The organism is Thermoflavifilum thermophilum, assembly GCF_900116565.1.
GTDB lineage: Bacteria > Bacteroidota > Bacteroidia > Chitinophagales > Chitinophagaceae > Thermoflavifilum > Thermoflavifilum thermophilum.
In genome coordinates this window covers 1,759,225-1,874,567 of record NZ_FPCJ01000001.1, presented here as the reverse complement: position 1 = coordinate 1,874,567, position 115,343 = coordinate 1,759,225, and the positions used below count along the sequence as shown (strand labels likewise).

At 43.2% G+C, this 115,343-nt stretch carries 87 protein-coding genes and 3 tRNA genes (2 of these 90 only partly in view); 43 read left to right on the top strand and 47 right to left on the bottom strand.

The genetic code is table 11. The features are described 5' to 3' along the window. Positions 1-458, top strand: partial view of an OmpP1/FadL family transporter gene (locus BM367_RS07935; RefSeq protein WP_092459603.1) — the end only. The gene continues 1,126 nt to the left of window position 1, outside the view; 458 of the gene's 1,584 nt are visible here — the last part of the coding sequence; its start codon lies off the left edge, out of view; its stop codon occupies positions 456-458. Here the strand turns inward: BM367_RS07935 and miaA are convergent. The 5 genes from miaA to BM367_RS07910 form a co-directional block, all read right to left on the bottom strand. After that, complete coding sequence (gene miaA / locus BM367_RS07930) at positions 441-1,364, bottom strand: tRNA (adenosine(37)-N6)-dimethylallyltransferase MiaA (RefSeq protein ID WP_177224159.1); 924 nt, start codon at positions 1,362-1,364, stop codon at positions 441-443. The two genes, BM367_RS07935 and miaA, sit on opposite strands and share 18 nt — an antisense overlap. Then, on the bottom strand, positions 1,348-1,896 hold the full coding sequence (locus BM367_RS07925; protein WP_092459599.1) for an IS1096 element passenger TnpR family protein: 549 nt from the start codon (positions 1,894-1,896) through the stop codon (positions 1,348-1,350). Before BM367_RS07925 ends, miaA begins: the two co-directional genes overlap by 17 nt. Positions 1,897-1,934: 38 nt before the next feature. Next, positions 1,935-3,350, bottom strand: a complete 1,416-nt coding sequence (locus tag BM367_RS07920) for a CCA tRNA nucleotidyltransferase (RefSeq protein WP_245759936.1) — start codon at positions 3,348-3,350, stop codon at positions 1,935-1,937. A 108-nt stretch (positions 3,351-3,458) separates the two neighbouring features. Then, positions 3,459-4,043 carry an L-threonylcarbamoyladenylate synthase gene (locus BM367_RS07915; protein WP_092460975.1) on the bottom strand — a complete coding sequence of 195 codons (585 nt, stop codon included), beginning with the start codon at positions 4,041-4,043 and terminating at the stop codon, positions 3,459-3,461. Between the two features lie 11 nt (positions 4,044-4,054). Next, positions 4,055-5,050, bottom strand: a complete 996-nt coding sequence (locus BM367_RS07910; protein ID WP_245759935.1) for a glycosyltransferase family 9 protein — start codon at positions 5,048-5,050, stop codon at positions 4,055-4,057. Between the two features lie 86 nt (positions 5,051-5,136). Here BM367_RS07910 and BM367_RS07905 point away from each other — a divergent pair, with 86 nt between their 5' ends. Continuing rightward, positions 5,137-5,949, top strand: coding sequence for a 2,3,4,5-tetrahydropyridine-2,6-dicarboxylate N-succinyltransferase (locus BM367_RS07905; RefSeq protein WP_092459595.1), 813 nt, complete (start codon positions 5,137-5,139; stop codon positions 5,947-5,949). A gap of 225 nt (positions 5,950-6,174) precedes the next feature. On the opposite strand, the gene BM367_RS07900 is transcribed toward BM367_RS07905, so the two are convergent. Next, complete coding sequence (locus tag BM367_RS07900; protein ID WP_092459593.1) at positions 6,175-6,384, bottom strand: hypothetical protein; 210 nt, start codon at positions 6,382-6,384, stop codon at positions 6,175-6,177. A gap of 12 nt (positions 6,385-6,396) precedes the next feature. Continuing rightward, on the bottom strand, positions 6,397-7,467 hold the full coding sequence (locus BM367_RS07895; RefSeq protein WP_222842595.1) for a glycosyltransferase family 2 protein: 1,071 nt from the start codon (positions 7,465-7,467) through the stop codon (positions 6,397-6,399). A gap of 116 nt (positions 7,468-7,583) precedes the next feature. On the opposite strand from BM367_RS07895, the gene BM367_RS07890 reads away from it, so the two are divergent. The 3 genes from BM367_RS07890 (at position 7,584) to ahcY (ending at position 10,355) form a co-directional block, all read left to right on the top strand. Then, positions 7,584-8,738 (top strand): sensor histidine kinase, encoded by a 1,155-nt coding sequence (locus BM367_RS07890; protein WP_092459591.1) that lies wholly within the window; start codon positions 7,584-7,586, stop codon positions 8,736-8,738. A 47-nt stretch (positions 8,739-8,785) separates the two neighbouring features. Next, positions 8,786-8,869: transfer RNA gene (locus BM367_RS07885), tRNA-Leu, on the top strand. Positions 8,870-9,026: 157 nt separating this feature from the next. Continuing rightward, complete coding sequence (ahcY, locus tag BM367_RS07880; protein WP_092459589.1) at positions 9,027-10,355, top strand: adenosylhomocysteinase; 1,329 nt, start codon at positions 9,027-9,029, stop codon at positions 10,353-10,355. Between the two features lie 197 nt (positions 10,356-10,552). Here ahcY and dnaJ read toward each other — a convergent pair whose 3' ends face one another. Together dnaJ and BM367_RS07870 are read right to left on the bottom strand one after the other, a co-directional pair. After that, positions 10,553-11,704 carry a molecular chaperone DnaJ gene (gene dnaJ, locus BM367_RS07875; protein ID WP_092459587.1) on the bottom strand — a complete coding sequence of 384 codons (1,152 nt, stop codon included), beginning with the start codon at positions 11,702-11,704 and terminating at the stop codon, positions 10,553-10,555. Between the two features lie 51 nt (positions 11,705-11,755). Next, entirely contained in the window at positions 11,756-12,361 is a 606-nt protein-coding gene (locus BM367_RS07870) for a nucleotide exchange factor GrpE (protein ID WP_245759934.1), read from the bottom strand. Positions 12,362-12,525: 164 nt separating this feature from the next. Between BM367_RS07870 and BM367_RS07865 the strand changes: the two genes are divergently transcribed. Beyond that, positions 12,526-13,698 carry a class I SAM-dependent rRNA methyltransferase gene (locus BM367_RS07865; RefSeq protein WP_092459585.1) on the top strand — a complete coding sequence of 391 codons (1,173 nt, stop codon included), beginning with the start codon at positions 12,526-12,528 and terminating at the stop codon, positions 13,696-13,698. An 18-nt stretch (positions 13,699-13,716) separates the two neighbouring features. Here BM367_RS07865 and BM367_RS07860 read toward each other — a convergent pair whose 3' ends face one another. From BM367_RS07860 to BM367_RS07825, 8 genes are all read right to left on the bottom strand, one after another. Then, positions 13,717-14,046 carry a T9SS type A sorting domain-containing protein gene (locus tag BM367_RS07860; protein WP_092459583.1) on the bottom strand — a complete coding sequence of 110 codons (330 nt, stop codon included), beginning with the start codon at positions 14,044-14,046 and terminating at the stop codon, positions 13,717-13,719. Positions 14,047-14,182: 136 nt separating this feature from the next. Then, on the bottom strand, positions 14,183-15,217 hold the full coding sequence (locus BM367_RS07855; protein WP_092459581.1) for a PorP/SprF family type IX secretion system membrane protein: 1,035 nt from the start codon (positions 15,215-15,217) through the stop codon (positions 14,183-14,185). Between the two features lie 28 nt (positions 15,218-15,245). After that, the gene (locus BM367_RS07850; protein ID WP_177224158.1) at positions 15,246-20,129 is read right to left on the bottom strand and encodes a PKD domain-containing protein; all 4,884 of its coding nucleotides are present in this window, start codon (positions 20,127-20,129) and stop codon (positions 15,246-15,248) included. Positions 20,130-20,370: 241 nt separating this feature from the next. Beyond that, entirely contained in the window at positions 20,371-20,907 is a 537-nt protein-coding gene (hpt, locus tag BM367_RS07845) for a hypoxanthine phosphoribosyltransferase (protein ID WP_092459577.1), read from the bottom strand. A 10-nt stretch (positions 20,908-20,917) separates the two neighbouring features. Further along, positions 20,918-22,306, bottom strand: a complete 1,389-nt coding sequence (locus BM367_RS07840; RefSeq protein WP_092459575.1) for a glucosaminidase domain-containing protein — start codon at positions 22,304-22,306, stop codon at positions 20,918-20,920. 1 nt (position 22,307) lies between these two features. Then, on the bottom strand, positions 22,308-22,955 hold the full coding sequence (locus BM367_RS07835) for an O-methyltransferase (protein ID WP_092459573.1): 648 nt from the start codon (positions 22,953-22,955) through the stop codon (positions 22,308-22,310). 3 nt (positions 22,956-22,958) lie between these two features. Further along, positions 22,959-23,657 (bottom strand): LOG family protein, encoded by a 699-nt coding sequence (locus BM367_RS07830; RefSeq protein ID WP_092459571.1) that lies wholly within the window; start codon positions 23,655-23,657, stop codon positions 22,959-22,961. 33 nt (positions 23,658-23,690) lie between these two features. Beyond that, positions 23,691-25,211, bottom strand: coding sequence for a sodium:solute symporter (locus BM367_RS07825; RefSeq protein ID WP_092459569.1), 1,521 nt, complete (start codon positions 25,209-25,211; stop codon positions 23,691-23,693). A gap of 148 nt (positions 25,212-25,359) precedes the next feature. On the opposite strand from BM367_RS07825, the gene BM367_RS07820 reads away from it, so the two are divergent. Further along, entirely contained in the window at positions 25,360-29,244 is a 3,885-nt protein-coding gene (locus tag BM367_RS07820; RefSeq protein WP_143103985.1) for a hypothetical protein, read from the top strand. Positions 29,245-29,249: 5 nt separating this feature from the next. Here BM367_RS07820 and BM367_RS07815 read toward each other — a convergent pair whose 3' ends face one another. The 6 genes from BM367_RS07815 to BM367_RS07790 form a co-directional block, all read right to left on the bottom strand. After that, a complete protein-coding gene (locus BM367_RS07815; protein WP_177224157.1) occupies positions 29,250-29,804 on the bottom strand; it encodes a hypothetical protein in 555 nt (184 codons plus the stop codon). 46 nt (positions 29,805-29,850) lie between these two features. Further along, positions 29,851-30,930, bottom strand: a complete 1,080-nt coding sequence (locus BM367_RS07810) for a PorP/SprF family type IX secretion system membrane protein (protein ID WP_092459563.1) — start codon at positions 30,928-30,930, stop codon at positions 29,851-29,853. Between the two features lie 18 nt (positions 30,931-30,948). Next, positions 30,949-34,704, bottom strand: coding sequence for a DUF7948 domain-containing protein (locus BM367_RS07805; protein WP_092459562.1), 3,756 nt, complete (start codon positions 34,702-34,704; stop codon positions 30,949-30,951). Positions 34,705-34,782: 78 nt separating this feature from the next. Then, positions 34,783-36,897 carry an ATP-dependent DNA helicase RecG gene (gene recG, locus BM367_RS07800; protein WP_092459560.1) on the bottom strand — a complete coding sequence of 705 codons (2,115 nt, stop codon included), beginning with the start codon at positions 36,895-36,897 and terminating at the stop codon, positions 34,783-34,785. Between the two features lie 38 nt (positions 36,898-36,935). Further along, positions 36,936-38,291 (bottom strand): citrate (Si)-synthase, eukaryotic, encoded by a 1,356-nt coding sequence (locus BM367_RS07795; RefSeq protein WP_092459558.1) that lies wholly within the window; start codon positions 38,289-38,291, stop codon positions 36,936-36,938. A gap of 180 nt (positions 38,292-38,471) precedes the next feature. Further along, positions 38,472-39,599 carry an LptF/LptG family permease gene (locus tag BM367_RS07790; RefSeq protein ID WP_092459556.1) on the bottom strand — a complete coding sequence of 376 codons (1,128 nt, stop codon included), beginning with the start codon at positions 39,597-39,599 and terminating at the stop codon, positions 38,472-38,474. A gap of 72 nt (positions 39,600-39,671) precedes the next feature. Between BM367_RS07790 and BM367_RS07785 the strand changes: the two genes are divergently transcribed. Together BM367_RS07785 and BM367_RS07780 are read left to right on the top strand one after the other, a co-directional pair. Continuing rightward, positions 39,672-41,213 carry an ArnT family glycosyltransferase gene (locus tag BM367_RS07785; RefSeq protein ID WP_092459554.1) on the top strand — a complete coding sequence of 514 codons (1,542 nt, stop codon included), beginning with the start codon at positions 39,672-39,674 and terminating at the stop codon, positions 41,211-41,213. Between the two features lie 110 nt (positions 41,214-41,323). Continuing rightward, positions 41,324-41,971, top strand: a complete 648-nt coding sequence (locus tag BM367_RS07780; protein WP_092459552.1) for a phosphatase PAP2 family protein — start codon at positions 41,324-41,326, stop codon at positions 41,969-41,971. Here the strand turns inward: BM367_RS07780 and tgt are convergent. Then, the gene (gene tgt, locus BM367_RS07775; RefSeq protein WP_222842594.1) at positions 41,960-43,093 is read right to left on the bottom strand and encodes a tRNA guanosine(34) transglycosylase Tgt; all 1,134 of its coding nucleotides are present in this window, start codon (positions 43,091-43,093) and stop codon (positions 41,960-41,962) included. The two genes, BM367_RS07780 and tgt, sit on opposite strands and share 12 nt — an antisense overlap. 50 nt (positions 43,094-43,143) lie before the next feature. On the opposite strand from tgt, the gene BM367_RS07770 reads away from it, so the two are divergent. Then, positions 43,144-44,364 (top strand): glycosyltransferase, encoded by a 1,221-nt coding sequence (locus BM367_RS07770; protein WP_092459550.1) that lies wholly within the window; start codon positions 43,144-43,146, stop codon positions 44,362-44,364. A gap of 3 nt (positions 44,365-44,367) precedes the next feature. Further along, positions 44,368-45,021, top strand: coding sequence for a 16S rRNA (guanine(527)-N(7))-methyltransferase RsmG (rsmG, locus tag BM367_RS07765; protein WP_245759933.1), 654 nt, complete (start codon positions 44,368-44,370; stop codon positions 45,019-45,021). Between the two features lie 7 nt (positions 45,022-45,028). Here rsmG and BM367_RS07760 read toward each other — a convergent pair whose 3' ends face one another. Further along, a complete protein-coding gene (locus tag BM367_RS07760; RefSeq protein WP_092459548.1) occupies positions 45,029-46,480 on the bottom strand; it encodes an LptF/LptG family permease in 1,452 nt (483 codons plus the stop codon). A 69-nt stretch (positions 46,481-46,549) separates the two neighbouring features. Between BM367_RS07760 and BM367_RS07755 the strand changes: the two genes are divergently transcribed. Beyond that, the gene (locus tag BM367_RS07755; RefSeq protein ID WP_092459546.1) at positions 46,550-47,191 is read left to right on the top strand and encodes a hypothetical protein; all 642 of its coding nucleotides are present in this window, start codon (positions 46,550-46,552) and stop codon (positions 47,189-47,191) included. Here the strand turns inward: BM367_RS07755 and BM367_RS07750 are convergent. Next, complete coding sequence (locus tag BM367_RS07750; protein WP_092460969.1) at positions 47,186-47,569, bottom strand: START-like domain-containing protein; 384 nt, start codon at positions 47,567-47,569, stop codon at positions 47,186-47,188. The two genes, BM367_RS07755 and BM367_RS07750, sit on opposite strands and share 6 nt — an antisense overlap. A gap of 221 nt (positions 47,570-47,790) precedes the next feature. On the opposite strand from BM367_RS07750, the gene BM367_RS07745 reads away from it, so the two are divergent. From BM367_RS07745 to BM367_RS07705, 9 genes are all read left to right on the top strand, one after another. Next, positions 47,791-48,666 carry a sigma-70 family RNA polymerase sigma factor gene (locus tag BM367_RS07745; protein WP_222842593.1) on the top strand — a complete coding sequence of 292 codons (876 nt, stop codon included), beginning with the start codon at positions 47,791-47,793 and terminating at the stop codon, positions 48,664-48,666. 65 nt (positions 48,667-48,731) lie between these two features. Next, on the top strand, positions 48,732-50,051 hold the full coding sequence (ffh, locus tag BM367_RS07740) for a signal recognition particle protein (protein ID WP_092459542.1): 1,320 nt from the start codon (positions 48,732-48,734) through the stop codon (positions 50,049-50,051). A gap of 101 nt (positions 50,052-50,152) precedes the next feature. Further along, the gene (gene rpsP, locus BM367_RS12285) at positions 50,153-50,620 is read left to right on the top strand and encodes a 30S ribosomal protein S16 (protein WP_092459540.1); all 468 of its coding nucleotides are present in this window, start codon (positions 50,153-50,155) and stop codon (positions 50,618-50,620) included. 47 nt (positions 50,621-50,667) lie between these two features. Next, positions 50,668-51,216, top strand: coding sequence for a ribosome maturation factor RimM (locus BM367_RS07730; RefSeq protein ID WP_092459538.1), 549 nt, complete (start codon positions 50,668-50,670; stop codon positions 51,214-51,216). Positions 51,217-51,228: 12 nt separating this feature from the next. After that, positions 51,229-51,930 (top strand): tRNA (guanosine(37)-N1)-methyltransferase TrmD, encoded by a 702-nt coding sequence (gene trmD, locus BM367_RS07725; RefSeq protein ID WP_092459536.1) that lies wholly within the window; start codon positions 51,229-51,231, stop codon positions 51,928-51,930. Positions 51,931-51,988: 58 nt separating this feature from the next. After that, positions 51,989-52,333 (top strand): 50S ribosomal protein L19, encoded by a 345-nt coding sequence (gene rplS / locus BM367_RS07720; protein WP_092459534.1) that lies wholly within the window; start codon positions 51,989-51,991, stop codon positions 52,331-52,333. A 165-nt stretch (positions 52,334-52,498) separates the two neighbouring features. Next, positions 52,499-52,777 (top strand): Sec-independent protein translocase subunit TatA/TatB, encoded by a 279-nt coding sequence (locus BM367_RS07715; RefSeq protein WP_262509432.1) that lies wholly within the window; start codon positions 52,499-52,501, stop codon positions 52,775-52,777. A 53-nt stretch (positions 52,778-52,830) separates the two neighbouring features. Next, a complete protein-coding gene (gene gatA, locus BM367_RS07710; RefSeq protein WP_092459532.1) occupies positions 52,831-54,276 on the top strand; it encodes an Asp-tRNA(Asn)/Glu-tRNA(Gln) amidotransferase subunit GatA in 1,446 nt (481 codons plus the stop codon). Between the two features lie 44 nt (positions 54,277-54,320). Continuing rightward, positions 54,321-55,487, top strand: a complete 1,167-nt coding sequence (locus BM367_RS07705) for a lytic transglycosylase domain-containing protein (RefSeq protein WP_092459530.1) — start codon at positions 54,321-54,323, stop codon at positions 55,485-55,487. Positions 55,488-55,533: 46 nt separating this feature from the next. Here BM367_RS07705 and BM367_RS07700 read toward each other — a convergent pair whose 3' ends face one another. Next, positions 55,534-56,739, bottom strand: a complete 1,206-nt coding sequence (locus BM367_RS07700; RefSeq protein ID WP_092459528.1) for a phosphoglycerate kinase — start codon at positions 56,737-56,739, stop codon at positions 55,534-55,536. Positions 56,740-56,775: 36 nt separating this feature from the next. Beyond that, positions 56,776-57,792 (bottom strand): type I glyceraldehyde-3-phosphate dehydrogenase, encoded by a 1,017-nt coding sequence (gene gap / locus BM367_RS07695; RefSeq protein WP_092459526.1) that lies wholly within the window; start codon positions 57,790-57,792, stop codon positions 56,776-56,778. Between the two features lie 146 nt (positions 57,793-57,938). Between gap and BM367_RS07690 the strand changes: the two genes are divergently transcribed. From BM367_RS07690 to BM367_RS07650, 9 genes are all read left to right on the top strand, one after another. Next, a tRNA-Glu gene (locus tag BM367_RS07690) sits at positions 57,939-58,010 on the top strand. 474 nt (positions 58,011-58,484) lie between these two features. Further along, complete coding sequence (locus tag BM367_RS07685) at positions 58,485-59,408, top strand: glycosyltransferase (RefSeq protein WP_245759932.1); 924 nt, start codon at positions 58,485-58,487, stop codon at positions 59,406-59,408. Between the two features lie 35 nt (positions 59,409-59,443). Further along, on the top strand, positions 59,444-60,391 hold the full coding sequence (locus BM367_RS07680; RefSeq protein ID WP_245759931.1) for a decaprenyl-phosphate phosphoribosyltransferase: 948 nt from the start codon (positions 59,444-59,446) through the stop codon (positions 60,389-60,391). Positions 60,392-60,402: 11 nt separating this feature from the next. Next, entirely contained in the window at positions 60,403-62,076 is a 1,674-nt protein-coding gene (locus tag BM367_RS07675; protein WP_143103984.1) for a hypothetical protein, read from the top strand. A 3-nt stretch (positions 62,077-62,079) separates the two neighbouring features. Continuing rightward, positions 62,080-63,462 (top strand): FAD-binding oxidoreductase, encoded by a 1,383-nt coding sequence (locus BM367_RS07670; protein WP_092459520.1) that lies wholly within the window; start codon positions 62,080-62,082, stop codon positions 63,460-63,462. Then, positions 63,428-64,159 (top strand): SDR family oxidoreductase, encoded by a 732-nt coding sequence (locus BM367_RS07665; protein WP_092459518.1) that lies wholly within the window; start codon positions 63,428-63,430, stop codon positions 64,157-64,159. Before BM367_RS07670 ends, BM367_RS07665 begins: the two co-directional genes overlap by 35 nt. Positions 64,160-64,161: 2 nt before the next feature. Beyond that, positions 64,162-65,331: a glycosyltransferase family 39 protein gene (locus tag BM367_RS07660; RefSeq protein WP_092459516.1), complete on the top strand. Its 1,170-nt coding sequence runs from the start codon at positions 64,162-64,164 to the stop codon at positions 65,329-65,331. Further along, a complete protein-coding gene (locus BM367_RS07655; RefSeq protein WP_177224156.1) occupies positions 65,300-66,646 on the top strand; it encodes an oligosaccharide flippase family protein in 1,347 nt (448 codons plus the stop codon). Before BM367_RS07660 ends, BM367_RS07655 begins: the two co-directional genes overlap by 32 nt. Then, positions 66,643-67,380: a class I SAM-dependent methyltransferase gene (locus tag BM367_RS07650; protein ID WP_092459512.1), complete on the top strand. Its 738-nt coding sequence runs from the start codon at positions 66,643-66,645 to the stop codon at positions 67,378-67,380. Before BM367_RS07655 ends, BM367_RS07650 begins: the two co-directional genes overlap by 4 nt. Here the strand turns inward: BM367_RS07650 and BM367_RS07645 are convergent. Further along, the gene (locus BM367_RS07645) at positions 67,363-68,889 is read right to left on the bottom strand and encodes a phosphoethanolamine transferase family protein (RefSeq protein WP_245759987.1); all 1,527 of its coding nucleotides are present in this window, start codon (positions 68,887-68,889) and stop codon (positions 67,363-67,365) included. The two genes, BM367_RS07650 and BM367_RS07645, sit on opposite strands and share 18 nt — an antisense overlap. Positions 68,890-69,115: 226 nt before the next feature. Beyond that, positions 69,116-74,434 (bottom strand): PKD domain-containing protein, encoded by a 5,319-nt coding sequence (locus tag BM367_RS07640; RefSeq protein ID WP_177224154.1) that lies wholly within the window; start codon positions 74,432-74,434, stop codon positions 69,116-69,118. A gap of 396 nt (positions 74,435-74,830) precedes the next feature. Between BM367_RS07640 and BM367_RS07635 the strand changes: the two genes are divergently transcribed. Both BM367_RS07635 and BM367_RS07630 read left to right on the top strand, forming a co-directional pair. Continuing rightward, complete coding sequence (locus tag BM367_RS07635; protein ID WP_092459506.1) at positions 74,831-75,427, top strand: HAD-IB family hydrolase; 597 nt, start codon at positions 74,831-74,833, stop codon at positions 75,425-75,427. Between the two features lie 3 nt (positions 75,428-75,430). Next, complete coding sequence (locus BM367_RS07630; RefSeq protein ID WP_092459504.1) at positions 75,431-76,288, top strand: beta-1,6-N-acetylglucosaminyltransferase; 858 nt, start codon at positions 75,431-75,433, stop codon at positions 76,286-76,288. A gap of 81 nt (positions 76,289-76,369) precedes the next feature. Here BM367_RS07630 and BM367_RS07625 read toward each other — a convergent pair whose 3' ends face one another. The 7 genes from BM367_RS07625 to BM367_RS07595 all read right to left on the bottom strand — a co-directional run bounded on the left by BM367_RS07625 (position 76,370) and on the right by BM367_RS07595 (position 84,095). Then, the gene (locus BM367_RS07625; RefSeq protein WP_092459502.1) at positions 76,370-77,164 is read right to left on the bottom strand and encodes a class I SAM-dependent methyltransferase; all 795 of its coding nucleotides are present in this window, start codon (positions 77,162-77,164) and stop codon (positions 76,370-76,372) included. Further along, on the bottom strand, positions 77,118-78,269 hold the full coding sequence (locus tag BM367_RS07620; RefSeq protein ID WP_092459500.1) for a glycosyltransferase: 1,152 nt from the start codon (positions 78,267-78,269) through the stop codon (positions 77,118-77,120). The genes BM367_RS07625 and BM367_RS07620 overlap by 47 nt, the downstream gene beginning before the upstream one ends. A 95-nt stretch (positions 78,270-78,364) precedes the next feature. Then, entirely contained in the window at positions 78,365-80,257 is a 1,893-nt protein-coding gene (gene asnB / locus BM367_RS07615; protein ID WP_092460966.1) for an asparagine synthase (glutamine-hydrolyzing), read from the bottom strand. Positions 80,258-80,270: 13 nt separating this feature from the next. Continuing rightward, the gene (locus tag BM367_RS07610) at positions 80,271-81,161 is read right to left on the bottom strand and encodes a glycosyltransferase family 2 protein (protein ID WP_245759930.1); all 891 of its coding nucleotides are present in this window, start codon (positions 81,159-81,161) and stop codon (positions 80,271-80,273) included. Beyond that, the gene (locus tag BM367_RS07605; RefSeq protein WP_092459496.1) at positions 81,154-82,377 is read right to left on the bottom strand and encodes a glycosyltransferase family 2 protein; all 1,224 of its coding nucleotides are present in this window, start codon (positions 82,375-82,377) and stop codon (positions 81,154-81,156) included. Before BM367_RS07605 ends, BM367_RS07610 begins: the two co-directional genes overlap by 8 nt. 25 nt (positions 82,378-82,402) lie before the next feature. Continuing rightward, on the bottom strand, positions 82,403-83,554 hold the full coding sequence (locus tag BM367_RS07600) for a sugar transferase (RefSeq protein ID WP_222842591.1): 1,152 nt from the start codon (positions 83,552-83,554) through the stop codon (positions 82,403-82,405). A gap of 124 nt (positions 83,555-83,678) precedes the next feature. After that, positions 83,679-84,095 (bottom strand): response regulator, encoded by a 417-nt coding sequence (locus BM367_RS07595; RefSeq protein ID WP_092460964.1) that lies wholly within the window; start codon positions 84,093-84,095, stop codon positions 83,679-83,681. A 745-nt stretch (positions 84,096-84,840) separates the two neighbouring features. Here BM367_RS07595 and BM367_RS07585 point away from each other — a divergent pair. The 8 genes from BM367_RS07585 to BM367_RS07550 all read left to right on the top strand — a co-directional run bounded on the left by BM367_RS07585 (position 84,841) and on the right by BM367_RS07550 (position 101,443). Beyond that, positions 84,841-86,040 carry a glycosyltransferase family 2 protein gene (locus BM367_RS07585; protein WP_092459492.1) on the top strand — a complete coding sequence of 400 codons (1,200 nt, stop codon included), beginning with the start codon at positions 84,841-84,843 and terminating at the stop codon, positions 86,038-86,040. Positions 86,041-86,043: 3 nt separating this feature from the next. Then, positions 86,044-87,240, top strand: a complete 1,197-nt coding sequence (locus tag BM367_RS07580) for an acyltransferase family protein (RefSeq protein WP_092459490.1) — start codon at positions 86,044-86,046, stop codon at positions 87,238-87,240. A 173-nt stretch (positions 87,241-87,413) separates the two neighbouring features. After that, on the top strand, positions 87,414-94,205 hold the full coding sequence (locus BM367_RS07575) for a fibronectin type III domain-containing protein (protein WP_092459488.1): 6,792 nt from the start codon (positions 87,414-87,416) through the stop codon (positions 94,203-94,205). A gap of 76 nt (positions 94,206-94,281) precedes the next feature. Further along, on the top strand, positions 94,282-96,447 hold the full coding sequence (locus BM367_RS07570) for a GumC family protein (RefSeq protein ID WP_092459486.1): 2,166 nt from the start codon (positions 94,282-94,284) through the stop codon (positions 96,445-96,447). A gap of 1 nt (position 96,448) precedes the next feature. Then, complete coding sequence (locus tag BM367_RS07565) at positions 96,449-97,582, top strand: acyltransferase family protein (RefSeq protein ID WP_092459484.1); 1,134 nt, start codon at positions 96,449-96,451, stop codon at positions 97,580-97,582. Between the two features lie 110 nt (positions 97,583-97,692). After that, complete coding sequence (locus tag BM367_RS07560; RefSeq protein ID WP_092459482.1) at positions 97,693-99,135, top strand: O-antigen ligase family protein; 1,443 nt, start codon at positions 97,693-97,695, stop codon at positions 99,133-99,135. After that, positions 99,132-99,857, top strand: a complete 726-nt coding sequence (locus BM367_RS07555) for a TolC family protein (RefSeq protein ID WP_092459480.1) — start codon at positions 99,132-99,134, stop codon at positions 99,855-99,857. The genes BM367_RS07560 and BM367_RS07555 overlap by 4 nt, the downstream gene beginning before the upstream one ends. Before the next feature lie 17 nt (positions 99,858-99,874). After that, a complete protein-coding gene (locus BM367_RS07550) occupies positions 99,875-101,443 on the top strand; it encodes an ArnT family glycosyltransferase (protein WP_092459478.1) in 1,569 nt (522 codons plus the stop codon). A 67-nt stretch (positions 101,444-101,510) separates the two neighbouring features. Here BM367_RS07550 and BM367_RS07545 read toward each other — a convergent pair whose 3' ends face one another. Together BM367_RS07545 and BM367_RS07540 are read right to left on the bottom strand one after the other, a co-directional pair. Further along, on the bottom strand, positions 101,511-102,503 hold the full coding sequence (locus BM367_RS07545; RefSeq protein ID WP_092459476.1) for a zinc-dependent alcohol dehydrogenase family protein: 993 nt from the start codon (positions 102,501-102,503) through the stop codon (positions 101,511-101,513). A 38-nt stretch (positions 102,504-102,541) separates the two neighbouring features. Next, positions 102,542-102,859 carry a hypothetical protein gene (locus BM367_RS07540; protein WP_092459474.1) on the bottom strand — a complete coding sequence of 106 codons (318 nt, stop codon included), beginning with the start codon at positions 102,857-102,859 and terminating at the stop codon, positions 102,542-102,544. A 172-nt stretch (positions 102,860-103,031) separates the two neighbouring features. On the opposite strand from BM367_RS07540, the gene BM367_RS07535 reads away from it, so the two are divergent. Then, positions 103,032-103,103: transfer RNA gene (locus BM367_RS07535), tRNA-Arg, on the top strand. Positions 103,104-103,188: 85 nt separating this feature from the next. On the opposite strand, the gene lysA is transcribed toward BM367_RS07535, so the two are convergent. From lysA to BM367_RS07495, 8 genes are all read right to left on the bottom strand, one after another. Beyond that, entirely contained in the window at positions 103,189-104,421 is a 1,233-nt protein-coding gene (gene lysA, locus BM367_RS07530; protein ID WP_092459472.1) for a diaminopimelate decarboxylase, read from the bottom strand. 52 nt (positions 104,422-104,473) lie between these two features. After that, positions 104,474-105,850, bottom strand: coding sequence for a dipeptidase (locus BM367_RS07525; RefSeq protein ID WP_092459470.1), 1,377 nt, complete (start codon positions 105,848-105,850; stop codon positions 104,474-104,476). A gap of 91 nt (positions 105,851-105,941) precedes the next feature. After that, the gene (locus BM367_RS07520) at positions 105,942-107,042 is read right to left on the bottom strand and encodes a hybrid sensor histidine kinase/response regulator (protein ID WP_092459468.1); all 1,101 of its coding nucleotides are present in this window, start codon (positions 107,040-107,042) and stop codon (positions 105,942-105,944) included. Between the two features lie 13 nt (positions 107,043-107,055). Continuing rightward, positions 107,056-109,278 carry a sensor histidine kinase gene (locus BM367_RS07515; RefSeq protein WP_092459466.1) on the bottom strand — a complete coding sequence of 741 codons (2,223 nt, stop codon included), beginning with the start codon at positions 109,276-109,278 and terminating at the stop codon, positions 107,056-107,058. Then, positions 109,275-110,399: a ThiF family adenylyltransferase gene (locus tag BM367_RS07510; RefSeq protein WP_092459464.1), complete on the bottom strand. Its 1,125-nt coding sequence runs from the start codon at positions 110,397-110,399 to the stop codon at positions 109,275-109,277. The genes BM367_RS07515 and BM367_RS07510 overlap by 4 nt, the downstream gene beginning before the upstream one ends. Continuing rightward, on the bottom strand, positions 110,396-111,088 hold the full coding sequence (locus tag BM367_RS07505; protein ID WP_092459462.1) for a hypothetical protein: 693 nt from the start codon (positions 111,086-111,088) through the stop codon (positions 110,396-110,398). The genes BM367_RS07510 and BM367_RS07505 overlap by 4 nt, the downstream gene beginning before the upstream one ends. Positions 111,089-111,157: 69 nt before the next feature. After that, entirely contained in the window at positions 111,158-111,967 is an 810-nt protein-coding gene (locus tag BM367_RS07500; RefSeq protein WP_092459460.1) for an SDR family NAD(P)-dependent oxidoreductase, read from the bottom strand. Between the two features lie 109 nt (positions 111,968-112,076). After that, complete coding sequence (locus BM367_RS07495) at positions 112,077-113,054, bottom strand: NAD-dependent epimerase/dehydratase family protein (protein WP_092459458.1); 978 nt, start codon at positions 113,052-113,054, stop codon at positions 112,077-112,079. A gap of 193 nt (positions 113,055-113,247) precedes the next feature. Between BM367_RS07495 and fumC the strand changes: the two genes are divergently transcribed. Next, positions 113,248-114,648, top strand: a complete 1,401-nt coding sequence (gene fumC / locus BM367_RS07490) for a class II fumarate hydratase (protein WP_092460963.1) — start codon at positions 113,248-113,250, stop codon at positions 114,646-114,648. Between the two features lie 80 nt (positions 114,649-114,728). After that, a protein-coding gene (locus BM367_RS07485) for a zinc-binding alcohol dehydrogenase family protein (RefSeq protein ID WP_143103983.1) crosses the window boundary here: on the top strand, positions 114,729-115,343 show its 5' portion. 435 nt of this gene lie beyond the right edge of the window; 615 of the gene's 1,050 nt are visible here — the first part of the coding sequence; it begins with the start codon at positions 114,729-114,731; its stop codon lies beyond the right edge, outside the window.

Genomic DNA, 115,343 nt, shown 5'->3' with positions numbered 1-115,343 from the left:
CGCAAAGCGTGAAAGGATTTCTCACGGCTGATTATGAATGGATTGATTACCGGAAAGCGCATTTCCGCTATGATCAATCCTATAGCTCCGATATTGCCCAGCAAAATAAGGTGAACCAGACGATTTCCCAGCTTTACCAGGGTGCTTCCAATATCCGGGTGGGAGGCGAACTGAAATGGGATATCTGGGCCGTGAGAGCCGGCTTTGCCTATTATGGCAATCCCTATGCTCCTTCCAGCCAGAATGTAAATGCTTCGCAATACACCTACAGCGGTGGATTAGGTTATCGGAACAAAGGATTTTATCTGGATCTCACCTACGTATTCAGCACCTGGAAAGATCAAAACCAGCCGTATTACGTGATTCAACCCAATAGCCTGAATGTACCTTCGCCCGCCCCGGCCACCTGGAAAGCCAGTCAAAGCCAATTTGTGCTGACATTAGGATTCAAGATCTGATAATTTCATTTTTACCAACTGCAACGCCTTGTCCGGATCCGGGGCATCTATCCACTGGATAGCAAGATCTCGCCTGAACCAGGTAAGCTGCCGGCGGGCATATTGGCGCGTGTGAAAAATAATTTGCTGAATGGCTTCTTCCCGGGAATATTTCCCTTCCAACCAGTCGAAGACTTCGCTGTATCCTACGGTTTGCAAAGCCGGGTGTGAACGAAATGCCCGGAGCGATGCGGCCTCTTCAAACAAGCCCGCTTCTACCATTTGTTTAACCCGCATGGCAATGCGTTGATGCAATTCTTTTCTGGGAAGCTGAATGCCAATTTTCAGGATTTGAAAAGAACGGGGATGTGGAATTTGTTGCTGAAAGTTCAGTATGGATTGCCCCGTAGCTTCCCATACTTCCAATGCCCGCAACAGGCGGTGGGGATTGCGAACATCAGCCTGCCGATAAAAAGCCGGATCTTTTTTTCTCACTTCCTCCTGCAGCCAGGAAAGACCATAAGTGGCATACATATGCCGGAGCCGCTCTCTTACATCGGATGGTACGGGAGGAATCTGATCGAGTCCTTCGCAAAATGCTTTTACATAAAGGCCTGTGCCCCCGCATACAATGGCAACCGGAGCTTGCTGAAAGATTTCATCAGCATAACCCAAAGCCAGCTTTTCAAAAAGTGCAGCGTTGACGTTGTCATGAATGCTGTGGGAGTTGATGAAATAATGCTTTATCTCAGCGAGTACTGAAGCAGGAGGTTTGGCTGTACCCGTATTCAATTCGCGATAACACTGCCGCGAATCAGCTGAGATGATGCTGGTTTGGAAATAGCGGGCCAGTAGAATAGCCAGATCCGATTTTCCGGAAGCCGTTGGCCCCACGATCACAATCGCCAGTTTAGAAGGATTCTTCATCTGCCATATCCTGGTCTGTTTCACCCTCTTCACCAAAGCCTTCCTGAGGGAAATCATCACTTCCCAAATCGTATTTCTCTTCCATCTCCATCAGCTTATCATTGCCGGGGATTTTGTTTTCATATTGGCTGGGGGCAAGACCTTCCTTGCGGGCACAGTATGGATAGCTCAGCTTTTTATTTTCCTGACCCATCACCTGAATCAACTCGATCAAAAAGGTCCAGTTTTTCTGAAAATCATATACGTACACGAATTTCTGGTTGGTGTTCCGCACTGCGGCGCCGACAGGCGTTTCAGCCATCAGCAAGGGTTCTACCTGATGCGGACGATCATCTTTTTTCAGTAGTATTTCCCGACCTCTTTGCCAATTATCATTGCTGCGATAAAAGACAGCGTCGTGGATTTGATCGAAATCAAAAGCTGCAAGAATAGCTCTATGAAAATCCGCAAAAGTCTGATCGGATTTAATCAGTACATCCCGATACACGCTATCATCATCTTCCCAATACACCCGAAAGCGAAAAACAGCCATAACACACGATTTTAACAACTGAAAGTATGATATGCAAGTTAGTCAACATTTGGCACATGCAACTCCCTGGCAACCTGAATCATGTAATCCCAGGCTTCCTGGAAATCATTTTTGATTTTGCCATCCAGAATAGCTTCGCGGATAGCATTTTTGATATCACCCACCAGCTTGCAGGGCGGCAGCTTAAACCTTTCCATAATCATCTCGCCTGTAATGGGCGGTTGCCAGTTGCGGATCCGGTCTTTTTCCTCAACTTCCTGCAAGCGTTTGCGCACCAGGGCAAAATTTTGCAGGTAGCGTTTCACCTTTTGGGCATTGCGGGAAGTGATATCGGCTTCGCAAAGCAGCATCAGGTCTTCCAGATCATCCCCGGCTTCAAACAGCAACCGGCGGATAGCCGAATCGGTAATATTTTCCTTCGTCAGACTGATGGGTCGCAGATGCAGCAATACCAGTTTCTTCACGTATTCCATGGGTTGATGGGTAGGTAGTTTTAATTGGGCAAAAATTTTGGGTACCATGCGAGCACCCACTACCTCGTGCCCATGGAAGGTCCATCCTTGCTGCGGATCAAAGCGCTTGGTTGCCGGCTTGCCGATATCGTGCAACAGAGCTGCCCACCGCAGCCACAGGTTTGAACTTTTGGCAGCCACATTATCAATGACCTGCAGGGTGTGGTAAAAATTATCCTTATGGCCTTTGCCGTCAATCATTTCCACGCCTGCCAGGGCGGCCATCTGGGGAAAAATAATCTGCAGCAGCCCGGTTTTGAACAACAGGTCAAAGCCAATGGACGGCTTATCGGCCATCAGGATTTTGTTGAGTTCATCCGTAATCCGCTCCTGGGAAACGATACGAATACGTTCGGCTTCCTGGCGGATGGCATGGGCTACTTCGGGGACGATGGAAAAATGCAACTGGGTGGCAAAGCGAATAGCTCGCATCATACGCAAAGGATCATCCCGAAAGGTGATAACCGGGTCCGTAGGCGTGCGGATTCTTTTTTTGCGGAGATCCTCCAAACCATTAAAGGCGTCAAGCAGTTCATTAAAATTTTCGGTTTGCAGGGAAATGGCTAATGCATTGATAGTAAAATCGCGTCGCAACAGGTCTTCTTCCAGGGTTGCCGGTTCAACCCTGGGTTTGCGGGAATCCGAGCGGTAGCTTTCCCGGCGGGCACCTACAAACTCCACCTGATAGCCATTCCACACGAAATGGGCTGTGCCGAAATTTTTAAATACCTGTACACTTGCCACCTCACCAGGCAGTTTTCTGGCCGAAGCATTTGCCAGTGCAACCCCATCGCCCACGCATACAAAATCAATTTCCGTGGTAGCCCTGTTCAGCAGTTTATCCCGCACAAAGCCGCCTACCGCATAAGCCGGAACTCCCATCTCCGCAGCTGCCTGCGCAACAGCCCGGAAAATCATACGCTCCCGCTCATTGAGCTCCACAGGGCATGGGATTGTATGGATGGAAAATGCCATATTGCTTTATTTCGTTATTATGCAACCTGAATTTTTACTGTGAAAAGGCGCAAAGTTAGCCAATTCCGCAGCCAGTCAAGGACGAATCACCACCAGCTGCCCGTCTGCCATAACCTTTACAATCCGCGAGGGTTGAGCCGGGGTTCGGTCTTCCTGCCGGTAGCGTACCACATAATCAACTCCCTGCTTAATGGCATCCGGCACTTCATCAAATGTGGCCGGCGAAGGCCCACCGCTCAGGTTAGCTGAAGTAGATACCAGGGGTTTTTTCAATTCTCTGAGTAAATGCTGGCAAAAAGGTTCCTTGACGATCCGGATAGCAATGCTGCCATCCGTATTCACGAGGTTATCAGGCAAATGAATGGCATGTTCATAAATCACCGTGGTAGGCCTGTCAACAGATTTCAGAAATTCAAATATGGCCGGATGGGGATCTGCCACATATTGCGGAATATCTTTTTCATCGGCCAGCAAGATGATCATGCTTTTGCTGGCAGGTCGCTGTTTGAGCTCATAGATCCGTTGTACGGCATCTGCCAGCGTGGCATCACAGCCAATGCCCCAGATGGTATCGGTCGGATACAGGATAATACCTCCCTTCCGCAGCACCTGCAGGCAGGCGTTTACATCCTGTTGAAATATGGATTCTTCGTGTGTCATTTCATTGCTCATTATTCATCAAGCGTTTGCAACAATGCTTCCACCGGAATAGTCCAGGCACAGCGGAAATGCTTCTCCGGGCACTTTTTGTGACCATGCAACCCACAGGGCCTGCAAGGCAGCTTTTCCGTTGTCTGGATAATGAAATGCACATCGGCCAGCGGACCATATCCAAATTCCGGCACGGTGGAACAAAACACGGCTGCCGTAGGTGCATTTACGGCCGATGCCAGATGCAAAGGTGCAGAATCATTTACAAAATTCATGCGGGCGCCGGCCATGAGGGCTGCTGACTCCAGCGGATGCAGCTCTCCGGCCAGGTTTTCAACCGCCGGATAGGTGGTGTGCTCTTTCAACCATTGACACAAATCCCTGTCAGACGCACTACCCAGCAGGTATACCCGGTATCCGGGTGGGAAACGATTCAGCAATTCCAGCCATTTCTCCCGGGGCCATTGCTTGGTAAACCATACCGAAGCTGGCGCCATACAACAATAGCTGCCTTGCTGCTGCCAATGTGCCACCCGCTGCTGCGCTTCCGGCGGAAGATATAACCGAGGCTTAAAAGCTTGTTTTAATCGTGTTACACAGGCTGCCAGTGCATGGTTGCGATCGGTTTCATGGATACCTGCTCCAATGAGGTGGGGAACTGCATGGTCGAACAGAAAGCTGAGCGGATTTTTATCAAAGCCAATGGTACAGCCTGCTCCAGATAATACGGTAAGCAAACCCGTTGAAAAAAAACGCTGCACATTGATGACCACATCATACCGTGCACGCCTGATCTGTTTGCAAAGCTGCCACCAGTGGCTGTATTTTTTATGTTTTTTATCCCATACCCACACTTTTCGAATAAAGGGATGATGCGCCAGCAATGATTCGTTGCCTTTGCGCAGCAAAAAATCAAGTTGCCAGTCGGGATGTGCGGCATGCAGCTCTTCCACAATGGCAGTAGCCAACACCACATCGCCCAGGAACGCCGTTTGAATGATCAGGCAAGTTTTCACGATGCTGACAAAACTAAGAAATAGCACTCTTTCTCCTTTCCTTTGGTTTGTCGGATTGATTTGTAAGTTTGCGCAAAACTTATTGCATGGAATTAGCATCTCTTATTCAAGAAGCCTGGCAGGATCGGACTCGTTTGCAACAATCGCTCTATGCAGAGGCTGTTCGTGAAGTAATCCGCCAGCTCGATCAGGGCAAACTGCGGGTAGCTACCCGCCATGCCGATGGCTGGATTACACACGAATGGATCAAACAAGCTATTCTCCTGTATTTTGCCATTCAGCAGATGCAGGTGATGGAGCTTCCTCCTTTCGAATTTTACGATAAAATACCCCTGAAAAAAAATTTTGCCGAGATCGGCGTACGGGCTGTACCTCCGGCTACTGCAAGATATGGCGCCTACCTGGGTCCACAAGTAGTGCTAATGCCTTCCTATGTAAACATCGGTGCCTATGTGGACGAGGGAACCATGGTGGATACCTGGGCCACCGTGGGTTCCTGTGCACAAATCGGCAAAAATGTGCATTTGAGTGGGGGTGTGGGAATTGGCGGTGTGCTGGAGCCTCTTCAGGCTTCACCTGTGATTATCGAAGATGGGTGCTTTATCGGTTCACGCTGCATTGTGGTGGAAGGCGTGATCGTTGAACAGGAAGCCGTATTGGGTGCCAATGTTGTGTTGACACAATCCACCAAGATCATTGATGTAACGGGCAATGAACCTGTCACCTATAAAGGCCGTGTACCTGCCCGTAGCGTGGTAATCCCCGGCAGCTATACAAAAAAATTCCCTGCAGGAGAATTTCAGGTAAGTTGTGCGCTTATCATCGGGAAACGCAAACCTTCCACCGATCTGAAAACCAGTTTGAATCAGGCTTTGAGGGACTTTCAGGTGTCGGTATAAAAGCATAGAGATTAACAAAACTATAAGGATAACCCTCAAAAGTATCTGCAAATACACAGATAAATTTGTGTAAAACTTTACCTGTGAGAAACCTCCGGGATCAAAGCCCTCCTGATCACATGCAAGTGTTCACGAAAATTCTCGCGATTGTATTGCTGCTGATATTGATAGGATTGATTATTTATTCCCTGCATTCCAGCCATCAATACTGACCAGGGGATCGCTTTACTTATAAGTCGGGTTGTAAAGGGTGTTGGATGGGATTTCCACATTGGGCTTGCCTTTATACCGGTGCACGTACAAGCCATAGCACATTCCCAGAAAGAAAGCTACCAAAATAGCCACATAGAGGTAAAACAAAAATCTGGAAGTGGAAGTGCGGCTGGTAAGAATATCGTTATAGTTTGGCCGGGCATGATGCAATTCCTGTTCCATCGATAAGGATATTTATTGGTCCTGCAAATTTAGGGCGATAAGCCGGGTTTTGATGGGCAGGTTGGAAAAAAATTTTTTTCTTTTTGCGAAATATTGCCAGATCACGGAACCGGGATAATACCCCTGCAATTCGCACAGGGGAACGGCTTGTCGGGGAAGCGCACGACGGTTTTTACGATACCAGCGGATAAAATCGCGATGCGCTTTCAAAATAGCCAGCATCTCGGCGGGTGTGCGATGGGCCATGCCATAAACAATAGAAAGCAAATCCAGCAACATTCGGAAAGGAATGCGCCGCCAACGCTCCGCCCGGCTGAGGTTACGCGCCATCATCATCAAGTTGTTGCGATAGTTGAGGTAAGTCTTCTGCGGATTCCCCTGCGGCAGGCTGCCCCCGCCCAGATGATACACCACGGACCGCGGGCAATATCCGATCCGATAACCCATTCGCTGGAGACGCCAACACAGATCAATTTCCTCCATGTGTGCAAAAAAGCCGGCATAGAAACCACCCGCTGCATGAAAAACCTCTGCCCGGATGCACAATGCCGCTCCCGAAGCCCAGAAAAGATAAACCGGATCATCGTACTGGCCTACATCCTTTTCCAATGTGTAAAAGAGCCGCCCCCGGCAGAACGGGTAGCCCAACGCATCCAGCCATCCGCCTGCAGCACCTGCATATTCAAAATAATCGCGCTGCAGATAGCTACGTAGCTTGGGCTGACAAGCAGCTACCTGCGGATGCTGTTCCATAAAGGCAATCATCGGTTCCAGCCATCCAGGCTCCACTTCCACATCCTGATTCAGCAACACATAATATGTGGCCTGCACCCTTCGCAAAGCCACATTGTATCCCTCGGCAAATCCATAATTCCGGTCATTCAACAGGCAATGCACATCCGGAAATGCACGCCGCACAAAGGCAACCGTATCGTCCGTAGAAGCATTATCTGCGAGATAAATTTTCAGACGGGGATAGGTGGAGCGGCATACCGAAGGCAAAAAATCGGCCAGCTGCCGGCGCCCATTCCAGCTTAAAATCACAACAGCCACCTCCGGTATATGCGAATCCGTTGCAAACAAGCGTTTCTGGTTTGGCAGCAAAAATAGAGATTCTCTGATTCGAAGCCGGAAATTTAAAGTCTATTATCTCCTGTCTTTCAGGGAAGAAAACTTGTTATTTTTGGATATTTTGGAATATGCGCTATTTGTTCAGCTGGCGAAATGTGTTGCTGCTTCTGGCCTGCCTGATCATTGCCACTACCGTGGTATATGTAAACAGCCTGGTGAAACAAATGCAGGCCGAGGAAAAACGCCGCATGGAAGAATGGGTGGAGGCCTATCAGCAATTGCAAAAAGCTTCATCCAATGATAATCTGAACCTGGAATTCAAAATCATTGCCAACAACACGACCATTCCCGTCATTGCAGTGAATAACAAAGGCCAGATCATCGATTCGCGAAATCTGGATTCTGCCAAGATTGCCCGTGATCCTCACTATCTGGCCCGGCAATTAAAGCTATTCAAATCCCAGCATCCGCCCATCCTCGAGCATTATGATCCACAGCATCCAGAAGCTGTGAACTATTTTTATTACGGAGATTCCATCCTGCTGAAGCAGATTCGCTACTATCCCTATGTGCAGCTTACGGTTATTGCCCTGTTTCTTATCATCGTATTTATGGCGGTCAGCAGCAGCAACCGTTCCAGCCAGAATCAACTCTGGGTGGGATTGGCCAGGGAAACAGCCCATCAGCTGGGCACACCGCTTTCTTCACTTCAGGCTTGGGTGGAAATGCTGAAAGAAAACCCGGCTCAAATGCCCTCCCTGGCAACAGAAATCCAGAAAGATGTGGAGCGCCTGAACCTGATTGCCGAACGTTTTTCCAAAATAGGTAGTGCACCGGAGTTTGAAGAAACAGATCTGGTGGGGCTGGTAAACAACGTGATGCTGTACGTCCGGAAACGAGCTTCCCAAAAAGTACAGTTTGCCCTCCGTACCCATGGCGATGCGGAAATGATAGCCCTGGTATCACCTACCCTCTTCAGCTGGGTCATTGAAAACCTACTGAAGAATGCACTGGACGCTACCGAAGGCCAGGGAAGCATCGAAATTGACATGTACGACCAGCCCACCCAATGGTGGATTGATATCAGTGATTCCGGTAAAGGCATTCCCAAACACTTGTGGAATAAAATTTTCAAGCCGGGCTTTACAACCAAAAAAAGGGGCTGGGGATTGGGTCTTTCCCTAGCCAAGCGCATTGTGGAAACTTACCACAAGGGCAGGCTGCAGCTGAAGTCGTCCGAACCCGGCAAGGGCAGTACGTTTCGCATTGTGCTATACAAATAATCCCAATTCAAACTCAAAGGCTTTTTCTTATCTTTGCTCTCCCAAATGCGGCGGTGGCGGAACTGGTAGACGCACTACTTTGAGGTGGTAGCGCCCGCAAGGGCATGGGAGTTCGAATCTCCTCTGCCGCACCCACGCCTGCCGGTACATGGTCCGGCAGGTTTTGTTTTACCTGAAAAATCCTGAAAACCACGGCCTTCCCTGAATCCTTCCCGAACAAAATGCCTGAAAATAGCTTCATAATTGTAATTTTGGCAAACGATTTCTGAATTTAAACACACAACAATTATGTCCACGATCTCACATGCAAGGATTGACCTGAGTTTACCTTACAAGGTAAAAGATATTCAGCTGGCCGAATGGGGCCGCAAGGAAATTGAACTGGCCGAAGCAGAAATGCCCGGCCTGATGGCACTCAGGGAAGAATATGGTCCGAGCAAACCTTTGAAGGGAGCACGCATTGCCGGCTGCCTCCACATGACCATCCAAACGGCCGTATTGATTGAAACGCTGATTGAGTTAGGGGCTGAAGTGCGTTGGAGCTCCTGCAATATTTTCTCCACACAGGATCATGCCGCAGCTGCCATTGCGGCCAAAGGGATTCCCGTATTTGCCTGGAAAGGCATGACGCAGGAAGAATTTGACTGGTGTATTGAACAAACCCTTTTCTTCGGCAGCTTCGACCGCCCACTGAATATGATTTTAGACGACGGAGGCGACCTAACCAATATGGTGCTCGATCGCTATCCTGAGTTGGTGCAGCATGTGAAAGGCATTACCGAAGAAACCACCACCGGCGTGCATCGCCTGTATGAACGCATGGCCAAAGGGAAATTGCCTATTCCCGCTATCAATGTAAACGATTCGGTAACCAAATCCAAGTTCGATAATAAATATGGTTGCCGGGAAAGCCTGGTTGATGCCATTCGTCGGGCTACGGATATCATGATTGCCGGAAAAGTAGCCGTGGTAGCAGGTTATGGAGATGTGGGGAAAGGATCCGCCCAATCGCTCCGCGGAGCTGGCGCGCGGGTCATTGTTACAGAAATCGATCCCATCTGCGCTTTACAGGCCGCTATGGAAGGATATGAAGTGAAAAAGATGATCGATGCCGTAAAAGAGGCCGACATCATTGTAACCGCTACCGGCTGCCGCGATATTATTACCGAGCAGCATTTCCGGCTTATGAAAGACAAGGCTATCGTCTGCAACATCGGTCATTTCGATATTGAAATTGATATGGCCTGGCTGAATGCACATTACGGCCATACCAAGGTGCAGATCAAGCCCCAGGTAGATAAATACACGATCGATGGAAAAGATATCATCGTACTGGCTGAAGGACGGCTGGTAAATTTAGGATGCGCTACCGGACATCCTTCTTTCGTGATGAGTAATTCCTTTACCAACCAGGTGTTGGCTCAGATTGAGCTCTGGCAACATCACGACCGGTATGAAAACAAAGTATATGTACTGCCCAAGCATCTGGACGAAAAAGTGGCCCGTCTGCATCTGAAGAAAATTGGCGTAGAACTCGATGAGCTTACCGATGCACAGGCCGCTTATCTGGGCATACCGAAAGAAGGACCATACAAACCGGATTATTATCGCTACTGATAGCACCCCATTCGTATTTTGAGACACGAAAGCCACTCACCACCGAACGGATGAGTGGCCTTTTTATTCCATCTCATGTACAGTGCTTTTGGTTTTACCGACTTTATGCCATGGATTGGATGGAGCTAAAAAACAGCTGGCCCTTGAACACTTGCCTGAATCACGGATATCAGAGGTTAGGGTGAACCGAAGCTCTTTCAGCCAAAAATATCCTTGATGCGCTCAAAAAAGCTTTTTTCCGATTTATCGGGCTGGGGCTGGAAGTTGGGTGAATGTTGCATTTTTTCGAGCATCTCCTTTTCTTCCGGACTCAAATGCTGAGGCACCCAGATATTGACATGAATCAGCTCATCGCCCCGCTCATAGGAATTCAGCGAAGGGAACCCCTTGCCCTTGAGGCGGAAGATTTTCCCACTCTGGGTGCCGGGCGGGATTTTGATTTTGGCTTTGCCATCGATGGTTGGAACTTCCACGGTGGTGCCAAAAACAGCTTCGGGGAAGGAAATATACAGGTCGTAGGCCACATTCAGACCCTCGCGGTGCAGATAGGGATGCGGTTCTTCTTCCACTACGATGAGCAGGTCGCCAGCCAGCCCGCCATGTTCACCCGCGTTGCCTTTACCGCTCATGCTGAGCTGCATGCCTTCCTGTACACCTGCGGGAATATCCACATAAATGGTTTCCTCTCCGTACACACGACCGGTGCCTTTGCAATTGCTGCATCGGGAGGTGATCACGGTGCCTTCACCATTGCAGGTGGGGCAGGTCATCACCGTTTGCATCTGGCCCAGGAAAGTTTGCGTAACTCTTCTCACCTGGCCTGAACCTCCGCAGGTGGAACAGGTCTGAAACGAGCCCTTGTCTTTTGCACCGGAGCCCCCACACACGTCACAGGGCACATATTTTTTGACCTTGATTTTCTTTTGCACCCCGTTGGCCATTTCTTCATAGGTAAGACGCACCTTGATACGAAGATTGGAGCCGCGGGTTCCTGTTTGCCGATGGGAAGAGGAACGCGTACGGGTGCTTCCGCCAAAAAAGCTGCCGAAGATATCGTCGCCAAAAATATCACTAAACTGGCTGAAGATATCTTCCATGCGCATGCCTCCACCCGAAAAACCGCCCCGCATGCCAGCATGCCCGAAGCGGTCATACTGAGCCCGCTTTTCCGGATCGCTCAGCACCTCATAAGCTTCAGCGGCTTCCTTAAATTTTTCTTCGGCTTCCTTGTTGCCCGGATTCCGATCAGGATGATATTGCAGGGCTATCTTCCGATAAGCCTTTTTGATTTCATCCTGCGTAGCATTTCGCGAAACTCCTAAAACTTCATAGTAATCGCGCTTCGACATGGGACGCGTAAATTAAAATAACGATATACCTGCCGCTTGGTTACATAATGGTTATTTACCTACCACCACCTTGGCGTGCCGGATGATTTTATCGTTTAACCAATATCCCTTCTGGACATAATCCAACACCTTACCTTTCAGATTTTCATCCGGTGCAGGTACTTCAGAAATAGCTTCATGCAATTCTGGATCAAAATGCGCGTGAAGGGTTTCCATCTCTTTTAGCCCTTTGGACTGCAGGATAGACTTAAATTTATTGTAAATCAAATGGATGCCTTCCTTCAGCGCTGTTATATCTTTTGCCTGGTCGAGCTGCTGAATGGCCCGATCAAAATCATCGAGTACATCCAGCAACGAAACGATAATTTCCCGACCCGCCGTCTGCATCAGCTCCATCCGTTCCTTAGCCGTGCGTTTTTTGTAATTATCAAATTCAGCTATCAGGCGAAGGTATTTGTCTTTACATTCGGCCAGCTCATTTTCAAGCTTTTCCACCACAGAAGGTTCTTCCATCTCATCCGACAGATGGGTGGTGCCCCCCACATTTTCATCAATATTCAATTCAGCCTGCTGGGCTTCTTCCGGAGGCAATGCGGGGTTATCAGATTGGGTTTGCGGTTGCGACATACCGTTATGCTGAAGTTCTTTTTCATCCATATCTGTCGTGATTTTAAAAGCAAAATGCAAAGTTACGTCAGTCAATTATATTGCCAATGGCTGCAGCAGGACAAATTGGCACGATGTTTATGCATTTGCTGCCTTTTGCCTTGCATATCGCATGAAATCTCAGATATTTGAATGTCTGGAAAGCATCAGCAATCATGGCAGGAAAAATTATTCTGAAAAAACAGGCAGAAAAAAGGCTCCTGGCAGGCCATCCCTGGATTTTTGCGGGCGAAATAGCCAGTGAACAGGTGTCGGAGGGACCGGGTGCCATCGTAGATGTTTTCAGTTCTGCACAAAAATTCTGCGGTCGTGGATACTGGAATCCCCAATCCCAGATCCGGGTGAGGCTGCTCACCCTAAAACCGGAAACCGTGGATGAAGATTTTTTCTTTCAGCGCATCCGGCAATGCTGGGATTACCGAAAACGCATCGGGTATACAGACAACTGCCGGCTGGTATTTGCTGAAGCCGATCAATTGCCTGGATTGATTGTGGATAAGTTTGGTGATATCGTAGTCATCCAAACATTGGCACTGGGGATGGATCGCTGGAAATCCGCTATCGTAGCTGCTATTCAGGATATCCTCCATCCTGCTGGTATTTACGAGCGCAACGATGCCCCTGTACGTGAGCTGGAGGGCCTGCCTCAAGTGAAAGGATTCTTATCCCAACCCTTCCCCACCACTTTTCAGATCCGGGAAAACGGATTATCGTTTTGGGTAGATGTGGCCAATGGTCAAAAAACAGGATATTTCCTGGATCAACACATGAACCGCCAGGCCATAGCTCCTTTTGTGAAAGATGCAGAAATACTGGAAGCCTTTTGTTATACCGGCAGTTTCACCTGCCACGCGGCAGCCTTTGGAGCCAGACATGTCACAGCCATTGATGCCTCAGCCGATGCCCTGCAGTTGGCCCGGCAGAATGCTGCACTGAATGGTGTTGCCACCTCCTGCAGCTTTGTGGAAGCCAATGCTTTTGATGTATTGAAACAATGGGCTGCCGAAAAACGCAGTTACGACGTGGTAATGCTCGATCCTCCTGCCTTTGCCAAAAGCCGGCAACAAATTCAAAGCGCCATTACCGGATACAAGGAAATTAATCTACGGGCATTGAAAATGATTCGTCCCGGTGGATTTCTCATTACTTCTTCATGCACCAATCTGATACCCGCCGATCTGTTTCTGCAAATCATCAGGCAGGCTGCTGCCGATGCCAAACGACAGATCAGGCAAGTGCTGTTTCACACCCAACCACCCGATCATCCGATTGTGTGGACCATTGAAAGCACGGCCTACCTGAAATTTCTCATTGTTCAGGTACAATAAGCCTTTGTAAACCCTTTGCTATTTGATCACGTTAAACTTGCCAGTCTCCACCACATTGCCCTGCATGTCGAGCAGCTGGTAAATATAAATACCGCTGTAATAGCGGGAAAGGCTCAGTGTCTGGCGGCCAGTGAGTTTGAAATCATCAAACTTTTTTCCCAGAAAATTATAGATGACCACTTCATAGGCCTGGTCACCATGGGATTGAAGTTCAAGATTGATCTGGGTAGTGGCCGGATTGGGATAAAGTTTCAGGATTTTCCCGTTCCCATCTCCGTAGGCCTGAGCAAAGCTGAAGGTGGTTTTACAAAGGATAAGTAAAAAAATCAGTGTAAATTTTTTCATCATAGGTCAAACTTACATTTTTTCAGAGAAAAAATCAACATTACTTGTAATAAAATTTGCTTAAAATCCTTGTTTTTATGTGCTTTCGGATAACGGTTTGACTTACCATTTACCGGAAAAGTTTACTCCGATGAAATCTTCAGAACCTGGGGCATTTTACTTTGTTCAAGGAACTGTTCTGGTTGGTGAAAAATCCTTTCCAAGAAAGTGAAATTTCAAATCCACCTACTGTATGACTGGCTGTGGCCAGTTTTGATATATTGATATCATAACTCAGTCCCAGGTTATAATTACCCATGTCGAGTTTTACCACCGGGATCAATGCATCCTTCCATCTCAGAAAGCCGCCAAGATACAATGCCATATTGCTTTGCAGCCCTTGTTTCAAAAGTGCCACCCCTGCCAGACCTCCTATCATGGTTTCGGAATAGGTGCCCTGCACAAGCTGGTTAAACTGCCCGATCAGATAGTACTGGTCGCCAACAGTAGATGAGATGCCGGCGTGGTATTGCCATTTGGGCTGCAGCAAAACTTCGCTGTTGTTATAAAAGGAAACTTTGGGCTTGTTCAGGTGATAATAAGAAGATCCAATGAACATATGTGTGTTTTCGCCGAGCGATGTGCTAAGGCTCATACCCACAGCTCCATCCAGGTAATGATAACCATAAACCGACATATTTTCACCGCTCGGGTTGTTGGGATCAAAACCATAGTTGGGGTTGTACTGATTATCGAAGGTAAGTTTACTGGGATCCAGTTGTCGGTCAACCCATCCGCCCATCACGCCCAGGGAAAGATACAGGTTATGATCTTCACTCAATGACTTGTGATAATTCACACAGGGCATGATTTCAGAAGCATGAAGGTTGGATGTGCCTGCTTCATCGTAGGTAAACTGCAAGGCAATGGTGATAAAATCCGAAGAATTTTTGACCGGGAAGCGGGCTTCACCGCTGAGGGCGCCGGTCTGATAGGGAACTGTTACGCTGCCCCACTGGTTGCGATATACGGCCTGCACCCGGCAATCGCCCGTAAAAATGCCTGCCAGTGCCGGATTCTGAAGCAAGGGTGCTTCATAAAACTGCGACAGATGAATATCCTGTGCATATCCGGCCAATGTACCAAGCCCGCAAATACAAAGCAGGCCCGCTGCCGCAGTGTAAAATTGTTTCATAGGACATGGTTTAAAACAGGTTAAACGGTTATCTTAACAGGGTTACATTGCCTTTCAGTTGAAATACCTCGCCATTGTCGCATACCATTTCGGTCACATATACATACACATCCGGTGGCAAGGCCGCTCCTTTAAACGTTCCATCCCACCCAAAACTTTTATCATCAATCGGAAAATTGTCGCGTTCAAACATCAGCTGCCCCCAGCGGTTGAAGATGCGGAAATAACGCACGATCTGAATACCCTTGCCGCGCGGGTAGAAAACATCATTTTGCTGGTCGCCATTCGGGCTGAAGGTATTGGGAATGAAAACCACACCCGATGAACAGATAAGTTTGATGCGAGTCGTGGCAATGGCAATGCAACCCAATGCATTGGCGGCCACTACACGATAGGTTATATTCCCACGCGGCGTGGCAATGGGGTTAGCACAGTCAGTACAGCTCAGCCAGTCGGGCGGCGACCATTGGTAGCTGACCACATCAGGACTGCCATTCGCTTGCAGTTGTACTTGCGAGCCCACCACCAGGGTTTGATCGGGTGTGGCATGCAACTGGGGCAGGGGTATCACATGTATGTGCACATAGCCCGTATCGGTAAAACAGGCATCCTGTCCATATCCTACAATACGATAGGTAATCGAAGAATCGGGCCGACAGACCGGGTTAGCTGATTCTGCATGATCCAGAAAAGTGGGTGGCGTCCACCGATAAGAGGCTGCTCCTCCCCTTGCAAAAAGCTGAACGCTTTCGCCCGCACAAATGGTGGTATCCACTCCTACCCGCATGGCAAAGGGCTGCGAAACCCTCACCGGCACAGAATCAACCTGTGTACAACCATGACTGTTGGTAACCTGCACATGATAAAGCATATCATTGGTAGGCGAAGCCACCGGATCGGCAATGGTAGTATCATTTAACCCAATACCCGGCCACCAGTGGTATTGCACACCATCTTGTGCATGTAAACGGGTACTTTTACCCAGACAAATCACCGAATCCAGCGCTCCTGCCGCAGGCACCGGCAAGGGGAAAATGCTGACCGCATGCCTGGCTGTATCCCGGCAACCATCGGTATTGGTGGCTATGAGTTTTACCTGAAAACGGCCAGCAGAAGGATAGGATTGTGACGGTGGAGCGCTTGTGGTATCGACCATACCATTTCCGAAATCCCAATACCACGATACAATGGGTTTATAGCTGTTTAATACCTGCGATGAAAATCGCAGGGGCATGCCAAAGCAGGCGCTATCGGGCCCTAAGATGCCCACGTGTGTAGTGCCCACCACATGCACGGTGTCGGTAACGGTCTGGGTACAACCAAAATAGGTCGTTACAGTGAGCCGGATCACATAATCGCCCGGCGCACGGTAATGATAGCTGGCTTGCCGCTGCGTGGAAGTATCCCGGTTGGAAGTGGGATCGCCAAAATCCCAGAACACCTGATTGGGCAGGCCTAAGGTGTCGGCAGCAAAACTATGCGAAGTATCGGCTACCTCCACCACACCGGAATCGCAAACAACATGCGGCTGCATGGTGAATCCGGCAGCAAGCTGGTCAATGATCAGCGAATCGTCGTTCCGGAAGGAAACACTGCAACCGGAGGAATCGCGTACGATCAGCACGGGTTTATAATTGCCCCGCTGGGTGTAGGTATGCGATACAATGGTATCCGTACTGGGAAGCGACACCACCCCATCGCCAAAATCCCACTGGTAAGAAATCGCATTTTTGCCCGTGGCTTTAAACTGAATGGTTACCGGCAATCCACAACCCGCCATGGGCTGATGCATGATCTGCGCCACGGGGCCGTGAATCACAAAGCTCATCCTGGCCGTGTCGGTACACCCTCCGGCACTGGTAACTACCAGAGTTATGGTGTAATTTCCCGGATAGTTGTAAATATGCGTAGGATTGGTCAATGAAGAGGTAGCCCCATCGCCAAAATCCCATTTCACCGCCCGATAGTTTACAGAATGATTCTGAAACTGTGCCACAAAAGGCGGACATTTCACTCCGCCACTATCGGGCAGATTGCTGATGGAGAAAGCTGCATGCGGCGTGGCAATATGAATATACTGCGGGCGAAGCAGGCTATCCGTGCAGCCAGATGCATTGGCCACGAATAAGCCTATATCATACACCCCGTCGGTGTCGTAGATATGCGTAGGATTAAGCTGGGCAGATGTTTGTCCGTCTCCGAACGTCCATCTCACCCGGGTAGGACTGCCTGTTGATTGGTTGACAAACTGTATGGGTTTGCCCGGGCAGGAGAAGGTATCGGGCGAATAAAAGCCAGCATTGACCTGCGTGATATGCAATCCTCCCACCGGCCCCGTGATTTGTTGCGAGCAACCATTGCTGTCAGTCACGATCAAGGTAATGGCATAGGTCCCGGATCGTTGATAGACATGTTGGATATTGCCGTTTCGCACACTGTCGCTTGCCAGCAGGGTGTCTTTCACGCCGTCACCAAAGTCCCAGATCCAGGATGCCAGCCCGCTCCCATTGGGTTTTGAGAGATCCTGGAAAGGCAAAGCTATCTGCGCACAGCCCTGCGTGCCCACCGAAAAACTGGCCGTTGGCCCAATGACCTGCAACACACTGTCTCTCCGGACCGTATCCTGGCAATTGTTTAAATCGGTTGTAATCAGGGTAAACGAGTATATCCCCGGCTGGTTGAAATTAAACTGTATCTGCGGTACGGTGGTGGTCTGGCTGCCGGATACCGGCCCCTGGTAAATCCATTGGTATGACTTGATCAGAGAGGGATGAACATTGATAGCCTGCAGGGTAACCGGGCTGTTGCGACACAACAGCGTATCGCTCACGGAAAGTTGGGGATGTTCATCTATGATCTGAAATGTCTGACTCGTGGTGTAGCTGCAGGTATCGTTACTCACCGTGAGGGTAGCGGTGAATGTGCCTGTGGTGGAATACACATGAATGGGATTGGGAACTGTATCGTAGTTTTTTGTACCTGAGGCCGTATCGCCAAAATCCCACTGATAATGGATGGCTCCTATGGAACGATCCAGAAACTGAATCGTGTAAGGAGCGCTGCAAGTTCTCCGAATAGCAAAAGCGGCGATGGGCGGGCGAATATGGATGTATCGCGGTCGGGTGAGCGTATCGGTACAGCCCAGATGAGTCACAATGAGACTCACGTTGAAATAGCCCGTGTCGCCATACACATGGGCAGGGTTTTGCAGCGTTGAGGTTCCCCCATCACCAAACAACCAGAGCCATTGTTCGCCTTTGTCAGATAGATCAGTAAAATGAATGGTCGTTCCCGCACAGGCTTCGGTGGGATTAGCGGAGAAATTCACGACCGGAGGCGATCCTGCCCGAATCGCAGTAGGATATTGAAAAGTTTGCGTGCAACCCTGGCTTGTGGTGATGGTGAATTTTACTGTGTAAATGCCCTCTGCTGTGTAGATATGACTTGCGGAAAATCCCGTATCGGTAGTGCCATCGCCAAAATCCCAGACTGCAAGCACCACGCTGTCGAGAGTTTGTATGCTCGCATAAAAATCAACCGGAAGCGGTACACAGCCATGATCCACGCTGGCATACAACCGAGCCGTGGGGGCCTGCACCTGCACATAGCCTGGTTTCACAACCGAATCGCTACATCCGGCCGCGTTGGTTGCAACCAGTTTCACCGTGTAACGGCCATAAGCCTTGTACACATGCGTAGGCGAGGCAGTGGTATCGGTAGTGCCATCACCAAAATCCCACCGATAGCTTACTGCTCCTTTGCTTGTGTTGGTAAACTGTACGGAAAAAGGAACCGCACAGCCATATTGCGGTGAAGCCGAAAAATCGGCCATAGGCTGAGGGGCTACCTCAAAAGAATGCGATAAGGTATCGGAACAGCCACTGGCATAGGTGTTGATGACCCGAACGAAATAAGTGCCGGGTGAAAAAAACGACTTGCTTACCTGCAATCCGGTGTAGGTGCTTCCATCGCTGAACAACCACTGGCTTTGCCGGGGCGTGGGTTGGCTTTGATTGGAAAACAAGGCCGTTTGCTGGGCGCATATCGTTTCCGGTATCTGCAGCACCACGGGTGGTACCTCGCCCACCTGTATCCACTGCGGCCTGACCAAAGTATCGGCACAGCCCATGCTGTCGCTCGCTATGAGACTCACGGTAAATTTTCCGCTTTGTGTGTAGGTATGCACGGGTTGGGCTTCGGTAGACACTGCACCATCCCCAAAATCCCAATGATATTGCAAAAGGCCTGATCCGGAGCTGGTGTTGGTAAAATGCACCGTGAGAGGAGCCGTGCACGACAACACAGTGTCTGCCGAAAACCCCGCCACCACCGGCCGGGGAACCACCACCACACCTGGCGTATCTGATACTGCCGTACATCCATAAGAATTCGTTACCATCAACTGCACGCTGTATTTCCCCGGACTGGAATAGGTATATATCGGGTTGGCATCGGTTGACGTGTGTCCATCCCCAAAATCCCAGAGCCGGCTGGTGATGCTCCCCGAGCCAGGCAACGACCGGTCGGTAAAATGCACCGTCACCGGATAACAACCCGTAGCCGAATCGGGCGAAAACAGCACGCGGGGCGAGCCAAACACAGCCACCTGCAACGTCTGGGTGGAACTGTGGCCAGCTGCATCGGTAACGGTAAGCGAAACGTTGTAATATCCGGGATTGATATAACTGGCGCTGGGATTCACCGCGCTGTCGTAGCGGATATGATTGCCATTGCCAAAATCCCAGTAACGAGAAACAATATTGCCGGTTGATTGATCGATGAAATGCACGATGACGGGCGCGCAACCCTGCGTGGTATCAGCCTGAAAAGCAGCGTTGATCTGAGCTGAGGAATGCCGGATATCCAAAACAAAAACTGCTATCCACATGTAGGCAGACAGTACGGGTAACACGCTGCAGGATATCCGTCGGTTTCTCATAGGTGGTCAACTCGCATCATCCTAACCATCCAAACAGTTAGGAAATCAGATAATTTCTGCTTAAAGATAATATAAAATCAAATGTCATACGTGAAAAAATTTTTATCTATTTGCTGAATCTGGCTGGGGGAATTAGCATGGAGAATTGGATATCACTCAATCTCCGAAGTACCACATCTAAAGCTATCTTGCTCATGTCAACCAAAATATTTTTTCACTCTTTTAGTTGATAAATTTCGGGTAGGTTGCGGCCAAGGCCATCATAGTCCAATCCATAACCCAATAAAAAACGATTGGGCACGGAAAAACCCAGATAATCAATAGTCACCGGAAATTCGCGGGCGTCGGGCTTCGACAACAATGCCGTAATCAATAATTTTCGCGGATGCTGATGATGAATCTGCGGCAAAAACTCATGCAGCGTTTTACCGGTATCTACAATATCTTCGAGAATCACTACCGTGCGATTATACAAATCTTCATCGAGCCCGATGGAGGTAATCACATGCCCCGTAGAACGTGTGCCTTTGTAAGAGACCAGCTTGATGAACGAGATTTCGGCTTCGATGGTGAGCTGCCGGAACAGATCAGCAGCAAACATGAAAGCACCGTTCAGAATGGCCAGAAACAAAGGGCGTTCATGAGCCAGATCCTGATTGAGCCGCTGCGCCATTTCCGCAATGCGTTGCTGAATCTGCTGCTGCGAAAGATAAGGAACAAAGATTTTGTCGTGTACCTGAATGGAATGCATATAGAAACATTTATTGAGCAGGTGAATAAATAACCAGCTGCTGACCCGTGCGGATAGCGTCTCCTGAAAGATGATTCCATTGTTTCAGCTGCTGTACCGTAACGCGGTATTTCCTGGCCAGGCTGTAAAGGGTATCGCCAGCTACTACGGTATGATAGATGCGTTGCGGATGGGAAGCGGAACGGGTGGGTACCGGCTGAGCCTGTGCGGGTTGTTTCCAGGGATTGGGCACCCGATCGGAAGAAGATGGTGGTTCGGAAATCTGAGTGACACCTGCTGTATCGGTTTGGGTGGCTGTTTGATCGGCCTGTTTACCACCAGAGGTGGATGTAACGCTTGAGGCCGAGTTGGCAGTATCCTCGTTGGAAACGCCGGTGAGCGCCGACAGCAACCCGGTTCGGTTGTGATGCGATGCTTGGGCCAGGCGTGGCGGATGGGATGCCTCACCACGCAACACGAGGGTTTCACCCACAGCTGGTTCATCGCCGGGTTGCATGCGGTTGCGCTTATAGAGCCATTTCAACCGGATGCCCTCCTGCTGGGCAATGCTGTACATGGTTTCACCGGGCTGCACGGTATGGCTCAGATGGGCACCCGTTTTCTTTTTGGTTTGCAGAAAAATGAGCATGGGCTGTGCGGGCGATGCATCGCTGGTGAGATCATTATCTTGCAGCAACCTGCGCAACTTGATGCCATACTGATGTGCAAGCGTAAGCAGGGATGTGCCGGCGGGAACATAAATGACCTTGCGGTGATTGATGGTGAAAACGCCGCTGGGATAACTTCCGGAAGACGGATTCTGCACGGTGGCAGATGGATAATTTGCAGCCCAGGCGGCAGCCATACCGCTGGTATCCTGCCCTTTTTGCAAAGCAAGCGCTTCCAGCGTGTATTGCTGCAAATGATAATCTTCTATCACTTTGATAAGCATCTGTGCATAAGCCGGATTGGTGGCATAGCCGGCCTGTTTGAGGCCGTAAGCCCAGTGCTGATAATCGGTGGGTGGATATTGAAACAAAAATGCATACCGTGCATTTTGCCGGAGAAAATCGCTGTGATCGCGCCAGGAATCAGCCGCCGTGGCATATTTGCGGAAGCACTCATTGGGTTGATCATCATTGTAGGTAATGGTAGCTCCCGTCCAATTCTTGCACTTGATACCAAAATGATTGTTGGCATTGCGCGCCAGCCAGCCGTTGCCCGATTGGCTTTCCACAATAGCCTGTGCCAGGGAGATGGAGGCGGGCACGCCGGTGCGCAGCATCTCTGCGATGGCCAGGTTTTTATATTGCTCAATGTATTGTTGTGTAGTGAAACTTGCTTGTGCGCTTACAAGCACAGGCCAGATGCAACATAACAAACAGCAAATCCATACAGCATTTCGTTTACCCTGATGCATATCAGCCTGCTTTTTTTCGGATCAACATCAATCCGTCGCGTACTGTCAGCAACACATGCTCCACGCGTGTATCCTGCGCCACATGTGCATTAAACCGCTGAATGGCTTGTGCCGCTTTGCTTTGCTGGTCTTCAGGAAGCAAAACTTCGCCATGAAACAATACATTATCGGCCAGCATAAATCCACCTTGCCTCACCCGATCCATCACCAGTTCATAGTAGCGGATATAATTTTCTTTATCGGCATCTATGAACACTAAATCAAATGTTTCTGTAAGGGTGGGAATGATATCGAGGGCGTTACCCGTTTTCAACAAAATCTTGTCTGACAGGCCGGCCTTATCGAGGCGTTCTTTAAACTGTTGATGCAGTTTTTCATCGCGGTCAATGGTGATCACATAACCTCCAGGTTGCAAACCAGCGGCAAGACAAACAGCTGAATATCCTGTAAAAGTGCCGATTTCCAGCACATATTGGGGCTGAATCATGTGGCTTATCATCTGTAAAAACATTCCCTGCACATGGCCGCTCATCATGCCCGGGCGGGATGTGTGTGCTTGCGTATAAGCCGCAATCTCCTGCAGTAAAGCCGATTCGGGCGAAGTATATCGGGCTGCATAAGCTTCCAGTCCACCGACAAATAATTCCATCACTTAAAAATTAGGTGTCAGGCGATGTTCTGCGTAGTATTGAATGAAATAATCGGCTACTTCGTCTTCATGGTCAAACACGCGCCACATCTGCAAATCCTCGGGTTGAATATGATGATATTGTTCACACATGGTGTGTTTCATCCATTGCAATAAGCCATCCCAGTATTCATGCCCCACCAGCACCACAGGCACGGGCGTAATTTTGCGCGTCTGCATCAGGGTGAGCACTTCAAAACATTCATCCATCGTGCCAAAGCCACCCGGCATCATCACAAATCCCTGGGCATATTTCACAAACATCACCTTGCGCACAAAGAAATAATCAAATTTCAGCAGTTTATCTTTATCTACATAAGGATTGGGTTCCTGTTCATGCGGCAGGTCGATGTTCAATCCCACTGATTTACCGCCTGCCAGATGAGCGCCTTTGTTGGCGGCTTCCATGGCGCCGGGACCTCCGCCCGTGATAATGCCAAAACCTTCTTCGGCAAGCCTTTTGGCGATTCGCACAGCCAGTTCATAATACTTATCTCCCGGGCGCGTGCGGGCCGATCCGAAAATGGAAATGCAAGGGCCAATGCGGTTGAGGGTTTCAAACCCTTCCACGAATTCGGCCATGATCTTAAAAATCTGCCAGCTGGAATGTGCCCGTGTTTCGCCCCAGTCGCGGATTTTAATTTTTTTCAGAAATTCATTCATACTTGTACATCCTTCTTACATACAAAACGGAAGTTAATCTCGTTTGTTGTGCACGGCCACTGCCTGAACTTCCTGCGTGCCTTGCGGGCAGACAGGTTTTTGTGATATCATCCATAACCCTGCAAAAGTAAGGATTCCGTTTACGATGAGCAGCTCAAAGCCAAAGCGATACCCCCCCAGCCATTGCACGCTCCGCAAGTCAAGCAAAGCGCACAGCAATGGCGACAAAACACAAATCCACGGCACCCATTTATCGCGCACCTGCCGACGTGTGCAAATACCGAAGAAAAACAATCCCAGCAAAGGTCCATAGGTATATCCGGCTACGGTAAATACAGCTTTTACCACCGATTCACTAACTGCATATTTGAAAAACAAAACCACCAGCAAAAACACCAGCGAAAATGCCAGATGCACAAGCTGGCGGATGCGGATCTGCCGTCGTTTTTGTGCATCAGATGGCCGATCCGTGAAACGCAAAAAATCCACACAAAACGAAGTAGTGAGTGCCGTCATGGCCGAATCAGTCGTAGCAAACGTAGCTGCAGTCAATCCCAAAATAAACACAATAGCGGCCCAACCACCCAGATAATGAAAGGCAATTTCCGGAAACAAATAATCGGCGCGTTGCGGTAAGGCAATATGATTGGCAGATGCATACAGGTAAAGCAAGGCTCCTAAGCTGAGGAAAAATAAATTGATGACCACAAACACACCGGTAAAAGAAAACATGTTTTTCTGTGCTTCCCTGAGATTGCGGCAGCTAAGATTTTTCTGCATCAAATCCTGATCCAGCCCGGTCATAGCCACTGAAACGGCTACACCGCCCAGAAAATATTTGATAAAATGTCGTTTATCAGATAAAAAATCATCCCACCAAAATATCTTGCTATAGTGGCTCTGTGCAATGGCGTTAATCATTTCATCCAAACCCATCTGCATTCGATGACTGATAAGGATTAAGGTTAATATCACGGCCGTTACCAGAAATAAAGTTTGAATCGTGTCTGTCCAGATAATGGTTTTCAATCCACCTTTATACGTGTACGTCCAGATCAGCAACAGCGATACAGCCACCGTAATCCAGAAAGGAATATGCCAGTAATCAAAAATATAATGTTGCAGCACAATAGCTACCAGAAACAATCGGAAAGCTGAACCAATGGTGCGGGAAACCAGAAAAATAAAAGCACCGGACTGATAACTGTAAAATCCAAAACGATGTTGCAAATAAGTGTAAATAGAAGTTAACTTCATGCGATAATAAACCGGCATCAGTACAAGAGCTATAATTGCATAGCCCACAGCATTGCCCAGCACAAACTGAAAATAGGAAAATGCGTCCTGTTTCACAGTGCCCGGCACAGAAATAAAAGTAACGCCGGATATGGAAGTGCCGATCATGCCAAATGCTACCAGATACCAGCGGCTGTTGCGATTGGCAATGAAAAAAGTTTCATTGTCGGCCTTGCCCGATGTAAGTCTTGAAATGAGCAACAACAACACAAAATATCCCACCATGAAAATCAGCAGGGCAGCAGGAGAGAAAATCATATTCTTTTTGGACGGTAAAATAAGAAAAAAGCCGTTTATGCTTCCATCCCAAAAAATCTCTTAACTTGCTTTATTGGAATGGCGTGTGATTCCGGCTGTTCAATAACCTGATGAAGCGCTTGTCATGAGATTCGAATGAGCATCACCTATGCGTAAAAGGCAGACGGCATACCTGATAGCAGGCATTTTCCTGATGCTTGCGATATTTTTGTTTATCCGTTTCTGGATGCTGCAGCATGCGGAAAATCTAATCCGCCAGCTGGTTAATACCCAAACACAGGGCATGTATGATCTGCAAATCCAGCAACTGCATCTGGATAATAACCTTCATGTCATTCGGCTAAAACAGGTAACCCTGAAGGCTTATGATCAGCATCACAGCCATCCCAGGTTTATCCTTCAGATTCCTTACATATATCTGAGCATACAACGAATACCTGCACTCATCCTGAATCGCGCCTTGTATATTGATTCCATATATTGCCAGTCACCTTCCCTGCACATTGGATTGAAAGCTTTTGCAGCATCTGACTCATCTCTGAGTCTGGCAGCCCAAATGGATGAAATTTACCTGCAGATTCAGAAGATTTTAAATCTGCTGCAGATTGAAAAAATGCATATCGCACAGGGGGAACTGATTTTCTCCGCTTACCCCGATCATCCAGACAGTGCTGCCACCCGTATTCAGAAAATCGGTTTGCAAATCCGGCATTTTAGGATTGATTCTGCTATTATCAAACAACAGCAAAAACGAAAATTACTTTCCAACCAGGTTATTTTTCATCTGGGATCTCAAACAATTTTTCTGAACCATCAGCAGGAAAAAATATCTTTCGATGATTTTTATCTTTCCACTATAGACAGTGCCTGCCATATTCATAACTTGTCGTTTTATGCCCGTGCAAAAGATAAAGCGATTTCCAATTATGATTTTTCTGCTGATGAATTGTATTTCAAAAAAAATCAGTTCAACGAATTGTATTTCAATAAAACATTTCAGAGTGATTCTCTTATGATTCGACATGCACGTGTAGAATTGCAGGTGAATCTGAATATAAGTCCACATCCGAAAATAAAAGACACATCCAGGCTGCTGGAAGCTGTTTTATCACGGATTGCTGATCGGGCATCTGTTCATCATGTTGTGATTGAAGATGCTGAAGTGAAAGTCCATGCGGGAACAGCATCTACACAATATGTTTTTCAGACGGGCAAACAACAGTTAAATTTGCATGAAGTGGTTTTTGATTCACGGAGTGAAAATCCGTTCAGCATCCAGCAAGCCAGTCTGAACATGCAACATTATACCTTTCAGAGTTCAGATAGCAGCTGGAGATTTAGCCTTCAGCAAATGATCCTGCATCAGGATACGCTGGTGCTGGTGCAGCCTAATCTGCATCATCAGAATCTGCAAGCAGGCAGTCAGTTTCATCTGCTGGCATCGAGGATACTGATACCCGATCTGGATCTGAATCGCCTTATTTCAAGGCAAGGCTCAGGTGCACATGAAATTGTTTTTGACCAACCGGAAATTCACGTCTTCCGGAAAACAGCTATCCTGGCGGGTAAGCAAATGCATTTCATTCCGAAAAAATTTATCCGATCGTTTTCTCTTCTGCAGGGTATTCGTATCATTTACCTGCACGATGGAACCATTGATTGGCTCACGCCAGCACACAACCTGCAGGCGAGCCATGTGAATGGCAACATAGGTTTTCCGTTTACCTTATGGCCTCCCGCATCATCACCCGTCCATTTGCAAATGGATTCGATGAATTTCAAGCTGAATCAGAATCAAATGCAAAAAGCTGCAAATGGATATGCAAAAAACGTAACCATCGACAATCAGCAATTCCGTGCAGGTGAATTTCAAATTCAACGGTCGCATGATTTGTTTTCATGTGAGGAATGTAACATCACATTCGACACGCCCGCATACGACAGTTCATTTGCAACACGAGAACACAATTGGCTGATTGCTTCATCCGGATGGAAGAGCGCAAACATACAAATACATCCAGGTGATACTTCATCCGGTTTATTTCCTTCATTTCTTATTTCACATTTATCGGGGGAAAATACTGTTTTTCATTTAAAAGCCGATCGTACACAATCCCGGGAGATTTTGCTTGATTGCACACATATCAGGCTTGATTCATTTTACCATGATCAACATCAATGGATCCTGCATGACTTTTTGATTGCAGGTAACCAGGGGAAAATAACGACCCATAATCTGCATATCCAATTCCAGAACTTCAACTGGCAGCGCGATACTGCGTCACTCATCCACAACATGCACATTCGCTCCTTGCAGGATAGCCTGCTGGAAATAAATATACCTGTTGTATCATGGAAATATGAAAGTGATTCTACTGGCGATGTACAAGCATTATTCAGGCATTTTAGGTATTTGGAATTGGATTCACCTGATTTTGCTGTTCGGCAACAGACTCTAAATCATCCTTTATTTCAACTTCGCAGCCGTATAAATCCTGCCCATTCAATGCAGATGGATAGCGTGTACATACATCATGGGATGGTTGCATTTATGCAATATGATTCTGTTCAAGCTGGACTACCGAATCTGCAAATTCGCTTTCTGATAGATGGATGGATAAGCAAACTGCGCATAAAGGGAGATTCATCTGAGAATGAAATCAGCTTGCAACATTTGTACACCAATTTGCAACATTTGCAAATGCAATCATATCATAGATCTGATGTTCAGTCAATGCGTCAAATGAAAGCAAATGTAGAACTCATGCAACTATCGGCATCCAATTTTGCCTATCAGCCATCCACACATCATTGGCAGGCATTCATAGATTCTTGTGCTTTTCATGAACTGAATATCAACGATGATATGCATCAGATGAACAGTTCAGGAAAATTATATGCATTTCATCTTTCCAATCGCCATGCTGGGTCTTTTATGGATCATGTAATTGCCTCATCACCCCATCAAAAGCTGCATCTTTACAACATTGCATATCAGAATCCAAAATTGATTTTTCAAGGATGGAATGCCACCTACCAGGCTGATCGGCAATTGCTGGAAATAGACAGCGTGCATATTCATCCCGTAAAAAGCAGGGAAGATTTCATCAAACAATTGCAAACTCAAAAAGATTACGTTCAGTTTTATTCGCATCAATGGAAACTGCAGCATTTTGAACTTTTATCCTGGGTAAGAGATCGGGTAATTGTTGCCGATACATTTGATGTATATCATCCGATGGTATATGTGTACCGGGATAAACGGTTTCCGTTAGATGTTCAGCAAAACAAGCCTATGCCATCTGAAGTTCCGGATAGATTGCCTTTTAAGCTGAATATTGATCAATGGAATATTCATCAGGGATTTGCCAGCTACACGGAAATATCTGCCCAGACAGGCCAGCCCGGTACAATATGGTTTAATGATATTGATGCGCATATTTCTCCTGTGGTTTCAGATATCCACCAGCATACAGCTGATACAGCAAATGCTTATCTGCAGATTTTTGCCACAGGCCGGTTAATGAATCAACCTCTTATTAGCCTGAATTATTTAGAAAGCAGATATGCTCCTTTGCATTTATTTACGCTTCATGTGCAGTCTTCACCATTTGCATTCAACCTTTTTAATCCGATTCTGGAATCCTGGTTTCATGCACGAGTAATCTCAGGCAACATTACCAGTGCAAGTATGCAGGCAAAAGGAAATGTGTACATGATGCTTGGAAATATGAACCTGTATTATGATCAGCTGAAGATTTCACTTGATCGGGAAAAAGACAGCACCGGTAAGAAATTATATTCAGGATTAGAAAATTTTATGGCTAATCTGGTACTTCGGTCTGAAAATTATCATCGCACTGGATTGGTCTTTTACCGGAGAAATCCACATTTATCGTTTTTCAATTACTGGGTAAAAGGTGTGGAAAGTGGTATAGGAAGCAGCATCATGGGAAATAAATGGAATCGTGCCTATCGACATCATTACCAAAAACTCATCCGGGAACATCCTGCGTACAAACAGGGATTATAAAAAATTCAGAATCCCAGATTGATGCCACCTTGCACGACGGGAATACCGTAATAAGGTGAATGCGGATTTTGAATCACATCATACAACACACCAAAATTAAAGTAAGCATTTTCACTGATGCGTTGCACATAGCCACCTCCCATCAACAGGCTGAACACATGATAAGTTTGCTGATCAATTGTTGTGCCGCCACTTTTTACTTTCACCTGATACTGATTATATTCGGGTTGTATTTGCAAATACAACCATTGAAAAGGGAAAAACCGCGTAAACACTCCAGCACCTATGGTAGTATAATGTGTTGTCTGGTCAGGGACGGTTTTATCAGTTACAAAATTCAGATTCAGATTGATGCCCGGTGAAAACCACGATGTAAGCCGATAACCAACGAGCGGTGAGATTCCTACATAATTATAATCACCCAAAAAAGTAAAACCAAAATTACCACCTACAAAGAAACGAGATGTAGCACCATATGATTGCTCCGCTTGATTTGCTTGTGGAGTTTCAACTCTTTGTTCCGGGGGAATATACATGGAACGATCCTGTGCATGAAGCATGATTGCATACATACAGATTATGCATAATGATAACAGATATTTTCTGCTAAAAACTGGGGCAGCGAAACTTTTTTTCTTCACGGCGATAAGTTCCATTTTGATACAATCCTTGATAAATCAAAGATACTTCATAAGCTCCATTATGCTGAATATTCGAACCCAGGGAAGAAACGGTTGCGTCATAACTAAACATTAACCTGAGGTTGTTCAGCTGATAACCCACCATTGGAATTAGTGCATCGCCAAAACGATAATATATCCCCCCCAATAACTGCTGCGCACCATCGCCTGAAAGATTCACCTGCAGATAGCCACCGGCTACCAGTTCATGGGCTCCGGATTGCAACGAATAATATCCGTTGGGATTGATGATTATCTGGCTGGAAACCTGAATGCTGGCATTGACAAAACCAATATATCGCCGGGGAATACGATTATCACCGTTGTAAAAAGTTTCTCTCGGAGTATTTAAATGCTGTGCAGAAAAGCCTAAGTTAAGATAGATATGATCATTCGGAAAATACGCATAGTTTAAACCTGCCTGCAAATCCATATAGCTGACGCTGGTTTGGGTGATGGCACTGTATTCATTGGTTGGCAAGGATGCATCGAAAAACTTTCCGTTCCACTGGTCGTCAAAAGTAAGCTTGCTGAGGTTAATGCTCTTGCGCGCATATCCCACATTGAATCCTGCCGACAACAAGCTGCCCAAGCCCAATAGCTGATGATAGGCCAGAGAAGCATATACTTTCGTGGAAGTCAGATCGCCACTCCCGGCTACATCCTGCAACACCACGCCACCCACGCCAAGCCATCCATAGGTAAGCCGGTTGCGCAACAGCTGGGCATCACCAAAGGCCGACATGGTACGGTAGGGCACCGGAATGGTAGTCCACTGATCGCGATAATCCACACCCAACCGATAATTCGCATCGGGAATAAAGCCCGTATTGGCCGGATTGGTAAGCAGCGGAGCTGAAAAGTACTGGGAGAAATGCAAATCCTGGGCATGTATGTGTTCAGTGAAAAGCACCAGTACGATCCCCCACAGGCTCTGCACAAAACTTCTGCAAAGGCCACCCCGGCTGAGCCGGAACAGATAACGGCATTTGATGCGCGTATTCATGATTTATTGCATAAAGGGTTACCGTAAAAGTGTTACGTTTCCGGTGCGGGTGACACGGGTTCCATCGGTGAACTGGATATGGATCACGTAGGCATAGGCATCCATCGGCTGTGGCTTGCCCCTGTATGTCCCATCCCATCCCTGATTCACATCCCGGCTCTCATACACCTTCTGCCCCCACCGATTGTATATCTCCATCTCAAACCGCTCTATCCCAAATCCCCGCACCCGAAACACATCATTCACCCCATCCCCATTCGGCGAAAACGCACTCGGCACATCAAACAACGGATTGATCAACGCCTCCACAGCCTGGCAACTCGTGTCCTCACATCCCCACTCATTGGCTACCCGTAAACATGCCTCATACACCCCCGTCTTCGGATATATATGACTCGCATTATACGTCGTGTCTCCCGTCCCATCCCCAAACTCCCACCACCACCTCACCGCTCCCTGGCTCTGGTTGGTGAACACCTCCGCCACATTCTCCTGCGGCGGCACCGGACTCACCACAAACGACGACACCGGCCTCCCATACACCCGTATCGTATCTACCACCGTATCCGTCCGGTTGCACGTCGTACTGTCGTTGGCTACCAATCGCACCACATACACCCCAGCCTTGCTGTACTCATGTACCGGATTCACCTCCGTGCTCGTCGTCCCATCCCCAAAATCCCACTCAAAACTACTACCCCCCAAACTCGTGTTCTCAAACTCCGCCTCATAAGGTATGCACCCTACACTGTCCACCTCAAATCCTGCCTTCACATTCGAGGCTACCCGCAACACCACCACACTATCGGCCGGCGCATTGCAAAAACTCGTGTCCACCAACCGCAACATCACCCGGTATACCCCCGGACCCCCATACCCATGCTCCACCGTGTCCAACCCTGCCTCCACCGGCGGCGTCCCATCCCCAAAATCCCATACAAACGAACTGCCCGTAAAACCACCCCCTCCCAACGCTACACTCGTGTTGATGAACCGATACCGATAGCTCGTGCACGGCCCTACCTTCTCCACCCGAAAACCAATCTCGGCCGGATTATCCCCTACCTTCACCCACATGTACCCCGTGTCGGCTATGTTGCAACTCGCCGAATCTATCCCCACCACCATCACCCGGTACTGTCCTACCGCATTATACGTATGCTGCTGGCTGGACGCACTCGTCTTCACCGGCGGCGTCCCATCCCCAAAATCCCACACGTATTGCTTGGCTAACCCAGCCGTGTCGCTGATCTCCACCGTAAACGGCACACACCCGCTCGTGTCCCCATTCAAAGCCTTCAACCCAACATGTACCCCACTCAAATTAAACGCTATCTTCAACGCTACCTCATTGCAATTGTCGCTTCGGTTCACGGGCGACCATACCCCGGGTGTAATCGGTTCATTGGAATACCCGCCACAGCCTCCACAAATTGCCTCATAGATCACACCCATAGGATCGAACCGACTGGTACCTCCATCCACATGTTCCCAGATACCGGATCCACCCCAATAGCTGGCATAAAGCACACTGGCAGCGTTTCGTTTCAACACAAAGAAATAAAAATCAGACCCGTCGGTGGTTTTCTGCAGGGCGTCGGAAGTGATATACAGTCCAGATGTGGACTGGCCCCCGTGCACAAAGCCCCCATACTGGCTGTTGATATCCCCACCCCAGCCGGATACATACACATTTTCACAGCGGTCCACCAGAAAAGCTACCGGAGAAATATCTGGTTCGGTGCCACCCTTGCCAAAAGTGGTGGAATAGACATATCCGCTGAGGTCGGGCTTCAACTTGGCAATGAACTGCTTGCCACCAGGCTGGCGATAGGGAGCATTGACCACCGGCCAGCTGCCCGTCGTAGTGCCGCACACATAGGGATATCCCTGTTGATCAAAAGCTAATCCATATACTTCGTCGATGCCATTCGTACCCAGATAGGTGCGGCGCAGCAGCTGGGTACCATCGTTGCTGATCTCGGCTACAAATCCATCGGCCATATTGCCCTGGTATGAAGGCTGAAGCACGCCGGGCAGTTTACCCGAGGGCAGATTGCCGCTTGAGGTCGCACCTCCAACATAAATATTTCCTGCCGGATCCAGGTCGATCACATAAGCGGCATCATCGCCCGAGCCGCCTAAAAAGCTGGCCCACGCCAGACTGCAATCGGGATGCAGCTTGATGACTACGGCATCCTGGTCATAATAAGCATAAGAAAAGGTGTACAATGTACCATCGATATAGGCTGTTCGCGAGCCGGAATGGGGTTGGGAGCGATCACCCTTCCCGGGCTGGAAGACTCCGGCTGTAGTGGGGAAATCGGGCGACTGGCTGCAGCTGGCCAGATAAATATTATCGCTGTTATCCACCACCACTTCGCTGCGGGCATCATCGCCATAGTTTTGCATGAGCGAAACGGTGCCGGCCTCGCGTACATAGGTGATGTTCACCCCATCATCGTTTTTTCCACCAATCACCGTGCTGTGGAGCAATACCGAGCCCGTAGGATTTAATTCAGCTACCACAATGTCATAATTCCCCAGCGGACCATAAGCATGGTCGTGAGGGAAATTGGGTGAATTGGTTCTTCCGGCAATAATCAGATTTCCCTGATGATTCAGAATCAGGCTATGTGGCTGTTCATTGCCACTGCCACCCAGATAAGTGGCGTACAGCAATCGTTTCCCTGTCGGATCGAATTTGGCAATCGCCATATCATAACCATAATAATTGGATTCAATTTGTCCACCCCCAAAAGTCTGCTGAAAAGCTCCGGGTGTAACCGGGTAACCACTGTCGAACACGATGCCTCCTGCGTAGAAATTACCCTGTGCATCATAGGTAGCCGTAAACCCCCAGTTGTCGGCCGTAGAGCCCGTGAATGTAGCAAAGATGACCACCGGATCAATGATGAGGGGCAGATGCGGATCATAGGCACCGGTAACCTGAAAGCCTACCTGCTGCCGGTTGATCACATAACGACAGGGAATTTGCCGGCGTTGTCCTTCCACATATTGATAGCAAAAAGGCTCCAGCTCCGTAATGGTTCCCACAGCCGTTTTAATCAACAGATTACCCTTGCGGATTTCCATGCTCTCAATGCCCTGATACTGGAGGCTGATTTGGCTGATCTGGGCACCGGGCTGAAGCATCCAGTCATATTTCAGGCGGCCGGCTTCAAAATAAAACCGCACATCAATACCCGGATAAATCTGTTCGTAGGTGATCCCCCCGTAACCCTCCACATGGGTAGCCCAACGGGCAGGGTCATTGCCAATGAAATAATTGTAATAGGTCGTACTCGGATGATCAAATTGTATACTACTGGGGGATTGACTATTGAGGAAATGAACCTGATAATACACGCCATGCAAGGTGACAGGAAATGCTGCAGCGGCAGAAGGAATTGCTTGTGGGAACCGGCTTCTCGGACGGTGAACGGGGTTGCGGGAAGAAGAAATTTCCGGTGCACCTCCATGAAATAATGACCAGAAATGTTTCATATCTGCCGTGTCGTAGAGCACCACACCAAATCCCTGGCGGCTGAGCACCACATACTGGCCTGATCCCAGATCAGCCCGGAAGAGCACATCGGCAGGCCATTGCCCATTGTTTGTCTGAAAGCTGATATCCCCGAAAGACGATTGACCATTGGCCAAACCGGCCAGCAACAAACAGGCGAATAAAGCCCAGCCATATCTCAATCCCCTGCCAAGAAGGGAATTTGTGCGTGCAAAAAACACCTTCCTGATACGGATATGGTCAGGCATGTGAAGAAATATGCTTTCAGTCTGAGTCACCTGTACGGAATAACGTAAATATCGCTTCGATCGGTTGCTTTTGAGGGATTAAGAAATTTTACTCCAGTTGTTTTTTTTATGGTCCTGCTGGAGCCAGTTCAGCAAACACTGGTTTTCTGGCTGCATTAGCAGGGGATCCTGTTCCACCAGCCGCAGGGCTGCTTCCCGGGCCTGCATCAGCAAATCGTTATCCTTTACCACGTCGGCCAGTTTAAATTCCATCACACCACTTTGCCGGGTGCCTTCTATATCTCCCGGGCCTCTGAGTTGCAAATCTTTTTCAGCTATCAGAAAGCCATTATCGGTTTGGGTCATCACCCGGATTCGCTCCATGGCTTCCTTTCCTATTTCAGGTGCTGTGAGCAAAATACAATATGATGCATGCTCGCCGCGTCCTACCCTTCCCCTGAGCTGATGCAACTGGGAAAGGCCGAATTTTTCTGCACTTTCAATGACCATGATGGTAGCATTCGGTACGTGCACGCCCACTTCAATAACCGTGGTGGCAACCATAATATGAGTGATGCCTTGCACAAAACGTTGCATGTTGGTGTTTCTTACTTCAGGCGATTGTTGGCCGTGCACCATGCTGATGCGAAAATCCGGCTCGGGAAAATAGGCTTTTACTTCTTCATACCCCCGCATGAGGTTTTCGTAATCCAGCTTTTCTGATTCTTCTATCAATGGATATACAATATAAGCCTGGCGCCCCTGGCGGATCTGGGATTTTACGAAGTCCATTACCTGATGGCGCCTGTCGCTGGTTCGGTGTACTGTAATGATTTTTTTTCTGCCCGGTGGCAGCTGATCAATCACAGAAACATCCAGGTCGCCGTACACAGTCATAGCCAGGGTTCGCGGTATGGGTGTGGCGGTCATCACCAGTACGTGGGGAGGAATTTCGCTTTTTTCCCAAAGTGCAGCCCGCTGAGCCACTCCAAACCGATGTTGTTCATCAATCACAGCCAGCCCCAGCCGGGCAAACTGCACTGTATCTTCAATCAGAGCATGGGTACCAATTAACAGCTGAATGCTTCCGCTGGTTATACCTTCCAGGATCTGCTTTCGCTGCTGCCCACGAACATTGCCGGTAAGCAAAGCCACTTCCACAGGCAAACCCTCCAGAAGTTCTGTGATATGACGATAATGCTGCTGGGCAAGAATTTCTGTGGGCGCCATCAGGCAGGCCTGAAAGCCATTATCTACTGCCAGCAGCATAACCAGCAAGGCCACAATGGTTTTACCGCTGCCCACATCACCCTGGAGCAGCCGGTTCATCTGGTGACCGGAAAGCGTGTCGCGACGGATTTCCCGGATTACGCGTTTTTGGGCTTCGGTAAGTGAAAAAGGCAGGCGGTTATACAAGCTGTTGAACAATTCACCTACCTGTTGAAATACCCATCCCTTAGACTCATGATGATGGGTGTTGCGCAGCATGGCTATGCGCACCTGCGACAGAAAAAGCTCTTCGAATTTCAGGCGACGGCGCGCTACTTCGGCTTCCTGCCAGCTCCCCGGAAAATGAATTGCCCGGAAAGCCTTGCCACGATCCATAAGCTGGTAGGTCTCACGCACAGATACAGGGATATTTTCCGGAATATCATTTTCCCGGATTTTTTCCCAGAATGCCGCCATGATACGGGCCATGCCCCGGCTGTTAAGTCCTCGTGCCCTGAGTTTTTCCGTAGAAGGATAAACCGGCTCAAAGGCCCATCCGGCCTGCGCCTGGTGTGGATCGCTCAGTTCGGGATGAACAATCTGCGGAATACCGTTGAAAAAGGAAAGCCGGCCAAACACCAGATAGGTTTTGCCGGTGAGAAGGCTTTTCTTCACCCATTGCCAGCCATTAAACCAAATCAGCTGCACAAATCCAGTGTCATCGTGCAACTCTGCCACCAGTCGGGCTGTACTGCTCCATCGGGTGCCTTCCGTCTGATGAATCTGGGTGATTAAACCTTTCACCTGGACATACTCCTGGTCGGCCGTCAACCTGGCAATGGGAGTAATTTCCGAACGGTCATAATACCGGTAAGGGAAAAGCATCAGCAAATCACGGCCTGTGAAAATCCGGAGTTCTTTTTTCAACAACTCAGCCCGCTGGGGGCCAACCCCTTTGATGTACTCCACCGGAATACTCCATATGGATGTTGCATATGCCGGCATGGCCGATATATCAATCAAATAATTCTGGACAGCATGAATCAGGATTCTTCACTACCCGCATGCGTGGAATGTTCCACCGACTGGAGTTGCCCTTTTACAAACTGCTCCAGCCATTCGGTGGTTACTGATTTGGGTCGCTCGATAGGCAGCCCCAGTGCACGATCCCAGCAAAGAGAGGCCAGTACGCCCAACGATCGGGAAACGCCGAATAAAACGGTGTAAAACTCATACTCAACCAATCCATAATGCTCCAGCAAGGCACCGGAGTGTGCATCTACATTGGGCCAGGGGTTTTTCACCTTACCCAGTTCCTGCAAGATGGGTGGCACTACTTCGTAAATACGCCAGACCAGGTTCACCAGTTCATCGTCGGGTAAATGTTTTTTGGCAAAATCCATCTGAGCCAGAAAACGAGGATCGGTTTGCCGCAGCACAGCGTGCCCATACCCGGGTATTACCTTGCCTTCGCTCAGGGTTTTGTGCACAAATGCGGCAATTTGTTCCTTGCCGGGCAAACCACCACCCAGTTCCTGCTGCATGTTCTTAATCCACTTGATGACTTCCTGATTGGCAAGCCCATGCAAAGGCCCGGCCAGGCCATTCATCCCGGCCGAGAAAGCCAGATAGGGATCGCTCAAGGCCGATCCTACCAGATGCACGGTATGTGCGCTTACATTACCTCCTTCATGATCGGCATGAATGGTCATGTACAGCCGCATCAGTTCATAGAAGCTTTCATCGTCATAACCCAGCATGTGAGCGAAATTGGCCGCCCAGTCAAGGGAATGATCGGGTTGTATATTATCACCCCCCTTGTATTTGCGACGATAGATATAAGCAGCAATACGAGGCAGACGGGCAATCAGGTTCATGGCATCTTCAAAAGTATAATCCCAATAGTCGGCCTTTCCTATTTTACCCGAAGCATAGGCTTTGGCAAAACGGGATTCAGTTTGCATAGCCATGATGCCTATTGTAAACATTGTCATGGGATGTGTGGATAAGGGTAAGGCATCAATAGCATCAAACACATGATTGGGCACATGGGAGCGCCTTCCCCATGCATTCGACATATCAATTACATCCTGTTCAGTGGGCAATTCACCCAGAAGCATCAAATAAAATAATCCTTCTGGCAGGGGCTCATGCCCTCCGGGAGCTTTGGGCAATTGTTTGCGCAACTGCGGAATGGAATAACCCCGAAAACGGATGCCCTCATTGGGATCCAGCAAAGAAGTTTCCGTAACCAAACCAATCACTCCACGCATGCCCTGGTATACCTGCGATAAAGTAATTTCACCGATTTTGGTATGACCATATTCCTGCATTAATTTCCTGACGCGGGCAGCCTGTTCATCGGCTTTGGCCTTGAATTTTTCTTTTAAAGTACTCATACTACCAGTTTTATTGCTGAATAAACAATTATGTTCCCCCCGGACGGATTGTTTGACAACAGACAACGGGAAAGCAATGCTTCTAAATTGTACAAATTTAGGGATTTCATGGCAGGCAACAGGCAACTGATGAAAGATGATTTGCAAGGCTGCCAGGTATGCACGACGATGATCGTCTGATCACTTGGGCGCGCGGCGTAACAAAGCAAATGCAACGGCTCCAAACAGCACATTGGGCAGCCATACCGCTACGAAAGGCGAAAGATTGCCTTTGACAGAAAAGGTATAGGAAAACTGCAACACTACTATATAAGCCGAACCAATCACAATTCCGATAGCCAGATGCAAACCGCTACCGCCCCTCACCTTCCGGCTCGCAATGGCCACACCAATCAAGGTTAGAATCACAACCGCTACCGCTGAGGCATCCCGGCGATATTTTTCCACGTACAACGCATTGATGCCTTCGCTTCCACGTAATTTTTCACGGGCAATATAGGCGTTCAGCTCAGGTGTGGTAAGGGTTTCAGTGATATTGCTTCGTTGAATCAGATCTTCCGGCGATAGTGGAATCTTCAGGCTGGTATCGGCTATCTGCCGGGCTGTTTCCTGCAAACCATTGAACGTACGGATGACACAAGGCCCCGTATTCCAGGTTTTATGCGTGGAGTCCCAGCGTACATTCTGCGCCTCCAGCCGGTAATACAAGTCCTGGTTGCGGATTTTTTCCAGCTTAAACCCTGAAGCATATTTGTAAATCGGATCATAAATATACATCGTCACGTAGCTGAAACTATCGATGCGCAGATGTACATTGCTGATTTGCTTGCTTTCATCTACATCATTCACATATTTATCCTCAAAGGCATCCCTTATCCTGTCAGCACGCGGAACCACCCATCGGTTGCCAGCCCAGAGCAATATACATAACAACACCCCCCCCACCCAATAAGCGCGGAGCATGCGTCGAAAACTGATACCAGCGCTTAGCATGGCAATGATTTCAGAACGATAAGCCAGCCTGGAAGTGAAAAAAATAACAGCAATAAATACAAACAAAGGAAACAGCAAAGCCGCAATGTGCGGAATAAATCCAATGTAATATTCAAAAATCAGTTGTTTTATAGAAAGATGGCTCTTCACAAAATCATCCAGTTTCTCGGAAATATCAATCACCACGGTAATAACAATCAAAATACCAATGGCATAAAAAAATGTTCCCAGAAATTTACGCAGAATGTACCAGTCGAGTTTCCGCATATACAACATCCATTGGTTCCATGAATCAGCAAAGATAATGCTTTGCATATCGGCACGGGTATCTGCGAGCAGAAGCTGTTGTGTTTTTGCATTATTTTAGCTACACGTAAACCACGTTGCATGCGCTTTTCTGCAAAACCATATGCAGGCTCCATTGCTTTGCTGATTTTTATCACCACACTTCTGCATCTCGTTCTTGCATTTGTACTGCCGTTAGGAAACGATGAAGTGTACTACTGGACCTATGCCTTGCATCCGGCATGGAGTTATTTTGATCATCCACCTATGGTAGGTTGGTTGATATGGCTTACCACGCTGGGTACGCACCTGCATCAGGAATTGTTTGTGCGGCTGGGTGCCGTGCTGTGTTCAGCCCTCACGATGTATGTGGTATATGATACTGGCCGCATGGTACGCAATGAACGTACCGGGTGGATAGCTGCTCTATGCTATGCATGTGCTTTGTACAGCAGCATCCTGGCGGGCGTATTCATACTGCCCGATTCGCCGCAGATCCTCTTCTGGTGGCTGGCCTTGCGAAGCCTGCTGCGCATAGCAAATGATGATACCGATAAACCGCTTGCATGGCTGGCTTTCGGAATATGGACAGGCCTGGCTACCCTGAGCAAGATTCATGGAATTTTTCTTTGGATGGGAGCTGCTTTGTATCTGCTGCTGTTTCGCCGGAAAACCCTGAAGAATCCATATGTTTACGTTGCTGCAGGTATCACCCTCATTTGCATCATACCTATCCTGATCTGGAATGTACAACATCATTTCATCACCTATACCTATCACAGCCAGCGGGTAGATGTAGCACAATCGCACATTCACTTGAATTATTTTGTAACGGAAATTTTAGGCGAATGTTTTTACCATCATCCATTGCTGTATATACTTACCTGGATTTGCTTGATACAGATTTTCCGGAAAAAATTTCAAGCCCTTACACCACAAACCATCCGCATATTGCTTTCTTGCAGCTTGCCGCTGATCGGTATTTTGCTTGGCATATCTCTTTTTCGTAGCATTTTGCCACACTGGAGCGGACCGGCATACAGCAGCCTGCTTTTGCTGGTAGCGGCTTACATAGATGCACGCCATGTATCAGAGAAAAAATTTCCTGTTGTGATAAGATGGGTGATGAGCATATTTCTGGTTATCATCCTCGGAGGATGCTGGATGATTATGGATTATCCCGGCACGGTCGGCAGCCATGATCCGATGGAATACGGTTCGGGAGATTTTACACTCGATATGTACGGATGGCGCAAAATCAGTCAGCAGTTTCAGCAGGTTTATCAGCATGACGTACAAGAAGGACGTATGCCCAAAGATGCTTTTATCGTTGCCGGCAAATGGTTCCCTCTGGCACATGAACAATTCTACATCAGCTATTATACGCATCAGCCCATGCAGGGAATAGGAGCGATAGATGATTTACATGAATATGCCATCTGGCGTCCTCAACCCAGGCAGCTAAAACCTGGTGATGATGCATATTGCATCGTGCCTTCCAACTATTATTTCGACGTGTATGCTACTTATGGTCCTTTATTTCAGCATATTGATACTCCAATGGTAATCCCTCAATATCGGGGAGGTCGGCTTGCCCGAAAATTCTTTATTTACCGCCTGCATCATTTCCAAACCCTACATTAACTAAAAATTAATTTCCTTTTCAAATTTTCTTCAGCATCTTTTTTAAACTTAGCATCGATATAGAAAAACAGCAAGCACAGATAACCTATCAACCAAGACTGATAGTGAATATGAAACATGAAATTTTCCTGGTTCACAACTTCATTAAAAGTTTTTTACTTGATTTTCCGCGCTGGGACCTTCATCTTTTGGAGAAATTAAACCTCCATCATGCTCCCACCTGGGATGCTGCTATGAATATAATCACCTACAGTGCTGCTTATGTGAGCATATTGATTCCACTGATTTGCTTTTATGTTGCTTTTCGTCAGAAAGATGCTTATATACGAATAAAGGCCTGGTTCGTAATTTCTTGCTTAGTTACTGCCAGCCTATGTTCATGGAGTCTTAAAAATATAGTACAGCGGCCAAGGCCATGGCATACTTATGCTTTCATTGAGAAAAAGACGAGTGGTGGCGGTTGGTCATTTCCTTCCGGACACACCACGGGTGCATTTGCTGTAGCATTTTCCATGAGTATTGCCTTTCGCAGAAAACGCTGGATGATGCCTGTATTGCTGGGATGGGCCTCTGTGGTAGGCTATTCCCGGATGGATCTGGGTGTACACTATCCATCAGATATATTGGGCGGAATTTGCATAGCAGCACTTGTTGTGGGCCTGAATTATATTTTTTTCAAAAAAGCATTTCAGCGCTATCAGGATAATATGTGGAAATATAATATCGTAAAGTCTGATCCACCGGATTTACAATCTTGATTTCAAACGGGGGATGATTTCATTTTTCCAGGAAAGAAAATCGCCCTGCAGGATATGTTTGCGGGCTTCCCTCACCAATTGCAGGTAAAAGCTGAGATTATGCAGGGTTGCGATTTGCAGGCCCGTGATTTCATTAGATACAAACAGATGACGCAAATAGGCTTTTGAATAATACGTGCTTACGGGGCCTGTGGTATTTTCATCAATCACAGAAAAATCGGTTGCCCATTTTTTATTGCGGATATTGATGATACCTTGCCAGGTAAACAACATGCCATTGCGTCCGTTGCGGGTGGGCATCACACAATCAAACATATCCACACCCAAAGCAATGCTTTCCAGAATATTCCAGGGCGTACCCACTCCCATCAAATATCGAGGTTTGGTTGGAGGCAAAATCTCATTCACCAATGCCGTCATTTCATACATCATTTGTTCCGGCTCACCCACACTCAATCCGCCAATGGCATAACCGGCCGTTTCTTTTGCTGCAATATATTCAGCTGAAGCCCTACGCAGATCAGCATATACACTTCCTTGCACAATCGGGAAAAGCGTTTGCGAATAACCATATAAACCCTGTTCCTGAAAACATGCGAGGCAGATATCCAGCCAGCGATGGGTAAGCTGCAAAGAATTGCGGGCATAAGCATGCGTGCAGGGATAAGGCGTGCATTCATCAAATGCCATGACAATATCGGCTCCGATCCGGCGCTGGATTTCCATCACACGCTGAGGAGAAAAAAAATGCCTGGAACCATCAATATGCGACTGAAACCACACGCCTTCTTCGGTAATCTTTCTGATTTTGGCAAGGGAAAAAACCTGATATCCGCCGCTATCAGTAAGCAAAGCCCGGTTCCAGTGCATAAACCGATGCAGACCTCCCGCTTGCTGGAGTATATCTGTACCCGGCCGCAAATACAAATGATAGGTATTGCCTAAAATAATGGGTGCCTGCAAATCCTGATCGAGCTGTTGCTGCAAAAGTGTCTTCACCGCACCGGCAGTACCTACCGGCATAAAAATGGGTGTTTCAATTACCCCATGATCTGTGGTAATACATCCCGCCCGTGCTCGGCTATGTACATCTTCCCGAACAATATGAAAACCAATAGCCATAAACGGCTGCAAAGTTATCCGGAATTTACCGTAGATGCTTTTGTTTCCAGATGCATAAATTTAGTAGGTTTGCATCCGCTCTTGAGCGACTGTTGCCTGATATGCCACCCATAGATGTATCCCTGCTGATCTGGATTGGTTTTTTGCTGGTTGCCGGCTTGCAATTGTTTTATTACTTATTTTTTTTCAGACGTCTGGCATTTTACAAAACAGATGAAGCCATTGCACAAATTCCCAATTCTTTTCCATTAAGCATCATCATCTGTGCGCGGGATGCAGAACATCTGCTTCGCAAAAACATGCATTACTGGCTGCAGCAACGATATTTGAAAGCTGAGGGAACACCCAATTATGAATTGTTGATCGTAGATCATTGCTCTGAAGACGATACCGCGCGTTATGTGCATGAACTTGCGGGTGCTTATCCGCATCTGCGTCTGATCAGGCTTTACCAGCATGCCAAAGGGATCCCCGGAAAAAAATTTCCGCTTTCTATAGGCATCAAAAGCGCAGCGTATGAACATGTGCTGTTGACAGATGCCGATTGCAGGCCTGCTTCTGTATGGTGGGCTGCCCGCATGAGCCAGGGCTTTCAGCCCGGAAAAGAAATTGTATTGGGATATGGTGCCTATGAAAAACAACCTGGATGGCTGAACAAAGTAATTAGATACGATGCCTTTTTCAGCGCCTTGCAATATTTGTCTTTTGCACTTGCCGGATATCCCTATATGGGCGTAGGCCGCAACCTGGCTTATCAGAAAGCCTTATTTTTCCGCCATAAAGGTTTTGTATCGCATCAACATATTCCTTCCGGCGATGATGATTTGTTTGTAAACCAGGCAGCTAACCGTCGCAACGTGGCCGTGGTACTACATCCAGATGCATTTACCTATACCCCTGCACGCAACTGCTGGAAATCGTGGTGGATGCAGAAAAAGCGACATCTGACCACGGGTAAATATTATCGCCGCTCTGATCAGCTGCGCTTAGGCTTATATGCTGCTTCACATATCGGGTTTTATGGGCTGTTGCTGCTGACTTTGTTGTTGCCACCTGCTCATCTGCCACCTGTTTGGTTCTGGGGTATTACGCTGGGTGTGGTGCTATGCAGGTGGATGATTCAACACATCATTCTGCGCAAAAGTATGAAGGTATTGCAGGAACATGATTTAAAGCCTTATTATCTGTTGTTTGATATCGCTTATTGTTTGTATTACCTTATTTTTACACCACTGGCTTTCAAACGCAAAGTAAGCAGCCAGTGGTCATAATTCATGATTTTGTCTTACATGCCTGAACAGGATATACAGAATTCAGCAGAACTGATATCGGCATATTTCCCAGATCTTACCCCTGCACAAAAAGCCCAATTTGCTGCATTGGCAGAACTGTATCATTTCTGGAATCAACGCATCAATGTGATTTCCAGAAAAGATATCCATGCTTTGTATGAACGACATGTGTTACATTCCTTAAGCATTGGATTGTGTTATCACTTTCAGCCCGGACAACAGGTTGTGGATATTGGCACCGGCGGCGGATTTCCGGGCATTCCGCTGGCAATCTTATTTCCCGAAACCCAATTTATTCTCATTGATTCTATTGGGAAAAAAATTCATGTGGTGCAGGATATCATACATCAACTGAAACTAAGCCATGTAGAAGCGCGTCAACAGCGGGCAGAAAAGATGCCTGCAGCCTGCTGTGATTATGCCGTGAGTCGGGCTGTTGCTCCTTTGCCTGTATTGTGGCAATGGGCCCGCCGTATGCTCAGAGCCGGAAAGGAAAACGGATTGATTTGCCTGAAAGGAGGAGATTTATCTGCAGAAATTCGCGATTGTGGCTGCAAGCCGGTGATTCATGCCTTGTATCCTTTGTTGCAGAGAGATTATTTTCAGGAAAAATATCTTTTGTTTGTTCCTGTTTAAACATGCTTTAGCCTTTTGAAAAAGGCCACCAGCCCATAAATCGTCGAACCGATGTCCGTATCTGTTTCCCCAGGCGATAGTAAAATTCTTTATTAAACAACTGAGAATCGTTCAGCGCTTTATACACCAGGAATACGGCAATCGGCACCAGCACCATGGTAGCCAGCCACATGCCCAACCAGGGAGCTAAAACCCCGTTTCGGGCCAGTTTTTCGCCAATGGTCGATATCACATTATACACCACAAAAAATCCTACGGCAAATACCAACGGAGTACCCAATCCGCCCTTGCGAATAATAGAACCCAGGGGAGCGCCGATTAAAAACAGCACCATGCAGGCAAATGACAAGGTAAACTTGCGATGCCATTCAATCTGGTGTTTGCGGATGCTATCAGCCAGATCTTGATAATTCTGAGCCGCAATTTGCAGCACCATGTTATCATCCTGTTCCACATTCATCTGAATTCTTTGCAATACATAGCTCAACGCAGAGTCGGGTATGGTTTCTATAAAATGCTGAACATGCGTAGGTACCGGCACCTGATGTGCCAGCCAGCCTGTGTCTTTCCACGCATAAAAAGCGTAGTGCGGTGTGATTTCTGACCTCACCCGGCGTCCCGGATCTTCCAGCTGCAAGCGAATGGAATCAATCGCCTGATTGAGCTGTTTTACATTCAACATCTGATAGGATCCAGCAAACAATTGAATGGGTGTGCGTGTAAAAGCAAATGAGCTCAGGTCAAAGATTTTCTGAAAGCGATGAAAATGTACGCGTACGAAATCATTCGATACTGCAGGCCTAAAGCCTCGTTCTTCATATTCCCAACCGTTGAATAAAGTGAACACCACATACCGCTTGTTGGGTGATTGTTCCATGATACCTCTCTCAGCCAGAATGAGCTTATCACTGGTGCTGATGCTGCGATCGTAAATCACCACATGATATATGGTTTTACCGTCGGGATCCTTATCCCCTACGCGGATAGCATAACCTTCCAGCTGATTGAAAAACACTCCTGGTTTAATGTTAAATCCATGTTTGAGATTGCGGATATCGTACAACAAGGAATCTCCATGCAGGTTAGCCCATGGAATGACATAATTGGAAAACAAAAAAGCAAGAATGGCAATGCAACCGCTTAAGATGATCAAGGGCTGCATAAAACGCATCAGGGAAATACCGGCCGATTTCAATGCAACCAATTCAAAGTTTTCACCCAAATTCCCAAACGTCATAATGGAGGAAAGCAAAATAGCCAGCGGAAGCGCAAGGGGAACCATTTGCGTGCTCATGTAGCCCAGCAATTTCAAAATAATGCCCATCTCCAATCCTTTTCCCACCAGATCATCAATATATTTCCACAGAAATTGCATGATCAGCACAAACAGGGTGATGAAAAAAGTAACCACAAAGGGTCCGAGAAAGGCCTTGATGATGAGCTTATCCAGTTTTTTCATCCCTGCCCGATTTTGTTTTTTGCTTCATCTTTGTTGCCAAATAGATACAGATAACCGAAAATCATACACATGAAAGGTCGCGAATCAGCAGCAAATTTAGGGCTTTCACCACAGGAACTGGAGTTGGTACTAAACAGCGAATGGATACTGATGAAAAACCAGATCATGCAAAAAGCCGTAGCCCTGATGGGGCAATTGCATGAGGCCCTGCGGCAGACTCTGGAAGGGTGGCATCTGCCCGAAGTATGGCTGCAGCCCGGTGCTAAAATATCCAGGGGCGAACATTATCAGGGCTTGCCCTATGTGATACTCGATTATCCGCGTTTCTTCAGCCAGCATGATGTGCTGGCCTGCAGAAGTCTGTTTTGGTGGGGACATTATTTTACCTGTACCTTGCATATCTCAGGAAATTTTCTCATCCAATATCGTCCGCTCCTGCTTGCCAGTTTTGAAAATTGCAAGCAACAAGGCTGGTGGGTGAGTTGTGGTGAGGAAGAATGGACCCATCAACTGCACGGGAGTGCTGACTATCAAGCTCTTGCACAACTTTCACACGATACCTATCAGTCCCTTCTGCAAGAGCGACGATTTCTGAAGCTGGTAAAAAGCTATCCCCTGCAGGAATGGAATGGTTTTGTTTCTTTTGCGGTGGAAAATTACAGCCAGTTGCTCAGATGTCTGGGGATGGCTCCGGATTCTATCTATTCATAAACTTCCGATACGATGTAAAAGTTCTTTTATCTGATAATCCCAAAGCCTTGATTGATCCTGAATTTCTTTTTTATCTGCAAAATCTTTTACAACCAGAACAGTTTCGTTGGTAACCTCTGATTTCTGAATGCGGAATTCAAAATATTCATCTTTCTGGCTGTTAAGCCACCGCAGGCGAATATACTCTTCGGGCTTTTGTTCGACGATCTGAGCTTTTTCTACAGATCCGTTCCAGGAAAAAGAAAATACATTATCCCGCAAATCCACCTTATCTGCAAACCATTCCTGCAGACCCGCTGGTGTTGCCAAAAATTCATACAAAATAGCCGGCGAACACCGTACAGGATACTCCAGCGTGTATTGAATGCGCTTGGTCATGCTCAAGAATTTAACAATCTTCTCAACATGCAAGTATAGAAAAATAATATATCCCTCAAAATATTTTTCAAATACCCTACACCTGTTTCCCTCCTGGATCCGACCCTGAAAAAGAAAAAAGCAAAGTATTTTTTTAATTTTTTGAAACAATCAAAAAAATATATATATTTGGCTGCACGCTTTTAACATTTTTTTTAACCTACAAAAATCCACCCACTACCATGTCGATGCGTCAGCTGAAGATTACCAAATCCATTACCAACCGTGAATCACAGTCCCTTGAAAAGTACCTGCAGGAAATTGGAAAAGTAGATTTGCTGAGCCCCGAAGAAGAAGTGGAATTAGCCATCCGCATTAAACAGGGCGATCAAAAAGCGCTGGAAAAGCTTACCAAGGCCAATTTACGCTTTGTGGTATCGGTTGCCAAGCAATACCAGAACCAGGGGCTTTCTCTCTGCGATCTGATCAACGAAGGCAATCTGGGGCTTATCAAAGCAGCTCAGCGATTTGATGAAACACGGGGATTTAAGTTTATTTCCTACGCTGTCTGGTGGATCCGCCAATCCATTCTGCAGGCATTGGCCGAGCAATCGCGCATTGTAAGGCTTCCATTGAACAAGGTTGGCCTTTCGAACAAAATCAGCAAAACCTATTGCCAGCTGGAACAGGAGTACGAACGGGAGCCATCTGCAGAGGAATTGGCCGAAGTCCTGGATATTCAGCCGGAAGAAGTAGAAGCCACCCTGGGGCTTTCTGGAAGACCCGTTTCTGTGGATGCTCCGTTTGCCGAAGGGGAAGAGGGCTCCCTGCTGGATATTCTGGAAAATCCCAACTCCGAAAGTGCTGATTTAGCCTTAACCTATCATGAATCACTGCGGCGGGAAATTGAACGTTCCCTTTCCACCCTTACCGAACGCCAGAAAGATGTGGTGAAATTGTATTTCGGGATAGGAGTGGAACATCCCATGTCGCTGGAAGATATCGGAGAAAAATTCGGCCTTACTCGCGAACGGGTACGCCAAATCAAAGACAAAGCCATCAATAAACTGCGTACGGCTTCGCGGTGCAAGCATCTGCGCCATTTTCTGGGTGCATAGACTGAGCCTCTCCTTTCGTTTTGGCCGGAAAGCGCATAATTTTGCACACCTAATGTGCAAATCAGATGTTTGAATCTTTATCGGAAAGGCTGGAATCGGCTTTTAAACAGCTTAAAGGCCAGGGCCGCATCACAGAAATCAATGTAGCATCCACATTGAAGGAAATTCGCCGCGCCCTGGTGGATGCAGATGTGCACTACAAGATTGCCAAAGAATTCACAGATCGGGTCAAAGAAAAAGCCCTCGGTGCGAAGGTCTTGCAAGCTGTGTCGCCCGGGCAGCTCATGGTAAAGCTTGTGCAGGATGAACTCACTGCGTTAATGGGCGGCCAAGCTGCCTCTCTTTCCCTGGAGCAAAAGCCATCCGTGATATTGGTTGTGGGCCTGCAAGGGTCTGGTAAAACCACATTTTCCGGGAAACTGGCTTATTTCATCCGCCAAAAGTTGCATAAATCACCCTTGCTCGTAGCTGCCGATATTTACCGACCCGCAGCCATCGAACAGCTCAAGGTCATCGGCCAGCAAATCCAGGTTCCCGTTTTTTCTGAAGAAGGTCTTCCGGCTGTGGAAATTGCCCGAAAAGCCGTTACAGAAGCCAAAAATCACGGTTATCAGGTGGTGATTATCGATACGGCCGGACGGTTGGCTATCGATGAAGCCATGATGCAGGAAGTAGCCGATATCAAAGCAGCTGTGAATCCGGAAGAAATTCTGTTTGTGGCAGATGCCATGACCGGCCAAGATGCCGTTAACACGGCAAAAGCCTTCCACGACCGGCTGGCTTTTACGGGTGTAGTCCTGACCAAAATGGACGGAGACACCCGCGGTGGCGCCGCACTTTCCATTAAATACACCATTCAAAAGCCTATCAAATTTGTAAGTGCGGGAGAAAAGCCCGATACACTCGATATATTTTACCCCGACCGGATGGCTCAGCGCATCCTGGGCATGGGCGATATTGTTTCCCTGGTGGAAAAAGCCCAGGAACAGTACGATGCCGAAATGGCCAAACGCCTGGAAAAAAAGATCCGCAAAAACCAGTTTGACTTAAACGATTTTAAAGAACAACTGGCGCAGATCCGAAAAATGGGTAACCTGAAAGATCTGCTCGCCATGATCCCGGGCATGGGCAAACAACTGAAAAATTTGGACCTGAACGACGATGCCTTTAAGGGCATTGAAGCCATCATCAATTCCATGACACCGGAGGAACGGGCCAACCCCGACATCATCGACGGCAGCCGGCGTCGCAGAATTGCACAAGGATCCGGACGCGACATTCAGGAAGTCAACCAATTCCTCAAACAGTTCGAACAAATGCGCCAGATGATGAAGATGATGAATAAAATGGGATCGATTAACCCTTTACACATCAGAAAAAATTAAAATCCGGATATCTATAAAATTTTCCTGAGAGATAATAGATTTTTCTTGAGGAATCTTGTAGTTTTGCACGCGATACTCGCAAAAAAATAATTCGTTTATTTATGCCAGTAAAAATCAGATTACAACGCCACGGAGCCAAAAAGAAACCATATTATTTCATTGTAGTGGCCGATTCCAGGGCTCCACGCGATGGGAAGTTCATCCAGAAAATCGGAATCTACAACCCCTTAACCGTTCCGGCCACCATTTCCATTGACCGAAACAAGGCCTTGCACTGGCTGCAGAAAGGGGCTCAACCTACCGATACAGTACGGCGCATTCTGTCCTTCAAGGGCATCCTCTACCTGAAGCACCTGCTCAGAGGTGTAAAACTGGGCTTGTTCGATGAACAAACAGCCTGGGAGCGTTTTGAAAAATGGAACGCAGAACATGAAAAGAAAATTGCTGCCCGGAGGGAATATCACAAAAAAGCCAGAATGCAACAGGCTACCCCGGTTGTGAAAAAAGTAGAGGATGAAGCGAAATCGGCATCCTCTTCCAATCCGGATGCAAAGCCTGCAGCTGAATAGCCGCGTATCTTTCGGAACAGCATCCATTCATCCTAAACCAATATCCATTGGCTCGTCTGGTCACGGGATATGCTGAAAATTATTATCCCGTCGGAAAAATAGTGGGAGTCAGGGGGATCAGGGGTGAAATGGTGGTACAGCACACCATGGGCGAAGATCCGGTGCTGGACCAATGGGAAGTGGTTTTTATTGAATTGAGGAAGCATAGCTTTATCCCGTATTTCATCCAATCTGCCCAGTTGCCCAACACCCACGAATTGTGGCTTCAGCTTCAGGAAATCCAAACCCGGGAACAGGCCCTTCCTCTCATTCACAAACAACTTTACCTTCCAGAGGAAGAATTTCGGGCCCGCGCCCCGCATTCTCCGTTTCAACTGTTGGGTTATGAAATTCACATCCAAGACAAATCATCCCCGGGGTGCCTGGGTCTGGTGGAAGAAATCATCGAAGCCCCGACCCAGCTGATTTTAAAAACTTTCTACCAGCAAAAAGAAATATTGATTCCGCTCAATGAACAGACATGGGTGGCTACTGATTCCAGGAAAAGGCAACTTCATCTTCGTCTTCCGGAAGGTCTTCTGGATGTGTATCTTTAAGGATTATTGGCTATGCGAATTGATATTATCAGCGCAGTACCCCAGCTACTGGAAAGTCCTTTCAGCCATTCCATCCTGAAAAGAGCACAGGATAAGGGTTTGCTGCATATCCAGGTACACAATCTGCGCGATTATACACCTTATTCACACAAGCAGATTGATGATTATCCCTACGGTGGAGGAGCTGGTATGGTACTGATGCCCGAACCACTGGCCAGGGCCATTGAAAGCCTGAAAGCACAACGTGCATACGATGAAATCATTTTCCTGACACCCGATGGCGAGCCCTTTACCCAGGCTGTTGCCAACCGGCTCTCTCTTAAACAGACCCTGATGCTGATTTGCGGCCATTACAAAGGCATTGATGAACGCATCCGGGAACATTTTGTAACCATGGAACTCTCCATAGGGGACTATGTCATTTCAGGAGGTGAGCTTGCGGCTGCCGTTGTTACCGATGCAGTTGCCCGGCTCATACCCGGCGTACTAAACGATGAAACTTCGGCTCTCAGCGATTCATTTCAGGATCAGCTGCTCTCCCCTCCTGTTTACACCCGGCCGGCCGACTTCCGCGGGTGGAAAGTGCCTGAAATTTTATTGAGCGGGGACCATGAAAAAATTGCCCGGTGGCGCTATGAAAAAGCACTTGAACGCACCCGGCAACGTCGCCCGCAGCTGCTTTCTCATTCCGAAGACCCGGAAAAAACAACCTAAAATTGTTCGGCACCAAAATCTTTTTTTATCTTTGCACACTCTTTAAAAGCTCACAGCTATGGATCCGATTAGCTTTGTTCATCAGCAACTGACTCCCGCCAAGGAATTTCCTCCTTTTAAGCCGGGCGATAATATCACCGTTACCTATCGGATTGTGGAAGGAAATAAAGAAAGAACCCAGTCTTTCAAAGGTGATGTGATTAAGCGACAAGGCCGCGGATACACGGCTACCTTTACGGTCAGGAAAGTATCGGATGGTATTGGCGTGGAAAGAACCTTCCCGCTCTATTCTCCTAACATTGAATCCATTGTGTTGAACAAGACCGGTAAGGTTAGAAGGGCTAAGCTCTATTACCTGCGCGAACGTTCCGGAAAATCAGCCCGTATTCGTGAAAAGCGCTGATGGATTGCTTCTCTGCTTTTAGCTGCCAGGTTTTTTTTGGGCTTCAAAGCAAAGATTAACTAAATTTTTCCACATCTTTATCGTCTGGGGGTAGGTTTTTCTCGTATATTGCTTATATATTTGTGGTGGTAATGGTTTATTTGGTTCACTAAAAACAGTGAGTTTATGTTACACAATTTTGCACACGGGGATTTGCTGATGCTGTTCAGCGAAGGCCATCTGTTTGTGATTGCACTGATAGCTTTATTGCTGTTTGGTGGCAAAAAAATCCCTGAACTCATGCGTGGGCTGGGTACTGGAATTCGTGAATTCAACGATGCTAAAAACAATGTTCGTCGTGAAATAGAAGACAGCATTCGAAAAGATGCTACGGCTACTCCTACCTCGTCACAGCCGACCAGCAATCCCACGGTGAGCTCGACCAATCCCTCTTCGGGGCAATAATCTATCCTTATACCTGATTAGGAAGAGGTATTTTTTCACCAAATGCCCGCACATTGTCTGTATTCAGAAATGTACAGGAATATCATGCGCATTTACTGGTAGGGGATGTTACCTGCGAACAGGTTGTTTCTGCCTATCTCGACCGCATCGCATTACATAAGCACCTCAACGCATTTATCCACCTATATGCCGAGGAAGCGCTTCATCGTGCCCGAGCTATTGATGCCCGCATTCAACGTGAGCGTACGCTAAAACGCCTTACAGGCGTTGTGTTTGGTATCAAGGATGTCATTGCCTATGCCCATCATCCGCTTACTGCAGCATCCCGCATGCTGAAGGATTTCAGATCAGTGTATTCTGCTACGGCTGTAGAGCGCCTGCTTCAGGAAGAAGCCATCATCATCGGCTCGCTGAATTGCGACGAATTTGCCATGGGTTCCAGCACGGAAAACTCATGGTTTGGACCCACCCTGCACCCCCTCAACCCTGATTATGTTCCCGGAGGATCATCCGGAGGCAGTGCGGCGGCCGTTAGTGCCGATTTGTGTATGCTTGCATTGGGCAGTGACACGGGAGGATCGGTCAGACAACCGGCTGATTTTTGCGGCATCATTGGCTTGAAACCTACCTACGGAAGGATCTCCAGACATGGATTGATTGCGTATGCTTCTTCTTTTGATCAGATAGGAATTTTTGGCAAGGATATTGCTGATGTGGCGACAACATTGGAAGTAATTGCCGGTCCCGATGAGTTTGATAGCACTGCCAGCCCATTGCCGGTTGAATCCTATCAACCTGTTAACAATCCAGAGCCACCAAGCATGAAACTGGCTTATATGAAAGAAGCCCTGGATCATCCCAGCCTGGATCGAGAAATGAAATCAAACATTGAAAAGCTCATCGACTGGCTCATTCAGAAGGGACATATTGTAGATGCCGTACATTTTAACTATCTTGACGTCATTGCACCCGCCTATTATGTGCTGACCACTGCCGAAGCTTCGGCAAATCTGGCCAGATACGACGGCGTGCGATACGGATACAGGGCATCAACGGAAGAGGGTGCCTCACTTGATATCTGCTACCAGAAAACCCGCTCCGAAGGATTCGGAAAAGAAGTAAAACGTCGAATCCTGCTCGGCACCTATGTGCTGAGTGAAGGATATTACGACGCTTATTACACCAAAGCCCAGCAGGTAAGGCGCTTGGTGGCTGAGGAGGCTTATCGGATATTGCATGAATACACCTGTTTGCTGATGCCTACCTTTCCCACTACCGCCTTCCGGCTCGGAGAAAATATGGACGACCCTGTAAAAATGTATCTGGGCGATTTATATACCGTTTTTGCAAACCTGGCCGGGCTACCAGCCATTTCCATACCGTTGTTCAGGCACAGCAATGGCCTGCCCTTCGGCTTACAACTGGTTGCAGGCAGGTTTCAGGAAAAAAAATTACTGGAAACAGCAGCTTATTTGTTGTCACATGGGTCAACAATCTGAATGTCTTTGTGCTGGTTAAATATGGTTTCATTAAAAGTTGAATTATGCATGTATGGAAAATGAATCTCCTGTTTGTGTTGATGCTGCCCGGCCTCACAGCCCGGAGCATGCCTTCGCTGGTAGATACCACCGGGAATTCCATGAAAAAAGACACCGTAATTTCATTAAATGAATACAGCGATGCGAAAGCTGCTTCAGATGATCAACCAGATATCATCAGTCTGGCTACGCCTCTTTCAGCCGGTGCCAGTATTCTTACCAGCAATCTGAACAGTTATGTCTCACGCTTCATTTCCCGGTATTGGGCTGAAAATCGCAACCATCTGCAGGCTATTCAGCTCAAGAGTCCGCCTTATTTCAAGGTGATTGACCAGATTTTTTCCAAATACGGCATTCCGAAAGAATTACGTTATTTGGCCGTAATTGAATCAGAATTAAATCCCAACGCCGTCTCAAGAGTGGGCGCTGTGGGCTTGTGGCAACTGATGGCTGGAACAGCCCGGCTGCTGGGCCTGACGGTAAACAGGCATCGGGATGATCGGAGAAATGTGTACAAATCCACCGTTGCGGCTGCGAAATATCTTGCCGATTTGTATGACACCTTTCATGACTGGATTCTGGTTGTAGCTGCCTATAATTGCGGACCTGTGGCTGTACTGGATGCTATGCAGAAAAGCGGTAGCAGTAATTTTTTCGATCTCGAAAAATATCTTCCATCTGAAACCCGCAGCCATGTTATGCGTTTTCTGGCAACGGCCTACACCTTAGGACGTGTTTCTTCCTTCTTCGGATTGGATGAAGCTCAACCAGATGGTGATGAGCTGTCATCCGATAGGAATGCAGTTACAGATATTCAAAGCCTATCCCTTACAGGCCGGTATGCCTTGCCGGTGATTGCACAATTCCTTGAAATAGACATTAATACTTTAAAACGACTGAATCCTGATTGGGACAAACAATCAGCCAATAACACCTTAAGCCTAAACCTCCCGGCCGATAAAATAAGTTTGTTTAAAGCCCGACAGCAAACAATTCTGAACGAATCACAGCAACTGTTTCTGGAAAACAACAGGCTTGAAATGAATGCAAAGCAAGCATACACGGATACTCGAAAACAAGTACACCCAACGACTCGAAAAAGCCCCACCAAGGTAAAAGGAAGGATAAGCAGATCAAGTGCATCATCCCATACACACAAAAAAGCCTCCTGAAACGGAGGCTTTTTTATTTTATAAAGTGCAAGTTCAAAGCCTACTACTAAACCTTTTGGCTTTCTCGAATAGCTGCAATGCCAGGGAGTACCCTTCCTTCAAAATATTCCAGCAAAGCTCCGCCACCGGTAGAAACATAACTTACTTTATCTTCCAGGCCAAATTGGTGCAGGGCGGCAACAGAATCACCTCCGCCCACCAGTGAAAATGCACCCGCCTGCGTGGCCTGTACTACAGCTTCTGCGATGGCTTGTGTGCCACGCTGAAACGGAGAAAGCTCAAATACGCCCATAGGCCCGTTCCAAAGAATGGTTTTGGCTTGCAGGATGGCCTGTTTATACTTTTCTATGGTTTGCGGGCCAATATCAAGCCCCATCTGATCGACTGGAAAATGATCATGATCTACTACTTGCGTAGGTGCGTCAGCCGCCACCTGAGGTGCAACAACAGAATCCACAGGCAAATAAACTTCTACACCCTGTTTGCGGGCTTTTTGTAAAATATCTGCAGCTAGCTCAAGCTTATCTGTTTCACAAAGAGATTTGCCAATTTCCTGACCCTGGGCTTTCAGAAAGGTATATGCCATTCCACCGCCGATCACCAAACCATTTACACGAGGCAAAAGATTGGTGATGATCCCTATTTTATCAGAAACCTTTGCTCCGCCAAGCACTGCCACAAAAGGCTTTTCTGCATGATGCAGCACGCGCTCGGCATTTTTCACCTCGGCTTCCATCAACAGGCCAAACATCTTGCGGTCGGGAGGAAAAAATTGGGCAATCACAGCCGTGGAAGCATGCGCCCGATGAGCCGTGCCAAAAGCATCGTTCACATACACGTCACCTAATTGCGCCAGTTGCTGGGCAAATACGGCATCACCTTTTTCCTCCTCCGGATGAAAGCGCAGATTCTCTAACAACAGTACCTCACCAGGCTGAAGCGCCTTTGCTTTTTGCAAAGCCACATCCCCCACACAATCCTCCGAGAATTCAACCCTTGTGCCTAACAACTCAGACAAATGTCCAACCAGATGCCGTAAAGAATATTTATCTTCTGGCCCCTTTTTAGGCCTGCCCAGGTGTGACATTAGAATCACAGCACCTCCATCCTGGCGAATTTTCTGGATAGTGGGCACAGCCGCACGCATGCGGGTATCATCGGTAATCTGAAAATGCTCATCCAGCGGGACGTTGAAATCAACCCGGACAAGGGCTTTATGGTTGCGAAAAGAAAACGATTGAAAATCCGGCATACTCCATCATATTGGAAAACAAAAAATACAAAATATTTACTGCTTGATCAGCCGGGCAAAATATTTCAGTGTACGCACCAGCTGTGACACATAGCTCATTTCATTATCGTACCATGCCACGGTTTTTACCAGTTGCTGGTCACCCTGGGTCAGCACTTTGGTTTGCGTAGCATCGAACAACGAACCATAGGTCATGCCGATGATATCGCTGCTGACGATTTCATCTTCCGTATAGCCAAAGCTCTCATTGGAAGCAGCTTTCATGGCTGCATTTACCTCTTCCACCGTAACCTTTTTCTTCAGAATGGTGATCAGTTCAGTCAGCGAGCCGGTGATGGTGGGCACGCGTTGGGCAACGCCATCGAGTTTGCCGTTGAGGTTGGGCAATACCAGGCCTATTGCTTTGGCTGCACCCGTTTTGTTGGGCACAATGTTCATGGCAGCCGCGCGGGCACGCCGCAAATCACCTTTGGGATGGGGGGCATCCTGGGTATTCTGATCATTGGTATAGGCGTGAATCGTGGTCATCAATCCGGCCACAATGCCGAATTTTTCATCCAGTACCTGCGCCATGGGCGCCAGACAATTGGTTGTACAGGATGCACAGCTGATAATGGTTTCCGAACCGTCCAGAATATGATGATTGACATTAAATACAATGGTCTTCAGGTCACCCGTTGCTGGAGCGGAGATAACCACTTTCCTGGCCCCGCCTTTCAAATGGGCTTCGGCCTTGGTTTTATCGGTAAAATGTCCGGTGCATTCCAATACTACATCCACCTCATGTTTACCCCAGGGTATTTGCGAAGGATCTTTCTGGGCATAAATCATGATTTCTTCGCCGTTGACAATAATGGACTGATCTGTTGATTTCACTTCCTCGTGAAAACGTCCCTGAGCAGTATCGTATTTCAGCAAATGAGCCAGCACAGCCGGGCTGGTTAGATCATTTATAGCCACCACGTCCACATCTTCCATCTTGTAGATTTGCCGGAAAGCCAGACGGCCAATGCGTCCAAAGCCATTGATGCCGATTTTAACTTTTTGCGCCATTGTTGAAGGGATTTTATATGTGAAAAAATCAGTCGCAAAAGTACAAATTAATGCCATACTTCTTTTATAACCGAACTGACCGAACTGAGCATGCGGAAATTATTTGGCAGATTTCTGCATGGCACTTAACTTTGCAATCCGTTTCTGCCGCGTTGGTCAATCGGCTAAGACGCCTCTCTTTCACGGAGGAATGACGGGTTCGACTCCCGTACGCGGTACAAGGTTAACACCAGTTTGCTCTTTTCATTGGATATTTCTCGCACACTTCTTCTCGTTCCCTGAATTTTTTACAGTATATGCCAATTGAGCGGCTGCATCAACCCCGCTTCCCATTAGCTTTGTGAAAAAGCAGTTTGCTTAACTCGAAACACAGAAGCATGTTAATCTCCGGCAGAAATATTGTCATTATCGGCCTCCAGCCCTGGTATACCGATATCGGAAGCAACTGCAAACACATTGCTACTACTCTGGCAACAGCGAATCAAGTGCTCTATGTGAATATTCCACTCAATAGAAAACTCCTTCTGTTCAAAAAAAGATATCCGGAACTTGCCTATCACTTTGAAGTAGCTCGTGGTACCAAACCCGCATTAGTGCAAATAGATGATCACTTCTGGAATTTCTATCCCCCTACCATACACGAATCTATCAACTGGATTCGGTCGGCTTATGCATTTGATAAATTAAATTTTTTGAATAACAAACGATTGGCGAAGGACATTCATTGGGCAGTTACAGAACTGGGGTTTAAAAATTATTTGTTGTTTAATGATAATGATATTTTCAGAGGGTATTATCTGAAAGAACTGCTGCATCCTGAAATGTATATTTACTATTGCAGAGATTTTTTGCGTGCGGTTCCTTATTTCAGCTATCATGCAAATAGAATAGAACCGCTTCATATCAGAAAAGCTGATCTTGCTCTTTCCAATTCGCATTATCTCGAAGATTATTTAAAAGAATTCAATTCAAATAGTTTCTTCACCGGTCAGGGTTGCAACATTGAGTTGTTCAACGGATACAAAGTGTTTGATACTCCTGATGATATAAAGCACATTCCTCATCCCAGAATCGGGTATGTGGGGAATCTCTATGGACTGAGGCTTGATGAAGAAATCTTCTTCACAATTGCAAAATATAATCAGGACTGGCAAATCATCCTGATCGGACCGGAAGATGAATCGTTCAGAAAAAGTAAGCTGCATGATCTGACAAATGTGCATTTCCTGGGTAAAAAACCATTGGAAAGTCTTCCTGCCTACATACAATCAATTGATGTTTGCCTAAATCCGCAGCGGATAAATGAGTTAACAATTGGCAATTATCCGTTGAAGGTTGATGAATATCTGGCAATGGGAAAACCGGTCGTAGCAACCCAAACACATGCCATGAAAATGTTTGAAACATATTGCTATCTTGCTGAGAAGAAGGAAGATTTTCCGGTATTAATTAAGCAGGCTTTGCATGAAAATAATGCTCTTCTTGAAGAAGAAAGAAAATCCTTTGCCAGAAAGCACACCTGGGAAAATACTGTATCTATGATATCTGAATACATTATTTTGACGGAGAATCATATATTAAAACACCCAACCAAATCAACAGAAAGTAAGAGTTGATTGATATGCTTATTGTTCATTAAATTTCCATTCACATGTCTATTGTTTACTTTAAAACCGGGGAAAAAAGGGAAACATCAAAACTTGATATTTTTATCTCACATATCCTTCTTCTGCGGCCAGCTCACTGGATCAAGAATCTTTTTCTATTCATTCCATTGTTTTTTGCCGGTGAACTCCTGAATCTGCAGAAAATTTATGATGTATGTGTGGGTTGGTGTGCTTTTAGCCTGGCTGCAAGCAGCATTTACATTTTAAATGATATCAAAGACATAGAATCTGATCGCATCCATCCCGAAAAGCGTTTTCGTCCGCTTCCTGCAGGTAAGGTATCTATCCCACATGCCATTATGTTGATGTCTGTGAGTCTAATCGCCGGCTTTGTTATTTCATACTTCATCTCCTTAAAGTTTTTATTTATTGTTGGTCTGTATCTGATAGTAAATATTCTTTATTCGTTCGGATTAAAAAATATTTCCATTCTTGATATTCTGCTGCTTTCAGCAGGATTTAACCTGCGCATCAAGGCCGGAGGCGTAGCAGCTGATATTGGTGTATCCGAATGGCTCATGATCATGGTATTTCTGCTGGCATTGCTAATGGCTATTGCCAAAAGAAGAGATGATCTGCTGATCAAAGCTTCCACAGGAAAAGAGATGCGAAAGTCAATTGGTGGATATAATCTGGATTTCATGAATGTGAGCCTGGCATTGGTGAGTGCCATTATCATTGTGGCGTATTTAATGTATACACTTTCTCCTGAAGTGGAACACCGCTTCGGCACCTACCGATTATATTATACCGGATTATTTGTGGTGGCAGGTATCTTACGTTACTTACAGATTACCTATGTGCAAAACAGCAGTGGATCACCTACTAAAATTCTGTATAAAGATCGGTTTTTGCAAATCACCATTATGCTCTGGTTATTGAGTTTTTATTTTCTGATATATTTCCCGGATATTCACATTTTCGATCGGTAAATGTACAAGCTATGATAAGTCATATGGGAGTCCAGGAAAAATGGATCAATCGTCTGGAATGGATTATTATCATCGGATTTGCCATTATACCTCTTTTCATGAACTTTCCTTACCGGGTTAATATTTTTCTTTCCTGGGAAGGTGCTTATCGTTTATATCTTGGGCAGATCCCTTACAGAGACTTTGGATTACCCATGGGTTTCGGTTTCTGGGTGATCCCTGCTTTGTTTTTTAAATTATTCGGACCTTATCTGATTACACTGGTCAAAGCACAGGTATTCATAAATATCATTTCTGGATTAGCTTTTAGAAGTATTTTGATTTCATTATCTGTAAATCCTTCAGTGAGATTGTTGTCTGTACTGGTTTATGTGATATCATATTCTTTTTTCAACTTCTGGCCATGGTACGATCAATCGGTCATTGTTTTCGAAATCATCGGTTTGGCATTCCTACTCAAACATTTGTTTCAAAGTGCAGAGCTAAAATGGAAATTGATTCATCTTGCTCTTTCTGCAGTGTTTTTATTCTGGTCGTTTTTCACCAAACAAGATGGGGGCGGCATGGCTCTGCTCATCGCTCTATCCATTCTTTTTTACCATAGCCTGCAAACAGGAAAATTCCGATATCTGATTCTTTTCTGCATATTTTATATTGTAATTGCATTATTGGTGATATTACCCTTTCTTCCCTACGGATTTGCATACTGGTTTAATTACGGTCAGCCTCCACACAATGCTCGCTTATCATTGTATGATGTAGTGGATGTATTTTTAGGTGAGTCAACCTGGATTAAATTTTATTTATTTATCATAGTTGTCCAGCTCATTCCAAAGATATCTTCGTGGAAAATATTCTACAATGACCCGAAAGAATTTATATTTGCTTTACTTACACTGGGAATACTTGCTGAAGCCATTATTTTCCAGGTAACCAGCTATACCCCTCCGGATAATAATATTTTCTTCCATGCATTTGCATTTGCTTTTATATTCAGCCATTTACCTTCTTTGAAACAGGCACTTTCATTAAACGCATTTGCAATTGTAGCCGCCATGATATGCATCCTACTCTGGTGGTCGGCTACAGGCTGGAAATATACAAACAGGATTGTCAGAAAAGCATTTCATATCAACCAGGAGTTAAACTACAACATCGTATCTATGCATACCTATATGCTTCCCGATCCATCGGATACGCTTGAAACAAACCCGGATATGACCACCTGGATATTCTGTAAGGAACCTATTTTTAAGGGTATTTACATGCCTGTATCCACAGCTGAAGGCGTAAACAGGTTAATACAAAATGCATGGATAAAAGAAAATGGAAAAAAGCTGAAAGTACTGAATATGACCGAACTCACACCCCTGGCTGAAGCTATCGGATACCGTTTAGAAACTGGCTCCAATATTCCACTTTGGTACCATAAAGGAGTAGCCATGTTTGACAGCCAGATTCAGGATTACCAAAGCAAAATACAACAACATGTATATGATCTGGTGATGTTTGAATATATTCCGAGACTAAATAATTTTTATCCATTTTCCATTCGTGATGAATTATACAAATATTACGTACCTGTCGATAGTTTTTCAGGACCCAGACGAGGCATGTACAGCATGATAGAAGTATTCGTAAGTCCTGAAAATAAAAACTCCTATTTGTCTAATAATCATCCATGATATATGAAAAGAAAAATTACCAACTGGGGTAATTATCCTGCTGTTGAATCAGAACTTTACCATTTCAGAACAGAAGAAGAATTAAAAAAACTTATTGGCTTACCTTCAGTTATTGCCAGGGGGAATGGCAGATGCTATGGTGATTCGTCGCTTGCACCTTTCATACTTTCTACCCTGCATTTCAATAAAGCCCTATCATTTGATATGGAGAGCGGCATTTTTGAATGTGAAGGCGGGATGCTTCTTGACGATATCCTTCAGATCATCGTTCCAAAAGGATGGTTTCTGCCCGTATCTCCGGGTACCAAATACATTACGGTTGGCGGAGCCATTGCATCGAATATCCATGGAAAGAATCATCATATTGACGGCACATTCTGTAGGCATTTAATTGAAATGGATGTACTCACAGCCGATGGAAATATTTATACATGTACGCCTTATCAACAATCAGACCTGTTTCATGCTACCTGCGGTGGGATGGGACTTACGGGTATCATCTTGCGTGCAAAATTTTATTTAAAAAGAATTGAAACATCCTATATAAAACAAACACAAATCAAGGCACGTGATTTATTTGAAATCCTAGATTTATTCGAAACCTACAGGAGTCAACCTTATACGATGGCATGGATTGATTGTCTGAAACAGGGAAAACATGTTGGAAGAAGTATTATGATGATGGGAGAAACGGCCACACGTGAACATTTAAAACAATCACACATTGCAACTGCATTGGGTGTTCACCCACAAAAGCATATTTCATTCCCTGTAAATATGCCTTCATTTGTCTTAAATCCATTCTCTGTAAGAGCATTCAATCAAGTTTTTTATATGAAAAATTGGAAAAAGGAGATTCATAATATCGTTCATTATGATCCATTTTTTTATCCTTTGGATAAAATACTGCACTGGAACAGGGGATACGGAAAAAAAGGATTTATACAATATCAATTTGTGTTGCCAATTGAAAACAGCAAAATTGGATTGATAGATATATTAAAGCGAATCAACCGATATGGCATAGGTTCCTTCTTAGCAGTATTAAAGCTATTTGGAAAAGATGAAAGCTTCTTTTCCTTTCCCATGGAAGGATATACATTGGCCCTGGATTTTCCAATGAAACAAGGGTTATTGCCTTTTCTGGATGAGTTAGATCAGGTGGTATTAGACTATGGAGGCAGATTATATTTGACTAAAGATGCACGTATGAAACCTGAAATATTTTGGAAAGGTTACCCAAATGCTGAATCATGGTATGAAATTATGATAAAATATAATAAGAGCTATAAATTCCGGTCATCTCAGTCTGATAGATTAGAAATCACCGTTCCAGCAAACAAAAAAAATTATGCCAACAGTACTCATATTAGGAGCCACTTCTGATATAGCACAAGCTATTGCGAGGGAACTGGCAGCCAGTCAATATGACCTGATACTCGCTGCAAGAAATATGAATTACATAAAAAGAATTCAAAAAGATATTCAAATCAGATACGGTGTGCGGGTTAAACCTATGTATTTTGATGCCACATCCTACGAACAACATGCTGATTTCATCAGGCAAATCGAAGTTATTCCTGAATTGGTGATTGTTTGCTTTGGATATTTAGGGGAACAGAAAACAGCTCAAGCAAACTGGGAAGAAGCTTATCAGATTCTCGCAACAAATTATATCGGAGCCGTTTCTATCCTTAACCCGATCGCTCAGGAAATGGAGCAACGAAAGCGGGGAATCATAGTAGGAATCAGTTCTGTAGCAGGAGAACGAGGGAGAAAAAGCAATTACCTCTATGGAAGTGCAAAAGCAGGATTTACAGCGTATTTGTCGGGCCTCAGAAACCGATTATATGCATCTGGTGTACACGTATTAACTGTAAAACCAGGATATGTAAACACAAAGATGACAGAGAACAAGGATTTACCCAAGATACTAACCACCACACCTGAAAAGGTTGCACGGAATATTTGTAGAGCAATCAGAAGAAAGAAGAATGCGTTATATGTAAAAAGAATATGGTGGTTGGTCATGCTCATCATTAAATGTATTCCTGAATCCATTTTTAAGAAACTTAATCTTTAGAAATGGAAATATCATCTATCAGTAACTCTAAAATTACCAAAGAAATAGAGAAAAAGTATCTCATTTTAATACTTTGTGCAGGCTTTATACTAAGGATTTTTATATGCTTTTTCTCAGGATTGCCTAATCTGCATACGGATACATACATGTATTTCGACCAGGCCAATGCCATATCAAAAGGATCCTATATCAACTATGCGCCAAACGGATATCCTTTTATCATAGCATTGTTTCACATCATATCTACGGGGAAAACACTTATCAATCTTCTACTTTGTTTAAATATAATTCTTGGAACAATAAGCATTTACTTTACATATAACATCTCGAAGAATCTATTTAATAATTCAATAGCTGCGTTTATATCTGGTGCTATCATTTGCCTATACCCCAACCAATTGAACTATACCAGATGGCTGCTAACTGAAATTCCATCAACATTTTTCATTCTCGCAGCAAGTAATTTTTATTTGCAGAAAAAAAATTTTTTATCAGGCATATTTTATGGAATTTCAGCTATTATGCGCCCTACGTTGTTCCCAATATGGATTGCAATGTTTATATTCGATTTCATTCAAAAGAAACGGTTGCCGATAAGATTAATTCTGGGAGGGGCATTGATTATATTCTCTACATGTACATACTCCTACATCAAAACAGGTGAGTTTGCAATAGCAGGAAATAGTAAGGTCAATATCATATATTCCATATATACTTTCGGTGGAAATATTGCATGGGACGCACCACAGAAACATCCTGAAATAAAAACAAGCCGAGATGCAAAAATTGCATACTTTCGTGAAGCCATACAACATCCTATTTACTTTTTAAAACAAAGAATAGCATCACTTTGGCAGCTATGGGGGCCCATTCCAAGCACACTTGGAGATTCCAGAAGCCTGATCTCAAGGATAATTATCGGTGTAGAAAATATTTTCTTGATAATAACAGGAATATGTGGGTTTTGTCTACAAAGAAAAAATAAAATGATTATTGTTCTGATTCTACCTATAATCATCATTACATTCATCCATACTATGATGCTATCTTTAGCAAGATATACAGTCCCAATGGAACCATTTTTAATCGTACCATCAGGCTATGCAATATTTGAAGTTTGGAACAGAAGAAAACAAAAACATGAAAAAGAAAAAATTAGTAAGACTATTTGAGAATTATTGGATAAAATCATCCTTACTAACCATTATGCAAAGGTTGGGTTCAGTATTATTTGGCATAGGTAGCTATGTAATTCTAGTACGAATATTGAATAAGGAGAGCATAGGTATATGGTCTCTATTTCTCGGCATAAGCATGACTTTTGAATTAACCAAAAATGCACTATTGAAAAATGGGATCATTACTTTCTATCACTCAAACGAAGAAAGTAATGAGATATTATCTTCTGGACTTGTAATAAATTTAATATATAGTATCATCTTTGCTATTATCATTCTTTTCTTTGGTAAGATGATTGCTAAATACTTGAATTCACCACATCTATACATAATGCTAAAAATTTATATTGCTGGTATTTTTTTTCTTGTGTACTTTTCACATTTTGAGTATATTCAGCAATCAAACTTAAATTTTACAGGATCATTCATATCATACACGACAAGGCAAGGAATATTTTTTTTATTAATTCTAACAGCATTTATTTCAGGAAACAACATCAATCTAAATCAGCTCGTTTTCTTTCAGAATATATCTATATTTATTTCCGTAATTATATCATTCTTTTACACAAGAAAGTATCTCAATTTTACATTTAATCCCAAGCTAGTCCTGATAAAGAAAATATTTAACTACGGAAAATATATCTTTTCATCCGGAGTACTTTCAAATATATTTGGCAACCTGGACAGATATATGATAGCTGGATTAATGAATAATACCTATGTTGCATATTATGATTTATCAGCCAGAATTAACAACATGATTGACGTACCAACATCTGCATTAGCTGATGTGCTATTTCCAAAAAGTGTAATCGCAGAGAGAAAAGAAGGAATAGAAAAAGTTAAGTTTCTATTTGAAATGACAACTGCTATAATTGTGTGTATATTAATTCCTGTAAGCATACTGATAATGATATTTAATAAATTTATTATTAAAATACTTGCCGGAAATAATTATATTCTGGCGTCAAATATTATTATTATATCTATGTTATACGCATTTTTAAGACCAGTACAGAATCAGGCATGCAATGTTCTGAACTCAATTAACAAACCTCAAATTACATTTAAAATAAATATAGTTGTTTTATTGCTAAACATATTATGTGATTATATATTTATTCTGTCATTTGGTTACATGGGTGCTGCTATAGGAAGTATGGTAGTAACAATTATTGGTGCAAATGTAGCCACAATGGCACTATCAAGATTTGCGAATGTAAGTATAATGAGCATCCTGTCCAGATCACTTACAATTTATAGAGATGCTATTTTGTACAAAAAATTTAAAAATAATAAAATATGAAAATAAGAAATCCGGAAAGCAGATATGACCTTAAATTAAAAAGAAAATATAAAGTACTAGAGGTCGGTGGTGGAAATGATCCACATCCGAGATCAAATGTAATAGTTGATAAATATTCTGGTGATAAAAATTATCACAGAAGCGGAAATCTTAAAATATTAAAACATCAACAATTTATTGAAGCTGATGGAGAATCATTGCCTTTTTGCGATAATTCATTTGATTATGTAATATGTATTCATGTGTTGGAACATGTAGAACATCCAGATAAATTTATGAAAGAGCAATTTAGGGTGGCTTCAAGAGGGTATCTGGAAACTCCATCTTTAATAGGGGAATATCTTGCACCCAGGGATTCACATAAATGGGTCTCACTTGAGATTGATGAAAAGATTGTTATGTATGAGAAAGAAAAAATAGGCTTCAAAAAGACGTTTGATTTCGGAGAATTATTTCTCCACTATTTACCGAAAAACTCACTACCATTTAAACTAGTACAGAGAACAATCAACAACCTACTAACTATAAATTATGAATGGGAAAATAGTATTGAAATATTGATTAATCCTGATAATGAAGAGTATTTAAGAGTATTTACAACTCCATGGGACATAGAAATATGTGAAAGAGTATTCAAAAAAAGAAATAAAGCAGAAGAACTAATAAAAACAATATCAGCTACAAAAAATATTATTAAACTTTTTACAAAGAACAAATTATTTATAATGAAATAAAGTTTTATCAGCTCCATCGTTTGTATAATATACCGGATAAGACCTAAAATAAGGTGAACTAATATCCAACGTTGAATCGAAACCAATAAATCTTATATTACTCATTCCAATCAAGGTATAGAAAATATCAGAAGATGATATAACTGAATCCTTATTTCTTAGGAGATATTTGACTTTATCAGAATATAAACTATCAAAAGTTTTAGATGTCCAAATAAACAAAGGAACATGTAGAGTCTGAAAGGAAGGATATAAATGGAAGACAAGTTTATTTTTATCCTTTTCAAATAAATCTTCTCCATGATCAGATAAGTAACATACAAATGAAATAGATTTTAGTTTGTCCACCATTTGAATCAATGATGAAATTATATAATCCGTATAAATGACACTATTATCATACGAGTTAATAATAACCTGTTTTAATCCAGAATTTGGCCTCTGTATATTGTATTTCTTACCTGAAGGCTGAAATATATCAAAATTTACCGGATACCTTTCTGCGTAATTCCAATGACTACCTAATGTATGAAAAACCAAAAAAATATTCTCTTTCGTAGAGTATAATATACTATCTATGATCGGCAGGTATTTCCCGTCGTATCTATTTCTTTTGTCAGGAACGTTTTTATCATCTGGGAATAAATGTATGTCTGCAGTTTGAGCATGTAAAGTAAATGAACCTGTGTAATAATCTTCATCCTGATTACTAATCCATACAGTTTTAAAATCCATTTGTTTAAAAATTGATAAAATGCTTTTCTCCTTGAATTGTTTGTCCATACTTCCAGGCTTGGAACGGGTAATCATTTGAGGCACGGATAGGTAAGTAAAATAAGCACCAGAAAAAACATTCTTAAATGAAATCAGATTATGCATGGTATCCAAAATAGGGGAAGTATTTCGGGCATATCCATTTATATGCCAGTGATCATACCGGGAAGATTCACCTATAATAAAAACATAAACCTGTCTTCCGGGTGGTCTAGATAAATAATACGTAGAAAAATGAAAGTTCTTGGTACTATCAAGACTATTTCTTTTTATTGCTATAGACTGAATAATACTGCTAAAAATTGAAACAGGGTAATACTGGTTAAGAATACCGTATAAGGAATTCACTTTAAAGTCTTTCTTCAATTGAAAGATTTTCCACCAAAATAACCCAGCGCATAAAATAGAAACGATTAACGCAAAAGTTAATGAAATCTTTTTAATTCTTATGTTGTTAACTACAACAAAATACAATATAGTTAGAGCAATTAATACCAGGATATACCCCAAAACATATCCTGATACTAATTCCCTCGCCTCACGTAAGCTTGTTTGTGAAACCAACCTAATGAGTTCAGGATTTAGATTTAAATTATATAGGTATATTGAATAACAAATAAAAGGGACAAAAAATACAAAGAGGTAAAGAATCTTAAAAAATAGCCTAACATTCCAGAAGAAAAAAAATAGGAAACTTAAAATAAAAGTTATAGAAAGTCCTTCCCAGCTTATCATAAGCCTTATTCCCTGCCCGTTCAAAAACAAAAAAAATAAATTTGGAAATGTAATTATCAGTAATGCAACAAATATTGATACGGATGATCTAACAAGGTTACCCATACTGTATGACATTATAAAAAAACAAACAACTCCAAGCAGAAATTAATGTTCCTGCCAAACCAAATTTAAGCAATAATCAAGATGTTTAAAATAAAAATATAACCTAATCTAATGATGGAAACTACAATTTTATAAACTTCTGCGTTACAGAAATGTTTTTCAGCCCTGTTACATTTAGCAAATATAAGCCAGGTACAAGGTTATGCACATCAATATCTTGACTAAACGAATTGGTATGCGACTTATTAGCCTGGTAAACAGACATCAATTTACCTGTTAGGTCAAAAATTCGAATAGCTAACGGACCATCATCTGGACTATAGAAAAATACATGAAGCATATTACTTACCGGATTAGGATAAAGAATCAGGGAAGAATTCTGGCTTGAACCATTTGCTTGTACTGTAAAGCTAAAGCGTGAGGTAGCCTTTGCACCGGAATTATCTGTTACAGTTAATGAAAATGTATAAGTACCCACATCCAGATTTTGCAAGAACAACTCTGATGAATCCCATCCCTGAACAGTAATATCAGTAGGGCCTGTAATCTGATTCCACTGATAGGATACAATGCTGCCATCCGGATCATAGGATTGACTACCATCCAAAACCAAAGCATTGTTGGGGAACATAACCAGGGTATCACCTCGGATATCCGCTACTGGTGGGATATTGGGCCTGGGTTTTACAATGATTCGCACAGTATCTGATGCAGTAGCTCCATTGTTATCTGTTACTGTCAATTGAAAGACGTATGTACCTTCTACCAAACCATATAAAGTTGGCTTAGGTGTATTGGCTCCTGTAATTGTATAAATATTTGGCCCTGAGACGTAGGACCAGTTGTAGGAAACTATTGTCCCGTCCGGATCATAAGAAGCCGAACCATTTAAAGTTGCTGTATTGTAGGGTAGGACAATGGTTACATCTGCACCGGCATTGGCAATTGGTAGCTTATTGACAGGCGGAAGAACGATAATCGTGATTTGATCAGAAGCAGAGAGATGATTGCTGTCAGCCACAGTGAGCTGAATGATATATTTACCCGCTGTAAGATTTTGTAAAACGGTTTGTGATGATAAAGAATCGCTGAAAGATGCATGGCTGGCCGGAGGCGCAGCAAGGATTTGCCATTGATAATAGATAATGATCCCTGATGAATCTGAGGAGCGACTTGCATCCAGCCAAACGGTATCCTGAGGCAACTGAATCGTTCGGTCAGGGCCCGCATTTGCAATAGGAGCCTGTGTATTATACGGATTAACATTCACGGTAACATATCCGCTATCTGTTGCTCCCTGAGCATCTGTTACTGTGAGTTTAAAAATATATTGGCCGACTGTTAATCCTTTTACCCAGGTTTTGGCTGATAAACTGTCCATAATGAAATAGGTGCCAGGACTTTTTACATTAGTCCAGTTAAAATGCAGATGCGTAAAATCACTGTCATCCGGATCATAGGATGCAGAACCATCCAGCAAAGCAGAATCAACTGGAAGATAAATGATAATGTTTCGGTTGGTAACAGCCACAGGCGGACGATTGGTTGCTGGAAGTACAACAATCCAAACGGTATCCGTTGCTGTGGCTCCGGCATTATCAGTAACAGTTAGCTGGAAAAGATAATTTCCAGGTTTTGAAAAATGTACCAAAGTTTTTCGTGAAGATGCACTGTCTATTTTCCAACCAGCAGGCCCCTGCTTAAGTTGCCAAAAATAAGTGGTGATGTATCCATCCGGATCGGAAGAAAGGCTTCCGTCCAATAATACAGAGTCAGCAGGAAAACGAATGGTATCAACACTCGCCAATGCTTTTGCCACCGGGGGTTTGTTGGGATGAGGCGCATATTCGTATGCCCCTATATCAAAAGCAGTACCGTATGGTCTTGCATTCCCATCCAGATCAGTTGTGATGCCATAACTTCTAAGATCCATGCCGGCATTTACAGCCGGTGAGCCGGGCAGCAAATGATAATTGTCTGCAGCAGGATTCACGAAACCTGCTTTGTTAATATCGGATATGAACAGGTTGTTGCGGATATCGTATTTGATTTGATAACCAATAGAAACTGCAGGAGGAATATAAAATCCAGAATCGGGTTTATCGTAAAGCGGTTTTTGAATATTCACCAGAAGATTGTTGTAAAACCGATTTATAGTATCGGTGGTAGTACCCCAAACAATAATACCATTACCTTTGATATTGACAAAAGTATTATTAAATACCCATACAGCAGTGGGTTCTATATACAGATTTCCACCTCCAATCTGCATTCCATCTGTATTGCTGTTGCAGATAACATTATTATAGAATTTAGTTAATCCAGCTCCTAAAATCTGAACTGGTAATGATTGTGCATGGTTAATCACATTATTATATACTTCTGCACGTGTATTCCCACCAATCAAAATACCCATTCCTTGCCCGTAACCACCATTTATACCTGGATAATTGATGTAATTATCATGAATTAAGTTTGTCCCATAATAAGCTAGTGCTAACTGAATCGCATCATTTCCCGTAGAATCAAAAGTATTATCATAGATTTCTATATCCTTTATCAATGGATTATACAATGTATCTGGTGTGCAAGCATTATCTACCTGATAGTCAGCCGTACGACCGATATAGAAGCCTTCGTAACCTGTACCCACTACTTTTATATGGTAAAATTTAATATCTTCCATAACATAATTCTGGCGCCAGGTTGAAGGATCATTACACACTGCTCTCGTCAAACATACAATTCCTGAACCTCTTACATGATTAATAAAAACATTATGAACCTTAAAGTGATCCGTATGTTCCTGTAAAATGATTCCATTTACTGCACCTCCTCCTTCGCTAGCCGGTGTACCAACAAGTTCAAATCCATATTCAATTCCAGGGGTACCAGAACCGTTTATCTCAAAATAACTGGAATGCTTTCCAATAATAAATGTATAGCCTTCGGTGTTGTTTACACCAATTCTTACTACACCTCCACAGTTTTGAATTATTATAGGGGCTTCCGGGCTTCCGTTCAGATGTTCAATAGATAGATTTGGATAATCACCAGCCGGTATGCAAATCGTATCACCGGGTTGAATATTAAATTGGCTGTCAATATTTGGATACCAAAGTTGATTCCAAACAGGTAAGATAATGCGTTTGTGTGTAACCGCTGGTGATATTACTTGAATTAATACTGAATCGACCGCTGTAGCACCCGTGCTATCTGCAACAGTTAATGAAAACCGATAGGTACCGGCAATAAGCTGTGAAATCCATGTCTGAGCCTGGTTGCTGCTGCGAATAACTGCAGGTGAAGGCCCGCTGATTTGCTGCCATAGATATGTGAGCCTGCCTCCTTCGGGATCATAAGATCCATCCCCATCCAGGAAAATGGAGTCAACGGGTAAATAAACAGAATCAGATGATGTACGTATATTGGCTACAGGAGGTTGATTGGGGGAATTCTGCACATACACTTTCACCGTATCCGTAGCCTGCAATCCTGCATCATCGGTTACTGTGATGGTAAATACATATGTTCCCGCCTTTAAATTTTTTACGATCGTACTTGCCCGAGCAGGAGAAACTATGACCGCAGATGTATCACCCTGACTCAAAGCCCAATGATAAGCTGTAATGGCATGTAATGAATCATATGAACCAGATGCATCCAGGTATACACTATCAAGGGGAAGAGAAATGGATATATTTTTTGTATTCAATACAATCACTGGCGGATACTGAGCAGGAGCCGGATATACAATGACAGTCAACGTATCGGTTGCCTTCGCTCCATTGTTATCTGTTACGGAGAGTGTAAACTGATAAGTTCCTGTCTTTAATGCCCCAATCCAGGTTCTGGCTTGCGTGGGTGAAGCTATGTTAGCTCCTACCGGCCCGTTTAGCTGAACCCATGCATAACTTGTAATACTACCATCGGGATCATAAGAACCAGATCCATCTGCCAGCACACTATCAACAGGTAAAGTCACCGAAATGGAACGCGAATTTAATTTTACTACGGGTGGCTGATTCGGAGCCGGATTAACCGTAACAAATACAGTATCAGCCGAACTCAAGCCATTATTATCTGTTATGGTAATTAAAAAGGCTGCATTGCCGGTCTGCAAACCCGTGATCCAGGTAACAGCCTGAGCAGGAGAAAGGATACGTGCAGTATTGCCGCTGATTTGCGTCCATTGATACTGCACAATTATACCATCCGGATCCGTTGATGCCGATGCATCCAGGTATATACTGTCTGTTGGCAATGTGATGGTAATAAAACGAGATGCTAATTTTACGACAGGTGGTTTAGGAGGTGCAGGATTTACCTGAATTGAAACAGTATCCACCCCTTGCAAACCTCCATTGTCTGTAAGAGTTAGAGTGAAACGATAGTTACCCGCCTGTAAACTATCCAACCAGGTTTTCGGCTGATTGGGAGTAATGATTTTGGCCTGACTGGGACCGCTGATTTGTTTCCATTGATAATTCGTAATGGTTCCGTCCGGATCATAAGATCCGCTGCCATCCACTTGCACACTATCCACTGGCAAAGTAACAGTGATATTTTTCGATGATAATTTCACTATCGGAGGCTGATTGGCAGAGGGAGGCAAAGAGTCCACAGCACCTCTGGCATACTGCAACATCCACTCGTAAATATTCATGGGTTTACCGTTGATAGTTTCCCGGTAATTGGGATCGTAATATCGATTCCAGCAACAATGCCCACCTGAATAAGAGGTAAATCTGGCGTGACCGGGTGCATAAGCATTGATGCTATCCATACCTTGCTTTGTTCTTAAACCCCAGATATCGCCGCTCGGATCTCCAAATCCCCAAGCATAGATACTATCTGAAGCAATGTGGTAGGCATCCGGATAACTGGGTACGGTGGCCATACTCATGGGAACAATGGCAGCTGCCTTAAAATTAGGTGTAACCTGATAATGCGCAGAATAATTCCATGTGGTCCATCCACCCGCACTCAATCCCGTTAAATAAATTCTGTTCGTATCTACCCGATACTTTTGGACTAAAAATGCAAGAATGTAAGGTACTGCTTTATAATCAGTACTCCACGAACCAGCTTGTGGTGAAACCACAATAAATTTATATGACCGACCATCTTTAGGATTTATAAAGTAGCTAGGCCACTGATTATGTGCGATAAAATAAGCTGGGCCTCCTGCACCTGAGCTGTTGTATATTTTGCTTAAATCAGTTCCTGACTCTCCGGTTCCATGAAAAAATACCAACAACGGATAAGTGTAAGTGGTAGAGGCATAATCATCCGGCAAATGAAGCAAAGCCCCTTCTGTGGAACCGTATTGATTGATAGGTACCTGAATGGCAGATTGATCACCCTGGGCTAGTGAAATAAATGGCTGAAAAAGCATTACTGCTATCAACATCTTCCAGGGGACATATAGAACCGACATACGAAAGCAAGAATGCCAACTATCACATATCTTGCTTTCAAAGCTGGTTTTTTTCATAGGCAACGGACGTTTATAAAGGTTGCAAGTACTCCGTAACAGTTATCTGGATGTTCATAAGATATTTCAAAAATGAATTATTTTTCCATAAATATGGGAAATATCAAAAAATCGCTAAATTATACCCAAAAATAATGCTAAAATTTTCATGTATACAAGTCGTGAGTTCCTACGCTTTTTGCGAAATGTCTATAAGCAAAGTCCATTTCTGAATAATTTTTTGAATACCTAAAATCTTACACATGAATAATTATTTTAAATTATGAATAAAAAAATTTATGAACAAACAAAATTTGAATTTATCTAAAGAATTACCAAAAAATTGAAAAAATACTATCCATGGAGGAAAAACAGGCACTTGCAATCTTTGATTTTGATCATACCCTCACTACAGGCGACACGCTCCTGGCTTTTATTCGGTTTGTAAAAGGAAAGAATAAATTTATATCCGGATTACTCAGGCTATCTCCCACATTAATATTGTATAAGCTGCATCTGATGAACAACCAAAAGGCTAAGGAAAAAGTACTAACCCACTTCTTCGGGGGAATGAATGCAAGAGAATTCGCAAAGTATGGAATGGCATTTCAGGAGAATATTTTGCCGGGCATGTTACGTAAAGAAGCTATGGAAGCTTTATCTCTTCATCAGAAAAAAAATAACCAGATTATTGTAATAACAGCCTCTGCTAGGGAATGGATTGCTCAATGGTGCGACCAGCACGCTATTCTTTGCATTGCTACTCAATTGGAAATTAAGGAAGAAAAAATCACCGGGAAAATAGAAGGAAAAAATTGCTATGGGGAAGAAAAATTACGAAGGCTGCTGGAAACGATCGACTTAAAACAGTTTGAAGAGATACATGTGTATGGTGACAGCAAAGGAGATAAAGAATTATTAAGCATAGCCACTCACCCACATTACAAAAGCTTTTGAAATATGCGCATGTGCTATTTAATACAGGTTCATAAATATCCGGAACAGGTAGCCCGTTTAGTGAAACGGATTGCTCATCCATCAATGGATATTTATATACATGTCGATAGAAAGGCAGATGAAAGCATTTTCAGAAAATTCTTAAAAAATGATGAGGTGCATTTTATCCAAAAAAGAGTAGATGTCAGATGGGCAGGATTCAGCAATGCCCTTGCAACAGTAAATGGATTAAGAGAAATCATTTCTACTAAAATAAATTATGATTATATTCATGTAATTAGTGGACAGGATTACCCTATCAAGTCGAATGAATACATCGTAAATTATTTTAGGGAAAACGCAGGAAAAGAATTCATGATGTATAAATCAATTTATGATGAATGGATAGAAGCATTGCCTAAAATAGAGTATTACCATTTCGAAGACTGGAAAATAAAAGGAAAATATCGCCTGAGCTTTATCCTGAAACGAATTCTTCCAAAACGTAAGTTCCCTTATGGATGGAAACCCTATGGTTATTCCAGATGGTTTTCCATAACAACCAACCTAGCCGAATATATGCTGAATTTTATAGATAACCATCCGGAGTATGTAAGATTTTTTAAATATACAACATGCGGAGATGAAATATTCTTCTGTACAATTGCGCATCATTCACCCTTTGCAGAAAAGATAGTGAACGACGATCTCAGGTATGTAGATTGGTCAACAAAAATTACAAACCCAAAAGCCGCAAACCCCAAGATACTAACACGGGAAGATTTTGAAAAGCTAAAGAATTCCAGCAAATTATGGGCAAGAAAATTTGACATGAACAAAGACAAGGAAATATTGAATCAGATTGATCAGATAATTCAGTAATTACGGGTTAAATTAGAATAGTATTAAGATTTTACATAAAAGAAGTAATGTTGGTCAATAAATTTGTATAACAATGAATTACTATCTCTTTTCCCAGACCATGAAAAAACCACCTGTACAAAAGTAAGGAAGTAAATTTGCCAAATCGCAATCCAGTTTCTGCAAAAAAGGAATTCTTTTTGTAAAATAAGATAAAGGAAAAACATCTTCTATGAAATTGGACTTGCCCCATCGGGTAATCACAAATCCCTGACCTTTAGCCAGATTCTTCAATTTTCTTCTGGTAAAAAACTGTACATGATCCAGCCGGTCGGCGGCAGATTGAACAGTTGTTCCACTATAACCCATAGTCTTTTTAACTTTCAGAAGAAATTTCCATAACATAGGTTGATGATTCCGAATATACAAAGTAGGTCTTGTAACCAACAATTCTCTGGGACCATAGCCATTTGGAACCGTAACAATCAGTTTGCCATTTTCTTTCAGAAGTTTATTTATTTGCTGGAGTAAAACTTCCGGATGCTCCAGATGTTCCAACACCTCACTGCATATAATCACATCAAACTGTACCCCTTCCATAGTTAATTTTTCTGCATGCATGACTTCAAATCGTACATGTTCCCACATATTCAATTTACGAGCTTGATCAATAGCTTTTTCACTGATATCCACACCTAATACACGAAAACCCATTCCACCAAGGAACCTACTAATCACTCCATTGCCACATCCCACATCCAGTATTGTTGAGTATATAGGCAGGTACTCAACCTGCTGTCTGATAAAGTACAGCCGTTTCACATCAACTATGCGATCATACTCGTATTTCTCAGGCAATATGTACGATGGACTTAGTTGGGTCGACAATGCGTTCATAAATATCCTCCATTTGATGAATCATATGAATTACATTGAATTCTGTTTCAACTGTATGTCTTGCAGCCATTTGCAATCTGGATCTTAAATCACGTGAAGAACATAATTGCAAAAGAAGTGAGGCTAATGAGTTATGATCCTGAGGAGCAAATAATAAGCCGTTATGACCGTTCTTAATTACTTCACGATGAGGTGGAATATCAGAAACTACAATTGCATTCTCCATAGCCATGGCTTCCAGCAAGCCTATTGGCAGTCCTTCCCAGAGGGAAGGTAAACAATAAATATCAGTAGCTGCAAGTATATCGGGAATATCTTGCCGGAAGCCAAGCAGACGCACATACGAAAGGAGATTATGACTGGCCAGCCAGGCCGAAATATCGGACATGAGTTCACCATCCCCGACTAAAATCAAGAATATCTGATGATCTATTTTATACAATGCTTTTTCAAAAGCATTTAAAAGAAGAAAAGGATTTTTTTGGGTAGTCATCCTTGCCACAAAGGAAATTACCACTGCATCATCGGGGATAGCCAATTCTGGGCGTATGTGAGAAGTAACATATTTTCTAGTAAACTTGTTCAGATCAACCCCGTTCCTTACCACAACTGAATTAAATTTATTCAGATAATATTGCCCTGATTGCTGATCGGCATAAGAAACATTGATATTGAGAGTTGTATGACGTGTAATCCAGTTTTCGGCTATTCGCCTCAAGTGAAAGTAAATTCGGGATTGACCTGGATGAAATGACCAGCCATGAATAGTATACAAAACAGGAATTTTAAGCAATCTGGCAACAGGTACGAGATTGCTGGCAGCTCTTGAACCATGCACATGAATGATATCCGGACGTATACTGTTCAACAGCCGTAATAAACATGAAAAAGAAGAAAAATGAAAAGCCTTACGTATCGGAATAATGATACATTGAATACCCTTATCCATGAGGGCATGTATCATTGGTCCATCTGTGAAACTCAATACTGAGTGCTGATATATAGAAGAATCCATGCCATCTATCAATTGAAGAATATAAGTTTCCCCGCCACCGATTTTCCCTTGTCGGATAGCATGGAGAATATGTATCTTATCATTAGGCATGGATGAATGAAAATTAATAAATTTTCTGAAAAATCTTGGTCTGAGTTGATAATTAAAAATTATTTACACAACAGCAGATTGATTACACAATATTATTACCTCGCCATCCACTTTTGATACCACATCTGAAAAACCAGAATCTGCCAAATCTTTTGATAATTTATCTTTTTACCCGCTAAATAAGCGTCTCTTAGTTGAATAATTGGACGAGAATGGAAAAGGCCAGTTTTATTCAAAGCATCTTCATTTACAAATTCAATTAACTTATCGGACAATTGCTTTTTAAACCATATAGTCAGAGGTGCAATAAACGGACGCTTAGGCCTATCCATCAAATGCATAGGAACATATTTATGTACTATTTGTTTAAGCAAATATTTATTTATTCCATTAGAGATCTTCATATTTCCAGGTATCCGGGCAAGCCATTCGATAAGCCTATGATCCAGCATAGGCTCACGTCCTTCTATGCTGACTGACATAGTAGCCCTGTCAACTTTAACCAGATTATTATCAACAAGAAATGTTTGAATATCTATGTTTAGCAACTCATTAATAGGGTCAGAAAAAGCAAATCCATTTACATCAAAAGCTGTTGAATATGTTTCAATTTCTCCAGCCAATATAGTTTTAACCTCTTTTTCGGTCATATATTGGCTAATCAATTTAAGAGCATTCCTCGGCTTCCCTTCTTTCCAAATCTGAAGCATTTTCTGGTATCGAGTTGGAAAGTTGTACTGATCTCTCAATACCGGAATTAATTCGGGAGAAATCCATTTCATGATACCCGATAGAGAAAGCTGCAGCCATCGTGGAAAGGCATGGGTATAATATAAAGACTGATTGAATTTTCTATAGCCCCCGAAAATTTCATCTCCTCCGTCAGCTGACAAAACCACTTTTACTTCCCGCGATGCAAACTGGCTAACAAGTATGGTGGGTACTACAGAATTATCAGCAAAGGGTTCATCATAAATGTCGGGAATTTGAGGTAAGATACCTTCAGCATCTGCTGCTGTTACATACCATTCGTGATGGTCTGTTCCCAGGTAAGAAGCAATTGCCTTTGCATCAGCAGCTTCATTAAATGCCTGTTCATCAAAACCTATTGTGAATGTTTTCATCTGATTGGATGAATGAGTCTGCAGCAATGCAGCCACACTTGTACTATCATATCCACCACTCAGAAATACTCCCACCGGAACATCAGCAACCATCCGGTATTGATAGGATGAAAGCATTAATTCCTCGGTGTGTTGCAAAATCTCCTCGGGAGATAAATCCAAAGTTTCAGACCTGTAATAGGAAGAAACATCCCAGTAGCAGGAAAGAGAAGTCTCTTTGGTAGCAAGATTTATAGAAAAGAAATGCCCTGGTAAAAGCTTATAGGTATTTTTAAATATTGTATAAGGAGCAGGAATGTAACTATATTCTAAAAACAAGGCAAGAGTATTGGGATCAATTTCAGGATGAAAACTCGGATGGGTATGAAAACTTTTCAATTCAGAAGCAAAAAGCAACAAACGATCATCCCAATAATAATATAAAGGCTTTACACCAACCCTGTCTCGAACAAGATATAATCTTTGTGCATGTTCATCTAAGATTGCAAATGCATACATACCTATGCAATACCGGAGGACATCTGTTCCCCAACAATGAAACCCTTTTAGCAAAACCTCCGTATCACTTCTCGATTGAAAACTGTATCCTTTTTTTTCGAGAATATCTCTTATTTCAAGAAAATTGTATATTTCTCCATTGAAAATAATAGTTAAATGCTGAAACTGCATAGGTTGATGCCCGCTCTGTGAAAGATCCAGAATGGAAAGGCGCCTATGACCCAGTCCCACAGAAGCATTGGCTGTTTGAAACCATGCATATCCGGCATCATCCGGTCCACGATGTTGCAAAATGTCCGTCATTCTCCGTAAAATATCCGGAGATGAAGAAGACTGAAAATCACAAAATCCGGAAATGCCGCACATAGAAATAACATTATTAAAAAACCGGGTTGAAAACATTCCAGTATATAGCCTTCCAGAAAGCCGAAAGGTGAGCAAATTGTTTCTTTAAGAGAAAATGGAAAGTATTCTTGGGAATAGTAAATAATACAAAATAGAGCATAAAAAACAAAAATATAGGAAATCTATTGTTTCTTCTCATAAACAGCAAACGATTACGGTTAATATAATATGTCTTCAGAACGCTATTTTTTCCTGTAGTCATCGATTCCTTATGGAAGATCAGTGAACGATACTGATAATATATCTTATATCCTGCTTCCCGCAATTTTTCACACCAATCAAATTCTTCATAGTATAGAAAATAAATTTCTGGTAAATACCCAATTTTATTTATCACATCTCTGGAAATCATCATTCCTCCACCGTGTGCATAATAGGTTTCTCTTATTTCGTCATGTTGACCTTTATCAACTTCCCCGCATCCGATCATTTTATTTCTACCCGTAAATACATTTACTTTGGTATATCCAGCGTATTCAATAATATCTTTATGATAATAATACCTGAATTTTGGACACACAATGCCTGCATCAGGAAAACAGGTAAATACATCCAATAATCCTTCAATAATATTTTTAGTTAATTCTGTATCGTTATTTACCAAAAATAAGTAATCACCCTTCGCATACCTTATCCCAACGTTGTTGCCACCTGCAAACCCAAGATTTCTATCATTTCTGATAAATATAGTGCCTGGATAAATTTCTTTAAAAATATGAAATGGATTTTGTACGGATGCATTATCTACAACAATAACTTCAATATTCGGGTACGATAATTTCTTAATTGATTCCAACAATTCAACAGTGTGATGCGGATTGTTGTAATTTACCGTAATTATGGAAACAAGAGGTAAATTATTCATACTCATACAAAGGATTATTTACCTGATGTTGAAAATGAACCGTATGTAAAAAATTGCGTTTAGCCTCCCTTGCAGAAAATAAAGCTAAGAACATAGACAAGAAAATATAAGGAACATGAGACAGGTTTGGAACAAAATATCCGAATAAAAATCCGGATGGCATGGCTAATAACAAGGAAAACAAATAAAATAATCCCAGAATAAGAAATACAATCCAGACTGGGGTCAGTACAGAAAACAATAAGGAAGCTGCACCGGAAAGTATGGTAAAAGCGAGAATACAGACCCCCAATAAAAACCGGGGTGGAATAAGTGCCTGAAGTACAGATAAATTGAAATAATCAATGTTCCCTTTCAGGAGTTGCAGAAATCCATTTCCAATGTCGTTTTGCAAAAAATGGACGTGGCTAAACAACCATCTTTTACGCTGTATTGTAAACTGTGAAGAATGAGTCACCTTTTCATCAAATACGATTGCTCTTGGTTCGTAAAAAATTTTAATTCCGGATTGGGTAAGTAGCAATTGTAGTTGTTTATCAAATCCCCCCAGGGTGTCAATCTGCAGAAATATTTCTTTCAGCAATTGAAAATCAAAGGCCATGCCCGATCCAATCACAGCTGAACTGAATCCCAAAGCTCTGTTACCCATCCGGAACAAATGATTGTTAATCATTTCACTCGCTGCATCAAGTATGGCATACGGTGTGTTCAGGTTTTTTGCTACTCTTTGTCCTTGCACAGCAAGATACCCATTCGAAAAACAAATATTAATGTGTGAAAGAAAATCAGGATGAAGCACATTATCAGCATCGCAAATCAATGCGATATCATAATCATCAGAAATCTGCTGAAAAGCTGCATTGATGGCTTTTGCCTTGCTACTTTTTTCAAAACTCACAGGAATCACTTTCGATTTCGTCATACGCAGTTTTTCCAGAGTCTCAGATTGCAACTGATCAGCTATTACATACACATCAAAATAATCTTTTGGATATCTCATCTTCTCATAGCTTAATACAGACGAAACGATAACTGCATCTTCTTTATATGCAGGAATCAGAATCGCAATTTTGCGATAGCTGTGAGCTACAGGCAATGTGGCACGGGAAAACTTTCTTTGATATATTTTTCCGGATACTGATAATAAAAGAAGATAGCTAACGCAATATCCTAAATAAATTAACAACAAAGAAAAAATAAGATACAACAGAAACATATGAATTGGGTTAATACAGATAAGGCTATAGTTCTTCCTTTTGAATCATAGCAAAAGGGGTTGAGAAAAGAATCCTTACATCTGATATAAAATTTCGTTTCCGGGCGTAGTACACATCTAAATTGGTGCGCTCTTCAACAGACATATCAGGTTTTTTGTTTTTTCTAATTTGCCATAAGCCTGTAATGCCAGCTGGAGCAATAAACCTTGTCGAATAAAGATCCGTAGTCAACGTAACAGCCTCATAAACTGGTAAAGGTCTGTTGCCAACAAGCGACATATCCCCCTTAATAACGTTGAACAACTGCGGCAACTCATCCAGGCTGGTTTTTCGAAGCAGGCGACCTACCCGTGTTACTCGCGGATCATTTTTGACTTTCACAAACTTGGGAGATTGCTGTTGATCACTCTGATATTTATTAAGTTTTTCAATCTCAGAAAGTCGCAGATCTGCATCACGCACCATTGTCCTGAATTTATAAAATTTAAATAGCCGAAAACCTTTACCAGCACGCAAAGAAACATAAAAAACAGGACCGGGCGAATCCAGTTTAATAGCAATTGCAATGAGCAAAAACAAAGGAGAAAGTATCAACAATAACAAAAATCCCCCTGCAATATCGAATATACGTTTAAAAGCATTATCAATTTTCAATTTCAAAGACTCAGGCTCCACCCCCATCACCACGCCTGGATGCTGCAAACGAATCTTGTTAAAATGCTGATAAAAGCGGATTTTATGATCTATCACAAATGGATTAGAATCGGTATAAATCGAATCATTAATCTGTTGAATCCGAAATTGATAGTGATGTGCTTCCTTGATTGAATGCTGCTTTTTTAGCATCAGGAAAAATGGCACCTCTTGAAAAATAGAAATTTGCTGAATGTCGTTTAAAAAGCTCTTTATTTCCTGGACAGGGAAATGAATATCACAAAAAATAGCAGACAGGGGAACTCGTTCAGAAAACGGAGCATGGGTAACTTCGCAAGCCCATTTGAGCAATTCTTCTCTTGCCATGAAGAGATTTTCTACCCATGTACCCACGTAGCCAAAAGCAGAGAGTTTGTTCATAAGCTCAGGCTTGCAGGTTCCTATAAACAACAACATTTTTCTGTTGCTGGATACGGATGCAGGAATATCTGCTGGCCTGGTGAAGGTTGTATAAATTTCCATGATATCAGAATTGTGGGGTTAATGGATGAAAATATATCACACAGTTCCTTCACCACATTTTTACTTCTATACGAATGACATATGTTATTTCAATGATGGTTAAATAGCGTTTCGCGAAATCTTGTTAACCATGCATACCAGCACGCCTGCCGGATACATCTTCCGACAAATCTGCTTTTTTCTCAAGCGCTTTTTTTATTGCTTCTAAAAGACGAGAAGGATTAAAGGGTTTTACCAGAAAATCGGCTACACCATATTCTTCACATTTTTGATCTATTTCTTCACTGGAAGATCCCGATAAAATGATGATAGGAATGTTACCGTAAATTGCACTGCTAGTGAGATTCTTCACCAGATCCCATCCATTGATATTAGGCATTTGCAAGTCAGATATAATCACATCGGGCCTGTTTCCCTGTGAAAGCCAATACATCGCTTCATATCCATCCGAAGCCGTAATCACCTGATAATATTTGCTGATAATGGTATCCAACAAATATCGAATGGGCTTGCTGTCGTCAATAATCAGTATCTTTTTCATTACTCTATGGGTTTTTGTGGAACTTTGCTGTACCATAACAGAACCCGACGGGTTGCTGCTTTCCTGCCGCTTGTTAGCAGCTGAAGAAAGTGAGGAGAAGGGTGTGTAAACATTCCACATATATTTATTTTTAGGTTAACAAACAATGTGATGAAGATTTTAGCTGAACAAACGTTCTAACACATAAAATAATACAAACGACAAAATAATAACTCCCAGAGCCAATACCACCGGATTTGAGATCCATTTCATCTGAGAATGTTGCGATTTAGTAGCTGTATGTTTCATGGTTCAAATATTTATTTTAGTAAAACAAAAAATACAACTGAATCATCGATAGCTTTTCAGGAATGGCAACCTTTCTGTAAAAGAACAATGTAAAAATAGAGAGTGCTTTTTCAATATAAATTTCAAAGTTGGTAAACGGTTGAAAAATCTTGGTAAATGCACAGATTAAAAAGGTAAAGCCCTGGTCTGCTTGGAAGTTCAACCCTATCCAGCCGACTCACTCCAACGAAAGCTTTTTATGGAACTCATTTTTAAAAAATAATATACTTAAAATCAGCAAAAAACAATGTAGATAATATTCAAATATGGAATATTTTTTATATTAATCAGTTTTGTTCCGTTTTCTTGAATAGAAAAAAACCGTGGTTCACCAATTAGAATGGACAGATAACCCATTCACATGCCGGACCTTACAGGAAAACTATTACCTTGGCCGTGTCAGTTTTTGATTTATTCCATGAGAGCAATTGAAATTATATTCTGGATTCTCGCTGCTGTCATTTTCTACGCCTATATCGGATACGGCTTACTCGTCATGCTGATGATTTGGGTAAAAAATCTTTTAGGAAAGCCTTTTCCCTCAACCTCAGCCGACGATCTACCGGAACTGACACTGATCATATTTGCCTACAATGAGGCATTTTGTATCGAAGAAAAAATCAAAAACAGCCTGGAGCTTGCATACCCGGAAAACAAAAAGCAAATTCTGGTCGTCACGGACGGATCCACTGATGGCACGCCTGAAATAGCCCGGAAATTTGAAGGCATTCAGGTATTGCATGAACCTGAACGCAAGGGGAAAACTGCAGCCATGAATCATGCCATGGCATTTGTAAACACAGAAATTGTGGTATTTACAGATGCCAATACGCTGTTGCGAATTGATGCATTGCTTCAGCTGGTGGCCTCTTATGCAGATCCACGAGTGGGCGGAGTGGCCGGGGAAAAACAAGTGCTTGCCGATGCTCAGTATGCTGCCGGGCAGGGCGAAAGCCTTTACTGGCGCTATGAGTCGTGGCTGAAGCGAAACGATGGCAAACTCAATACCGTGGTAGGGGCGGCTGGAGAATTATATTCCATTCGCACCCAGCTTTATGAACCCCTGCCTGAAGATACCATTCTGGACGACTTTGTTTTATCGCTCAATATTGTACGAAAAGGCTACCGATTTGCTTATGCACCAGAAGCCAGAAGCATGGAAGCTCCTTCTGCATCCTTGCGAGAAGAGCAAAAACGAAAAATCAGAATCTGTGCAGGTGGATTTCAGGCCATGAGCCGGCTACTCCCACTGCTCAATATCTTTAAATATAAACTCGCATCGTTTCAATACATTTCGCACCGTGTGCTACGCTGGGCAGTGGTACCTTTTGTACTCCCTGCAATTTTTTTACTAAATATGGGAATGATGCATGTGCATGCATCTCTTGTATATCATCTGACTGGTTATGCGCAGATGTTGTTTTATGCCACAGCCTGCTTGGGATATGGATTTGCCCTGCAGGGAAAAAAAATCAAAGGCATATATCCAATTTACTATTTTGTTTTTATGAATGTTGCGGTATATGCAGGCTTATGGAGATGGATAAAAGGAAAACAGGAAGTAAAATGGGAAAAAGCAAAAAGGAGTCAATCATGGGTTTCTGAATATATGATGTAAAAAATGAGCAAAAACAAAATATTCTCCAAAATATTCTCTCCCTTACAACTGCCAGATCGGCTTCCTTCGCATATTCCTGCGCTTGATGGACTAAGGGGCATGGCAATTTTGCTGGTTTTGCTTTATCATTGTTTCCCATTTCTCATCACTAAACTGGGATGGACAGGGGTAGATTTATTTTTTGTGCTTTCCGGATTTTTGATTACTGGTATTTTGCTGGATACCAAACATGAGAAAGGATATTATAAAAATTTTATCATCAGGCGTGTACTGAGAATCTTCCCACTTTATTATCTGGTATTGTGCGTGTTGTTTATTTTCATTCCCTTATTTGGATTAGATGAAGTTAGAGGGCATCAGTTTGATTTTTATCAAACCCATCAGAAATGGTTCTGGTTGTACATGCAAAACTGGCTGTATTCGCTCCAAGGATTCCCATCCAACCACGCCCTGGTCCATTTCTGGTCGCTGGCTGTAGAAGAGCAATTTTATATTTTCTGGCCAATTATTATCTGGTTGGTCCCTAAAAGATGGATTCCCACCAGCATATTGATCCTGATGGCCTTTGCTATTTTGTTTAGACTCAGATTAGGATCTTTAATCGGATTAGGATATACCTACCCGTATCTTTCCACTTTATCCAGAATGGATGCTTTGCTGATAGGGGGATTAATTGCCTATTTGATCCGATTTAAAAAATCATTTCTGGTTCAAAACACAAAATATTTTTTCCTTTTGTCAGTTTCGGGAATGCTCATCAGCCTTTTCATCATCAGAAGTGCTAATTTTTTAAACCTATCATCCGTTTATACAATCATAGATATTTTTTTTGGTTGCTTACTCATCTATAGCTTACACACCAAAACACATGTTTTTTCGCTATTATTTCGTTCACCATTACTTAGATTCCTGGGCAAATATTCTTACGGAATTTATGTTTATCATTATTTGCTTTATCAGATGATAGGCATGCATTTTTTTAAAATGAGCCCCGTAAATGGGATTCCAGAGACCAACCCGATGAATAAACTCACTTTAGGTATCGTAATCATCGGGCTCAGCATTGGAATCAGCTGGATAAGCTACCACTTATGGGAGAAGCCATTTTTAAGTTTAAAAAAGTACTTTTCTCCTTCGTCGGAAAAGAAAACTTCTCAAAACCTGCAAATACAATCAGAAATCACAAGCAAAATATTCTGATTCACAATAAAGGGATGATTTTTTGCGATTACCAGATTTTTTAAAGCATTTACCAATTCCCACACATTCAAAAGATAACATCTGAATAGCTTTACTGAAATTTTAATACCAAACCTACTCCTAAATAAAAACCAGTTTTCTGAAAAAATGTTTACTATCAAGCTGTTCGATATATGAAAAAGTTTTACTTATCTTTCATCCTGATCCTGGGCATTAGCATCAGCTTTAGCGCCAGTCAATTGCATGCCCAGGTACTTAACCCCAAAGACTCTGTCATTACCTACGATTCAAACCATCCACCCACCTTACCACCCTGGGATTCCATCGGGAAATGGGTGCGCACGGTTCGCATGAACTGGAATACGAACCAGTACAAGTGTTATATCTATAGGAATATGGCATTTCGCCTGTTGTTCCCTAAAACCTGGACCGATACTTCTACCAAGAAATACCCTATGGTGATTTTCCTGCATGGATTAGGAGAAAGAGGAACCATATATGATAATGAATTGCAATTAAAATGGGAAGGACAAAGATTTCTGAATGCAGTGAATAATGGTGAATATGATGGATTTGTACTTTATCCTCAAAGTCAGAATGGATTTTGGGGAGAGCCCATATATAGCAATTTAATTAACATCATCAAATACATGTCCGTCAATTCCAAGCTGGATCTGAACAGGGTCTATTTATCCGGACTATCTGCTGGCGGATCGGGCGACTGGGCATTTCTAACCAGCTATCCGACCTATTTTGCCTGTGCAGAGATTATTAGTGCTGCTTATACAGAGTTAGCTAATTACATAGATACTTTAAAATACATCCCTATTTGGCTTTCGCAAGGTGCGTTAGATGGTAATCCATCGCCATACACTTCACAACAAATTGTGAACCTGTTGCAACAAGCAGGTGCACCGATTACCTATACCGTATATCCGAATGTGGGCCATGGTGTGTGGGATTTGCATTATGCTGAACCTGATGCATTTCCCTATTACAATCGCGCAAATAAAACCAATCCGGTTGTGTTTTACGGTCAAACTTTATTTTGTCCTCAGGACACCAACAACATTCATGTCACATTGGGAATTTCTCCTGGATTTGATGGGTATCAATGGCGAAAAAACGGTGTATTGTTGCCTGATACTGGAAACACTTTACTGGTAACTTCCTTGGGCACCTATGATGCCCGAATTAAGCGGGGTAACACCTGGTCATACTGGTCACCTACGCCTGTTGTGATTGGCGTGAAACCACCCACCCAAACGCCCAACATTCAGGTAGCTCCTCATATGAGTGCGGTGATTCCTGCTCCAGATGGAAATACGTCTGTTACGCTAACCCTACCTTCCGGATATGTGAGCTATACCTGGAAAAAATATGGTACAGATTCAGTGGTGAGCACCCAACAAAATTTCACTACCAGTACACCCGGCAAATATGTCGCACTGGTTACAGAAGCCGGTGGATGCTCCTCTCTGCCTTCTGCACCTTTTACGGTGATTAATGCCAATGGTCCGAATCCTCCTGATCCGGCATCCAATCCTATCGCCATCGCGCTATCACAAACTAAAGTGCAACTTTCCTGGAGTCAAAAACCCAATCCAGTTTACAACGAAACCGGATTTGAGATTTATCGCAGTCTGCAAAAAGATACTGGCTATCAACTCATTGCCATCAATCCCGCTGATTCCACGGTGTTTATTGACAGCACGGTAAACCCCAATACTACTTACTATTATCGAATCCGGGCTGTTGATTCTACCGCTGGCAGTACCACTACAGCTCCTGTAAGTGTAACCACTCTATCAGATCATATTCCACCCACACCTCCTACATTACAACTTGTCAACGTAACCGTCAACAGCATTTCCATCAAATGGAGTGGAGCCACCGATAATGTAGGGGTAGTAAAATATTGGATTTATGTGAATGGCGTAAAATCTTATATTTCTACAGATACAAGTTTTATGCTCACCAACCTGCAACACGACAGCACCTATAGTATACAGGTGAAAGCACTGGATGCCGCAGGAAATGTATCAAGCCCAAGTAATCAGCTAACAGCTATTCCCAGATATTATGGATTAACTTATAATTTTTATACATACACGGGCAGTTGGAGTAATTTGCCCAACCTCAGTAACATGAATCCCGTCTTTTCAGGGATATCCACCAATTTCTCTCTTTCTCCTGCTACCCAAAGTACAAACTATGCCTTTGCCTGGAATGGGTACATTCATATCCCCTACTCTGGTACCTATACTTTTTACACAAATTCCGATGATGGAAGTCAATTATTCATTAGCAACACCCTGGTTGTGAATAACGACGGATTGCATAGTGCTACGGAAAAAAGCGGTACTTATACATTCAACCAACCAGGTTGGTATCCCATCACAGTATGGTATTACCAGCAAACAGGCGGAGCTTCTTTAACGGTGTCATGGGCAAAGAGTAGTGGTACAGGTAGCTTTGCAAAATCACCGATTCCAGACAGTGCATTCATGGAATCTGTAAGTCCTTCGGGTACATTACCAGCCGCGCCCAGCAATATTCTGGCCACCGCTCTGTCGTATCGAAGCATAAAAGTACAATGGCAAGATAATAGCAACGACGAAACCGGATTTGAAATTTATAGGGCGACCAGCTTAGGTGGTCCTTATTCAATTGTCTTCACGGCACCTGCAAATACAACACAATTCATAGACAGCACATTGCAACCCGCCACAACTTATTATTATAAAATACAAGCCATTAATAACAATGGTGCATCTGGCTTTAATCTGGCTGATTTGAGTGGATTGCAGTACAAATATTACACAACCACCAGTGCGTGGAGCACCTTACCTAATTTTGATAGCTTAAAGCCAGTTGCCACTGGTGCAGTAAGTAACGTAACCTTAAGCCCGGCAACACAGTCTTCCAATTATGGATTTATGTGGACGGGTTACATCCGCATTCCCACATCCGGTTCTTATACCTTCTGGACCTATTCAGACGACGGAAGTAAACTATATATTGATACACCATATCGATTCAATGCAACCGCACTCGTGAATAATGACGGACTTCATGGCATGACTTATAAGTCTGGAACAGTAAATCTCACTGCTGGCAGGCATTTGATTACCATCACTTACTTCCAGGCTGGTGGTGGATCGGGCATGCAGGTACTCTGGGGACCCTCAAACAACCGAAAACTGATTCCCGATAGTGTGTTTGCCAATCCCAACATGTATGCAACTACGCTGGCAGCACCAGCTATACCAGCAATACCCACACAGGTCATAGCCACCGCCAATAATCCCAATCAGATTACCCTGAGCTGGCATGCTGATACAGGTAGTACTCGTTTCCGCATCTATCGTGCTGTAGGAGACACTGTGCATTTCCAACTATTAGCTTTTGTGAATGGCAATGGCCAGGCACAATCGTATCAATTCGTGGATAGTGGATTATATGCCAATACTTTATACACTTACCGAATAGCTGCTGAAAATACGCTTGGACTGGATGCCGGATACAGCAGCTGGGATACGGCTACGACAGGAAATCATGCACCCAAAATTCTGCAACCCGCTAGTTCCAATCAATATCAACTCATTAACCCCAATACAGTTTCACAAATACCTGTGAAGGCTACCGATGCAGATGACGATCCACTCACACTGGGTGTACTCAACTTACCTTCATTTGGCAGTTTCCAGGATAATGGCGATGGTACGGGCATCATTACTTTCACCAATCCTACCATGAATCAAAGAGGACCTTATCCGGGTATTAAAATCACTGTGCACGATAATCATGGTGGCACAGATACTTCCATCATGAATCTTGCTGTGAATGATATATATGCCGCCACCCCGGTGATTCAAAATCAAATTACCATGAACGTGGCTACCACAGTAGATGATACCCTGAATGCCAACATCCCCACACCGCGCGATTATGTGTACTTTACCGTGAATCCGATGCTGCCATTTATGAAGTTAGATACCATTAATGGACGGCAAGCCATTCTGCACCTCAAACCTAATTATGGCGACGCAGGAAACTATACCATCAGCGTAACCGTAACCGATAAATATGGACTACAGAGTTCAGCATTCTTTAACCTAAAGGTAAATTATGTAGATCCGAACAAGAATTATTACCTAAACTTTAGCTATCAAACACTTGCTCCTGCTCCCTGGAATAACATTACAAGCCCACAAATATCCAACATAAAAGATGACCAGGGAAATGTATCATCCATAGGATTCCATCTGAATCCGGCTGTGTGGAACGCCTATAATGGGGGAGCAACCACAGGCAATAATTCAGGAGTTTATCCTGATAATGTGATGAGAGAATATTACTATTTCGGTATATTCGGAGCACCGGATTCTGTGGAAGGTATCTTTACAGGTCTTGATACAACTCAGAGTTATAAACTTACCTTTTTTGCTAGCAGTATATGGAATGGCGTAAGTGATAATGGACATACAGTATTTAGGGTAGGTAATAAAATCGATTCCATTTACGTACAGAACAATACCAGCAGAACTATTAGCTTCCAGAATCTAATCCCGCAAAGTGATGGTACCCTTCATTTTATGATGAAAAAAGGATCAGATGCGCCTGTTGGCTATATTAATGCACTTGTTTTATCATCCATTTATGATAATGGAATGCCGCCAGCAAAACCGTATAATTTGTCTGTCAGGAGCGGTAATAATGCCAATATTTTAAGTTGGCAAACCAATGCATTTAATACAGCCAAAGGATTTGAGGTTTATCGGAAAGGACCTGCTGATACCGGATTTATTCTTCTGAATCCTAATCCAACAAACGGTGAAGATACTACATTTACTGATCCCAATATTCATGGAAACACTACCTATGCTTATACCATCCGGGCAGTGAATCAACACGGATATTCAGCATTTTCAGATACTGTTTCTATTACAACTACCACCATCAATCCAATAATAAGTGGAATCCCAAATAATCTGATTCTTGCTTATGGTTCAGCTGATACCGTTAACTTTGCAGGAACAGCAGACAATATTGACAGCATAAAATTTACCGGAGTTAGTTTACCTGCATTTGTTACATTGATTGATTCCGGTAATAATAAAGGATCGCTTATTATTGCACCATCTTCTCAAAATGATATCGGAAGTTATTCATTTACCATTGCAGCAACTACCAATCATGGCGGAAAGTCGTCAACTACTATAAATGTGCAAGTGAATAACAAGTATTTCCGCACCATACTTGTAAATGTCACAAACTCATATAGTCTGGCACCTTCACCATGGAATAACCTGGCAAACTGGGCTTTTGGAAATACAACAATTCCACTTGTTGATAACACCAACAAGCCAACTGGTTATTCATTGACAAATGTGGAAACATGGAGTGGTTCTGCCGGATTTGGAAATATTACCTATAATAATTCAGGGATTTTCCCTGACGCTGTGATCCAGTATTTTTATGTACAAACTGATACTAGTACACGTCATTTGCTGTTTTCAAACTTAAATCCATCGAAAAGGTATAACTTCATATTCTTCAATAGCTCATTGTATAATGCAAGCAATACTGCAATCGACTACACTACCACATTCAGAATCGGCAATCAGATAGATAGCCTGAATGCATATCGCAACAGATCGGCAACAGTTCAATTGAATGGTATTCTACCGGATCAAAATGGAAATATCACTGTTAGCGTAAAAGCAGGAGCAAATTCTACTAATTCCATATTAAATGCAATCGTTGTTGAAGAATATGACAGTAGCTCCCAGGTTATTATACCACCTACTGATCTCACGGCAAGCATAAATCCATCTAATGCAAAACAAGTTGTCCTAAAATGGAGAGATCAGGCATGGAATGAAACTGGTTATACCATATGGCGCTCGCTGAGTAAGAACGGAACATATTCCCAGATTGCAAGTTTACCAGCTAATTCAAAAACTTATATAGACAGTCTGGTAGCAGGAGATACACGATATTTCTATAAAGTACAGGCGCAAAATAATAATGGAACATCAGATTTCAGTAATGTTGCCAGTGTAACTACGCCTTCTTACGCAATTTTCTTGAACTTCAATGCTAGGGAAGCCGGCGCAGGTAAGCCATGGAACAATGCAAATCGTTTTCCTAACAACGGAGATACTTATACCAACTTAAAAGATGCAAATGGGAATCTATCTAATTTAATTCTAAGTATTCCGCAAAACTTTGAAAGCGAAAACAACGTTGGAGTAGTTACAGGTAATAACTCAGGAATCTTCCCTGATCAGGTAATGCTAGGTGAATATTATCTCGATAATGGACTGGATACTGTTGTTATGGTATTGAGCAATTTGAATGTTTCCATGAAATATAACATAGTGTTTTTCGGAAGCCTGGTTGGATTCGGATGGAATAGCATCAGCGCATTCTTGATTAATGATAAGATGACTACTCTTAGTGTAGCATACAATTCAACCCAGACTACAGAAATAGATAATATTTCTCCCGATCAGGACGGGAAAATAACAATCAAAATTATCAATGCTTATGGTACACAGTTTGCAATATTGGGCGCAATGGTTATTCAGGCTTATGATGACTATGATGATAATGGTCAGTTGAAGGCAACACAACCGGGCAGCCCATATATGTATCTTAAAATGTCGAATTCGATCCTGAATACAAACCAACATGATGCCATTGCCTATCCGAATCCTTTCCATAATGTGATCCATGTGGGGATCCCTGTTCAGAAAGCAGGAGAAGATTACCAGATTCGCCTTATGGACGTGAGCGGCCAGATAATCTATACAAGGCAACTGGGAACCCTTCCCTCGGGATGGAATGATGTCCTGCTGGATTTATCACGACAGCAATTGTCTGATGGTATGTATTTGCTCAATATTCAGTCAGGCTCCGGTCAACACAACCAAACCCTGAAACTCATCCGGAGATAAACTGAAGGTCAAAAATCTGGTCCTCTTTCGGGAGGACCGGATTTTTTATTATCTTACACAGCAAAGAAATCCTGTTATGGATATCGTTTATTTCATTCGAGCCGTATGGAAACGCAAATGGCTGATTATCATCATATTCCTGATTACTTTGATTGCAGCCTATTTCTTTACACTGCATGAAAAAAAGAAATATTTCTCCAAGGCGGAAATTGCTACTGGATTTACCATGAATGATCAGGTAAGGCTGGGTAACGATCAGGGATTCGATATTTATACCATCAACCTGAAATTCGACAATATCGTAAAAACATTCACATCCCCTCAGGTGATTAGCCTGCTGTCCTACAGCTTAATCCTTCACGACCTCAATCCATCACAAACCGTCTTTCGAAATCCCAATGAAGCAGATCTTCAGCAAATATTCTCCCAGATTCCCAGAAGTGAAGCCATCAAAATTTTCTCCGAAAAGTTAGAGCAAATGAAGATGCTTTCTTCATTTGATAGTACAGAAAGAAAGTTAATTGAATTATTGAAAACATATGGATACGACGAAGAATCATTGCTTGCTGATATTCAGGTATATAGGCTGGAACAAACTGATTATGTGGATATTGATTGCACGACTGAGAATCCATTACTCTCTGCATTTATCGCAAACACTCTTTGCAAGCAATTCAACAGGTTTTATACCAGTTATCTGATACAACGCTCAGCTGAAAACATTCAGTTGCTGGATACGATGATTGCACAAAAAAAGGCTTTCCTTGACTCTCAGGAAAATCGGCTTAACAATGTGCTTCGAGGTGGGGATGCTGCAATTGCAGATGCAAACATTTCCCTGATTCAGGATTATCAAACCAAACTTCAACAAAAACAAAGTGATCTAAACAATGCACAAATCGCACTAAAAGAGGTAGAAAAGCAGATTGCACAATATGACCAGTTGCAAAAAACCATATTCGAAAATAATACATCCATAATTCAGCTGAATCGACAAATCAGTGACTTGCAAGCTCAGTATGACAATAATCCATCACCTGATCTCGCCAACAAAATTGCATCTTTGCGGAGACAGCTACAAGATAAATTATCGGAAAACGCGCAAAACTCTCTTAGTGATTTACCACCAAAAGCTACCCTGATTCAGAAACAATCAGATCTTCAGGTAGAAATCCAATCAGACCAGGCCGATATCCAGAATTTACAGAATTCAATACGCACTCTATCAGCAAATATCCGTTCATCAGCAAGTAGGAATGTAATTATTGATGCACTTCAGAAAGAAGTAGACCGAGCCCGTGCTGATTATTTAAATGCACAAGATAAATATAATAACATTATCAATCAGGGAGCAAAAGATGCAGGATTTAAACAAATCCTAATTGCCCAACCTGCAGTTAATCCTCTTCCTTCTCATCGTTTTATTATCATGGGTCTATCCGGCTTTACAGCTGTTTGCTTCACCATATTCTTAATCGTGTTTATTGAATATATTGATCTTTCTATTAAAACACCATCCTTCTTTGTGAAACAAACTGGCTTACCTATACTAAGTCCTATTAATAGAGTAAATTTGAAGAAAAATAAAATATGGGAATTGTTATCCCAGGCCTCCCCCAAATCTGAAAAACGACAAAATACAATTCGCGAACTTATTCGAAAAGTAAGACACCAAATTGAAAAATCAGGAAACAGAATCATATTATTCACAAGTACAGAACCACAACAGGGAAAAACCACATTAATTCAAGCACTTGCCTTCAGTTTTAGCTTAAGTAAAAAGAAGGTACTGATGATTGATACGAATTTCTGTAATAATGATCTAACTGTACTAACAGGAGCGAAACCCACACTCGAACAATTTTCTACTCAAAATATCAAAATATCGCGTGAAGAGCTCGAGCAGGTTGTAACTCATACATCCATTCCGCTCGTAGATGTCATTGGTTGTGAGGGAGGTGATTATACTCCTAATGAAATTTTGCCAGATGGAAATCTTCTTGAACACTTAAAAGACTTACTGGATTGGTATGATTACATATTCCTGGAAGCTGCACCCATGAATGAATATACAGATACCAAAGAAATGGTAGAATACGTAGATGGGATTATAGCTGTTTTCTCATCTGAAGCCATAATAAAAGAAGATGACCAGGAAGGCATTAATTACCTGAAAAGTCTGAACGGGAAATTCAACGGAGCTATCTTAAACAAGGTAGAGTTTGAGAATTTAGACCGCTAACATGAAACTGAAAATTAAATATTGGATTGAATATTTTTTTAACATCTCCCATGCAACCCAAAGCAGGCTGTCATGGGTTGATTATGCAAAAGGAATTGCCCTGATTCTGGTAGCTTATCGCCATATCCTTATCGGATTTGAAAGGGCCGGGTTACCCATACACATCATACTGTTAAAAGCAAATGAAATGTTCTTCAGCTTCCGGATGCCCTTATTCTTTATTTTATCCGGAATATTTATCAGCAAAAGCCTTGAAAAAAGAGGATGGCTTAATCTGATTAAAGTTAAATCACAAACATTGCTTTATCCCTATATTCTTTGGTGCACCATACAGATCACATTGCAAATCTTATTTTCCAAATATACAAACTCAGATCGAACTCTTCATGATTTTACATACATCATAACTAACCCGGATGCACTTGATCAAATGTGGTATCTATTTGCACTATTTAATGTGTCTGTACTTTACATTATATTAAAATATCTGTTAAAAATACCAGCATTAATTCAATTGGGGGTAGGAATAATATTTTATTATTTATCGACAAAGTATAACAGTGGCCCCATAAGAGATCTTCTCTATTTTTATCCTTTTTTTGCCTTAGGTGATCTGGTTTCAAGCTATCTGCTAAATAAGAAGTTCTATCCTATTTATAGATCGCATGGTTTGTTTTTTGGGATTCTTCCTGCTTTTATAATTTCACAATGGTATTTCTTACAACATGAGAATATAGAATATACCCACATCTTCCAATTTGCTGGAGTGGCATTGATTGGATGTGCCTTTATGTTAAATATATGTTTTATCTTGGGGAAATATGATAAACTGAATTTTCTGAAGATAGTCGGATACCATTCATTATATATATACATACTCCATGTAGGAATAGCCTCATTATTCAGAGTGTTATTCACACATGGTTTAGAAATCAGAAACACAAATCTTCTACTTCCTATTAACCTGATTCTGTCAATCACGCTCAGCATCATGCTATACAACCTAATTATAAGAAATGGTGGATGGTTTATTTTTATATTAGACAAAAAAAGAATAAATAATAGCATAAATCAGGAAAAACAACCCATAAAGTTAGAAAATGCAAATAAAGTAACATTCTCATTATATAACTAAAATGAGCAGAAGGCATTCAAACGAAGAAATTCTGGAAATAATCATGACCATTTTTATTATCATTTGGATAATTATAATATTTCTGAAAATAGAATTTTTTTAGGATCTAAATGATAACAGCCAACAAAATATATCATAAAAAGCAATACACTTCTATAATAATATCGGTGCTACTGCTGGCAGTAGTCTTGATCTCTTATGCTTATTCGCTCTCCTTGCAGACTGGAGGGTTATTATTTTTAGTAATTGTTTCTCTAATAGTTTTATTTATCAGCATAGCTTATCCTGGAATTGCTTATTATTTAGATATTCTGTATGGCTTTCTGACCTATTTTTTCATCAGGTTATTGAATCTAAGTATTCCTGTTAGTACTGGTGGAGAGTTTCTTACAGGAGCCATATTTGTGGGTATCATACTAAGGAAAATTATTCACCATGAGCGTTTATGGCATCATATACATAATCCTTTTACTTATGCTTATGTAATTATTTTGATTTATTTTGGATTGGAAGCATTTAATCCAAATGCCTATCCACCTGTCGGATGGATGAAAATATATCCTGTCACAGTGATGGGATTTGTATTCTATTTGATTTCATTATACCTATTTAAAACTGAAAAAGAAATTTATTTTTTCATCAAATTCTGGATCATAATAGCCTTTTTAGTCGCGTTATATGGATGCATGCAGCAATGGCTTGGATTACCCCCATGGGAATACAGAAGATTAATGAGCGACCCACATACATTCGGCATACTGTTCCAGGGTGGATTTATCAGAAAATATTCTACTTTATCTGATCCAGCAGCATTTGGTGTATTTCTATCTGGAACCATCGTTTTCTGCATCAGTATACTACTAATGAAACTATCAGTAAAAAAATCGGCTTTACTTATTATTGCAATTATCTTTATGTTGCTGGGCATGTCTTACTCAGGGACCCGGACAGCAACTGCCGTAATACCGTTTGGAATAATTTTTCTTGGCTTACTCACAATTCAAAATAGAAAAACACTTATTGTCATTGGAGGTGTTCTATTGATTGGTACCGCATTAATCTTATCTCCGCTCCAAAATGGAGTACTTAACAGAGTAAGAAGCGCATTCCATCCCAGCCAGGATCCATCGATGATTGTTAGGGATCTTAATCGAAGATCAAAACAATCATACATGCATCATCATCCAATTGGAGGGGGAATAAAAACAACCGGATTTGAAGCACTGGAATTATACCCACACCATCCCCTTGCAGGATTTCCCCCCGATAGTGTATTTGTTCAGAACGCTCTTGAAATCGGATGGATAGGCTTTATCATTCAGCTTATCACATACTTTATTGTGTTAAAATTTGCTATCCATCAATATTATCATCAACCTTCTCATAGGCATAAAATCATTTTTGCGGGGTTTGCTGCCGCTCTATTTACCTGGTTTTTATCGGATTATTCACAAGGTGCCATCAGCAATTTTAGTATTAGTTTTATCTATAACGGCATTTTAGCAGCTATGATAAAGTTAAAATACATTCAATCAGAAAAAAATATCATATGAAGATTGTTCTCAGGCTATTTATTCTTATAATCGGTTTGAATCCGATCTTATTATTTGGGCAACAGAATACCCAACAAGGTTCTAATAACATAATATATGGAATATATATTCCAGAAGATGATCCAGTTGCGAAACAACTTGTGCTACTTGCACTTGAAAATGCAGATGCAAAATCTGCCGAGCTACAAGTTGAGGCTGCAAACGAGCAACTCAAACTCGCCAAAACAGATTGGTGGAACAATGTAGCGCTATCCGGAAATATAAATGAATACTCTATCAGTCCGCCTAAAAATTTAACCAATATTTACTACCCCAGATACAACTTTGGTGGCACTATTCCATTGGGTATATTTACTACTCACGCTCATAAGGTCAGGCAAGCAAGAAAAGAACTGGAAATTGCTCAAATGGCCAAGCTGAGTAAATTTGAAGAAATTAAAACCAATGTATTAAGCAAATATCAAGATTATCTGATGTATAAACAACAGTTGACCATTGAAACATCTGTGGTTGAAAATCTGTACAATACTTATCTTCAAGCGGAACAAAAATTCAGAAACGGGCAGATCAGTGTGGATGAATATAACAATGCTCTTCAGTCTTACAATGAAGAACTCAGCAAAAAAATCTCCCTGCAAAGAGATTTAAATGTGTCGAAGTTAGAGATCGAAAGGTTGATTGGAGTGCCCTTAGAGAATGTATTAAGAGCAGTAAATAAATAGATTGTATACATAACCTTATGATAAGCATACAAAGATTCAATGCATCTGTTTTAGCAAAGGAGTTTCTTCCCAGAAAATATCTGCATGCCATAATTATTATTTTATCTTTACCAACAACTGCACTTCTGCTTTCCTCACTAAGATGGCATTATCTGGTTGATAGCCCAATATTTCAATACATAGCCAGAAAGCTATTGGACGGCGCTATCCCATACAAGGAAATATTTGATATGAATATGCCGGGTACCTACTGGATACATATGGCTACCCTTAAACTATTTGGTGAATCGAACCTAGGGTTTCGCATAGTAGATCTTTTATTTTTATGTATCACCCTGTTTGCCGGAGGTAAGATATTAAAGCCATTCGGAGCCACATCAATTTTGCTTTTTGTAATCTCTTTTGCTGGCATTCATCTTTCGGGAGGAGAAGCAGCTATGGGAGAAAGAGATTTTTTTATGATAGCATGCATCAGTGTATCTACTTGGTTATTCCTGAATGCACAAAAAAAATATTATTTTCTGAATCTGTTTTTATCCGGAATATTTGTGGGATACGCAACGGGAATTAAACCTACAGGAATCTTATTCTTTATCCTTCTATTTGCTACACTTTTCTTAAGTCAGAAAGATAATCATAATAAAATGCTTAAAGGAATCTTGTTAATCACATTTGGTTATCTTTTCTTTCCTGTTTTATTTGTTTTATGGATTATGTATAAAGGTGGATTATCCAGTTTTCTGGACATGTTAATTCATTATCTGCCTATATATGGTAAGGGAGCTAAAAACAATATCTTTACCCTGATAAGCACAATATGGCGAACTCCTGTAGGGATAATGCTTATTTTCTTCATTTTGAGTATGCCCTTTCTTAGAGAATTGATTCATGATAATAGCAGGAAAAGAATTATCAATTTGTTGATTGTTTCCGGGATACTACTCTCTCTGATACATTATCTGACACAGGGTACTGATTTTTATTATCATTTGTATCCTCTGTATTTTTTTTCATCTGTATTTCTTTCAATTATTGTCTATTATCTTTTAGGATCAGATGATAAAAGAATAAAAATATTTGGATTCCTGATAATTGTATCATGGATGTGTATATTAGACTTATTTACTATTCCAACAATTGTAAAAAAGGTAAATCCTATAAATCAATATGACAGGAATGTAGCTGAGCAGCCAGGTATGATTGAGGAAATCGTAAACAAATTGAGAAAAGACTCCATTCATAAGCATGAAAAAGTACAGGTGTTCGATGAATTAGGAGGCGGATCTAATGTACTTTTAGAATTGCATGCTGATATTCCTACCAGATTTTTACAAGAAATTCATTTCACGGAAATGGAATGGAAGGGTGTTTTCCCGCCTTACCTGCAAAGCTTGTGGGATGAATTTATTTTTGGACTTTACGCCCATAAGCCACAATATATCGTTATGTTCAAAAGCAGCTATTTTTACCTGAACAAAGCAAGTAATGAAGGAGAGAAAATTGAACTCAATCATTTTATCAAAGAATACTATAAGGCCATTGAAGAGGGGGAAAAGTACATCATTTATAAAGTAAAAGATCCCTGATCTTAATGTAGCAGTGTTTAATTTATTAGCTTCAAGGGCGACCTGTAACTCAAAATTAAAAAGATCATCATTTCTCCATCCTCAACACTGCAGCTCCTTTAATATGGCCGGCCTTCAGGTCAGCCAATGCCCGATTGGCTTGTGAAAGTGGATAAAAGCTCACCTCCGTATGGATGGGAATGTGTTGAATAGTAGCAAAAAAAGCTTCGCCGTCTTCACGCGTTAGGTTGGCTACCGATTGTATGTTACGTTCTTCCCACAACCAGCGATACGGGAATGATGGAATATCGCTCATGTGAATGCCTCCGCAAATGACCTGTCCGCCTTTATCTACTGCCTGCAACGCCTGCGGAATCAACGTTCCTACCGGTGCAAAGAGGATAGCTGCATCCAGCCTGACAGGCGGCAGATCAGACGATCCTCCCGCCCAATATGCACCCATACGCCGGGCAAAACGCTGCCCTGCCTGATCGCCATCGCGCGTGAAAGCGTAGATTTCTTTGCCCTGGTGCGAAGCAATTTGTGTCAGAATATGCGCGGCCGCTCCAAATCCGTACAGGCCAATCCGACGAGCCGAAGGATGAATCATGCGATACGACCGAAAACCAATCAGGCCCGCGCAAAGCAAAGGTGCCATTTCGGGTCTGCGGCAGTTTTCAGGCAAAGCAAAGGCATAATCTTGATGTACCACTGTATACTCAGCATATCCTCCCTGCCGTGTATAACCGGTAAACTGAGCACGTTCACACAGGTTTTCCATGCCTTTCTGGCAATACACACAATGCCCGCAGGTATAGCCCAACCACGGAATACCTACCCAATCGCCTATCTGCCAGCGGGTTACATCTGTGCCCAGTGCTTCAACCTGGCCGATGATTTCATGTCCGGGAATCAATGGCAAAAGCGGGTCAGGCAGTTCGCCATCCACCACATGCAAATCAGTTCGACACACACCACAGGCTATTACACGCACAAGGACTTCATCGGGCCCGGGCTCTGGCACAGGCCATTGCTCCTCCTGCAACGGCTTGCCCACTTCATGCAAAACCATGGCTTTCATGTGTATCGGAACACGCTTCATCCAAATCTACTGAAATATCAAACAAAAGCAACATGGCTTAGCTCAGCCTGGCCCGCATAATTCCTGAACAAGCGATCAAACAATACCCGAAGGATCTGCAATACATCTCTGCCTTTCAAATTCCCGGTAACTGTGCGATCAGGGCCATCCAGTTTTAGATAAACTATGTACTGGCCTGCATCTTCCTCATCTACACGCACCCCCACATATTCAAGCCGAATACCTTTTTTCTCGGCCCGTTCAATTTCTTTTACGCACTGCCTGAGCACAGGCAGAAAATCGTCTTGCCTTTGCAAATGAACAGAAATGGCAGCGGTATAATTATCTATTCTCATGGTAAAAAGGATTTTTAAAATCGGAGAAGATATAACAAACTTAAGCGCTAAAAACTATCGAAATGGTGATCGAAGTCACTGGATGATGATGATTTTGGTCAACTCGTGCAATCGGTAGAAAACACAAAATCATTTTAGCAGGTACAAGGAATTCGTACATTTGCATCGTGTTGGCCCCGTAGTTCAATGGATAGAACAGCGGTTTCCTAAACCGTTAATACAGGTTCGATTCCTGTCGGGGCTACTAACCCCCGCATAATAATTTACAGGCATGGTTACAAAAGGTGCCGAAGCTGCAACAAACAACTAACCAAAATAAGTTCAAAGGCTTAATCCAGCACTTCAATTTGATTGCGCAGCAAATCATCTAAAGTTTCGCGGGAACGAATCAGATGATATTGATTATCTTTTACCAGTACTTCAGCAGGCCGCAAACGGGAATTGTAGTTGGATGACATTTCAAATCCATACGCACCGGCATTGTAAAAAACCAAATAATCGCCTTCGCGGATTTCATTGATTTTCCGGTCCCAGGCAAAAGTATCGGTTTCACAAATATATCCCACTACGGTATAAATACGTTCCGGCCCTTGGGGATTGGAAATATTGCGGATCATATGATAGGCATCATAAAACATCGGGCGGATCAGATGATTGAATCCGGAGTTGACACCGGCAAACACCGTAGCCAATGTTTGTTTAATCACATTCACTTTTACCACAAAATAGCCTGCCTGGCTAACCAGGTATTTACCGGGTTCAAAACATAAGGTAAGCGGACGATGATATTGGCCTGCAAACTGATTAAATAAGTTGGATAATTTTTCACCCAACAAATCGATATCGGTTTCCGTATCATCGGGATGATAGGCTACTTTAAAGCCACTGCCCAAATCAATAAAATCAAGCTGATCAAAATGCTGAGCCATATCCAGCAATATTTCCACGCCCCGCAGAAACACATCTACATCTTTGATTTCCGAACCTGTATGCATGTGCAGGCCGTTTACATGTAACCCGGTTGATTTCACCACGCGTTCAATATGGCGAATCTGATGAATGGAAATTCCAAATTTGCTATCGATATGACCTGTTGAAATTTTGTAATGCCCGCCTGCATTGATATGCGGATTCAGGCGAATGCACACCGGATAGGATCCACCAAAGCGATTTCCAAACTGTTCCAGGATGGAAATATTATCGATATTAATTTTAACACCTAATTCCTTGGCAGCTATCATTTCATCCAGATCCACACAATTCGGTGTAAAGATGATTTGCTGAGGTTCAAAACCTGCACGAAGTCCCAGTTGCACTTCCTGAATAGAAACCGTATCCAGCCCTGCACCCAGCTGCCGCATGAGTTTCAAGATATTGATATTGGTCAATGCCTTGCAAGCATAATAAATCTGCACAGGGGCCTTCTGAAAAGCTTTCTTCATCTTTTCATACTGCCGCTGAATTTTCTCAGCATGATATACATATACCGGAGTGCCGAACTGGTGGGCAATATCCATCAACACCTGTCCGGGTAATACATCTGCATGGGTATGTCGAGCCATAAATCAAGCAATCATGTGAAATGGGGCAAATTTAGGGGAAAACCACTTGCAGTTATGATTTTAAGTTTTCTTCTGCAAAAAACCGATGAAAATAGGGAATGGTTTCAATGCCTTTGAAAAAGTTAGCCAGATCAAATTTTTCATTGGGTGCATGCAGGCAATCGTCATCCAAACCGAAGCCTAAAAATACCGTATGTACTCCTAATGTTTTCAGGAACACGGAAGTAATAGGAATGCTACCACCTCCGCGCACGGGAACCGGCTCTTTACCCAAAGTGGCCTGCATAGCCCGGGCGGCTGCCCGATAGGCTGGATGGCTGATGGGCAAAACATAGGGATCACCCCCATGTAGAGGTTTGACTTCTACCTGTACACAGGAGGGGGCTATCTTTTTCAGATGATCGCCAAGCAATTGGGTAATTTGCTGATGATCCTGATGTGGCACCAGCCGACACGATATTTTAGCGTAGGCTTTTGATGGCAATACGGTTTTGGCGCCTTCGCCGGTATAGCCGCTCCAGATGCCATTGATTTCAAGCGTGGGCCGAATACCGATCCGTTCGCGCACAGTATAGCCTTTTTCACCCCAAAAATCGCGTACACCCGTTTCCCGTTTAAACTGTTCCGGATCAAATGGAGCCTTGGCCAGCAAGGCACGTTCCTCTGCTGGAATTTCTTCCACGTCATCATAAAAGCCCGGTATATGCACCCGATGATCTGCATCATGCAATTGGGCAATCATCTGGCAGAGGATGGTAGCCGGATTGGGCACAGCGCCCCCATACACGCCGCTATGCAAATCATGATCGGGACCCGTTACTTCTACCTGCACGTATGCCAGTCCACGCACGCCCACATCAATGGAAGGCTGCTGTAAGCTAATCAGAGCCGTATCACTCACCAGCACCACATCACACTTTAGCATGTCGCTGTGTTCCTGCACAAACGTAGTCAGGTGTTTGGAACCAATTTCTTCTTCTCCTTCAATGATAAATTTCAGGTTCACAGGCAGCGTTTGTGTGCGGGTCATGATTTCCAGTGCTTTCACATGCATAAAAAACTGCCCTTTGTCATCGCTGGCTCCTCGTGCGTAAATCCGACCATCGCGGATGATGGGATCAAACGGATCATGATGCCAGAGCGAAAGCGGATCTGCGGGCTGCACATCATAATGTCCATAAACCAACACGGTGGGCAACTGATCGGATACATGTTTTTCAGCATATACTACCGGATGACCTGCTGTTGGAAATATCTGCACCTTGCCAGCACCAGCCTGCTCCAGATATTGTTTAACCAGTTCGGCACATCGTTGTACATCCTGCTTATGAGCTGTATCTGTGCTGATGGAAGGAATGCGGAGCAATTCACTTAACTCCTCTACAAACCGGTCACCATGTTGGGAAATATAATCCTGCCAAGCTTTCATGCAATAAGATTATTACACAAGTTTATGCCTTTTCATTTAAACAAAAAACAGCTGAAAAGATCAGAAGTTAGTTATTGGGAAAATGATTCTTTCACCGTGCGTGCTCCGGATGATTGGGAATACATACCACAAATGTAGTACCCTCACCATACACGGAACGTACATCAATCGTACCACCCATCCGGCTGACAGCTTCTTTGGCAATATATAATCCAATACCTGCACCTGGCTTATTCAAACTTTTGGTTCGGAAAAACATTTTAAAAATGTTTTGCAAATGCTCCTGAACAATCCCGATTCCATTGTCTGATACTTCAATTACAGCCTGGCTGGGATTTACTTTTACCCGTATTGCCACCCAGGGATTTTGCTCATCGGGCTTTTGATATTTTATGGCATTCGATATCAGATTGTTCAATACCACATTGATACGGAAGTTATCACCAATAAAAGGTACAGGTTGATCTACATCAATTTTAAATTCCACATTAAGATGCAGATGCCGGAAACTCTCGATGGTATCTTCAATTTGTTGCCTGAAGTTGATGGGTTCATATTCAATTTCCAGCCTTGAATTCTTGTAATATTCAATGATTTTCTGGATGAAATCATCCAGACGCAGCACGCTGGATTCAATCATCTGCAGGTATCCATTCGGGTCAATGACCGATTGATCCATTTTAGCCAGATTCAGAATGCCGAGCACAGACATTAACGGTGAGCGTAAATCATGGGATACGCTGTAAATAAAGCGACTCAGTTCATCGTTGGTTTTTTCCAGCATCTGCATTTTTTCCCTCAGCTCCATGCGGGTCGTGTAGATTTCATAAGCATTATGAATGGTATTATGCAATTCGGCTTCATTCCAGGGTTTGCGGATATACCGGTAAATACGGCCTTCGTTCACGGCTTCAATCAGGGCTTCCATGTCCATATGTGCTGTCAGCAGCACACGCAAGGGATCCGGATATTTTTTGCGGATATCGGTCAGGAATTCCACGCCGGTCATGCCGGGCATCCGCTGGTCGGCAATCACAAGATGAATGGGCTGCTCCTGTTCAAGAATCTGATAGGCTTCATCGAAATGGGGAGCAGTAAAAACATCGTAATCACGCCGGAAAGTGGCACGAAATGCAGCCAGATTATTGACCTCATCGTCCACATACAATATTCTGATGTGTTCAGCAGGCATACACTTGGTTGTTTTAATCCCTCACCTCCTGAGTCTGCGCGACCGGTTTTGGGGTTGTGGGTAAAATTATGATAAATTCTGAACCCTTTCCATAGGTAGTTTCCACAAAAATTTTTCCTCCGTGTTTTTCCACGATGCTATACACGATGGGCAAACCCAACCCGGTGCCTTCGCCCACTTCCTTGGTGGTAAAGAATGGCTCAAATATTTTTTGTTTGATTTCGGGTGTCATGCCAGTTCCGGTATCGGCCACACTGATGCGGATGTGCTGCCCATCAGGTTCCATAGCTGTAGTGATGATGATTTTTTGTTTTTCTTTTGTTTGTTCGTTTGAAGACGGTAAAGATTTGAGTTTGCTTTTAATTGCGTGGATAGCATTGGTAAGCAGATTCATAAGCATTTGATTCACCTTGCCGGGATAACATTCAATAAGCGGCAGCTGGGCATAATGCTTTTCGACTATTACATCATCCGGAATAGAGTTATTAAGCAGAATAAGAGTGGAGTCAATGCATTCGTGGATATCTGCTTTTTTAAGTTCACTTTCATCCAGGCGGCTGAAGATGCGCAATCCGCGGATAATTTCGGCCGTACGCTCTGCGCCTTCCTCAATACCCTTCAGCAGAATGCGGATTTCGTCAATCAATTCAGGATAATGAATTTTCTTTTTAATGGCTTCTATTTCTTCCATGGCATGTGCAGGAAGCAAAAGCTGGAGTTGTTTTTCATAAGCCTGGATAAGGGCAATCAGATCGTACAGATCCATCTGAAGGGGTTTCACGTTAGATTTGACAAAATTGATGGGGTTATTGATTTCATGGGCAATGCCGGCAGTAAGTTGTCCCAGTGTAGCCATTTTTTCAGCCTGAATAAGCTGTACCTGAGCATCTTGCAGGTTTTTAAGGGTTTGAAGAAGCTCCAGGTTAGCTTTCTCCAGGTCTTCGGTGCGTTTTTTCACCATGCGTTCCAGGGTAAAATTTTGCTGGCTGAGCATCATCCGCACCTCTTCTGATTTCGACAACGCCGCCAGCTGAGCCTGTTCTTTCTCAGCTTTATAGGTATTGATTTTATCGGCAAGAGCAAAGGAAAGTAGCATAGTCTCAAGTGAGGAGCCTATCTCAAGAGAATAAGACGTCAACATATTAAAAGGAATAATACTAAAGTTTCTTAAAACAAAAACAATTACAGAAGTAAGAAATACACCAAGAGCAAGTAAAAAGAATTTTGCGGGTTTATATCCACTAAATGCTACTTTGATTCCCAAAAGTATAGCAATAAAGGAACCAAACATAGCAGCTATCTGTAAGAAAATAAAGCTAAGCAGTCGCAAATTGGTAATTAAAAGAAAAAGTGATGTAGTATAAATAATTCCTATAAAATAAAGTATGTATTCACCTTGTTTGTATGTATTCTTTAGATTGAGAAAATTTCTAATAAACAAAATAGCAGCATACCCATTTAATATAGGAATAATGAAATCAGAATTCAAAGACAAATAATAAAATCTCGGCCAAATGTAAAGATTCCCATATCCGTTTAACGTTACTTGAGTAAGTCCCACAAAAAAGATATATATAACATAAAACAAATAATTATCATCCAAAGTAACGATATAAATAAATAGATTATAGAATATCATAATGATAATGATACCCACATAAATACCAAAAATTAGATTTCTAATACCAATCTGGTTTAAAACACTCTTTATAGAACCAATAAATATAGGTAATTGGAGCTGTTTATATGAATGCAAACGAATGTAATAGGTTGAATACTGATTCGTTGGTAAATGAAGTGAGAACAAAAAATCAGGGGCATTAACTCCTGGAATTTGAGAGTATTTGAGGTTAGACTGATATTTTGAAATTTTTTTAATTACACCATCTTGAAAATAAAAAAAATCAACCGTATCGATGGTAGGATAAGTAATATCTAATATCAAATTATTTTCTCTTGTAGAATTTACAATAGAAAACATTATCCAATAAGTATATCCAGAAATACCAAAGTTCAAATATTCGGAGGTAGACTTTTTAAATATTATTTCCTGTTTTGAAATAATATCATTAATTGAGTACGAAGAATTTGAATCAACAAAATAAAAAACATCATTCCCTATGTTTATCAATTTATTAGGATCTGTGAGATTAATTACATGTGGGTATGTTGGAAAACAATATAATTTGTTTAAAAAAAAGACAACAAAAAAAGTTATATGTAGAAATCTTGTCATTTTACTATAGACTCAACATCAACGTAATATCTACCTGAATTTTTAAATTCACCATTAAATATTCGACGTACAGTGTCTGTAACAATGGCCCCACCTAGCATAACGGAAGAAGCTAATTGAGGCCAAGTAGTGATTGTTTTACCAATTTGTGATAACGAATACTTCATTCTTGGCGACATATTTTCTATGCCAGCGATGGGACCAAGTATTTTAATCTTTTCTTTAATTGTCAATTTAGAAATAGATTTATAATCTAAATTATCAATTAGCCCGTGAAGTATTGGATAATCCTTATTAAGGTCAAATCTTTCAATATCAATCATTCCTCTATCATTCGTATCCATTACTACGGGAATACCATATAATTTAGCTTTAATTCTAGATAAAATTTTAATATCCACACTATCACACTCTTCAATAAGTACATCTAATTTACTATTATTTCCCAAAAGAAATTCATCAATATTATTTTCATTTATCCCATCACAAAAACATATTACCTTAATATAAGGATCAATTAGTGAAATTTCCCTTGCTGCAACTATTGATTTATTCAACGATAAATTTTTTATACTTGTCTTTATTCTATTCAAATTACTTAGCTCAATCTTATCGAAATCAGCCAGCCTGAGTTCTCCGCAAATTCTTTCAATTGCCATAGTTACAGCTATAGATTGACCAACAGATAAACCTATAACACCAACCCTCTTTTTACTAAAAACCTCTTGTTCTTCTTTCGTAATTTTGAACTGATTTCTAGATGTCCTTACTTCAACAAAATCTTCCTCTTCGAGTAAGTGTATTAAAAAGTTCTCCCACGGATAGAAAATCCATACTCCATAACTCAGTTCGTCTCTATCAGAGAAGAATTTATTTACTATACTTTCGATTTGATTTCCATCTAATTCCTTAGAAGGATTTCTTAATTTAATTAATTCATTAACCTGATTCCTAATCGAATTGATAATTCTTATACAGGGATATGATTCTATTAGATACTGTAATGACTTACGATCCTTATCCGTTACAATTTTAAAAAATATAGGAGAGTAAATCGTATCTACATCGCCAATATTATTAACTACTTCTAGAAAATCGGAAAGGTTATAATATTTACTCATGGCTTTATTTTTAATACATACTCTATTAATACTCTACCTAATCTTGTATTATATTCTACATTTTGAATTGGGTTTAACGATAATGCAAAAATTGTTTTTCTGATTTCTTCTTCAGATGTAGGAAGATTAACTAAATCCTCAACAGTCATTACTGTAGCTATCATGTTATCCTTTGGATAGTTAAATATTCCTTTGTTTCCAACTGTTTCCTGAATAGTAAACCCTAATCTTAAACAATATTTAACAGTTGCTGGCGCACAAAGAGCATGAAGTTTCTGAACTCCTAATATTCTAGCTACTGTTATTCCAGTCCAACCCAAATACAGACTACCCACACCATTCATAGCCATAGCCTTAGAATTCCACAATCCACATAATTCAGCTGTCTTAAAATGTGGATTAAAAACTAAATCAAAGATTCTTCGGTCGACTTTACCTACTGCTTCAATCAAAGGAACCTCAATACTTTCATCCACTAATTGGACCCGTGCCCCACCTAAAACTCTTTTATCTGGGATTGATTCAACCAAAATAACATATGTATTATCATGATATACCCAATTAGGAGTATTTGAAGTTATCATACTTATTCCATAAATCTCCAATAACTTTTTATGACCTTCTATAAATCTGAAACATGAATCTGGGTCATCAACCGCTTTAAAAGCAGTAAATCTATACTTTACCATTGTAAATAATCAACTAATATTAGATTTTCTGCTCTCTAAATTAGATGTTTTTTCAAACATTTTCTTAACTTATAGCAAATTCTTTTCTGATTCGGCGAACAACCTGTGCATGACCTTATCCAGCCAGGCCGGCGGCATCCAGCGGCTGAGCCAGTAATATGCGGTAGACATCCAGCCCGGCGTAATGGTTTTTCGGCGCTGAAAAAGCCCGTCCAAGGCTACACGAGCCACATATTCCGGCTTCTCATGGGCCGACCGAAAAAGCCAGCCATTGATCTTCTGATGTACGACCGGATCCTGTTTATGTGAAACACCACCCGGACACAGTACCGACACATAAATGCCCTGTGACCTGAGCTCCGTGCGCAAAGCTCGGCTGAAAGAATAAATATATGCCTTGGTCGCAGAATACACTGCCTTGTAGGGCACATGCAGAAACCCCGCAGCACTGCCTACATTCAGAATATAAGCCGGGCGATGTGTCTTTAGGTCTTCTATGAAGACACGCGTGAGTTGCGTGGTAACCTGAATGTTTAACCGGATCATCTGTGTGATTTGCTCGGGTTGCAGCTCTTCAAAATGATGCCTGCCCCCCAGGCCGATATTGTTGATAAGCAGACGAACAGCATAATGCCGATCCCTGCACCACTCCCATACCCGCATTACACTATCTTGCTCCAAAAAATCTATACCCAGATAATCCGTTTTCACTCCATATTGATCCCGAATCTGTTGTGCCAAACGAGCTAAGTCATCGCCTGGCAAGGCTACCAGTAAAACAGGAAATTTTCGACGCGCACATTCTTCTGCCAGTGCCTTTCCTATACCTGCACTGGCACCGGTTATCAGAGCATAGCAGAGAGTTGTGTGATCATGCATAATGGGTTGTTTATTCGAATATAAATGAAATTTTGCCCTCACGAGGCTAAAACACGTTTTACTTAACCAGAATAAATCTTTTGCATGCACTTATGATTCATGTAAAGCCTTATACACATGTGGATCGTAACCAGTCAATCGTATATCGCATGCCTTCTTCCAGGCTGCGCGCATGATAACCAAGCTCGCGGCGGGCTTTTTCGCTGCTCTTGATCCAATCATACGGAATCTTGCGTACCCATTCTGGTGTCAGCAACGGCCTGTATCCCAATTTTGCTTTTAGCCATTCTATACCGGTAATGCTGTAAATAACCGGTACTGGCAGATGAAACAAAGGATGATGAACCTGACTGAGTTTTCTCAACAGATCAAAGAATCGGTCATAGCTGGCCGGCTCACCGCCCAACAGATAAGCTTCTCCTGCCCGCCCCCTATTCATCACTAACTGAATGCCTTGTGCTACATCTTCTACAAACACATAATCCATGGTGCCTTTTCCATTTCCCGGAATCACATGCCATTTGCCCAGCAAATAATCGCGCATCATGAGGGTAGCGGAATTGCTTTCATCCACAGGGCCCGGGCCATACACCTTGGTGGGATAAGCAATGACCAGCTCAATCTGATCCTGATAGCTTCTGGCTATTTGCTCGCCCATCCATTTGGAACGCTCGTATGTGGTATGCAGTTCCGGACGCAAAGGCATGGTTTCCTGTACTGGCAATCCGTTTTCAGCGGGTGGCAGAATGCCGGCCGTGGAAACCAGGCACACTCTTTTCACATGAGCTTCAATGGCCGCTTGCATGATATTTCTTGTTCCTTCTGCATTTACCTGAAAGTAATACTGCCTGTCGCGATGCCAGGCTCTTGCATAGCCAGCCAGATGATAAGCAAATTCGCAGCCTTCCATGGCTCGTTTCACAGCCTCACATGAAGTGATATCACCTTTAAACCAGCGCAGCTGTGGCATATCAGCAGCATGAGCCTGCCGGGATAATACATGCACCACATGATGCTGCGCTACTAATCTTTTTACCAAATACGAGCCAATGAATCCGGTACCCCCGCTTACAAATATGTTTGCCATATATCAATCATCCAAATCACACCACAGGAAGCTGCAGCATAGCTGCATCCCGCAGTGAATCTGAATAAAGATAACATGAACTTTCATTTTTTGCATGAAAAATCATCTTCTCATACTTCCATGATTGCAGTTATTTCCATCCATGCAAGGCAGCCAAATATCCTGTAACTTTGAACCGTTCAAATCAACAGCCATGGAATACCGGATTGAAAAAGACACACTGGGCGAGGTGAAGGTGCCTGCAGATGTTTACTGGGGTGCTCAAACAGAACGCTCACTGGAAAATTTTCCCATTGCACGTGATATCAACCGTATGCCCATTGAAATTATCCGTGCATTTGCGTATCTGAAGAAAGCTGCAGCGCTGACCAATGCGGATTTGGGAGTGCTGAGCCGCGAAAAAGCCGAACTCATAGCGAAGGTGTGTGATGAAATACTGGAGGGCAAACTGGATGATCAGTTTCCACTGGTGGTTTGGCAAACCGGGTCGGGCACCCAAACCAATATGAATGTCAATGAAGTGATTGCCAATCGCGCTCACGTGCTGCAGGGAGGCAAACTCACGGATTATCCCAAGGTGCTTCATCCCAATGATGATGTAAACAAATCGCAATCATCCAACGATACCTTTCCTACTGCCATGCATATTGCAGCTTACAAAATGCTGGTGGAGCTGACATTGCCGGGCCTGCAAAAGCTGCGGGATACGCTGGCTGAAAAGTCAAAAGCATTCTGGAAAATAGTGAAAATCGGACGTACGCATTTCATGGATGCAACGCCACTTACGCTCGGACAGGAATTCAGCGGCTACGTGTCGCAACTGGATCATGGCATCCGCGCCATTCAGCATACCCTGCCTCATCTGGCCGAGCTGGCACTGGGCGGCACAGCTGTGGGAACGGGCATCAACACGCCTCCGGGCTTTGCCGTGAAAGTGGCTGAGAAAATTGCAAGCCTCACCGGACTGCCTTTTGTAAGTGCGGAAAACAAATTTGAATCACTTGCTGCACACGATGCGATTGTGGAAGCCCATGGAGCCCTGAAAACCGTAGCCGTAAGCCTTATGAAGATTGCCAATGATATCCGCATGCTTAGCTCGGGCCCGCGTTGTGGCATCGGCGAAATTCATCTTCCCGAGAATGAACCCGGCTCCTCCATCATGCCCGGAAAGGTAAATCCCACCCAGTGTGAAGCATTGACCATGGTAGCAGCACAGGTGTTGGGCAATGATGTTGCCATCAATGTGGGTGGTAGCAATGGCCATTTTGAGCTGAATGTGTTCAAGCCCATGATTATTTACAATTTTCTCCATTCAGCCAAACTCATTGGCCAGGCCTGCATGTCGTTCAACGATCGTTGCGCAGTTGGCATAGAACCTATTCATGAAAACATTCAACGGCATTTGCAAAATTCATTGATGCTTGTTACGGCCCTGAATCCGAAAATTGGCTATTACAAAGCAGCTGAGATTGCACAGAAAGCGCATCGTGAACACAAAACCCTTAAACAGGCCGCTGTGGAACTGGGATATGTGAAGCCTGAAGAATTTGATGAGTGGGTGGATCCGATGAAAATGGTAGGTAATCTGGATTGACTTAGCAATCTGATCTGCATTTCATGTTTGCGTGCCTGATGAGAATATCATCCACTGGAATGCAAGTGCTGTAAAAGCATGTGAGACGCTTTTTTATGCATACCTGGATACTGGAAAAGCCGGGGCTGTTTATCCGCACTGAACCTGGCCACATAACCGATCCTGCTGCAGGCGATGTGTTGGTGAAAGTCCATCGGATAGGTTTGTGTGGTACTGACTATCATGCATACCGGGGCGAGCAACCGTATTTTACGTATCCCCGTCTGTTGGGACATGAGTTGGGGGTAGAGGTAATTGCAACGGGCGAAGATGTGCAACAGATCGCTGTGGGTGATCGTTGTGCAGTAAGGCCTTATCTGGCCTGTGGACGTTGCGATGCCTGCCTGCGGGGATATACAAATGCCTGTGAACAGATGCGGGTACTGGGCGTGCATGTGGATGGTGGCTTGCAATTGTACCTGAAGCTACCGGCTGCTCAACTGCATCCATCGGCCTTGCTATCTTACGATGAGCTGGCACTGGTAGAGCCTCTTAGCATAGGAGCTCATGCTGTGCAACGAGCCAGGCTGCAGGCCGATGATCGGGTGCTGATTCTGGGTGCAGGGCCTATTGGCCTGGCGGTGGCTACCTTTGCCGCATTGCATCACCCTCAAATACTGGCAGTGGCCGACCTGCAAGCTCAGCGCCTCAGTTTT

Excerpts from the sequence above, each read along its gene's own strand:
- BM367_RS07705 (WP_092459530.1), top strand. The coding sequence starts at position 54,321 with ATGCATGTATGGAAAATGAATCTCCTGTTTGTGTTGATGCTGCCCGGC.
- BM367_RS07795 (WP_092459558.1), bottom strand. The coding sequence starts at position 38,291 with ATGAGTACTTTAAAAGAAAAATTCAAGGCCAAAGCCGATGAACAGGCT.
- rsmG (WP_245759933.1), top strand. The coding sequence starts at position 44,368 with ATGATTTTGTCTTACATGCCTGAACAGGATATACAGAATTCAGCAGAA.
- BM367_RS07915 (WP_092460975.1), bottom strand. The coding sequence starts at position 4,043 with ATGACACACGAAGAATCCATATTTCAACAGGATGTAAACGCCTGCCTG.
- BM367_RS07905 (WP_092459595.1), top strand. The coding sequence starts at position 5,137 with ATGGAATTAGCATCTCTTATTCAAGAAGCCTGGCAGGATCGGACTCGT.
- BM367_RS07525 (WP_092459470.1), bottom strand. The coding sequence starts at position 105,850 with ATGAAAGCTTGGCAGGATTATATTTCCCAACATGGTGACCGGTTTGTA.
- BM367_RS07645 (WP_245759987.1), bottom strand. The coding sequence starts at position 68,889 with ATGATAAGCTGGGAAGGACTTTCTATAACTTTTATTTTAAGTTTCCTA.
- BM367_RS07510 (WP_092459464.1), bottom strand. The coding sequence starts at position 110,399 with ATGAGTAAATATTATAACCTTTCCGATTTTCTAGAAGTAGTTAATAAT.
- BM367_RS07925 (WP_092459599.1), bottom strand. The coding sequence starts at position 1,896 with ATGGCTGTTTTTCGCTTTCGGGTGTATTGGGAAGATGATGATAGCGTG.
- BM367_RS07715 (WP_262509432.1), top strand. The coding sequence starts at position 52,499 with ATGTTACACAATTTTGCACACGGGGATTTGCTGATGCTGTTCAGCGAA.
- BM367_RS07550 (WP_092459478.1), top strand. The coding sequence starts at position 99,875 with ATGATAAGCATACAAAGATTCAATGCATCTGTTTTAGCAAAGGAGTTT.
- BM367_RS07675 (WP_143103984.1), top strand. The coding sequence starts at position 60,403 with ATGATAAGTCATATGGGAGTCCAGGAAAAATGGATCAATCGTCTGGAA.
- BM367_RS07855 (WP_092459581.1), bottom strand. The coding sequence starts at position 15,217 with ATGAAACAATTTTACACTGCGGCAGCGGGCCTGCTTTGTATTTGCGGG.
- recG (WP_092459560.1), bottom strand. The coding sequence starts at position 36,897 with ATGCCGGCATATGCAACATCCATATGGAGTATTCCGGTGGAGTACATC.
- BM367_RS07760 (WP_092459548.1), bottom strand. The coding sequence starts at position 46,480 with ATGAAAAAACTGGATAAGCTCATCATCAAGGCCTTTCTCGGACCCTTT.
- gap (WP_092459526.1), bottom strand. The coding sequence starts at position 57,792 with ATGGCGCAAAAAGTTAAAATCGGCATCAATGGCTTTGGACGCATTGGC.
- BM367_RS07625 (WP_092459502.1), bottom strand. The coding sequence starts at position 77,164 with ATGAACGCATTGTCGACCCAACTAAGTCCATCGTACATATTGCCTGAG.
- rplS (WP_092459534.1), top strand. The coding sequence starts at position 51,989 with ATGGATCCGATTAGCTTTGTTCATCAGCAACTGACTCCCGCCAAGGAA.
- BM367_RS07670 (WP_092459520.1), top strand. The coding sequence starts at position 62,080 with ATGAAAAGAAAAATTACCAACTGGGGTAATTATCCTGCTGTTGAATCA.
- BM367_RS07770 (WP_092459550.1), top strand. The coding sequence starts at position 43,144 with ATGCATAAATTTAGTAGGTTTGCATCCGCTCTTGAGCGACTGTTGCCT.
- BM367_RS07505 (WP_092459462.1), bottom strand. The coding sequence starts at position 111,088 with ATGGTAAAGTATAGATTTACTGCTTTTAAAGCGGTTGATGACCCAGAT.
- ffh (WP_092459542.1), top strand. The coding sequence starts at position 48,732 with ATGTTTGAATCTTTATCGGAAAGGCTGGAATCGGCTTTTAAACAGCTT.
- BM367_RS07860 (WP_092459583.1), bottom strand. The coding sequence starts at position 14,046 with ATGATGAAAAAATTTACACTGATTTTTTTACTTATCCTTTGTAAAACC.
- BM367_RS07755 (WP_092459546.1), top strand. The coding sequence starts at position 46,550 with ATGAAAGGTCGCGAATCAGCAGCAAATTTAGGGCTTTCACCACAGGAA.
- dnaJ (WP_092459587.1), bottom strand. The coding sequence starts at position 11,704 with ATGTCGAAGCGCGATTACTATGAAGTTTTAGGAGTTTCGCGAAATGCT.
- BM367_RS07750 (WP_092460969.1), bottom strand. The coding sequence starts at position 47,569 with ATGACCAAGCGCATTCAATACACGCTGGAGTATCCTGTACGGTGTTCG.
- lysA (WP_092459472.1), bottom strand. The coding sequence starts at position 104,421 with ATGGCTCGACATACCCATGCAGATGTATTACCCGGACAGGTGTTGATG.
- BM367_RS07870 (WP_245759934.1), bottom strand. The coding sequence starts at position 12,361 with ATGGATGAAAAAGAACTTCAGCATAACGGTATGTCGCAACCGCAAACC.
- BM367_RS07655 (WP_177224156.1), top strand. The coding sequence starts at position 65,300 with ATGAAAAAGAAAAAATTAGTAAGACTATTTGAGAATTATTGGATAAAA.
- BM367_RS07600 (WP_222842591.1), bottom strand. The coding sequence starts at position 83,554 with ATGGAAATTTATACAACCTTCACCAGGCCAGCAGATATTCCTGCATCC.
- BM367_RS07865 (WP_092459585.1), top strand. The coding sequence starts at position 12,526 with ATGGCAGGAAAAATTATTCTGAAAAAACAGGCAGAAAAAAGGCTCCTG.
- tgt (WP_222842594.1), bottom strand. The coding sequence starts at position 43,093 with ATGGCTATTGGTTTTCATATTGTTCGGGAAGATGTACATAGCCGAGCA.
- BM367_RS07520 (WP_092459468.1), bottom strand. The coding sequence starts at position 107,042 with ATGCCTGCTGAACACATCAGAATATTGTATGTGGACGATGAGGTCAAT.
- BM367_RS07825 (WP_092459569.1), bottom strand. The coding sequence starts at position 25,211 with ATGATTTTCTCTCCTGCTGCCCTGCTGATTTTCATGGTGGGATATTTT.
- BM367_RS07540 (WP_092459474.1), bottom strand. The coding sequence starts at position 102,859 with ATGAGAATAGATAATTATACCGCTGCCATTTCTGTTCATTTGCAAAGG.
- BM367_RS07805 (WP_092459562.1), bottom strand. The coding sequence starts at position 34,704 with ATGCCTGACCATATCCGTATCAGGAAGGTGTTTTTTGCACGCACAAAT.
- BM367_RS07560 (WP_092459482.1), top strand. The coding sequence starts at position 97,693 with ATGATAACAGCCAACAAAATATATCATAAAAAGCAATACACTTCTATA.
- trmD (WP_092459536.1), top strand. The coding sequence starts at position 51,229 with ATGCGAATTGATATTATCAGCGCAGTACCCCAGCTACTGGAAAGTCCT.
- BM367_RS07790 (WP_092459556.1), bottom strand. The coding sequence starts at position 39,599 with ATGCAAAGCATTATCTTTGCTGATTCATGGAACCAATGGATGTTGTAT.
- BM367_RS07815 (WP_177224157.1), bottom strand. The coding sequence starts at position 29,804 with ATGCTTCATGCACAGGATCGTTCCATGTATATTCCCCCGGAACAAAGA.
- BM367_RS07620 (WP_092459500.1), bottom strand. The coding sequence starts at position 78,269 with ATGCCTAATGATAAGATACATATTCTCCATGCTATCCGACAAGGGAAA.
- BM367_RS07515 (WP_092459466.1), bottom strand. The coding sequence starts at position 109,278 with ATGACAAGATTTCTACATATAACTTTTTTTGTTGTCTTTTTTTTAAAC.
- BM367_RS07650 (WP_092459512.1), top strand. The coding sequence starts at position 66,643 with ATGAAAATAAGAAATCCGGAAAGCAGATATGACCTTAAATTAAAAAGA.
- BM367_RS07680 (WP_245759931.1), top strand. The coding sequence starts at position 59,444 with ATGTCTATTGTTTACTTTAAAACCGGGGAAAAAAGGGAAACATCAAAA.
- BM367_RS07780 (WP_092459552.1), top strand. The coding sequence starts at position 41,324 with ATGAAACATGAAATTTTCCTGGTTCACAACTTCATTAAAAGTTTTTTA.
- BM367_RS07580 (WP_092459490.1), top strand. The coding sequence starts at position 86,044 with ATGAGCAAAAACAAAATATTCTCCAAAATATTCTCTCCCTTACAACTG.
- BM367_RS07545 (WP_092459476.1), bottom strand. The coding sequence starts at position 102,503 with ATGAAAGCCATGGTTTTGCATGAAGTGGGCAAGCCGTTGCAGGAGGAG.
- BM367_RS07660 (WP_092459516.1), top strand. The coding sequence starts at position 64,162 with ATGGAAATATCATCTATCAGTAACTCTAAAATTACCAAAGAAATAGAG.
- ahcY (WP_092459589.1), top strand. The coding sequence starts at position 9,027 with ATGTCCACGATCTCACATGCAAGGATTGACCTGAGTTTACCTTACAAG.
- BM367_RS07635 (WP_092459506.1), top strand. The coding sequence starts at position 74,831 with ATGGAGGAAAAACAGGCACTTGCAATCTTTGATTTTGATCATACCCTC.
- BM367_RS07570 (WP_092459486.1), top strand. The coding sequence starts at position 94,282 with ATGGATATCGTTTATTTCATTCGAGCCGTATGGAAACGCAAATGGCTG.
- BM367_RS07665 (WP_092459518.1), top strand. The coding sequence starts at position 63,428 with ATGCCAACAGTACTCATATTAGGAGCCACTTCTGATATAGCACAAGCT.
- hpt (WP_092459577.1), bottom strand. The coding sequence starts at position 20,907 with ATGCATTCCATTCAGGTACACGACAAAATCTTTGTTCCTTATCTTTCG.
- BM367_RS07495 (WP_092459458.1), bottom strand. The coding sequence starts at position 113,054 with ATGGCAAACATATTTGTAAGCGGGGGTACCGGATTCATTGGCTCGTAT.
- BM367_RS07595 (WP_092460964.1), bottom strand. The coding sequence starts at position 84,095 with ATGAAAAAGATACTGATTATTGACGACAGCAAGCCCATTCGATATTTG.
- BM367_RS07835 (WP_092459573.1), bottom strand. The coding sequence starts at position 22,955 with ATGGAATTATTTGTCGGTGGACTGGAAGCTTATGCAGCCCGATATACT.
- BM367_RS07565 (WP_092459484.1), top strand. The coding sequence starts at position 96,449 with ATGAAACTGAAAATTAAATATTGGATTGAATATTTTTTTAACATCTCC.
- BM367_RS07500 (WP_092459460.1), bottom strand. The coding sequence starts at position 111,967 with ATGCATGATCACACAACTCTCTGCTATGCTCTGATAACCGGTGCCAGT.
- BM367_RS07830 (WP_092459571.1), bottom strand. The coding sequence starts at position 23,657 with ATGAATGAATTTCTGAAAAAAATTAAAATCCGCGACTGGGGCGAAACA.
- BM367_RS07810 (WP_092459563.1), bottom strand. The coding sequence starts at position 30,930 with ATGAATACGCGCATCAAATGCCGTTATCTGTTCCGGCTCAGCCGGGGT.
- BM367_RS07785 (WP_092459554.1), top strand. The coding sequence starts at position 39,672 with ATGCGCTTTTCTGCAAAACCATATGCAGGCTCCATTGCTTTGCTGATT.
- BM367_RS07840 (WP_092459575.1), bottom strand. The coding sequence starts at position 22,306 with ATGCATCAGGGTAAACGAAATGCTGTATGGATTTGCTGTTTGTTATGT.
- BM367_RS07575 (WP_092459488.1), top strand. The coding sequence starts at position 87,414 with ATGAAAAAGTTTTACTTATCTTTCATCCTGATCCTGGGCATTAGCATC.
- rpsP (WP_092459540.1), top strand. The coding sequence starts at position 50,153 with ATGCCAGTAAAAATCAGATTACAACGCCACGGAGCCAAAAAGAAACCA.
- fumC (WP_092460963.1), top strand. The coding sequence starts at position 113,248 with ATGGAATACCGGATTGAAAAAGACACACTGGGCGAGGTGAAGGTGCCT.
- BM367_RS07585 (WP_092459492.1), top strand. The coding sequence starts at position 84,841 with ATGAGAGCAATTGAAATTATATTCTGGATTCTCGCTGCTGTCATTTTC.
- BM367_RS07900 (WP_092459593.1), bottom strand. The coding sequence starts at position 6,384 with ATGGAACAGGAATTGCATCATGCCCGGCCAAACTATAACGATATTCTT.
- BM367_RS07700 (WP_092459528.1), bottom strand. The coding sequence starts at position 56,739 with ATGCCGGATTTTCAATCGTTTTCTTTTCGCAACCATAAAGCCCTTGTC.
- BM367_RS07745 (WP_222842593.1), top strand. The coding sequence starts at position 47,791 with ATGTCGATGCGTCAGCTGAAGATTACCAAATCCATTACCAACCGTGAA.
- BM367_RS07640 (WP_177224154.1), bottom strand. The coding sequence starts at position 74,434 with ATGTCGGTTCTATATGTCCCCTGGAAGATGTTGATAGCAGTAATGCTT.
- BM367_RS07610 (WP_245759930.1), bottom strand. The coding sequence starts at position 81,161 with ATGAATAATTTACCTCTTGTTTCCATAATTACGGTAAATTACAACAAT.
- BM367_RS07630 (WP_092459504.1), top strand. The coding sequence starts at position 75,431 with ATGCGCATGTGCTATTTAATACAGGTTCATAAATATCCGGAACAGGTA.
- BM367_RS07555 (WP_092459480.1), top strand. The coding sequence starts at position 99,132 with ATGAAGATTGTTCTCAGGCTATTTATTCTTATAATCGGTTTGAATCCG.
- miaA (WP_177224159.1), bottom strand. The coding sequence starts at position 1,364 with ATGAAGAATCCTTCTAAACTGGCGATTGTGATCGTGGGGCCAACGGCT.
- BM367_RS07890 (WP_092459591.1), top strand. The coding sequence starts at position 7,584 with ATGCGCTATTTGTTCAGCTGGCGAAATGTGTTGCTGCTTCTGGCCTGC.
- BM367_RS07820 (WP_143103985.1), top strand. The coding sequence starts at position 25,360 with ATGCGTAAAAGGCAGACGGCATACCTGATAGCAGGCATTTTCCTGATG.
- asnB (WP_092460966.1), bottom strand. The coding sequence starts at position 80,257 with ATGTGCGGCATTTCCGGATTTTGTGATTTTCAGTCTTCTTCATCTCCG.
- BM367_RS07605 (WP_092459496.1), bottom strand. The coding sequence starts at position 82,377 with ATGTTTCTGTTGTATCTTATTTTTTCTTTGTTGTTAATTTATTTAGGA.